The 115,343-nt window shown below is 65.6% G+C and carries 111 protein-coding genes, 2 tRNA genes and 4 pseudogenes (1 of these 117 running past the window's edge); 44 read left to right on the plus strand and 73 right to left on the minus strand.

Annotated elements, in window-relative coordinates:
* Positions 1–333: pseudogene (locus A5636_RS11925) on the minus strand (D-alanine--D-alanine ligase A); the annotation flags it as partial.
* 30 nt (positions 334–363) lie between these two features.
* Positions 364–1,371, minus strand: a complete 1,008-nt coding sequence (locus A5636_RS11930) for an NAD(P)H-dependent glycerol-3-phosphate dehydrogenase (RefSeq protein ID WP_065158846.1) — start codon at positions 1,369–1,371, stop codon at positions 364–366.
* Positions 1,372–1,497: 126 nt separating this feature from the next.
* Here A5636_RS11930 and cofC point away from each other — a divergent pair, with 126 nt between their 5' ends.
* The 3 genes from cofC (at position 1,498) to A5636_RS11945 (ending at position 5,443) form a co-directional block, all read left to right on the plus strand.
* Positions 1,498–2,139, plus strand: a complete 642-nt coding sequence (gene cofC, locus A5636_RS11935; protein ID WP_155763778.1) for a 2-phospho-L-lactate guanylyltransferase — start codon at positions 1,498–1,500, stop codon at positions 2,137–2,139.
* Between the two features lie 79 nt (positions 2,140–2,218).
* Entirely contained in the window at positions 2,219–4,417 is a 2,199-nt protein-coding gene (locus A5636_RS11940) for an RNA degradosome polyphosphate kinase (RefSeq protein WP_155763779.1), read from the plus strand.
* Between the two features lie 72 nt (positions 4,418–4,489).
* Positions 4,490–5,443 carry an NUDIX hydrolase gene (locus A5636_RS11945; RefSeq protein WP_065158849.1) on the plus strand — a complete coding sequence of 318 codons (954 nt, stop codon included), beginning with the start codon at positions 4,490–4,492 and terminating at the stop codon, positions 5,441–5,443.
* 59 nt (positions 5,444–5,502) lie between these two features.
* On the opposite strand, the gene A5636_RS11950 is transcribed toward A5636_RS11945, so the two are convergent.
* From A5636_RS11950 to leuC, 3 genes are all read right to left on the minus strand, one after another.
* The gene (locus tag A5636_RS11950; RefSeq protein WP_065158850.1) at positions 5,503–6,159 is read right to left on the minus strand and encodes an HU family DNA-binding protein; all 657 of its coding nucleotides are present in this window, start codon (positions 6,157–6,159) and stop codon (positions 5,503–5,505) included.
* Positions 6,160–6,372: 213 nt separating this feature from the next.
* Positions 6,373–6,969, minus strand: a complete 597-nt coding sequence (leuD, locus tag A5636_RS11955) for a 3-isopropylmalate dehydratase small subunit (RefSeq protein ID WP_065158851.1) — start codon at positions 6,967–6,969, stop codon at positions 6,373–6,375.
* Positions 6,970–7,006: 37 nt separating this feature from the next.
* Complete coding sequence (gene leuC / locus A5636_RS11960) at positions 7,007–8,437, minus strand: 3-isopropylmalate dehydratase large subunit (RefSeq protein ID WP_065158852.1); 1,431 nt, start codon at positions 8,435–8,437, stop codon at positions 7,007–7,009.
* A gap of 84 nt (positions 8,438–8,521) precedes the next feature.
* Here leuC and A5636_RS11965 point away from each other — a divergent pair, with 84 nt between their 5' ends.
* Both A5636_RS11965 and A5636_RS11970 read left to right on the plus strand, forming a co-directional pair.
* Positions 8,522–9,223: an IclR family transcriptional regulator gene (locus A5636_RS11965; protein ID WP_065158853.1), complete on the plus strand. Its 702-nt coding sequence runs from the start codon at positions 8,522–8,524 to the stop codon at positions 9,221–9,223.
* Positions 9,224–9,652: 429 nt separating this feature from the next.
* Positions 9,653–10,165 (plus strand): pyridoxamine 5'-phosphate oxidase family protein, encoded by a 513-nt coding sequence (locus A5636_RS11970; RefSeq protein ID WP_065158854.1) that lies wholly within the window; start codon positions 9,653–9,655, stop codon positions 10,163–10,165.
* Between the two features lie 16 nt (positions 10,166–10,181).
* Here the strand turns inward: A5636_RS11970 and A5636_RS11975 are convergent.
* The 4 genes from A5636_RS11975 to A5636_RS11990 all read right to left on the minus strand — a co-directional run bounded on the left by A5636_RS11975 (position 10,182) and on the right by A5636_RS11990 (position 12,806).
* Positions 10,182–10,254 (minus strand) — tRNA-Glu (locus A5636_RS11975).
* An 88-nt stretch (positions 10,255–10,342) separates the two neighbouring features.
* Positions 10,343–10,414 (minus strand) — tRNA-Gln (locus A5636_RS11980).
* Between the two features lie 134 nt (positions 10,415–10,548).
* On the minus strand, positions 10,549–12,021 hold the full coding sequence (gltX, locus tag A5636_RS11985) for a glutamate--tRNA ligase (RefSeq protein ID WP_081287743.1): 1,473 nt from the start codon (positions 12,019–12,021) through the stop codon (positions 10,549–10,551).
* The gene (locus tag A5636_RS11990; protein ID WP_065158855.1) at positions 12,018–12,806 is read right to left on the minus strand and encodes a fumarylacetoacetate hydrolase family protein; all 789 of its coding nucleotides are present in this window, start codon (positions 12,804–12,806) and stop codon (positions 12,018–12,020) included. Before A5636_RS11990 ends, gltX begins: the two co-directional genes overlap by 4 nt.
* A 270-nt stretch (positions 12,807–13,076) precedes the next feature.
* On the opposite strand from A5636_RS11990, the gene A5636_RS11995 reads away from it, so the two are divergent.
* Both A5636_RS11995 and A5636_RS25475 read left to right on the plus strand, forming a co-directional pair.
* Positions 13,077–14,330: an MFS transporter gene (locus tag A5636_RS11995; RefSeq protein WP_065158856.1), complete on the plus strand. Its 1,254-nt coding sequence runs from the start codon at positions 13,077–13,079 to the stop codon at positions 14,328–14,330.
* A gap of 39 nt (positions 14,331–14,369) precedes the next feature.
* Positions 14,370–15,425, plus strand: a pseudogene (locus tag A5636_RS25475) (MFS transporter); the annotation flags it as partial.
* A 133-nt stretch (positions 15,426–15,558) separates the two neighbouring features.
* Here A5636_RS25475 and A5636_RS12000 read toward each other — a convergent pair.
* A complete protein-coding gene (locus tag A5636_RS12000) occupies positions 15,559–16,569 on the minus strand; it encodes a 3-isopropylmalate dehydrogenase (protein ID WP_065158857.1) in 1,011 nt (336 codons plus the stop codon).
* Positions 16,566–18,152 (minus strand): phosphoglycerate dehydrogenase, encoded by a 1,587-nt coding sequence (serA, locus tag A5636_RS12005; protein ID WP_065158858.1) that lies wholly within the window; start codon positions 18,150–18,152, stop codon positions 16,566–16,568. Before serA ends, A5636_RS12000 begins: the two co-directional genes overlap by 4 nt.
* 269 nt (positions 18,153–18,421) lie before the next feature.
* Between serA and A5636_RS12010 the strand changes: the two genes are divergently transcribed.
* The 3 genes from A5636_RS12010 (at position 18,422) to wrbA (ending at position 22,393) form a co-directional block, all read left to right on the plus strand.
* Entirely contained in the window at positions 18,422–20,197 is a 1,776-nt protein-coding gene (locus tag A5636_RS12010) for a glycosyltransferase (protein ID WP_253900572.1), read from the plus strand.
* Between the two features lie 48 nt (positions 20,198–20,245).
* Positions 20,246–21,676, plus strand: coding sequence for a phytoene desaturase family protein (locus tag A5636_RS12015; protein ID WP_065158860.1), 1,431 nt, complete (start codon positions 20,246–20,248; stop codon positions 21,674–21,676).
* 117 nt (positions 21,677–21,793) lie between these two features.
* On the plus strand, positions 21,794–22,393 hold the full coding sequence (gene wrbA, locus A5636_RS12020) for an NAD(P)H:quinone oxidoreductase (RefSeq protein WP_065158861.1): 600 nt from the start codon (positions 21,794–21,796) through the stop codon (positions 22,391–22,393).
* Between the two features lie 457 nt (positions 22,394–22,850).
* Here wrbA and ilvC read toward each other — a convergent pair whose 3' ends face one another.
* The 3 genes from ilvC to A5636_RS12035 are packed head-to-tail and all read right to left on the minus strand — an operon-like array spanning position 22,851 to position 26,283.
* The gene (gene ilvC, locus A5636_RS12025) at positions 22,851–23,852 is read right to left on the minus strand and encodes a ketol-acid reductoisomerase (RefSeq protein WP_172827222.1); all 1,002 of its coding nucleotides are present in this window, start codon (positions 23,850–23,852) and stop codon (positions 22,851–22,853) included.
* A gap of 32 nt (positions 23,853–23,884) precedes the next feature.
* Positions 23,885–24,403 (minus strand): acetolactate synthase small subunit, encoded by a 519-nt coding sequence (ilvN, locus tag A5636_RS12030; RefSeq protein WP_065158863.1) that lies wholly within the window; start codon positions 24,401–24,403, stop codon positions 23,885–23,887.
* Positions 24,403–26,283 carry an acetolactate synthase large subunit gene (locus tag A5636_RS12035; RefSeq protein WP_065158864.1) on the minus strand — a complete coding sequence of 627 codons (1,881 nt, stop codon included), beginning with the start codon at positions 26,281–26,283 and terminating at the stop codon, positions 24,403–24,405. Before A5636_RS12035 ends, ilvN begins: the two co-directional genes overlap by 1 nt.
* Before the next feature lie 241 nt (positions 26,284–26,524).
* Here A5636_RS12035 and A5636_RS12040 point away from each other — a divergent pair, with 241 nt between their 5' ends.
* Positions 26,525–26,902 (plus strand): PH domain-containing protein, encoded by a 378-nt coding sequence (locus tag A5636_RS12040; RefSeq protein ID WP_065158865.1) that lies wholly within the window; start codon positions 26,525–26,527, stop codon positions 26,900–26,902.
* On the opposite strand, the gene A5636_RS12045 is transcribed toward A5636_RS12040, so the two are convergent.
* Positions 26,903–27,745 carry a DoxX family protein gene (locus tag A5636_RS12045; protein ID WP_065158866.1) on the minus strand — a complete coding sequence of 281 codons (843 nt, stop codon included), beginning with the start codon at positions 27,743–27,745 and terminating at the stop codon, positions 26,903–26,905.
* 412 nt (positions 27,746–28,157) lie between these two features.
* On the opposite strand from A5636_RS12045, the gene A5636_RS12050 reads away from it, so the two are divergent.
* Positions 28,158–29,279, plus strand: a complete 1,122-nt coding sequence (locus A5636_RS12050) for a PQQ-dependent sugar dehydrogenase (protein WP_065158867.1) — start codon at positions 28,158–28,160, stop codon at positions 29,277–29,279.
* Between the two features lie 21 nt (positions 29,280–29,300).
* Here the strand turns inward: A5636_RS12050 and A5636_RS12055 are convergent, their stop codons facing one another.
* Together A5636_RS12055 and A5636_RS12060 are read right to left on the minus strand one after the other, a co-directional pair.
* Complete coding sequence (locus A5636_RS12055) at positions 29,301–29,837, minus strand: flavin reductase family protein (RefSeq protein WP_155763780.1); 537 nt, start codon at positions 29,835–29,837, stop codon at positions 29,301–29,303.
* 139 nt (positions 29,838–29,976) lie between these two features.
* A complete protein-coding gene (locus tag A5636_RS12060) occupies positions 29,977–30,465 on the minus strand; it encodes a flavin reductase family protein (protein ID WP_367592514.1) in 489 nt (162 codons plus the stop codon).
* A gap of 49 nt (positions 30,466–30,514) precedes the next feature.
* Between A5636_RS12060 and A5636_RS12065 the strand changes: the two genes are divergently transcribed.
* Positions 30,515–31,081 carry an MgtC/SapB family protein gene (locus tag A5636_RS12065; protein ID WP_253900573.1) on the plus strand — a complete coding sequence of 189 codons (567 nt, stop codon included), beginning with the start codon at positions 30,515–30,517 and terminating at the stop codon, positions 31,079–31,081.
* Here A5636_RS12065 and gatB read toward each other — a convergent pair.
* The 11 genes from gatB to A5636_RS12120 all read right to left on the minus strand — a co-directional run bounded on the left by gatB (position 31,072) and on the right by A5636_RS12120 (position 42,095).
* A complete protein-coding gene (gatB, locus tag A5636_RS12070) occupies positions 31,072–32,580 on the minus strand; it encodes an Asp-tRNA(Asn)/Glu-tRNA(Gln) amidotransferase subunit GatB (RefSeq protein WP_065158869.1) in 1,509 nt (502 codons plus the stop codon). The genes A5636_RS12065 and gatB overlap by 10 nt on opposite strands.
* Positions 32,581–32,646: 66 nt before the next feature.
* Positions 32,647–33,774 (minus strand): MinD/ParA family ATP-binding protein, encoded by a 1,128-nt coding sequence (locus A5636_RS12075; protein WP_081287745.1) that lies wholly within the window; start codon positions 33,772–33,774, stop codon positions 32,647–32,649.
* 85 nt (positions 33,775–33,859) lie between these two features.
* Positions 33,860–34,891 (minus strand): ATP-dependent 6-phosphofructokinase, encoded by a 1,032-nt coding sequence (locus A5636_RS12080; protein WP_065158870.1) that lies wholly within the window; start codon positions 34,889–34,891, stop codon positions 33,860–33,862.
* A gap of 106 nt (positions 34,892–34,997) precedes the next feature.
* On the minus strand, positions 34,998–36,482 hold the full coding sequence (gatA, locus tag A5636_RS12085) for an Asp-tRNA(Asn)/Glu-tRNA(Gln) amidotransferase subunit GatA (RefSeq protein ID WP_065158871.1): 1,485 nt from the start codon (positions 36,480–36,482) through the stop codon (positions 34,998–35,000).
* Complete coding sequence (gene gatC / locus A5636_RS12090) at positions 36,479–36,778, minus strand: Asp-tRNA(Asn)/Glu-tRNA(Gln) amidotransferase subunit GatC (protein ID WP_065158872.1); 300 nt, start codon at positions 36,776–36,778, stop codon at positions 36,479–36,481. Before gatC ends, gatA begins: the two co-directional genes overlap by 4 nt.
* Before the next feature lie 33 nt (positions 36,779–36,811).
* The gene (locus tag A5636_RS26140) at positions 36,812–37,630 is read right to left on the minus strand and encodes a tetratricopeptide repeat protein (RefSeq protein WP_155763774.1); all 819 of its coding nucleotides are present in this window, start codon (positions 37,628–37,630) and stop codon (positions 36,812–36,814) included.
* The gene (locus tag A5636_RS12100; RefSeq protein WP_065158873.1) at positions 37,627–38,664 is read right to left on the minus strand and encodes a VWA domain-containing protein; all 1,038 of its coding nucleotides are present in this window, start codon (positions 38,662–38,664) and stop codon (positions 37,627–37,629) included. The genes A5636_RS26140 and A5636_RS12100 overlap by 4 nt, the downstream gene beginning before the upstream one ends.
* A complete protein-coding gene (locus A5636_RS12105) occupies positions 38,661–39,749 on the minus strand; it encodes a hypothetical protein (protein ID WP_065158874.1) in 1,089 nt (362 codons plus the stop codon). The genes A5636_RS12100 and A5636_RS12105 overlap by 4 nt, the downstream gene beginning before the upstream one ends.
* A complete protein-coding gene (locus A5636_RS12110) occupies positions 39,740–40,216 on the minus strand; it encodes a hypothetical protein (protein ID WP_065158875.1) in 477 nt (158 codons plus the stop codon). The genes A5636_RS12105 and A5636_RS12110 overlap by 10 nt, the downstream gene beginning before the upstream one ends.
* The gene (locus A5636_RS12115; RefSeq protein ID WP_065158876.1) at positions 40,206–41,078 is read right to left on the minus strand and encodes a DUF58 domain-containing protein; all 873 of its coding nucleotides are present in this window, start codon (positions 41,076–41,078) and stop codon (positions 40,206–40,208) included. Before A5636_RS12115 ends, A5636_RS12110 begins: the two co-directional genes overlap by 11 nt.
* A gap of 9 nt (positions 41,079–41,087) precedes the next feature.
* Positions 41,088–42,095, minus strand: a complete 1,008-nt coding sequence (locus tag A5636_RS12120; protein ID WP_155763781.1) for an AAA family ATPase — start codon at positions 42,093–42,095, stop codon at positions 41,088–41,090.
* A 120-nt stretch (positions 42,096–42,215) separates the two neighbouring features.
* Between A5636_RS12120 and A5636_RS12125 the strand changes: the two genes are divergently transcribed.
* Positions 42,216–42,875 carry an amino acid-binding protein gene (locus A5636_RS12125; protein WP_155763775.1) on the plus strand — a complete coding sequence of 220 codons (660 nt, stop codon included), beginning with the start codon at positions 42,216–42,218 and terminating at the stop codon, positions 42,873–42,875.
* A 4-nt stretch (positions 42,876–42,879) separates the two neighbouring features.
* On the opposite strand, the gene A5636_RS12130 is transcribed toward A5636_RS12125, so the two are convergent.
* The 7 genes from A5636_RS12130 to A5636_RS12160 form a co-directional block, all read right to left on the minus strand.
* Positions 42,880–45,771: an RND family transporter gene (locus A5636_RS12130; protein ID WP_065158877.1), complete on the minus strand. Its 2,892-nt coding sequence runs from the start codon at positions 45,769–45,771 to the stop codon at positions 42,880–42,882.
* On the minus strand, positions 45,768–46,172 hold the full coding sequence (locus A5636_RS12135; RefSeq protein ID WP_065158878.1) for an MmpS family transport accessory protein: 405 nt from the start codon (positions 46,170–46,172) through the stop codon (positions 45,768–45,770). Before A5636_RS12135 ends, A5636_RS12130 begins: the two co-directional genes overlap by 4 nt.
* Before the next feature lie 172 nt (positions 46,173–46,344).
* The gene (locus A5636_RS12140) at positions 46,345–46,941 is read right to left on the minus strand and encodes a TetR/AcrR family transcriptional regulator (RefSeq protein WP_065158879.1); all 597 of its coding nucleotides are present in this window, start codon (positions 46,939–46,941) and stop codon (positions 46,345–46,347) included.
* Positions 46,942–46,977: 36 nt separating this feature from the next.
* Positions 46,978–49,038, minus strand: coding sequence for an NAD-dependent DNA ligase LigA (gene ligA / locus A5636_RS12145; protein WP_065158880.1), 2,061 nt, complete (start codon positions 49,036–49,038; stop codon positions 46,978–46,980).
* Between the two features lie 41 nt (positions 49,039–49,079).
* Positions 49,080–49,403: an ArsR/SmtB family transcription factor gene (locus A5636_RS12150; protein WP_065158881.1), complete on the minus strand. Its 324-nt coding sequence runs from the start codon at positions 49,401–49,403 to the stop codon at positions 49,080–49,082.
* On the minus strand, positions 49,400–49,870 hold the full coding sequence (locus tag A5636_RS12155) for an SRPBCC family protein (protein ID WP_065158882.1): 471 nt from the start codon (positions 49,868–49,870) through the stop codon (positions 49,400–49,402). Before A5636_RS12155 ends, A5636_RS12150 begins: the two co-directional genes overlap by 4 nt.
* 63 nt (positions 49,871–49,933) lie before the next feature.
* A complete protein-coding gene (locus A5636_RS12160) occupies positions 49,934–50,959 on the minus strand; it encodes a methionine synthase (RefSeq protein WP_065158883.1) in 1,026 nt (341 codons plus the stop codon).
* A 93-nt stretch (positions 50,960–51,052) separates the two neighbouring features.
* Here A5636_RS12160 and A5636_RS12165 point away from each other — a divergent pair, with 93 nt between their 5' ends.
* Entirely contained in the window at positions 51,053–51,682 is a 630-nt protein-coding gene (locus tag A5636_RS12165) for a sensor domain-containing protein (RefSeq protein WP_065158960.1), read from the plus strand.
* On the opposite strand, the gene mnmA is transcribed toward A5636_RS12165, so the two are convergent.
* Both mnmA and A5636_RS12175 read right to left on the minus strand, forming a co-directional pair.
* Entirely contained in the window at positions 51,679–52,755 is a 1,077-nt protein-coding gene (gene mnmA / locus A5636_RS12170) for a tRNA 2-thiouridine(34) synthase MnmA (RefSeq protein WP_155763776.1), read from the minus strand. The two genes, A5636_RS12165 and mnmA, sit on opposite strands and share 4 nt — an antisense overlap.
* Positions 52,752–53,933, minus strand: a complete 1,182-nt coding sequence (locus tag A5636_RS12175) for a cysteine desulfurase family protein (RefSeq protein WP_065158885.1) — start codon at positions 53,931–53,933, stop codon at positions 52,752–52,754. The genes mnmA and A5636_RS12175 overlap by 4 nt, the downstream gene beginning before the upstream one ends.
* Positions 53,934–54,153: 220 nt before the next feature.
* Between A5636_RS12175 and A5636_RS12180 the strand changes: the two genes are divergently transcribed.
* Complete coding sequence (locus A5636_RS12180; RefSeq protein ID WP_216638835.1) at positions 54,154–55,635, plus strand: cryptochrome/photolyase family protein; 1,482 nt, start codon at positions 54,154–54,156, stop codon at positions 55,633–55,635.
* A gap of 4 nt (positions 55,636–55,639) precedes the next feature.
* Here the strand turns inward: A5636_RS12180 and A5636_RS12185 are convergent, their stop codons facing one another.
* The 6 genes from A5636_RS12185 to A5636_RS12210 all read right to left on the minus strand — a co-directional run bounded on the left by A5636_RS12185 (position 55,640) and on the right by A5636_RS12210 (position 60,217).
* Positions 55,640–56,032, minus strand: a complete 393-nt coding sequence (locus A5636_RS12185) for an SRPBCC family protein (RefSeq protein ID WP_367592519.1) — start codon at positions 56,030–56,032, stop codon at positions 55,640–55,642.
* A 48-nt stretch (positions 56,033–56,080) separates the two neighbouring features.
* Positions 56,081–56,581 (minus strand): DUF427 domain-containing protein, encoded by a 501-nt coding sequence (locus tag A5636_RS12190; protein ID WP_065158887.1) that lies wholly within the window; start codon positions 56,579–56,581, stop codon positions 56,081–56,083.
* A gap of 20 nt (positions 56,582–56,601) precedes the next feature.
* Positions 56,602–57,432, minus strand: a complete 831-nt coding sequence (locus A5636_RS12195; protein WP_065158888.1) for a lysophospholipid acyltransferase family protein — start codon at positions 57,430–57,432, stop codon at positions 56,602–56,604.
* Positions 57,429–58,268 carry a GNAT family N-acetyltransferase gene (locus A5636_RS12200; protein WP_065158889.1) on the minus strand — a complete coding sequence of 280 codons (840 nt, stop codon included), beginning with the start codon at positions 58,266–58,268 and terminating at the stop codon, positions 57,429–57,431. The genes A5636_RS12195 and A5636_RS12200 overlap by 4 nt, the downstream gene beginning before the upstream one ends.
* A gap of 169 nt (positions 58,269–58,437) precedes the next feature.
* The gene (locus tag A5636_RS12205; protein ID WP_065158890.1) at positions 58,438–59,394 is read right to left on the minus strand and encodes an electron transfer flavoprotein subunit alpha/FixB family protein; all 957 of its coding nucleotides are present in this window, start codon (positions 59,392–59,394) and stop codon (positions 58,438–58,440) included.
* A gap of 31 nt (positions 59,395–59,425) precedes the next feature.
* Positions 59,426–60,217 carry an electron transfer flavoprotein subunit beta/FixA family protein gene (locus tag A5636_RS12210; RefSeq protein WP_065158891.1) on the minus strand — a complete coding sequence of 264 codons (792 nt, stop codon included), beginning with the start codon at positions 60,215–60,217 and terminating at the stop codon, positions 59,426–59,428.
* 206 nt (positions 60,218–60,423) lie between these two features.
* On the opposite strand from A5636_RS12210, the gene A5636_RS12215 reads away from it, so the two are divergent.
* From A5636_RS12215 to A5636_RS12230, 4 genes are all read left to right on the plus strand, one after another.
* Positions 60,424–61,236 (plus strand): class I SAM-dependent methyltransferase, encoded by an 813-nt coding sequence (locus A5636_RS12215; protein WP_065158892.1) that lies wholly within the window; start codon positions 60,424–60,426, stop codon positions 61,234–61,236.
* Positions 61,237–61,271: 35 nt separating this feature from the next.
* Positions 61,272–62,822, plus strand: coding sequence for a 1,4-alpha-glucan branching protein domain-containing protein (locus tag A5636_RS12220; protein WP_065158962.1), 1,551 nt, complete (start codon positions 61,272–61,274; stop codon positions 62,820–62,822).
* A gap of 106 nt (positions 62,823–62,928) precedes the next feature.
* Complete coding sequence (locus A5636_RS12225) at positions 62,929–64,173, plus strand: glycosyltransferase family 4 protein (protein WP_065158893.1); 1,245 nt, start codon at positions 62,929–62,931, stop codon at positions 64,171–64,173.
* Positions 64,174–64,182: 9 nt separating this feature from the next.
* Positions 64,183–65,538 carry a TIGR01777 family oxidoreductase gene (locus tag A5636_RS12230; RefSeq protein ID WP_065158894.1) on the plus strand — a complete coding sequence of 452 codons (1,356 nt, stop codon included), beginning with the start codon at positions 64,183–64,185 and terminating at the stop codon, positions 65,536–65,538.
* 11 nt (positions 65,539–65,549) lie between these two features.
* Here A5636_RS12230 and A5636_RS12235 read toward each other — a convergent pair whose 3' ends face one another.
* Positions 65,550–66,629: an NAD-dependent epimerase/dehydratase family protein gene (locus A5636_RS12235; protein ID WP_065158895.1), complete on the minus strand. Its 1,080-nt coding sequence runs from the start codon at positions 66,627–66,629 to the stop codon at positions 65,550–65,552.
* A complete protein-coding gene (locus tag A5636_RS12240) occupies positions 66,626–67,327 on the minus strand; it encodes a phosphodiesterase (RefSeq protein ID WP_253900574.1) in 702 nt (233 codons plus the stop codon). Before A5636_RS12240 ends, A5636_RS12235 begins: the two co-directional genes overlap by 4 nt.
* 276 nt (positions 67,328–67,603) lie before the next feature.
* On the opposite strand from A5636_RS12240, the gene A5636_RS12245 reads away from it, so the two are divergent.
* Genes A5636_RS12245 through A5636_RS12280 form a run of 8 tightly spaced genes read left to right on the plus strand, consistent with a single transcriptional unit; the run spans position 67,604 to position 75,089 of the window.
* The gene (locus tag A5636_RS12245) at positions 67,604–68,707 is read left to right on the plus strand and encodes a polyprenyl synthetase family protein (protein ID WP_253900579.1); all 1,104 of its coding nucleotides are present in this window, start codon (positions 67,604–67,606) and stop codon (positions 68,705–68,707) included.
* A gap of 19 nt (positions 68,708–68,726) precedes the next feature.
* The gene (gene crtI, locus A5636_RS12250; RefSeq protein ID WP_065158897.1) at positions 68,727–70,247 is read left to right on the plus strand and encodes a phytoene desaturase family protein; all 1,521 of its coding nucleotides are present in this window, start codon (positions 68,727–68,729) and stop codon (positions 70,245–70,247) included.
* Complete coding sequence (locus tag A5636_RS12255) at positions 70,244–71,179, plus strand: phytoene/squalene synthase family protein (protein ID WP_065158898.1); 936 nt, start codon at positions 70,244–70,246, stop codon at positions 71,177–71,179. Before crtI ends, A5636_RS12255 begins: the two co-directional genes overlap by 4 nt.
* Entirely contained in the window at positions 71,176–71,499 is a 324-nt protein-coding gene (locus A5636_RS12260) for a lycopene cyclase domain-containing protein (RefSeq protein ID WP_065158899.1), read from the plus strand. The genes A5636_RS12255 and A5636_RS12260 overlap by 4 nt, the downstream gene beginning before the upstream one ends.
* Positions 71,496–71,813, plus strand: coding sequence for a lycopene cyclase domain-containing protein (locus A5636_RS12265; RefSeq protein ID WP_065158900.1), 318 nt, complete (start codon positions 71,496–71,498; stop codon positions 71,811–71,813). Before A5636_RS12260 ends, A5636_RS12265 begins: the two co-directional genes overlap by 4 nt.
* Positions 71,810–72,544, plus strand: a complete 735-nt coding sequence (locus A5636_RS12270) for a class I SAM-dependent methyltransferase (RefSeq protein WP_065158901.1) — start codon at positions 71,810–71,812, stop codon at positions 72,542–72,544. Before A5636_RS12265 ends, A5636_RS12270 begins: the two co-directional genes overlap by 4 nt.
* The gene (locus tag A5636_RS12275; RefSeq protein WP_065158902.1) at positions 72,541–74,073 is read left to right on the plus strand and encodes an FAD-dependent oxidoreductase; all 1,533 of its coding nucleotides are present in this window, start codon (positions 72,541–72,543) and stop codon (positions 74,071–74,073) included. Before A5636_RS12270 ends, A5636_RS12275 begins: the two co-directional genes overlap by 4 nt.
* Entirely contained in the window at positions 74,070–75,089 is a 1,020-nt protein-coding gene (locus tag A5636_RS12280) for a DUF5914 domain-containing protein (RefSeq protein WP_065158903.1), read from the plus strand. Before A5636_RS12275 ends, A5636_RS12280 begins: the two co-directional genes overlap by 4 nt.
* Positions 75,090–75,110: 21 nt before the next feature.
* On the opposite strand, the gene A5636_RS12285 is transcribed toward A5636_RS12280, so the two are convergent.
* Positions 75,111–75,947: an alpha/beta fold hydrolase gene (locus A5636_RS12285; RefSeq protein ID WP_081287748.1), complete on the minus strand. Its 837-nt coding sequence runs from the start codon at positions 75,945–75,947 to the stop codon at positions 75,111–75,113.
* A gap of 124 nt (positions 75,948–76,071) precedes the next feature.
* Here A5636_RS12285 and A5636_RS12290 point away from each other — a divergent pair, with 124 nt between their 5' ends.
* The 4 genes from A5636_RS12290 (at position 76,072) to A5636_RS12305 (ending at position 77,720) form a co-directional block, all read left to right on the plus strand.
* Positions 76,072–76,449 carry a DUF2784 domain-containing protein gene (locus tag A5636_RS12290; protein WP_065158905.1) on the plus strand — a complete coding sequence of 126 codons (378 nt, stop codon included), beginning with the start codon at positions 76,072–76,074 and terminating at the stop codon, positions 76,447–76,449.
* Between the two features lie 27 nt (positions 76,450–76,476).
* Entirely contained in the window at positions 76,477–76,695 is a 219-nt protein-coding gene (locus A5636_RS12295) for a DUF2945 domain-containing protein (RefSeq protein ID WP_065158906.1), read from the plus strand.
* 16 nt (positions 76,696–76,711) lie between these two features.
* Positions 76,712–77,047 carry a DUF3140 domain-containing protein gene (locus A5636_RS12300; RefSeq protein ID WP_065158907.1) on the plus strand — a complete coding sequence of 112 codons (336 nt, stop codon included), beginning with the start codon at positions 76,712–76,714 and terminating at the stop codon, positions 77,045–77,047.
* Between the two features lie 91 nt (positions 77,048–77,138).
* A complete protein-coding gene (locus A5636_RS12305) occupies positions 77,139–77,720 on the plus strand; it encodes a MarR family winged helix-turn-helix transcriptional regulator (RefSeq protein ID WP_081287757.1) in 582 nt (193 codons plus the stop codon).
* Here the strand turns inward: A5636_RS12305 and A5636_RS12310 are convergent.
* From A5636_RS12310 to A5636_RS12320, 3 genes are read right to left on the minus strand one after another with little or no spacing between them, the layout of a single operon-like run.
* On the minus strand, positions 77,640–78,938 hold the full coding sequence (locus A5636_RS12310; protein ID WP_065158909.1) for a glycosyltransferase: 1,299 nt from the start codon (positions 78,936–78,938) through the stop codon (positions 77,640–77,642). The two genes, A5636_RS12305 and A5636_RS12310, sit on opposite strands and share 81 nt — an antisense overlap.
* Positions 78,939–78,948: 10 nt before the next feature.
* Positions 78,949–79,995: a type 2 isopentenyl-diphosphate Delta-isomerase gene (gene fni, locus A5636_RS12315; RefSeq protein WP_065158910.1), complete on the minus strand. Its 1,047-nt coding sequence runs from the start codon at positions 79,993–79,995 to the stop codon at positions 78,949–78,951.
* Positions 79,992–80,639, minus strand: coding sequence for an SOUL family heme-binding protein (locus A5636_RS12320; protein WP_065158911.1), 648 nt, complete (start codon positions 80,637–80,639; stop codon positions 79,992–79,994). Before A5636_RS12320 ends, fni begins: the two co-directional genes overlap by 4 nt.
* A 469-nt stretch (positions 80,640–81,108) precedes the next feature.
* On the opposite strand from A5636_RS12320, the gene A5636_RS12325 reads away from it, so the two are divergent.
* Positions 81,109–81,543, plus strand: coding sequence for an STAS domain-containing protein (locus tag A5636_RS12325; protein WP_081287749.1), 435 nt, complete (start codon positions 81,109–81,111; stop codon positions 81,541–81,543).
* Positions 81,544–81,556: 13 nt separating this feature from the next.
* The gene (locus A5636_RS12330) at positions 81,557–81,964 is read left to right on the plus strand and encodes a hypothetical protein (protein WP_065158912.1); all 408 of its coding nucleotides are present in this window, start codon (positions 81,557–81,559) and stop codon (positions 81,962–81,964) included.
* A gap of 44 nt (positions 81,965–82,008) precedes the next feature.
* Here A5636_RS12330 and A5636_RS12335 read toward each other — a convergent pair whose 3' ends face one another.
* Positions 82,009–82,503: a MarR family winged helix-turn-helix transcriptional regulator gene (locus A5636_RS12335; protein WP_065158913.1), complete on the minus strand. Its 495-nt coding sequence runs from the start codon at positions 82,501–82,503 to the stop codon at positions 82,009–82,011.
* Between the two features lie 74 nt (positions 82,504–82,577).
* Here A5636_RS12335 and A5636_RS12340 point away from each other — a divergent pair, with 74 nt between their 5' ends.
* From A5636_RS12340 to A5636_RS12350, 3 genes are read left to right on the plus strand one after another with little or no spacing between them, the layout of a single operon-like run.
* The gene (locus A5636_RS12340; protein ID WP_253900575.1) at positions 82,578–84,644 is read left to right on the plus strand and encodes an MMPL family transporter; all 2,067 of its coding nucleotides are present in this window, start codon (positions 82,578–82,580) and stop codon (positions 84,642–84,644) included.
* Positions 84,641–85,120, plus strand: a complete 480-nt coding sequence (locus A5636_RS12345; RefSeq protein WP_065158915.1) for a TspO/MBR family protein — start codon at positions 84,641–84,643, stop codon at positions 85,118–85,120. The genes A5636_RS12340 and A5636_RS12345 overlap by 4 nt, the downstream gene beginning before the upstream one ends.
* 9 nt (positions 85,121–85,129) lie before the next feature.
* Positions 85,130–86,464 (plus strand): cryptochrome/photolyase family protein, encoded by a 1,335-nt coding sequence (locus A5636_RS12350; protein WP_065158916.1) that lies wholly within the window; start codon positions 85,130–85,132, stop codon positions 86,462–86,464.
* Between the two features lie 68 nt (positions 86,465–86,532).
* On the opposite strand, the gene A5636_RS12355 is transcribed toward A5636_RS12350, so the two are convergent.
* Entirely contained in the window at positions 86,533–87,279 is a 747-nt protein-coding gene (locus tag A5636_RS12355) for an acyltransferase (protein ID WP_065158917.1), read from the minus strand.
* A 176-nt stretch (positions 87,280–87,455) separates the two neighbouring features.
* Between A5636_RS12355 and A5636_RS12360 the strand changes: the two genes are divergently transcribed.
* Entirely contained in the window at positions 87,456–88,745 is a 1,290-nt protein-coding gene (locus tag A5636_RS12360) for a PQQ-binding-like beta-propeller repeat protein (RefSeq protein WP_065158918.1), read from the plus strand.
* A gap of 37 nt (positions 88,746–88,782) precedes the next feature.
* Here the strand turns inward: A5636_RS12360 and A5636_RS12365 are convergent, their stop codons facing one another.
* From A5636_RS12365 to ctaD, 8 genes are all read right to left on the minus strand, one after another.
* On the minus strand, positions 88,783–89,475 hold the full coding sequence (locus tag A5636_RS12365) for an esterase (RefSeq protein WP_065158919.1): 693 nt from the start codon (positions 89,473–89,475) through the stop codon (positions 88,783–88,785).
* An 81-nt stretch (positions 89,476–89,556) separates the two neighbouring features.
* Positions 89,557–90,741, minus strand: a complete 1,185-nt coding sequence (locus tag A5636_RS12370) for a THUMP-like domain-containing protein (protein ID WP_437339826.1) — start codon at positions 90,739–90,741, stop codon at positions 89,557–89,559.
* Positions 90,738–91,721: a class I SAM-dependent methyltransferase gene (locus tag A5636_RS12375; protein WP_065158921.1), complete on the minus strand. Its 984-nt coding sequence runs from the start codon at positions 91,719–91,721 to the stop codon at positions 90,738–90,740. The genes A5636_RS12370 and A5636_RS12375 overlap by 4 nt, the downstream gene beginning before the upstream one ends.
* Positions 91,722–91,731: 10 nt before the next feature.
* Positions 91,732–92,499 (minus strand): enoyl-CoA hydratase, encoded by a 768-nt coding sequence (locus A5636_RS12380; protein WP_065158922.1) that lies wholly within the window; start codon positions 92,497–92,499, stop codon positions 91,732–91,734.
* A 7-nt stretch (positions 92,500–92,506) separates the two neighbouring features.
* Positions 92,507–93,358 carry an NUDIX hydrolase gene (locus A5636_RS12385; RefSeq protein ID WP_065158923.1) on the minus strand — a complete coding sequence of 284 codons (852 nt, stop codon included), beginning with the start codon at positions 93,356–93,358 and terminating at the stop codon, positions 92,507–92,509.
* Positions 93,355–94,206: an ABC transporter ATP-binding protein gene (locus tag A5636_RS12390; RefSeq protein WP_065158965.1), complete on the minus strand. Its 852-nt coding sequence runs from the start codon at positions 94,204–94,206 to the stop codon at positions 93,355–93,357. Before A5636_RS12390 ends, A5636_RS12385 begins: the two co-directional genes overlap by 4 nt.
* Before the next feature lie 65 nt (positions 94,207–94,271).
* Entirely contained in the window at positions 94,272–95,507 is a 1,236-nt protein-coding gene (gene serB / locus A5636_RS12395) for a phosphoserine phosphatase SerB (protein WP_065158924.1), read from the minus strand.
* Positions 95,508–95,519: 12 nt separating this feature from the next.
* Entirely contained in the window at positions 95,520–97,280 is a 1,761-nt protein-coding gene (gene ctaD, locus A5636_RS12400; RefSeq protein WP_253900576.1) for an aa3-type cytochrome oxidase subunit I, read from the minus strand.
* 227 nt (positions 97,281–97,507) lie between these two features.
* Here ctaD and A5636_RS12405 point away from each other — a divergent pair, with 227 nt between their 5' ends.
* Entirely contained in the window at positions 97,508–98,581 is a 1,074-nt protein-coding gene (locus A5636_RS12405) for an iron-siderophore ABC transporter substrate-binding protein (RefSeq protein WP_065158925.1), read from the plus strand.
* A 91-nt stretch (positions 98,582–98,672) separates the two neighbouring features.
* The gene (locus A5636_RS12410) at positions 98,673–99,713 is read left to right on the plus strand and encodes an NAD(P)-dependent alcohol dehydrogenase (protein WP_065158926.1); all 1,041 of its coding nucleotides are present in this window, start codon (positions 98,673–98,675) and stop codon (positions 99,711–99,713) included.
* Positions 99,714–99,718: 5 nt separating this feature from the next.
* Here the strand turns inward: A5636_RS12410 and A5636_RS12415 are convergent, their stop codons facing one another.
* The 5 genes and pseudogenes from A5636_RS12415 to A5636_RS12430 form a co-directional block, all read right to left on the minus strand.
* Positions 99,719–100,081 (minus strand): DUF3349 domain-containing protein, encoded by a 363-nt coding sequence (locus A5636_RS12415; RefSeq protein ID WP_437339824.1) that lies wholly within the window; start codon positions 100,079–100,081, stop codon positions 99,719–99,721.
* 86 nt (positions 100,082–100,167) lie between these two features.
* Positions 100,168–100,254 (minus strand): annotated as a pseudogene (locus A5636_RS27860) (hypothetical protein); the annotation flags it as partial.
* A gap of 113 nt (positions 100,255–100,367) precedes the next feature.
* Complete coding sequence (locus A5636_RS26540) at positions 100,368–100,505, minus strand: hypothetical protein (protein WP_172827218.1); 138 nt, start codon at positions 100,503–100,505, stop codon at positions 100,368–100,370.
* Positions 100,506–101,043: 538 nt separating this feature from the next.
* Entirely contained in the window at positions 101,044–101,601 is a 558-nt protein-coding gene (locus tag A5636_RS12425; protein ID WP_065158928.1) for a hypothetical protein, read from the minus strand.
* 155 nt (positions 101,602–101,756) lie between these two features.
* Complete coding sequence (locus A5636_RS12430; RefSeq protein ID WP_065158929.1) at positions 101,757–102,698, minus strand: PASTA domain-containing protein; 942 nt, start codon at positions 102,696–102,698, stop codon at positions 101,757–101,759.
* Positions 102,699–103,733: 1,035 nt separating this feature from the next.
* On the opposite strand from A5636_RS12430, the gene A5636_RS12440 reads away from it, so the two are divergent.
* From A5636_RS12440 to A5636_RS27730, 3 genes and pseudogenes are all read left to right on the plus strand, one after another.
* Positions 103,734–104,429: a hypothetical protein gene (locus A5636_RS12440; protein WP_065158931.1), complete on the plus strand. Its 696-nt coding sequence runs from the start codon at positions 103,734–103,736 to the stop codon at positions 104,427–104,429.
* 319 nt (positions 104,430–104,748) lie between these two features.
* On the plus strand, positions 104,749–105,132 hold the full coding sequence (locus A5636_RS12445) for a DUF732 domain-containing protein (protein ID WP_065158932.1): 384 nt from the start codon (positions 104,749–104,751) through the stop codon (positions 105,130–105,132).
* 47 nt (positions 105,133–105,179) lie between these two features.
* Positions 105,180–105,281 (plus strand): annotated as a pseudogene (locus A5636_RS27730) (hypothetical protein); the annotation flags it as partial.
* A 65-nt stretch (positions 105,282–105,346) separates the two neighbouring features.
* Here A5636_RS27730 and A5636_RS12450 read toward each other — a convergent pair.
* From A5636_RS12450 to A5636_RS12480, 7 genes are all read right to left on the minus strand, one after another.
* A complete protein-coding gene (locus tag A5636_RS12450; RefSeq protein WP_081287753.1) occupies positions 105,347–106,288 on the minus strand; it encodes an IS3 family transposase in 942 nt (313 codons plus the stop codon).
* A 117-nt stretch (positions 106,289–106,405) separates the two neighbouring features.
* A complete protein-coding gene (gene nrdF, locus A5636_RS12455; protein ID WP_065158933.1) occupies positions 106,406–107,380 on the minus strand; it encodes a class 1b ribonucleoside-diphosphate reductase subunit beta in 975 nt (324 codons plus the stop codon).
* Between the two features lie 142 nt (positions 107,381–107,522).
* Positions 107,523–108,590 carry a YncE family protein gene (locus tag A5636_RS12460; protein WP_216638836.1) on the minus strand — a complete coding sequence of 356 codons (1,068 nt, stop codon included), beginning with the start codon at positions 108,588–108,590 and terminating at the stop codon, positions 107,523–107,525.
* 117 nt (positions 108,591–108,707) lie between these two features.
* A complete protein-coding gene (locus tag A5636_RS12465; RefSeq protein WP_065158935.1) occupies positions 108,708–110,249 on the minus strand; it encodes a flavin-containing monooxygenase in 1,542 nt (513 codons plus the stop codon).
* Positions 110,250–110,403: 154 nt separating this feature from the next.
* Complete coding sequence (locus A5636_RS12470; RefSeq protein ID WP_155763777.1) at positions 110,404–111,150, minus strand: TetR/AcrR family transcriptional regulator; 747 nt, start codon at positions 111,148–111,150, stop codon at positions 110,404–110,406.
* Positions 111,151–111,230: 80 nt separating this feature from the next.
* On the minus strand, positions 111,231–112,202 hold the full coding sequence (locus A5636_RS12475) for an AraC family transcriptional regulator (protein WP_065158937.1): 972 nt from the start codon (positions 112,200–112,202) through the stop codon (positions 111,231–111,233).
* Positions 112,199–113,155: an LLM class F420-dependent oxidoreductase gene (locus tag A5636_RS12480; RefSeq protein WP_065158938.1), complete on the minus strand. Its 957-nt coding sequence runs from the start codon at positions 113,153–113,155 to the stop codon at positions 112,199–112,201. The genes A5636_RS12475 and A5636_RS12480 overlap by 4 nt, the downstream gene beginning before the upstream one ends.
* 99 nt (positions 113,156–113,254) lie before the next feature.
* Between A5636_RS12480 and A5636_RS12485 the strand changes: the two genes are divergently transcribed.
* Positions 113,255–114,088, plus strand: coding sequence for an alpha/beta fold hydrolase (locus tag A5636_RS12485; RefSeq protein ID WP_253900577.1), 834 nt, complete (start codon positions 113,255–113,257; stop codon positions 114,086–114,088).
* Here the strand turns inward: A5636_RS12485 and A5636_RS12490 are convergent.
* Positions 114,085–115,008: an NADP-dependent oxidoreductase gene (locus A5636_RS12490; protein WP_065158969.1), complete on the minus strand. Its 924-nt coding sequence runs from the start codon at positions 115,006–115,008 to the stop codon at positions 114,085–114,087. The genes A5636_RS12485 and A5636_RS12490 overlap by 4 nt on opposite strands.
* Before the next feature lie 127 nt (positions 115,009–115,135).
* Positions 115,136–115,343, minus strand: the 3' portion of a protein-coding gene (locus tag A5636_RS12495; protein WP_065158940.1) for an RND family transporter. The gene runs 2,660 nt beyond the window's last position; the window shows 208 of its 2,868 coding nt (coding positions 2,661–2,868); its start codon lies beyond the right edge, outside the window; its stop codon occupies positions 115,136–115,138.

Raw genomic sequence — 115,343 nt, forward strand, 5'->3', positions numbered from 1 at the left:
CGGGAACACCACATCCACTGACCCCAGGACGTCTCCTGCGCCGGGCGTCAGCGACACCAACTGCCCACGCCGCTGCGGGTCGGCCGGCAACGCCAATTCGGCACCTGATTCAGAAGTCACCGCGGGCAATTGGCGATTGGTGATAGCCAATGCCTCCGGGTCGCCGTCGGTGAGCACCCACGATCCCTGCGGCGTGATGCCGATAGCTACCACGTCGAACCGTTGCGGGTCGAGGTTGCGCAGGATGCTGCCGGCCGAGACGCAGGAGATGGCGTGCTCGTTGCTGCGCCCGCCGAAAACGACGGCGACGCGAACCCGCTTGCTGGCAGTCACAACCTAGAGAGGCTACCGGGTAGGCCCTGCTTACTCCGGCTTGGTGCTGCGGCCCAGCAGCAACGCGATCGCCTCGTTCACCGAAAGCCCCTTGTGACAGACCCGGTGCACGGCGTCGGTGAGCGGCATTTCGACGTCGTAGCTGGAAGCCAGGGCGAGCACGGATTCGCAGGAGGTGACGCCTTCGACCACGTGACCGTCCTTGCCGTGCAACGCCGTGTGCATGCTGTCGCCGCGGCCCAGGCGTTCACCGAGCGACCGGTTGCGCGAATACGGAGATGTGCACGTCGCCACCAGGTCACCCACCCCTGCCAGGCCGGCCAGCGTCGCGCCCTTGGCGCCCAGCGCCAGACCCAGCCGCATGATCTCGGCCAACCCGCGCGTGATGATCGCTGCCACCGTGTTCTCGCCCAGGCCTACCCCGGCGGCCATCCCGCAGGCGAGCGCAATGACGTTCTTGCATGCCCCGCCGATCTCGGTGCCCACCACGTCGGAGTTCGTGTACGGACGGAAATAGCCACTGTTCAGAAAACGTTGCAACGCCACCGCGCGTCCGGAGTCGTTGCAGGCGATGACGGTGGCAGCGGGCTGGGACTGCGCGATCTCGCTGGCCAGGTTCGGCCCGGAGATCACCGCGACCTGGGACGGATCCGCAGCCGTCACCGACACCACCACCTGGCTCATCCGCATCAGCGTGCCGAGCTCGATCCCCTTGGCCAGGCTGACCAAGGTCGCGCCGTCGGCCCACAAACCGTTCCACTGCTCGAGATTCGCCCGCAGCGTCTGAGCCGGCACCCCCAGCAGTACCGTGCTGGCACCGGACAGCGCCTCCTCGGCGTCGGAGGTGGCACGAATGCCGGCGGGAAGCAACGTGCCGGGAAGATAATCGGCGTTGTACCGAGTGGTGTTGATCTGCTTGGCCACATCCGAACGGCGTGCCCACAATGTGACCTCTCCACCGGCATCGGCCAGAACCTTGGCCAGGACCGTGCCCCACGCACCGGCGCCCATCACCGCGACCGCTCCCGTCCTGGCCATCCACCACCCCCACTGTCTCGCCCGTGCCATCCGCAGCCGCTAAACAGTAGTCCTACCGACCCGCCGCCGTCACGCCCGCGGGCGGCTCTGAACCACGAACAGCACTGCGCTGGCAGGATGACCCTCATGAGCTGGGGGCACGCCGCCGACGTCGGCTTGATCATCGCCGTCAAGCGGTTGGCCGCCGCCAAGACGAGGCTGGCTCCCGTGTTCTCGGCACAAACGCGCGAAAGTGTCGTGTTGGCCATGCTCGTGGACACCTTGACCGCGGCCGCGGGTGTGAGTTCGCTGCGTTCGATCACGGTCATCACACCCGACGAGGCCGCTGCGGCCGCGGCGGCTGACCTCGGGGCCCACGTGCTCGGCGACCCCACGACACCGGACGACCCCGACCCGTTGAACAGTGCCATCGCCGCAGCCGAGCGATCGGTGGCCGGTACGACCCCGAATCTTGTTGTGTTGCAAGGTGATCTACCGGCGCTACAAACACAGGAACTGGACGAGGCGATCACCGCGGCGCGGCGGTACCAGCGCAGCTTCGTGGCGGACCGGCTGGGCACGGGGACCGCCGCGTTGTGCGCCTTCGGAGTCGAACTCAACCCCCGGTTCGGGCCGGATTCCTGCGCGCAGCACCGTCGTTCGGGCGCCATCGAACTCACCGGTGCGTGGCCGGGGCTACGTTGCGACGTCGACACACCCGCCGACCTGGCGACCGCCCGGCAACTCGGAGTCGGTGCCGCGACCGCCCGCGCCCTCACACACCGCTAGCCCAGGGCAAAGTCGTCGCTGCGGTGAACGCCGGCCCAACGGCAAATGGATGTCCGCCGACCGCTGGCAGCGACACCGGTTGATAGGCAATGATCGCAAGGTGACCGACATCGAAGCCAGCCCCCAGGCGCAGACACGCCACGACGAGAAGACCTGGCACCCAGACGACTCGGCACCGGCGGCACCGCCCGCGGCCACCCCCGCCGCGATCAGCGACCCCCTGCCCGAGGAGCGTTACCTCAATCGTGAACTGAGTTGGCTGGACTTCAACGCTCGCGTGCTCGCCCTGGCTGCCGACAGCTCGATGCCGCTGCTGGAGCGCGCCAAGTTTCTGGCGATATTCGCCTCCAATCTCGATGAGTTCTATATGGTTCGGGTCGCCGGCCTCAAGCGGCGCGATCAGATGGGCCTGTCGGTTCGGTCCGCCGACGGATTGACGCCGCGCGAACAATTGCGCCGCATCGGCGAGCAGACCCAGCAAATCGCCAGCCGGCACGCGCGCGTGTTCCTCGACCTAGTGCTGCCCGCGCTGGAGGAGGAAGGAATCCACATCATTACGTGGTCCGACCTCGACGAGGACGAATGCGAAGAAATGTCGACCTATTTCCACGAGCAGGTCTTCCCCGTCCTGACACCGCTGGCCGTCGACCCGGCGCACCCCTTTCCCTTCGTCAGCGGGCTGAGCCTGAATCTGGCGGTCACCGTCAAACAACCCGAGGACGGCACTCAGCATTTCGCCAGGGTCAAGGTGCCCGACAACGTCGACCGGTTCGTCGAAATCGAGGCCGCAGGCGACGACGACGGAGCGGTGGTCGTCCGGTTCCTGCCCATGGAAGAGTTGATTGCGGCGTTTCTTCCGGTGCTGTTCCCCGGTATGGACATTGTCGAGAACCACGCGTTCCGCATTACTCGCAACGCCGATTTCGAGGTCGAAGAGGATCGGGACGAGGACCTGCTGCAGGCGCTCGAGCGGGAACTGGCGCGGCGGCGGTTCGGTTCGCCGGTGCGGCTCGAGGTCGCCGACGATATGACCGAGGGGATGCTGGAGCTCCTCTTGCGTGAACTCGACGTGCATCCCGGTGATGTGATCGAAGTGCCTGGGCTGCTGGACCTGTCGTCGTTGTGGCAGGTCTACGGCCTGGACCGCCCAGGCCTCAAGGACCGGGCTTTCGTGCCGGCCACCCACCCCGCGTTCGCCGATCGGGAAACCCCCAAAAGCATTTTCGCGACGTTGCGCGAGGGTGATGTGCTGGTGCATCACCCCTATGACTCGTTTTCCACGAGCGTGCAGCGATTCATCGAGCAGGCCGCCGCCGACCCGAATGTGTTGGCGATCAAGCAGACGCTGTACCGCACCTCGGGTGATTCCCCGATCGTTCGGGCCCTGATCGACGCCGCCGAAGCCGGCAAGCAGGTGGTGGCGATGGTGGAGATCAAGGCGCGATTCGACGAGCAGGCCAACATCCGCTGGGCACGAACCTTGGAGCAGGCGGGCGTGCACGTGGTGTACGGGTTCGTCGGCCTCAAAACCCATTGCAAGACCTGCCTTGTGGTGCGCCGCGAGGGTCCCATCATCCGGCGGTACTGCCATGTGGGTACCGGCAACTACAACGGCAAGACGGCACGACTGTACGAGGATGTGGGTCTGCTCACCGCCGACCCGAATATCGGCGCCGATCTCACCGATTTGTTCAATACGCTCACCGGCTACTCCCGCAAACTGACCTACCGCAATCTTCTGGTGGCACCACACGGAATTCGCACCGGCATCATCGAGCGCGTCGAGCGCGAGGTCGAAGCCCACCGCGACGGCAAGGACGCGCGAATCCGGCTGAAGATGAATGCCCTTGTCGACGAACAGGTCATCGATGCGCTCTACCGCGCCTCGCAAGCCGGTGTGCGGGTCGAGGTGGTGGTGCGTGGCATCTGCGCACTGCGGCCGGGAGCCGAAGGCATTTCTGAAAATATCTTTGTCCGCTCGATTCTCGGCCGTTTCCTGGAACACTCGCGGATCCTGCATTTCAAGGCCATCGACGAATTCTGGATTGGCAGCGCCGACATGATGCACCGCAATCTGGACCGCAGGGTGGAGGTTATGGCACAGGTCAAGGACCCGCGTCTGACCGCACAACTGGACGATCTGTTCGAATCGGCTTTGGACCCGGCCACCCGCTGCTGGGAGCTCGGATCCGACGGTCAGTGGACCGCCTCGCCTCGGGAAGGGGAAAGTGTGCGCGACCACCAGGCCTCGCTGATGGAGCGGCACCGCAGCCCGTGACCGGCATCGTCTCCCGGCACACCACATTCACCGTTGTGTACGACCCCGCCGAATTAACCTGCAGGAGTTGAGGTGTCGATCGAAGGCTCATCCGGTGACCAAGGCGCAGGGGGTCGGGTCGTCTACGCCGCCGGCGCGGTGTTGTGGCGACCGGGCGGCGGCAAGTCGGCCAAGTCGGCCAAGTCGATCGAGATCGCCGTCATCCACCGGCCGCGCTATGACGACTGGTCGCTGCCCAAAGGCAAGCTCGACCCCGGCGAGACCGCACCGGTTGCCGCCGTACGCGAGGTGCTCGAAGAGACCGGTCACCACAGTCATTTGGGACGCTGCCTCACCACCATCACCTACCCGATCGACCAGGGCGTCAAAAAGGTGCACTACTGGGCGGCTGCCAGCACCGGTGGCAAGTTCAAGCCCGGCAACGAGGTGGACGAACTGCTCTGGCTGCCGGTGGCTGAGGCCATGAAGAAGCTGGACTACGGACAGGACCGAAAGGTCTTGCGGCGGTTCGTCAAGCAACCGGCGAATACCAAGACGGTGTTGGTGGTGCGCCACGGTACCGCCGGCAGCAAGTCGCGTTTCCGCGGCGACGACACCAAACGTCCGCTGGACAAGAAGGGACGCGCACAAGCCGAGGCGCTGGTTCCCCAGCTGTTGGCGTTCGGCGCCACCCACGTGTACTCAGCCGACCGGGTGCGGTGCCATCAGACCGTGGAACCGCTGGCCGCTGAACTCGACGTGACGATCCACAACGAGCCACATCTCACCGAAGAGGCCTACGCCAAGAATCCCAAGCGCGCCCGGCAGCGGGTGCTGCACATCGCCGGACGGCCCGGCACACCCGTGATCTGTACGCAGGGCAAGGTCATTCCCGATCTGATCGCATGGTGGTGCGAGCGCGAAGGCGTGCGCCCGGCAAAGTCGCGCAACCTCAAAGGGAGCACCTGGGTGCTGTCCCTGTCGGGCGGTCGCCTGATCGCTGCGGATCACATCGGCGGGGCGCTGGCCGCCAACGTCCGGGCCTGACAACGCAAATACCCTCCGGATGGCATCGCTGCCAACCGAAGGGTATTCGCGTGTGAGAACTACTTGCGACCGCGCCGAGTGCTTGCAGCCTTCTTGGCCGGAGCCTTCTTGGCTGGGGACTTGGTTGCGGCCTTCTTGGCCGGAGCCTTGGTCGCGGCCTTGCGTGCCGGCGTCTTGGTCGCGGCCTTCTTGGCCGGAGCCTTGCTGGCCGCCTTCTTGGCCGGAGCCTTGCTTGCCGCCTTCTTGGCCGGAGCCTTGCTCGCCGCCTTCTTAGCGGGAGCCTTGCTCGCTGCCTTCTTGGCCGGCGCCTTGCTCGCTGCCTTCTTGGCCGGAGCCTTGCTCGCTGCCTTCTTGGCCGGAGACTTCTTGGCCGCCGTCCGCTTGGACGCGCTCGCCACCACGCCACGCTTCACAGCGGGGCCTTCGGACGGGAGCTTTTGTGCGCCAGCCACAACGGCTTTGAATTGGGCACCCGGACGGAATGCCGGCACCGACGTGGGCTTCACTTTGACCGTCTCGCCGGTACGCGGATTGCGGGCCACCCGGGCCGCGCGGCGACGCTGTTCGAAGACACCGAAACCGGTAATGGTCACGCTGTCACCCTTGTGTACCGCGCGCACAATCGTGTCGACGACATTCTCGACAGCGGCGGTCGCCTGCCGACGGTCTGAGCCCAATTTCTGTGTGAGCACATCTATGAGCTCTGCTTTGTTCATTCAACCCTCCGAAGCCAGGGCTCCTCGTTTTCGGAACCGACTAGTGGACACGGTAAACCCTCACCCGGCAAATTGCCAAGAGCCACGCGCATTTTCAGACGCGAATGGCCGGGGATTTCGGAATCCGATTGCCGCCCTTGACCTGTGGCACAGCCGCAAATTGGCCCGGGTTTAGCGTGCCGACGGAGTTGAAATTCGGGCCCGCCCGGGACTTCAGGAGGTGGGGATAGTCCGCGGTTTCCAGGCCGGCCGAGCCGCTTCGAAAGACTCGATCTCGTCGAGTTTCCGCAGCGTAAGGGCTATATCGTCGAGCCCCTCGAGCAGTCTGTAGGCCGTGTGATCGTCAATCCTGAACGGCAGCACCGCCGTTCCGGCGACGATATTTCGATCTTGAAGATTGACAGTGATTTCCAAACCTGGACTCTGCTCGATGAGCTTCCAAAGAAGTTCGACGCCATCTTGGTCAACTTCGGCCGCCAACAGTCCGGCCTTGCCGGAGTTACCGCGAAAAATGTCAGCGAACCGAGACGAGATAACGACCCGGAATCCGTAGTCCATCAACGCCCAGACCGCGTGCTCGCGCGAGGATCCCGTGCCGAAATCGGGCCCGGCGACCAAGACGGAGCCGCGGTCAAAGGGGCTGAGATTTAGCACGAATGACGGGTCTGTGCGCCAACTTGCGAACAAGCCGTCCTCGAAACCGGTTCGGGTAACGCGCTTCAGGTAGACAGCGGGAATGATCTGGTCGGTGTCGACATTGGACCGCCGCAGCGGTACGCCGATACCGGTGTGGGTGCGAAAGGCTTCCATTCTCGTCCTCTATTTCTCAGCGTGAATTCAAAGTCGACTAGTTCAAATCTGCGGGCGCAGACAACGTGCCGCGTACCGCGGTGGCGGCGGCGACTGCCGGTGACACCAAGTGGGTACGGCCGCCCTTGCCCTGCCGCCCTTCGAAATTGCGGTTGGACGTTGCGGCACAACGCTCCCCCGGCGCGAGTTGATCGGGATTCATCCCGAGGCACATCGAGCATCCGGCTTGACGCCACTCGGCGCCCGCAGCGGTGAAGACCTCACCAAGCCCCTCGGCTTCGGCTTGCGCGCGAACCCGCATCGAGCCCGGCACGACCAGCATCCGCACGTCCGGGGCCACCTTGCGGCCGCGCAGGATCTCGGCCACCACCCGCAGGTCTTCGATCCGGCCATTGGTGCACGAACCCACGAATACGGTGTCAACCGCGATGTCACGCATCGCCGTCCCGGGTCGAAGGTCCATGTAGGCCAAGGCTTTTTCCGCGGACTGCCGCTGGGCGTCATCGGTCATCAGCTCGGGGTCCGGCACGGCACCGGCCAACGGCACGCCTTGTCCCGGGTTGGTTCCCCAGGTGACGAACGGGCTCAGCGAGGCGGCGTCGAGGTAGACCTCGGCGTCGAAAACCGCACCGGGATCGCTGGGTAGTTGTTGCCAGTAGGCAAGTGCGGCGTCCCAGTCCGCGCCGGCCGGGGCATGCGGACGCCCACGCAGGAATTCGTAGGTCGTCTCGTCCGGTGCCACCATCCCGGCACGGGCACCGGCTTCGATGCTCATGTTGCAGACGGTCATCCGGCCTTCCATCGACAGCGATTCGATGGCGCTGCCGCGGTATTCGATGACGTGCCCTTGGCCGCCGCCGGTGCCGATCTTCGCGATCAACGCAAGAATGATGTCTTTGGCCGTCACGCCCTCGGGCAGTTCGCCGTCGACGTTGACCGCCATCGTCTTGAACGGACGCAGTCGCAGCGTCTGGGTGGCGAGCACGTGTTCGACCTCAGAGGTACCGATTCCCATCGCGATTGCGCCGAAAGCGCCGTGGGTCGATGTGTGACTATCCCCACAAACCACGGTCATTCCCGGTTGGGTGAGCCCCAATTGCGGTCCCACCACATGCACGATGCCCTGCTCGATATCCCCCATCGGGTGTAACCGCACACCGAATTCGGCGCAGTTGTGCCGCAACGTTTCCACTTGAGTCCGCGACACCAGGTCGGCGATCGGCTTGTCGATGTCGAGGGTGGGCACATTGTGGTCCTCGGTGGCGATGGTGAGATCGGTGCGGCGCACCGGCCGCCCCGCCAGGCGCAGGCCGTCGAACGCCTGCGGGCTGGTGACCTCGTGGACAAGGTGCAGATCGATGTAGATCAAGTCGGGTTCGGTGCCGTTGCCCGACGCGACAACGTGGTCGTCCCAGACCTTCTCGGCCATCGTGCGTGGCCGGGCCGGGTTGCGCGTCTGTTCCGCCATCTCGGATTGCCTCGATTCGCTCGTGCGCGGCTCGCCGATGATCCAGGGCTGTGATCCCACTATGCGAGACGCTAGTATCTCTCTGTGAGACAGCATAGCGGCATCGGCGTCCTGGACAAAGCCGTCGGAATTCTGCAGGTGGTCGCGGAATACCCGTGTGGGCTGGCCGAACTGTGCGAGCGCACCGGCCTGCCGAGGGCCACCACTTATCGGCTGGCGGCCGCGCTGGAAGTGCATCGACTGCTGGGACGCGACGAGGACGGCCGCTGGCGACTAGGTCCCGCGGTCAGTGAACTCGCGGCACACGTCAACGATCCCCTGTTGGCGGCCAGCGCTGCCGTGCTTCCCCAATTGCGCGAGACGACGGGCGAGAGTGTGCAGTTGTATCGCCGGGAGGGAACCGCGCGCGTCTGCATCGCCGCTTTGGAACCCCCTGCGGGGCTTCGCGATACGGTTCCCGTCGGGGCGCGACTGCCGATGACGGCCGGTTCGGGCGCCAAAGTGCTACTGGCCCACAGCGACGCCGCCACTCAACAGGCGGTGCTGCCCGAGGCGCTGTTCACCGACCGGGTGCTGGCCGAAGTGCGCCGGCGCGGGTGGGCACAAAGCGTCGCGGAGCGCGAACCCGGCGTGGCAAGCGTGTCCGCACCGGTGCGCGATGGCCGCGGAGCGGTGGTCGCGGCAATCTCAGTCTCCGGACCGGTCGACCGGATGGGACGACGGCCCGGGGCACGTTGGGCCGCCGACCTATTGGCCGCCGCGGAGGCGATAGCGCGTCGGCTCTGACGCGCGCCGAGCCTGCGACTGGCACGTCTGGTGCGCCGAGACTGCGGCTAGCGCGCCTGAGACGCCGAGACTGCGGCTGGCGCGCCCACACTGCGGCTGGCGCGCCGAGACTGCGGCTGGTGCACCGACACTGCGGCTGGCGCGCCGAGACTGCGGCTGGTGCACCGAGACTGCGGCTGGTGCACCGAGACTGCGGCTAGCGCGCCCACACTGCGGCTACCGCGTGCCAGTCGCTGGAATTGCGTTGTGGACGCAGTCTCGTCGCCACCGACGCAGACTCGTCACCACCGACGCAGACTCGCCACCACCGACACAGACTCGCCACCACCGACACAGACTCGCCACCACCGACACAGACTCGTCACCACCAACGCAGACTCGCCACCACCGACGCAGTCCCGCCCGCCACCGCCTGACAGACTGACGCGCATGGGAACGAATCAGCGCGCAAGCATCGTCATGTCCGAGGCGGAAATCTCCGATTTCGTGAACAAGAGTCGGACCGGGACACTGGCCACCATCGGGTCGGACGGTCAACCGCATCTGACGGCAATGTGGTACGCCGTGGTGGACGGCGAGATCTGGTTGGAGACCAAAGCCAAGTCGCAGAAGGCGGTCAACCTGAAAAGGGACCCGCGGGTCAGTTTCCTCATCGAGGACGGCGACACCTATGACACATTGCGTGGGGTTTCCTTCGAGGGTGTCGCTGAGATCGTCGACGATCCGGACGTATCGCACCGGGTGGGCGTCAGCGTCTGGGAGCGCTACACCGGCCCCTACACCGACGAGATGAAGCCCTTCGTCGAGCAGATGATGAACAAGCGCGTCTGCGTGCGCATCGTCAGCAGGCGTGCCCGTTCGTGGGATCATCGCAAGTTGGGGATGACGAGTATGCCGGTCGGCGGTACCACCGCGCCGGCGGCCCGGGGAGGCCGTCAGTAACCGGTGAATCGTTTTGTAGCCCCGATGGGATTCGAACCCACGCTACCGCCGTGAGAGGGCGGCGTCCTAGGCCGCTAGACGACGGGGCCAGAAACGATCCAGTAGAACGACGATCCGAAGTGCCAGCATAGCTCACCCCGAAAACCCCACCTAATCGCTTGAGCCGGTGAGGCTTTGCTGGGGTACCAGGACTCGAACCTAGAATGGCTGAACCAGAATCAGCTGTGTTGCCAATTACACCATACCCCATCGGCCACCTATAACCGCTGGTCAGAGCCTATTCACTGACCATATGCCAGGTCGTGGACCGCTGCCGCCAGCCGTTGCAGGCCTTTCGAAGCCGAAGTGCAGACTACCAAAGACTCGCGCCCCGATCCGCACGCCTACTGCACGCCCACCTGCTCACGCGCGGATTGCAGCCGGAGCAGGCTGCGCTCGCGGCCCAACAACTCCAGTGACTCGAACAGCGGCGGGCTGATCGTGGTGCCGGTGGCCGCGACGCGAATGGGGCCGAATGCCTTGCGCGGTTTGAGTGCCAGGCCTTCGATGAGGGCACCTTTGAGGGCTTCCTCGATCTGCGCGGTGGTCCAGTCGCCGATGCCCGTCAGCGCGCCGATGGCCGTGTCCAGCACCACAGCTGAGTCCGGGCCCAACTCCTTGGTGGCGGCCTTGGGGTCGAGCGCGTACTCGTCGTCGTTGAGGAACTTCAGCAGTCCCCATGCGTCCCCGAGCACGACGATGCGGGTCTGCACCAGTTCGGCCGCGGTAGCGAAACTCTGCTCGTCCAGTGCGAGGTGATGCCCATGAGTGTCCAAGTAGTCGCGCAGCCTGCGGGTGAAGTCTTCCACGGTGAGCAACCGGATGTGCTCGGCGTTGAGGGCGTCGGCCTTTTTCTGATCGAAGCGGGCCGGGTTGGAGTTGACGTTGACGACGTCGAACGCGGCGATCATCTCGTCGAGGCTGAACAGGTCGTGGTCATCGGCGATCGACCAGCCGAGCAGAGCGAGATAATTCAGCAGGCCCTCGGGAATGAAGCCCCGGTCGCGGTGAGCGAACAGATTGGACTGCGGGTCCCGTTTGGACAGCTTCTTAGTGCCCTCCCCCAATACCGTTGGCAGATGCCCGAATTGCGGGATCCACTCGGCCACCCCGATCCGGATCAGCGCCTGATACAGGGCAAGTTGGCGCGGCGTCGACGGCAGCAGATCCTCCCCCCGCAACACGTGGGTGATCTTCATCAGCGCGTCATCGCAGGGATTGACCAAGGTGTACAACGGGTCTCCGTTGGCGCGGGTCAACGCGAAGTCCGGCACCGTGCCCGCCGCAAACGTGGTGGTGCCACGTACCAGGTCGTCCCAGCTGAGGTCGCCGTCGGGCATCCGCAGCCGCACCACCGCCTTGCGTCCCTCGGTCAGGTACGCCGCTCGTTGCGAATCGGTGAGGTGCCGGTCGAAGTTGTCATAACCCAGTTTCGGGTTGCGCCCGGCCGCAACATGGCGTGCCTCGACCTCCTCCGGCGTGGAGAACGCGTAGTACGCCTCGCCGGCTTCTAAAAGCCGCGCGATCACGTCCCGGTAGAGGTCCGCGCGTTGCGACTGCCGGTAGGGCGCGTACGGCCCACCCACCTCCGGACCCTCGTCCCAGTCCAGGCCGAGCCAGCGCAGTGCGTCGAGCAGCGCCAGATAGCTTTCCTCACTGTCACGTTGGGCGTCGGTGTCTTCGATGCGGAAAACGAAGGTGCCACCGGTGTGCCGCGCGTAGGCCCAGTTGAATAGTGCCGTGCGCACCATCCCGACGTGCGGTGTGCCGGTGGGCGACGGGCAGAAACGAACCCGGACGTGATCGGTTGCGGTCACGACTTTCCTTTGCGGACTACAGGATTGGTCAGGGTGCCAATTCCTTCGATGGTGACCGAGACGGTGTCACCATCCTCGATCGGCCCCACTCCGGCCGGGGTGCCGGTCAGGATGAGATCGCCTGGCAGCAGGGTCATTACCGCCGAGATCCATTCCACGATGGCGCCGACGTCGTGAATCATCAGCGAGGTGCGGGCGTTCTGTTTGACTTCACCGTTGACCTCGGTGCGCAGTCCCAGATCGGCGGGGTCGACGTCGGTGACGATCCAGGGTCCGATCGGACAGAATGTGTCGTGGCCCTTGGCGCGGGTCCACTGGCCGTCGGCTTGCTGCTGGTCGCGGGCTGATACGTCATTTCCGATGGTGTAGCCCAGGATATTTTCGGCCGCTTGGGCCGCGGGCACATCTTTGCAGGCCCGGCCGATCACCACGGCAAGCTCGCCCTCGAAGTGGACAGGTGAAGCGTTGGCCGGCAACCGAATCGGCACGTTCGGCCCGACGATCGCGGTGTTGGGCTTCATGAAGATCACCGGATCAGCGGGCGGTTGGCCGCCCATCTCGGCGATGTGGTCGGCGTAGTTCTTGCCGATGCAGACAACCTTGCTGGCCAGTATCGGAGCCAGGAGACGGACGTCGGCCAGCGGCCAGGAGCGGCCGGTGAAACTCGGCGTGCCGAACGGGTGTTCGGCAATCTCGCGGGCCGTCAGGTTGGCCGGGTCGTCCAGTTGGCCTTCGACGCTGACGAAGGCGACTCCGTCTGGGCTGGCGATTCGTCCAAGTCGCATTCGGATGAGCCTAGCGAGGGCCGCGAGCGCGGCGTAGCCGGGCGCTGCGGGCCCGAGCGACCAGGCCTAGCCGGGTGACGATGCGGGCCCGCAGGGCCCGCACCTGGCACCCTTTTGCCGAGACTGAAGAATTGCAGCGGAAGTGCGAGTAGAGGCCTGCGAATTTTCAGTCTCGGTGACGCCCGCGATTTCGCACATCTCTCGACGCCTCTCCACATCTCCCCACGTCGTGCCCTCCTTATCGCCTGACATGTGTGCAAGCATTGCGTGATGTCAGCGGACGCGGTCGGCACGGCGACGCGTTGGTCGATGGTTGCCGTCGCGGTCGTGGTGACTGCCAGTGCGTTCAGCTTCATCAACGCGGTCCCGTTTCTGATCCCGGCGTTGGAAGCAGCGCACGGAACCCCATTGTCCGAAACCGGTCTGCTGTCGGTGATGCCTAGCTTGGGCATGGTGGTGACGCTGATCGCCTGGGGTTACGTGGCCGACCTCATCGGCGAACGCATTGTGCTCACAGTGGGTTCGATGGTGACGGCAGTCGCCGCCTATGCGGCCTCGACAGTCGACTCGCTCGTGGCGATGGGAGTCCTGCTGTTCCTTGGCGGCATGGGTGCGGCCAGCTGTAACCCGGCCTGCGGCCGGCTAGTCGCCGGTTGGTTCCCGCCCGAGCAGCGGGGTCTAGCGATGGGTGTCCGTCAGACCGCGCAACCGCTCGGAATCGCTATGGGCGCCTTCGTAATACCAGGTCTGGCGGAACACGGACCGCCCGCCCAGGGGTTGCTGTTTCCGGCATTGGCGTGTGCGATCTCGGCGGTGGTGGGCGCTGCGGTTGCGCATGACCCGCCCCGCAAACCGCGAGCGGTGGCGCGCGACGACGAATTGGCGAGCCCCTACCGGGACACCACAGTCTTATGGCGCATCCATGCGCTCTCTGCGTTGATGGTGATGCCGCAGGCGATGACGGTCACCTTCATGTTGGTGTGGCTGCACAAATGCCAAGGGTGGTCCGTCGAGTCCGCCGGCACCCTGGTGACCATCACTGCCCTCCTCGGCGCCGTCACCCGCATCGCGGCCGGGCGGTGGTCGGACCGCATCGGATCCCGAATGCGTCCCATTCGGTTCATCGCGCTGGGCACCAGCGTCACCCTGGCCTTGCTGGCTTTGACCAACGACCACTACGGGCCCCTGGCCGTCGTGCTGATGGTCACGACCTCGGTGATCACGGTGATGGACAACGGTTTAGAGGCCACCGCGATCACCGAATGCGCCGGCCAGTTCTGGAGCGGCAGGGCGCTGGGGGTGCAGAACACGACCCAGCGACTAGTGACCCTCGCCGGTCCGCCGATGTTTGGAATGATCATCGGCGCGTTCGGCTATCCAACCGCGTTCGTCCTGTGTGCGCTGTTCCCGTTGGCCGCCGTTCCGGTGGTACCAACCGGGCTTTTGGCGCCCGGTTTGGAGGAACGGGCCAAGCCGCCGCCGGTCGGCCGACTCCAGGACCGCCCCGTTCAGCCGCGCAACTAGCCGGACCGGAAACCGCAGGACCTGTGCGAGCATTGATGGATGCCCAGGGAGCCGACCAGCGCGGCCGCTCGCTGGTTCATCGTGGTGGTGTCGCTGTTCGTCACCGCAAGCTCTTTCCTCTTTATCAATGGCGCCGCCTTCTTGATCCCGAGACTGGAAGCCGCGCGCCGGACTCCCCTGACGCAGGCGGGCCTATTGGTATCCATGCCCAGTTGGGGCATGGTCGTCACGCTGGTCGCCTGGGGTTATGTCCTGGACCGTGTCGGTGAGCGGATCGTTCTGACGGTGGGCTCAGCGCTCACCGCGGCCGCGGCCTACGCGGCAGCCTCGGTGCACTCCCTGCTGCTGATGGGGGTCTTTCTGTTCCTCGGCGGCATGGCGGCTGCGAGTTGCAACAGCGCCGGCGGTCGGCTGGTTTCCGGCTGGTTTCCGCCGCAGCAACGCGGGCTGGCGATGGGCATCCGCCAAACCGCCCAACCGTTGGGAATTGCGGTGGGCGCCTTGGTGATTCCTGAGTTGGCCGAGCGCGGTGCCCACGCCGGATTGATGTTCCCAGCGGTGGCTTGCGGCATCGCTGCTGTGGTCAGCCTGCTGGGCGTGGTCGACCCGCCCCGCAAGTCCCGCGCGACCGCCACCAACGAAGAGCTGGCCAGCCCGTACCGCCGTTCCTGGGTGCTGTGGCGGATACACGCAGCATCGGCCTTGTTGATGATGCCCCAGACGGTGACCGTCACCTTCATGCTGGTCTGGCTGATCAATCACCACGGCTGGTCGCTGGCAGCAGCCGGTGGCTTGGTGACCATTTCGCAGCTGATCGGCGCCGTCGGCCGCATCCTTGTCGGCCGCTGGTCGGATCGTGTCGGTTCCCGGATGCGACCGGTCCGCATCATCGCAATCGCCGCGGCCGTGACGTTGTTCCTGCTCGCCCTCACCGACGACGTCGGGTCACGCTTCGACGTGCTGCTGATGGTCGTCATCTCTGTCATCGCGGTCCTCGACAACGGGTTGGAAGCCACCGCCATCACCGAATACGCCGGACCGTACTGGAGCGGACGCGCGCTGGGCACCCAGAACACCACTCAGCGCCTGGTCGCGGCGGCCGGACCGCCGATGTTCGGTGCGCTGATCACCACGGCGGCCTACCCGCTAGCTTGGGCGCTGTGCGGCCTGTTCCCCCTGATCGCCGCGCCGTTGGTACCCACCCGCCTGCTGCCACCGGGTTTGGAGATCACAGCGCGGCGACAATCCGTTCGCCGACATCGGTGGTGGCAAGCCGTTCGGTCCCGCGAGTTGCCAAGTGGGCCTCGACCGCCCGGTCGACCCGGTCCGCCGCGTCGTTCTCGCCGAGGTGGGAAAGCAACAGCGCCACCGAAATGATCGCTGCGGTCGGATCTGCGATGCCCTGACCGGCGATGTCGGGAGCACTGCCGTGCACCGGCTCGAACATCGACGGATTGGTCCGCGTCGCGTCGATGTTTCCACTGGCCGCCAACCCGATACCACCGCACACAGTCGCCGCCAGATCGGTGAGGATGTCACCGAACAGGTTGTCGGTGACGATCACGTCGAACCGGCCGGGGTCGGTGGCCAGGAAGATGGTGGCGGCGTCGACGTGCTGGTAGGCGACTTCAACGTCGGGGTACTGTTCGCCGATTTCCTGAACGGTCCGCAACCACAGCCCGCCGGCGAATGTCAGCACGTTGGTCTTGTGCACCAGGGTCAGGTGTTTGCGACGCGCGCGGGCCCGCTCGAACGCGTCTGACACCACCCGTCGCACGCCGAACGCGGTGTTGACGCTCACTTCGGTGGCGACCTCGTGGGATGTTCCGACGCGGATCGCGCCGCCGTTGCCGGTGTAGGGGCCCTCGGTGCCTTCGCGCACCACCACGAAGTCGATCGCCGGGTCCCCAGCCAATGGGCTCTTCACGCCCGGATACAGCCGCGCCGGCCGCAGATTCACGTGGTGATCGAGCTCGAAGCGCATGCGAAGCAGCAGACCCCGCTCCAAGACGCCGCTGGGGACGGACGGGTCACCGATCGCGCCGAGCAGGATCGCGTCGTGCTCGCGCAGCTCGGGCACCACCGACTCCGGCAGCACCTCGCCGGTGGCGTGATACCGCCGGGCACCGAGGTCGTATTCGGTCTTCTCGACGCCGGGCAAGACGATGTCGAGGACTTTGAGAGCCTCGGCGGTGACTTCCGGACCGATGCCGTCGCCGCCAATCACCGCGAGTTTCACGAGAGGTCAACCACTTCGAGCTTGTTGGCGCCCACCGCGTCGGCGATCGACGACCGCACCTCGGCAGGCACGTCCTGATCCAACCGCAGCAGGATCGTGGCGCTGTCGCCCTCGGTGTCCTCCGACAGCTGAGCGGCCTGGATGTTCACCCCGGCGGACCCGAGCAGCGTGCCGATCTTGCCCAGCGCACCGGGCTGGTCGGCGTAGTTGATCACCAGGTTGATGCCCTGGGCGCGCAGGTCGAAGTTGCGGCCGTTGATCTGCACTATCTTCTCGACCAGTTGCGGCCCGGACAGGGCGCCCGCGACGTTGACCACGCTGCCGTCGGCGGCAACGGCCCGCACGTCGACCACGCTGCGGTGGTTGGGGCTTTCGGTCGCTTTGCTGATCTCGGCGGTGACACCCCGCTCGGCGGCCAGTGCCGGCGCGTTGACGAATGTCACGGCTTCTTCGATGACCGCCGAGAACAGCCCGCGCAGCGCCGAGAGCTTCAGCACCTCGACCTCTTCGGCTGCGAGCTCACCTTGCACCTGCACCTGCACTGACACGGGCAGCTCGTCGGACAGTGCGGCCGTCAGCACGCCGAGCTTGCGAGCCAGGTCGAGCCACGGCGCGACCTCCTCGCTGACCACGCCGCCCCCGACATTGACCGCGTCGGGCACGAACTCGCCCGCCAGCGCCAACCGCACGCTCTGCGCGACGTCGGTGCCGGCCCGGTCCTGGGCTTCGGCAGTCGATGCCCCCAGGTGCGGGGTCACCACCACCTGCGGCAGCTCGAAAAGCGGGCTGTCGGTGCACGGCTCGGTCGAGAACACGTCAAGGCCGGCGGCGCGCACATGCCCGCTGGTGATGGCGTCGGCCAGCGCTGCCTCGTCGATGAGGCCGCCCCGCGCGGCGTTGACGATGATGACGCCGGGCTTGGTCTTGGCCAGCGCTTCCTTGTCGATCAACCCCGCCGTCTCCGGCGTTTTGGGTAGGTGCACCGAAATGAAGTCGGCGCGGCCCAACAGGTCGTCGAGGGACAGCAATTCGATACCGAGCTGGGCGGCGCGGGCCGACGACACGTAAGGGTCGTAGGCGACGATGTGGGCGCCGAAGGCGGCGATCCGCTGGGCGACGAGCTGGCCGATCCGGCCCAGTCCCACGACGCCGACGGTCTTACCGAAGATCTCGGTGCCGGAGAACTTCGACCGCTTCCAGGTGTGCTCGCGCAGCGTGGCGTCGGCGGCGGCGATCTGTCGCGCGGCCGCCAGCAGCAACGCGATCGCGTGCTCGGCAGCGCTGTGGATGTTGGACGTGGGGGCATTGACCACCAACACGCCGCGTGCGGTGGCGGCGTCGACGTCGACGTTGTCCAGCCCGACGCCGGCTCGGGCGACGATCTTGAGTTTCGTGGCGGCGGCCAGGACCTCGGCGTCCACCGTGGTAGCCGACCGGACCAGCAGCGCGTCCGCCTCGGGTACCGCGGCCAGCAGTTTCTCGCGGTCGGGACCGTCTACCCAGCGCACCTCAACCTGGTCTCCCAGGGCAGCGACAGTTGATTGGGCAAGTTTGTCGGCGATCAATACAACAGGCAGGTTCACGCGGACAGCGTAGTCGGGGATCGTGAGCGCGGCAGAGCCGGGCGAAGCGGGTCCCCGCCGTCGAACCCAGTCGGGGATCGTGAGCGCGGCGGAGCCGGGCGAAGCGGGTCCCCGCCGTCGAACCGAACGGTGCGACGATGCGGACCGTCGGGCCCGCTGAGAAGCCTCGCCATCGGACCTAGCGGTGGCAGGGACGATGAGCGGCGCCGCCACACATGACTCGGGCAAATCCCATAACCTCAACCGGCGCTGCTGAGTACGATCCGGCCGTGTCCTCCCCCGCACGCCCAGCGATCTGCGTCAACATGATCGTCCGCAACGAAGCGGCGATCATCCGGGAAACCCTCGACCACATCGCGCGGTACATCAGTGCATGGGTAATCGTGGACACCGGCTCCGACGACGGGACCCAGGACCTCATCCGCGATCACATGACTCGTCTTGGCATTCCCGGCGAGCTTCACGAGCGGCCGTGGCGCAATTTTGGCCACAACAGGTCCGAGGCGTTGACCCTGGCCCAGGGCCACGGTGACTACATCTGGGTGCTCGACGCTGACGACAAAGTCGAGGGCAACCTCGATTTCGGCCAATTGGGAAAAGATCTCTATCAGCTCCGCTGTGGCCAAACCTCCGAGATCTTCTGGCGACCGAACCTGTTTCGCGACGGGTTGCCGGTCCGCTACGAAGGCGTCGTCCATGAATACGTCATGGTCGACAGCGATTTCAGTCACGACCGACTGGACGGCGATTACTACATCGATTCTCGCCGTCTTGGGGCGCGCAACCGGAATCCGCAGCAGAAATTTGAAAGCGACCGCGACTTGCTGCTGGCCGAGGTTCAACGCAATCCTGAGGATTCGCGATCGGTGTTCTATCTGGCGCAAAGTTATTTCGATATGGGCGATTTCGAGAACGCCCGCAACTGGTACGAGCACCGTGTCGGCATGGGCGGCTGGGCTGAAGAGGTCTACCACTCCTTGTACCGCGTCGCGGAGTCGATGTGGTCTATGGGCGCGACCTGGCCGGAGGTGCAGGACGCCTATCTGCGGGCCTGGGAGTTCCGCCCGACCCGCGCAGAACCGTTGTACGCCATCGCTTATCGCTACCGACTCGACGAGCGCTACCAGCTCGGCTATCTCTTCGCCAAGCACGCCGCCGAGATCCCGTATCCCACCGAGGACACGTTGCTCGTCGCGGCCGACACCTATACCTGGGGGGCACTCGACGAGGCTGCCGTGTGCGCGTCGTGGATCGGCAAGCACGCTGAGGCGGTGGAGCTGTGGCGGCGAGTCCTGGCCAAGCCCGGCATTCCCGACGAAGATCGGCAAAGAATTACCACCAACTGCGACAACAGTGCGCCCACGATGCTTGAAGCCGCCGCCCGTTACCCCGGTGAACTGGCTCGGCACCTAGTCGGCCGTCGCCCCGGTGCCGAGGTGGTGCTCAGCCTGGTCGTCGGGCCGGATCGCGACGGCACCGAGGCGACGCTGAACTCACTTCTCAACTGCTGCCCAGACGTATGGCGGATCGGGCGCTATCTGGCGGTCGATGCCGGCCTACCTGCGGCCGATCGCGCGCTACTGCTCGAACGCTATCCGTTTGTCGAGTTCTGTCCGATCACCGCGGGAGCGTGCGAGGCCTCCCTGCTGTCGCAACTCCGAGACCAAATCCACGGACGGTTCTGGCTGCACCTGCGACATTGTTGGCAGTTCTACGCGCGGGAGAATTTGATCACCCGGCTGACAAGCGTGTTGGAGGCCGAGGAGCACGTCTATCAGGTTGCGGTCAACTTCACCGATTCGGACAAGCTGATCGGTGCCAGCGCGACCCACGAGGTGGTCTCCCGCGCACCCGGCGCCGGACGCTATGTGCTGAGCGAGCACGCGGCTCACGGCCCGGCAATGTTCGACACCGCCCGACTCGATCGCGTAGGGGGTTTCCGTGCCGATGACTCCGATCCGCTCGCTGGCCTAGGGCGACGGGCCGCCGTAGCCGGGCTGAGGACCGCCACTCTCGACGAGGTGTTGTGCATCGCTTTGGCCTGAAGTGGTTGCCGGATTCTTGTCGACGACGGCATCGGCTGTAATTCACAGATGGACGTCACCGTCATCGGCAGCGGACCCAACGGACTCGCCGCGGCCGTAATCTGCGCTCGTGCCGGATTGAAAGTGCAGGTCATCGAGGCCCAGCCGACCTTCGGTGGGGGCGCCCGCAGTGCCGCGGACATCGAATTTCCCGGTGTTTCGCATGACGTCTGTTCGGCGGTGCATCCGTTGGCGTACGCGTCGCCATTCTTCGCCGAGTTCGACCTGTCCACGCGCGGGGTCGGTTTGGCTGTGCCGGAGATTTCCTATGCCAATCCGCTTCCGGGCCGGCCCGCGGCGATCGCATATCGCGACTTGGAACGCACCTGCGCCGAGTTGGATAACGGTGCGGCGTGGCGTCGCTTCCTCGGTCCCCTGGTGTCGAATACCGATGCGGTGGTTGCGTTCCTATTGGGCGATAAACGTTCGGTGCCACGGTCATTGGTGCCCGTCGCGCGACTCGGGCTGCGCATGCTTAGCCAGGGCACCCCGGCGTGGGCGGCGTTGCACGGTGACGACGCACGTGCTTTGTTCACCGGCGTTGCCGCCCATGCGATTACGCCGTTACCGTCGCTGGCGTCCGCGGGTGCGGGCCTCATGCTGTCGACCCTCGCCCATTCCGTCGGCTGGCCCATACCTGTTGGTGGCACCCAGAAGATTTCCGATGCCCTGATCGCCGATCTGCGTGCGCACGGCGGCGAACTGACGTCAGGCGTGCACGTTGATTCCCCGCCCGAGGGTGTCGCGGTTTTCGATACGGCCCCGACGACGCTGCTGCGGGTGTACCGTGACACGATCCCCGCGCGGTACGCAAAATCGTTGCAGCACTACCGATTCGGCGCGGGTGCGGCCAAGGTGGACTTCGTCCTCAACGATGAGATCCCGTGGTCGGACCCACGGCTCAAGCACGCGCCGACCTTACATCTCGGGGGTACCCGCGCGGAGATGGCGCAGGCGGAGGCAGACATCGCCGCGGGGCGCCATGCGCAGCTGCCGATGGTGCTCGGATCGTCTGCGCACCTTGCCGATCCCGGCCGAATCGACGCGGACGGCCACCGGCCATTCTGGACCTACGCACACGTGCCCGCGGGATCGACGGTCGACGCGACCGAGGCCGTCACCGCAGTCGTCGAGCGGTTCGCGCCCGGGTTTCGTGACGTTGTGGTCGCGGTCCGCAGTGTGCCGGCCGCGCGGATGGCCGAGCACAACGCCAACTATGTCGGCGGCGATATCGCGGTGGGCGGGGCCTCGGTGTTCCGCGCCACGTTGGGCCCCACGCCGAGGCTAAACCCTTGGAGCACACCAATTCCCGGGGTTTACCTATGCTCGGCGGCCACCCCGCCGGGCGCCGGGGTGCACGGCATGGGCGGTTACTACGCCGCGCGCACGCTGTTGCGTCGCGAATTCGGGATCGGGGACATGCCTGCGCTGGGGCCGTGAGGGTCTCCACGATTTGGCCGGCCTGACAATTTGGTAGACATGTCGTGACGTTCGGTGGCGGGCGCGCCAACAAAGCGGGGCGTCCCGTCAACGCCAAGGACGGCCTACGCTATTCGGGTGACAAAACTCGCGATCATTTACTACTCAGCCACCGGGCACGGCACCTCGATGGCCAAGCGCGTGGCTGCGGCGGCCGAGGCCGCCGGCGCTGAGGTGCGCGTGCGCCACATCGCTGAGACCCGCGATCCCGCCTCGTTCGCGCACAACCCGGCGTGGACGGCGAATTACGAAGCCACCAAGGATCTTCCGGCGGCAACCGGCGACGACATCGTGTGGGCCGACGCGGTGATCTTCGGCTCCCCCACTCGCTTCGCCGCCACGACATCGCAATTCCAAACGTTCATGGATTCGCTGGGCGGCCTGTGGGCGCAGGGCAAGCTTGCCGACAAGGTCTACGCGGCCTGGACATCCACGGAATCTCCGCACGGTGGGCAGGAGACGACGCTGACGGGTCTGTACAACTCGCTCATGCATTTCGGAGGCATCATCGTGCCGCCCGGATACACCGATCCCCTGAAATTCGTCGACGGCAACCCCTACGGGGTGGGCCTGGTCGCCAACCGCGACAACATCACCGAATTCGACCAGTCCACCTCCGACGCCCTGGACCACCTGGCGCGCCGGGTAGTTCAGATCGCGGACCGACTGGCGTCATAGGCCGCAACCCGCGGGCGGCACCGCAACGCGTTGGGCCGCGCACGGACGCGCCGCGCACCGGGGCGCCGCGACACTGAAACCACGTACACGACACGCCGCGACAGGCGTACGTGGGTTCAGTCTCGACGCATACGCCTGGTTGCCGCGCAGCGGGCGAGCCGCGCAGCGGGCGCCGCGGGTTGGGCGCGCCGCGCAGCGGGCGCCGCGGGTTGGGCGCGCCGCGACACTGAAACCACGTACACGACACGCCGCGACAGGTGTACGTGGGTTCAGTCTCGACGCATACGCCTGGTTGCCGCGCAGCGGGCGAGCCGCGCAGCGGGCGCGCCGCGCAGCGGGGCGCCGCGACACTGAAACCACGTACACGACACGCCGCGACAGGTGTACGTGGGTTCAGTCTCGACGGATACGCCTGGGCCGCGCGGCGGACGCGCCGCGCCCGCCTCATAGCGCCGCGCTACGCCGTTTCGGTGATGGGGCGATCCACCCAGCTCATCAGGTCGCGCAGCTTCTTGCCGGTGACCTCGATCGGGTGCTCGGCATTCTCCTTGCGCAGCTGTTCGAGCTGCTTGTTGCCGCCTTCCACGTTGGCGACCAGCTTTTTGGTGAAGGTGCCGTTCTGGATGTCCCGCAGGATGTCGCGCATCCGCTGCTTGGTGTCGGCGTCGATAACGCGGGGACCCGACAGATAGCCGCCGAACTCCGCGGTGTCGGACACCGAGTAGTTCATCCGGGCAATCCCGCCCTCGTACATCAGGTCGACGATCAACTTCAGCTCGTGCAGCACCTCGAAGTACGCCATCTCCGGCGGGTATCCCGCCTCGACCATCACGTCGAAGCCGGTCTTCACCAATTCCTCTGTGCCACCGCACAATACGGCCTGCTCACCGAACAGGTCGGTTTCGGTCTCGTCTTTGAAGGTGGTCTTGATGACACCAGCGCGGGTGCCGCCGATCGCCTTCGCATACGACAGGGCCAGCGCCTCGCCTGCACCGGTCGGGTCCTGGTCGACGGCGATCAGGGCAGGCACGCCCTTGCCGTCCACGAACTGACGCCGAACAAGGTGCCCTGGACCTTTGGGGGCAACCATCGCGACGGTGACATTGGCCGGCGGCTTGATCAGGTCGAAGTGGATGTTTAGGCCGTGGCCGAAGAACAGCGCGTCGCCCTCGTTGAGGTTGGGTTCGATGTCGTTCTTGAAGATGTCGGCCTGGGCGGTGTCTGGCGCGAGCAGCATGATGACGTCGGCCCACTTGGCGACCTCGGCAGGCGTGTCGACCTCGAGGCCCTGCTCTTCGACCTTGGCACGGGACTTCGAGCCTTCCTTGAGCCCGACCTTCACCTCGACGCCGGAGTCACGCAGGCTTAACGAGTGCGCGTGCCCCTGGCTGCCGTAGCCGATCACACCGACCTTGCGGCCCTGAATGATCGACAGGTCGGCGTCGTCGTCATAGAACATCTCTAATGCCACGTTGAATATCTCCTTAATTGCTACTTCGTGCTGCTGCCGATACTGCGCGGGCCGCGGGCCATGGAGACCACACCGGACTGAACGATCTCTTTGATGCCGAACGGTTCCAGCAGTCGCAGCAGCGCTTCGAGCTTGCCGCGGTTGCCGGTGGCCTCGACGGTCAACGACTCCGGGGATACGTCAATCACATTGGCGCGGAACAGGTTTACTGCCTCGATTACCTGGCTGCGGGTGCCGGCGTCGGCCCGCACCTTGATCAGCGCCAATTCCCGGTCCACCGAGTTGTCGACGTCCTGCTCGACGATCTTGATCACGTTGACCAGTTTGTTGAGCTGCTTGGTGATCTGCTCGAGCGGCGTCGTCTCGGCCGACACCACGATCGTCATCCGCGACATGTCCTTCTGTTCGGTACCGCCGACGGCCAGCGACTCGATGTTGAAGCCGCGCCGGGAGAACAGCGCCGCCACCCGAGCGAGCACACCCGGCTTGTCCTCCACCAGAACCGAGAGCGTGTGTGTCTTCGTCGCGCTGGCGGACATCAGGCGTGCCCTTCGGTGACGTCGTCGAACAGCGGACGGATGCCGCGCGCGGCCTGGATTTCGTCGTTGCTGGTGCCAGCGGCGACCATCGGCCAGACCTGCGCGTCGGCGCCGACGATGAAGTCAATGACGACCGGACGGTCGTTGATCTCCCGCGCCCGGTTGATCATCTCTTCGACGTCTTCTTCTCGCTCGCAACGCATTCCGACACACCCGAGCGCCTCGGCCAGCTTCACGAAATCGGGGATGCGGTGCGAGTGCGTGGCCAGGTCGGTCTGCGAGTAACGCTCTTCGTAGAAGAGGGTCTGCCATTGACGCACCATGCCCAGGTTGCCGTTGTTGATCAGGGCCACCTTGATCGGGATGCCTTCGATCGCACACGTCGCCAGTTCCTGATTGGTCATCTGGAAGCAGCCGTCGCCGTCGATCGCCCACACCTCGGTGTCCGGCAGGGCGATTTTGGCGCCCATGGCCGCCGGGATGGCGAAGCCCATGGTCCCCAGACCGCCGGAATTCAGCCAGGTGCGCGGCTTTTCGTACTTGATGAACTGCGCGGCCCACATCTGGTGCTGGCCGACGCCGGCCACATAGATGGCGTCCGGACCGGCGATCTGACCCAGCTTCTCGATCACGTATTCCGGGCCCAGGCTGCCGTCGCTCTGTGGGTCGTAGCTCAGCGGGTACGTCTTGCGAACGCCCTCCAGGTACTCCCACCACTCCGTCATCTCGATGTTGCCCGGAGTGTCGTAGTGGCGCAGCATCTCGATGAGGTCGGTGATGACGTTCTTGACGTCGCCCACGATCGGCACGTCGGCGTGCCGGTTCTTGCCGATCTCGGCCGGGTCGATGTCGGCGTGGATCACCTTGGCCTCGGGCGCGAACGATTCCAGCTTGCCGGTCACCCGGTCGTCGAAGCGGGTGCCCAGCGCGATCAGCAGGTCGCTGCGCTGCAGCGCCGCGACCGCGCCGACGGTGCCGTGCATGCCCGGCATGCCCATGTTCAGCCGGTGACTGTCGGGGAAGGCGCCCCGCGCCATCAAAGTGGTGACCACCGGGATGCCGGTCAGCTCGGCCAGCTCGTGCAGTTCCTCGGTCGCCTCGCCGCGGATGATGCCGCCGCCGACGTACAGCACCGGCTTGTGCGCGGCCGCGATCAGCTTGGCGGCCTCACGGATCTGCCGGTTGTGGGGTTTGGTGTTCGGCTTGTAGCCGGGCAGCTCCATGCGCGGCGGCCAGCTGAAAGTGCACTGGCCCTGCAGCACGTCCTTGGGGATGTCGACGAGAACAGCTCCGGGACGGCCGCTCGCGGCGATGTGGAAGGCTTCGGCGATCACCTGCGGGATCTCGTCGCCGGTGCGGACCAGGAAGTTGTGCTTGGTGATCGGCATCGTGATGCCCGAGATGTCGGCCTCCTGGAACGCGTCCGTTCCGATCAGCTGCCGCCCGACCTGACCGGTGATCGCGACCACCGGGATGGAATCCATCTGCGCGTCGGCCAGCGGCGTCACCAGGTTGGTGGCACCGGGACCGGAGGTCGCCATACACACCCCGACCCGGCCGGTGGCGTGCGCGTAACCGCTGGCGGCGTGCCCGGCGCCCTGCTCGTGCCGCACCAGGACGTGGCGCAGCTGCTGGGAGTCGAACAGCGGGTCATACACGGGCAGCACCGCGCCACCCGGAATCCCGAAGATGATGTCGACGTCGAGCGCCTCCAATGACCGGATTACCGCCTGCGCACCGGTAAGTTGTTGCGGTGCAATGCGTTTGGGCTGTCCGGTGGCCGGCCTGGATGCTGCCTTGCCGGCGTCCGAGGCGATTTCGGCCGCCTTCTGCGATGCAGGCGTCGGGGCCGGTGCCGCTGACTTGGTGGGTGCGCTCACTGTTTCCTCTTAGGTCTTTTTCTGCTTTGGCGTCTCGGGGCAAGAAAAAACCCCCGCCAGCTGAGCTGCTGCACGAGGGTCGCGTTGGTGCTCGATAGAGCTAGTCAGGCACCAACGCGCCGACTAATTACTACGAGCATTCCGTGTTGCATAGCGTCCGACGGTAGTCTTCGCACAGCTCAACCGTCAAATCCGGTGCTTGTGGGCAACCCTTGGCGCTGCGCGATGGAATGATGCGAGGGTGGTTACTGACTCACCGGTGCTGATCAAGGTGTCGCCCGTAGCGCATCTGGCTGTCGGATTCGTGACGCTGTGCCTGCTGATCCCGGTCACGGCGTTCCCCTGGAGCGTGCCCCTGCTGCTCATTCCCGCGTTGTTGTCGGCGATGATCGTCCGGCTTCGGACGGTCGCCGACGATCGCGGTGTGACGGTGCGGACCCTGCTGGGCAGTCGATCGATCGCATGGGACGACATCGACGGACTGCGGTTCCACAAAGGGTCGTGGGCGCGCGCCAAGCTCAAGGACGGGTCAGAGGTGCGGCTGCCCGCGGTGACCTTCGCGACGCTGCCTCAGCTGACCGAGGCCAGCTCGGGGCGGGTGCCGAACCCCTACCGCTGATCAGGCGAGTGGATTCACCCCGTTGAGCAGCACCCACACAGCGATGCCAGCGGCTATGCCCGCCAGCAGCGCCACGAACGAGCCGATGAACGGCCGAGTCGCCCAGCCGCGGCTCGCGTCCAGGCCGTAACGGCCCGGACCGACCAGGATGACGGCCACGGCCATGACGATCAGGGTGATCTGGTACTCGTGCCCGTCGGGCAGGAAATAGGCGAAAGTGTTCGACCGCGGCCGCCCCGAGGCCGACGCAAGCAGGCCATTGATCAAGAACGCCAGCGCGCCGGCGGCCGCGATCGGGGTGAACAAACCCAAAACCAGGAGCACGCCCGCAACAATCTCGCCACCGGCGCTGACGTAGGACAGGATGTCGGCGTGCTGGAAGCCGATGTCGCTCAGCGCGTTCTTGAAGCTGTGCAGGCCGGACCCGCCCCACCAGCCAAACAGCTTCTGCAGCCCGTGCGCGATCAGCACCACACCCAGACCGACCCGCAGCACCAACAGGCCGAAGTTCTGCGTGCCGCGCCGTCCCGCCGCCCGGAACCGCTCGTCTTCGTCGTCGAAGTCGGCCACCGCGGTCGTCGCCGGCACCTGTCGCGCTGCCTGCGGCTGCACGTAAGGCAACGGTTCCTGCCCGTCGAGCGGGCTGTATCCCGGTACGGCTCCGGAATTGGCGTCGTAAGGCGGGATGATGGTGGTGGTTCCCGTGTTTCCGAAGTCGCCCGCATACCCCGCCGGAGTCAGGTCGTCCTCCGGGTCGACCAGGCTTGCTGAGGCGGGGCGTCCCGGTGTCAGACCTGGAGAATGCTCAGGCCGCTGCCAAAGTGCTTCATTCGAACTGGTCACGCGTGCCAGGGTAAGGGCTTTTGCTGCGGATTCTGGGATTTGCGACGGCGCTTTCGCCTGTTAAATCCATATTTTTGCGCGTCGAATGTTCAGTTGGGGGCGGAAACCGGCTAACGATGCCGAGAATCCACGTGCAGTTCACCCAACGCGGTTGGTTGATGATCACCGTGGCGGCCCGCAAGTGGACGAGTTGGTGCAGGACCAGCGCCGACAAATCATCGGCAGGTGCGCATCGTCCACGAAGACGAACAGGCGGTCGCGCTGGGTGCAAGCACGGCGAAAATGCTAAGGAATCATTTGTGCTCATCAGGGCGCAATGCAGTACTGGTCTGCCGGGGTCAGTATGGGCGGGCGGATCCGCGCCCGGTGGCAGGTGAGAGTTGCTGTCGCAAATTCCCGTAGCCTGTCGGTCATGCGGATACGGCGGTCGCTTCGGTGCGTGCTGGCTGCGCTGTGCGCCGCGGTGCTGCTGGCCAGCGGCTGCGCCCGGTTCAATGACGCTCAGTCGCAACCGTTCACCACGAACCCCGAACTCAAGCCGCAGCCCAGCTCGACGCCTCCCCCGCCGCCGCCTCTACCACCCACGCCGTTCCCTAAGGCCTGTCCGGCTCCCGGTGTGATGCAGGGCTGCCTGGAGAGCACGAGCGGGTTGATCATGGGTGTCGACAGCAAGACTGCCCTGGTCGCCGAGCGCACCACCGGAGCCATCAAGGAAATTTCGGTCAGCGCCGAACCCAAGCTGAAGATGGTCATTCCGGTGGACGGGTCCGGAGATGGCGGGCTGATGGACATCGTGCTGTCGCCCACTTTTTCTCAGGACCGGTTGATGTACGCCTACATCAGCACTCCCTCGGACAACCGCGTCATTCGGATCGCCGAAGGGGACGTGCCCAAGGACATCCTGACCGGCATCCCCAAGGGCGCCACCGGGAACACAGGCGCATTGATTTTCACCAGCCCGACCACGCTGGTGGTGATGACCGGCGACGCCGGCAACCCCGCTATGGCCGCCGATCCCGGCTCGCTGGCGGGCAAAGTGCTGCGGATCGAACAGCCCACCACCATTGGGCAGGCACCGCCGACGACGGCGTTGTCCGGCGTGGGTTCCGGCGGCGGGTTGTGCATCGATCCTGTCGACGGTTCGCTGTACGTCGCCGACCGCACGCCCGGGGCGGACCGCTTGCAGCGGATCACCAAGAAGTCCGAGGTGTCGACGGTGTGGACGTGGCCGGACCGGCCCGGTGTTGCAGGTTGCGCGGCCATGGACGGCACCGTTTTGGTGAACCTGATCAACACCAAGCTGACCGTGGCGGTGCGGCTCGCACCGAAAACGGGTGCGGTCACCGGGGAACCCGATGTTGTCCGCAAGGACACGCACGCGCACGCATGGGCACTGCGGATGTCACCGGACGGCAACGTCTGGGGGGCCACGGTCAACAAGACCGCCGGTGACGCCGAGAAGCTCGATGACGTGGTGTTCCCGTTGTTCCCACAGGGTGGCGGCTTCCCGCGGAACAACGACGACAAGACGTAGCCAGTCGAGCAGCCGCCCCTATCAGGGCACGTCGAGAGTGAACCGCACGCCGTACTTGCGTGTCGCTTCTGAACGATCCCCGCTGTAGAGCCGTGGCGGCGCTTCCTGACCGGGGTCGACGTCGTCGATATCGGACAGGTAGAGCAGTTCCTCGGAGCTCTGCGGCGCCCAGCCCGCGACCGGTTCCAGCAGATAGGCCACGTGATCGGCGACTTCACTTCGGCTCAATGTGCGGCCGACGAACCACGCGGCGGCATCGTCGAGAATCGGCATCCCCAAGGGGCCGCCGCGCCACGCGCAGTGCGCGAAGGGGTCGCCTTGCTGGTCACCCTGGCAGCCGAACAGTTCGGCCAAGGCATGCTGGCGGCGCGGCAACACATGCACCGCGAGGTATTCGGACCTGCTTGCCATCTGGTGGATGCCATCGGCCAGCGGCAGGCCGACCATGAAGCTGGGTGGCTGCACACTCGTCTGGGTGGCGAACGCGACCAGACAACCGGACGGATTACCGTCGGCCTGAGTTGTCACCACGAACACCGGCGTGTCCAGCATTGCCATCAGGTCGTCGAACGATTCATCGATCACCTCAACATCATGGGTCTGGATGTCGGCTTCCGACACTGTTTCGGCCTATTAGATGGCGAGTTCTTATGCGCGGGCCGCCCCGGCACGCTGAATTAAGTTGCGATTCGCGAGGTTACGGTTCGTGCCCGGGTGACACGTCGATGACGTCGACGAAATGGAGAACCTCCGTTGCGTCTTCGGCATACCACGATTCGACCGGGCGCAGCAGATAGCCGACGTGGTCACCGAAGTCGATCCGGTCCAGCGTCTCACCTACCAACCAAGCGACGGCTTCGTCGAGAATCGGCATACCGTTTGGACCGGTGTGCCACGCGCAGTGGTCGAATTTGTCGATCTCGTCGTCGGTTTCGCCGCCGAACAGTTCGGCAAGGTCCTTGGCGCCTGGCGACAGGAGGTGTACCGCCAGGTGGTTCGAACGGGCCGCCACGGCGAAGGTGTGGTTAGTCTTGGACATTCCGACGAGGAACTTCGGCGGATTGATATTGACCTGGGCGGAGAACCCCACCAGGCACCCCGACCGGTGATCGCCTGCCTGCGTCGTCACCGCCACCATCGCGTTGTTCATCATCTTGGTCAACCGAAACAACGATGTGTCACTCACCTCCCCATGATCTATCGCCTAGCCGGATAGCAGCCAGCCATACTCGAAGGTGGAAGTTCTGCTTGGCATGTCCGACGACTATCTGGCGCATGATGGGCCGTCCACGTTGTGGGTGATGGCCAGGGCCGATGCCGCGGTCGATACCCGAGCTCGCCGGGACGATCACGTAGCGACACCGCTTCCGGTGGTGATAACGGCGGCCGGCCTGGTATCGGCGGTGCGACGGAACCCCGATGCGCCCCGACACCAAGCACCAGACGTGGCGCAGTGGGAGGCGATCCGCAGCCACTATCGGGACGTCGCCGAATGGATCGACGACGACACCGGGGCCGATCACCCGGCGGGAATGTCCGCCGACCGCGGCCTCGCCGGCCGGAAGGGTCGCGCGGACATGGTCGACTATCTGATCTCGTTGGACACCGGCGCGGACGACTCGGTTCGCCTCGGCGACGTCGGCTGGTGGCTGTCTGGCAGACCCGACTACTGGGTGACAGCCGGAGAATCCGTTGACGCTGTATCGAACTCGCTAGCGGAATTCCGCCGCGATTACGAACACGCCAGCACCATCGGTCCGCTCAAGATCTATCGCCGTCGAGCGGACCCGCCTCATGCCTGACCGCAAGCGGCGAGCACGAGTTCACGCACCCGCGCCGCGTCAGCCTGTCCGCGGGTCGCCTTCATCACCGCGCCCACGATCGCACCGGCCGCCGCCACCTTGCCCCCCCGGATCTTCTCCGCCACGTCAGGATTAGCCGCCAGCGCCTCGTCGACCGCGGCCTGGGTGAGCGAATCGTCCCGCACCAGCGCCAAGCCCCGTGCGGTCATGACTGTCTCGGGTTCGCCTTCGCCGGCCAGCACACCTTCCACCACCTGGCGGGCCAGCTTGTTGGACAACTTCCCCTCGTCCACCAGAGCGATCACGGCGGCCACCTGCGCCGGTGTGATAGCGAGCGCATCCAATCCGATGCCGGCCTCGTTCGCCTTCTGCACCAGGAAGTTTCCCCACCAGGAACGTGCATCCTTGCTGCCCGCACCGTGTTTGACGGTTTCGGCGACCAGTTCGACCGCGCCGGCGTTGACAAGGTCACGCATCACCTCGTCGGAAATGCCCCACTCGTCCTGAATTCGCTTGCGGGTCAACCACGGCAGTTCGGGAATGCTCTGCCGTAACCGCTCGACCAGCTCGCGGCTGGGCGCGACGGGCTCGAGGTCGGGCTCGGGGAAGTACCGGTAGTCCTGCGCCGTCTCTTTGGCACGGCCCGGGCTGGTATACCCCGCTTCGTGAAAGTGCCGTGTCTCCTGGATGATTTCGCCGCCGGAGAGCAGCACGGCTGCCTGCCGTTGCATCTCGTAACGCACGGCGACCTCGACACTTTTCAGTGAGTTGACGTTCTTGGTCTCGGTTCGGGTGCCGAATTCGGTTGTGCCACTGGGCATCAGCGACACGTTGGCGTCGCAGCGCATCGACCCCTGGTCCATTCGCACATCGGAGACATCCAGTGCACGCAACAGGTCACGCAGCGCCGTGACGTAGGCCCGCGCAATCTGGGGCGCCCGCTCCCCCGCACCCACGATCGGTTTGGTGACAATCTCGATCAGCGGGACGCCCGCGCGGTTGTAGTCGATCAACGACGCCGTAGCGCCTTCGATGCGCCCGGTGTCGCTGCCGATGTGGGTCAGTTTGCCGGTGTCCTCTTCCATGTGGGCGCGCTCGATCTCCACCCGCCAGGTGCTGCCGTCCTCCAACGGCGCCTCGAGATAGCCGTTGATGGCGATCGGCTCGTCGTACTGAGAGATCTGGTAATTCTTCGGCATGTCCGGATAGAAGTAGTTCTTCCGGGCGAACCGGCACCAGTCCACGATCTCGCAGTTCAGCGCGAGACCGATGCGGATCGCCGACTCGACCGCGACCTGGTTGAGCACCGGCAGGGAGCCGGGCAGGCCAAGGCACACCGGACATACCTGGGTGTTCGGCTCGGCACCGAAGGTGGTGGAGCATCCGCAGAACATCTTGGTGGCGGTCGAGAGCTCGACGTGCACTTCCAATCCGAGCACCGGGTCAAAGCGTTCGATGACCTCGTCGTATTCGAGCAGGTCAAACCTGGCAACCGTCATAGGGAACGATCCTAATGGTGATCGCGAGCGCGGCGGAGCCGGGCGAAGCGGGCTAAGAGAAGCGGGCTAAAACGAAGCGAGCTGCCGACTCGGAAGCAGTCTTGCCAGCGCGGCGGCCAATTCCAAGTAGCTGCGCCTGCTCGCCTTGCTCAGCCGATCGAGTCCGATCTCCTTGCCCTGATGCACGTGCTCGTCGAAGGGCAACATCACCGTGGCCGCCACCTGGGCGGACAACTGCTCGAGTTCCTTGGCGGCCAGCGGACTGAGCTTGGTCCGTTCGACGTGGTTGACCGCGAGCACGGTCGTTTCCAGCAGCTTGCCGTAGCCGGTGCGGCGCAACCAGTCCAGCGTCGTTCGGGTTTTCTGGATCGCGTCGATGGAGGTGCTGGTGACGACCACCAGAGCGCGCGACTCCGGCAGTACCGCGCCCATCACTCCGGAGTTCAATGCCTTGGGGCAGTCGACCAAAACCACCGAATAGTGGCTGCGCAGAATCGAGAACGCCTTGACGAAGCCCTGGCGACTGATGCTGAAATTGCTGTGCGCGTAGTCCGGCAGCCCCAGCACCTCGAGCCCGGAACTGTTCATGAAGGTGTGCGCCCGCACATCGGAGTAGCGCGCAACGCGGCGGTCCGACAGCAGGTCGGCCAGGCTGAGGTCGTGCCGACGGCCGTGCCGGTCCGCCAGGTCTCCCGCGTCGAGGTCGACGGCGATCACCCGGTCGTGGCGCTGACTGGCGAAGGTCGAACCCAGCGCTTCGACGACCGCGGTCTTGCCGACCCCGCCCTTGAGATTGAGGACCGCGATGGAATACGCGCTGCCCACCGGGGTGCGGATCTGCTCACACAACGAATCCTCGTAGGCAGCGGCCCGGCCGGGGCCGAGGTCGATTCCGACGTAGCGATGGACCCAGTCCCGCCAGCCCCGGCGGACCGGTACCTCCGGAGCAAACTGCTGTTCGATTACGTCCAGGGCTATTCCGCCCGGCGGGCGCTCCCAGGTCACCGGCGGTGACAAGGTGGCCACCGGCGTCGCCGCGGTCGGCACCTCGGTCGCGCCGCACAGCGGCTGGGGCTCGGTGCTCAGGCCGCTCAGAGGAACGGGGCGCCACGTGGGGCCGCCCTGGCTTCTAAGCCGCCGAGCCGGTGCAGCGGGCTGGGCAGCGATGCCGCGATGGGGACCGCGGATGTACATAAACCAACGTATAGCCGATTCTTATAAACCAGAAACCAGCAAACCGGTGAACCGCGGACTACCGACGAACCAACAGCCGGCGACGTCAGCCGAAGAAGGCGGCGGCGTCGTCGTACCGGCTCTCCGGCACCAGCTTGAGTTGGCGCGTCGCATCGGCCAACGCCACCCGTCCGATGTCCTGCCCACGCAGCGACACCATCTGGCCGTACTCCCCGGCATGCGCCGCGTCGGCGGCGTTGACCCCAAATCGAGTGGCCAACACCCGGTCGTAGGCGGTCGGGGAACCACCCCGCTGCACATGGCCCAGCACGGTCACGCGCACGTCCTTATTGATGCGCTTCTCCACCTCGAGTCCGAGCTGTGCCGCCACTCCGGTGAATTTCTCGTGGCCGAACTCGTCAATCCCGCCCTCGCGCAACGCAATCGAACCCGCCACCGGTTTGGCACCCTCGGCCACCACACAAATGAAGTGTGAATCCCCGCGCTGGAACCGGCGTTTGACGAGCCGGCAAACTTCTTCGACATCGAAGGGCTGCTCGGGGATCAGCGTCATGTGCGCACCGGACGCCAGGCCGGCGTTCAGCGCGATCCACCCCGCGTGCCGTCCCATCACCTCGACCAGCATCACCCGCTGGTGCGATTCGGCGGTGCTGTGCAGCCGGTCGATGGCGTCGGTGGCTACTGTCAGCGCGGTGTCGTGACCGAACGTCACGTCGGTGCAATCGATGTCGTTGTCGATGGTTTTCGGCACCCCGACCACGGGCACGTTCTCCTCGGAGAGCCAGTGCGCCGCCGTCAACGTGCCTTCCCCGCCGATAGGTATCAGGACGTCGATGCCGTTGTCGTCCAAGGTCTGCTTGATCCGGTCCAATCCGGCGCGCAATATCTCCGGGTGCACGCGCGCCGTGCCCAGCATCGTCCCGCCCTTGGCCAGCAGTCGGTCGTTGCGGTCGTCGTTGCGCAGTTGCATCCGCCGGTTTTCCAGCAGTCCTCGCCAACCGTCCTGGAATCCCACCACTGACGAGCCGTACCGGCCGTCACAGGTGCGCACTACCGCCCTGATGACCGCATTGAGGCCGGGACAGTCGCCACCGCCGGTGAGAACTCCAATCCGCATATCCTCATCTTGCCCTGAGGCCCGCTACCTGGGGCGAGCAGACGCAGAATCGCATAGAAACCTCGGGTCTCATGCGATTCTGTGTCTGCTCGCGGAAGCGACCGCCTCAGACAGCGGTCGGCAGCGGTCCGCGGGCCGCCTCGTATGCCGCCCCCACCCGGTAGAGACGATCATCGGCCAGCGCCGGCGCCATGATCTGCAGGCCCACCGGCAGGCCGTCGTCCGGGGACAGGCCGGATGGGACCGACATGCCGCAGTGCCCGGCCAGATTGAGCGGCAGGGTGCACAGATCGAACAGGTACATCGCCAGCGGATCATCCGCCTTTTCACCGACCCGGAACGCGGTGGTCGGGGTTGCCGGGGAAACCAGCACGTCGACGGAGCGGTAAGCCTCGTCGAGGTCGCGGGCGATCAGCGTGCGCACTTTCTGCGCCTGGTTGTAATAGGCGTCGTAGTAACCGGCGGACAAGGCGTAGGTGCCGATCATGATGCGGCGCTTGACCTCAGGACCGAATCCGGCGGCCCGGGTCAGGGCCATCACCTCTTCGGCGCTGTGCGTCCCGTCGTCACCCACCCGCAGGCCGTAGCGCATCGCGTCGAATCGGGCCAGGTTGCTGGACACCTCGGACGGCAGGATCAGGTAGTAGGCGGGCAGCGCATAGTCGAAGTGCGGGCAGTCGACTTCGCTCACTTGCGCTCCCAACGCCTTGAGCTGCTCGACGGCAGCTTCGAAGGACGTCAGCACGCCCGGTTGGTAGCCCCCACCGCTGCGCAGCTGGCGCACCACGCCCACCCGCACGCCCGTGAGGTCACCGGCGGCACCGGCTCGGGCCGCGCTGACGACATCGGGCACCTCGGCGTCGATCGAGGTCGAGTCGCGCGGGTCGTGGCCGGCAATGACCTGGTGCAACAGCGCGGTGTCCAGGACGGTGCGCGCACACGGCCCACCCTGGTCCAGCGACGACGCACATGCCACCAGTCCGTAGCGGGACACGGTGCCATAGGTGGGTTTGACGCCGACGGTGGCGGTCAGCGCCGCCGGCTGCCGGATCGACCCACCGGTGTCGGAACCGACCGCCAGTGGTGCCTGAAATGCCGCCAACGCTGCGGCGCTGCCACCTCCGGAGCCGCCCGGAACGCGCTCGACGTCCCAGGGGTTGCGGGTGGGCCCGTAAGCGGAATTCTCGGTGGACGAGCCCATCGCGAACTCGTCCATGTTGGTCTTACCCAAGATCGGGATCCCGGCCGCGCGCAGCCGCGCGGTCAGCGTCGCGTCATACGGCGATCGCCAGCCTTCCAGGATCTTGGAACCGCAGGTGGTGGGCATGTCGGTGGTGGTGAAGACGTCCTTGAGCGCCAGGGGCACCCCGGCCAGCGGTGACGGGAGCTGCTCGCCCGCTGCCACCGCCTTGTCCACCACGGCTGCGGCCGCCAGCGCCTGGTCGGCGGCGACATGCAAGAACGCCCCGTATCGCTCATCGGTTGCCTCGATCTGGTCCAGGCAGGCCGTGGTCACCTCCACCGACGACAACTCGTTGGCCGCGATCTTGGCGGCCAGCGTCGCCGCATCGAGCCGGATGATGTCCGTCACTGGCTCTCCCCCAGGATCTGGGGCACAGCGAAGCGGCCGTCGACCGCCGAGGGCGCGGCGGCCAGCGCCTCCTGCTGCGTCAGGCACGGTTGTATTTCGTCGGGCCGGGAGACGTTGACGTCCTTGAGCGGGTTGTCAGTCGGTTCGACGCCGGTCACGTCGACGGCCTGGATCTGGCTGACGTGGCTCAGGATGGCGTCGAGTTGGCCGGCGAAGCTGTTCAGTTCGGTCTCGGTCAACGCCAGACGGGCCAGCCTGGCCAGGTGGGCCACCTCGTCGCGGGAGATTTGGGACACGAGCGAAAAGCCTAGTGGAGCGCGTTCTCTTGCTCATTCCTGGTTGTCGCCGTAGGAGTTGGAGTCGTCGAGCAGCTGGCGAAGCAGATCCAGCGGGTCGCCGGTGCCGAGGCGATGCCCGGGCGGAGCTGTCCCGCCGGTGACCGGGAGGCGGTCGGGCGAAATCGGAATCAACACCCCGGGTGCAGCTGGGTTTTGTCCCACGCCGCCGGTCGGCGGCAGCTGGGGTGCCGATGGCGGGGGGCCGGGTGGCGGCGCCCCGGGCGGCGGCGGCTCGTCCGGCGCTGGGGGTGCGGCGGGCCGGCGAAGTAAGTCGATTTTCCGGTGCAACCGCGGTACCGCGTCTTCCCGGACCACACGACGCTCTTTGTTCCTGTCGTCATTGCCGGCGAAGCAATTCGCCGGTGCCTGGGTGGCCGACTCGAGGGCGGCCTCGTAGAACCGCTGCGCCTCGTCCTTGTTTCCCCTGCGCGCCGCCAGATCACCGCGCGTCTCCCGGACCAGGAGGAGGTTGATGCGTACCGGGCACGATTTGGCCTGCGCTGTTCGGGACAGCGCCTCGGAAAAGGAATCGTCGGCGTCCTGCAAACGCCCTTCCAACACATGCAGGCCGCCTGCCGCGAACGAACTCTTGGCCGGCTCGATCACATCGACGATGCGCAACCATGCCACGTCGCGACGCAAGGCCTCAGTGTCATGATTGCTGAAATCGGTTGCCGCCCAGGAGCCGACGACGCTGACCACGATCATCTTGGCCGCCGCCAACAGCAGGACGAGGGCCACCGGCGCGGAGCAGACGAACAGGCGTCTGCGCAGCCGGGTGCGCGAGGGCGGGGCTTTGTGCTGCATCATCGACCGACATCCCGGGTGGACATGCGGTGTCGTCGATACTCCCGCAGCGTCAGAAATCCCTCGGCCAACAGCAGCGCCGCAGCGATCAGCGTGCACACCCAGTACAACTCCAAGCGTCCGATCAGGTGCGCCGACGCGTCGGCGTCACCGACTCCGGTTGCGGCAGGCGCGACACCGTTGGGCAGCGGCCCGCTGTCGCGGTGAACATAGGGCACGCCGAGTTGGCTGGCGATGCTTTGCAGCCGGACTTCGTCGATCGTCGAGTTCAGCGGGCCGGTTCCATCCGGATCTGTTTGATACCTCTTCGTGCCGTCGACCCAACCCTGTGGAATCGGTCCGCCCGCCGTGGTTCCGTAGCCCAGCACCGCACCGCCCGCGATCTTGTTGCGGCCCAGTTCGAAAGACGTCGCGGCGACCCGCGAGTCCGGAGCACCCACACCGAGATAGAAGACGAGACTCTGCGAGCCCGAAAACGTTCTTGCCGCCTGTTCGATTTTGGCGCGCAGCACATCTCGGGCGGCGACGGCGTTGGCCCGGTAAACGGCGTCGGGCGGCACCTGGGTGTACGGCGACAGCCCGTTGACCACGGAGTGCAGGCTTGCTGCGTCGTCAGACAATGGCCAATCCAGGGCGGCGTTGCCGGCAAAGGAAATCAGGGCGAACCGCGCCTGCGGATACGAATTGATCAGTGTGGCGAGGTCCGCACGCATACCTGACATTCGCGACTTGCCGTCGCCGAAATCCTCGACGCGGGTATTCACCGAACGGTCGACGACGAAGAACACGTTCACGTTCGAGGATGCAGCGGGATCGGATGATGGACCGGGCGGGCCGTTGTCGAATCCGGGGCGGCAAGCGGCTATCACCAGCAAAATGACGGCCAGCGTGGTCCCGCTCCAGCGGAGCAGGAGGTGCCCGATCCGCCCCGCTCCGGCCCGGAGCAACAATCGGTACAGGGCTACCACGCGGATCAGTACCAGGACCGCAGTGAGAATTACGATCCATATGGCGGGCAGCACCGGATAGGACGTCATCGCCGCAGCACCGCCAATGACAGGGACAGCAGCGCGGCCGCCAGCAGACTGCCGACCAGCACCGCCTCGGGCGAATCCGCGGAATGAACCGAAATGGTTTTGCCCCCGGGCAAATGCGCTGTGGGCCCGTTGTTCTCGATCTGGTCGAGGTAACCGCTGAGCGTATCGGCGGCATGATCAACACCTGCCGGGTCGTACTGGAAGAACCTGCCGCCGGACTCCTGCGCCGTGTTCTGCAACGCATCGGTGTCCTCTGTTGACGAGGTCGCGCTGTCTGCCCGTGCGATGACGTTGACCTGAACCCCCTGCTGTACGGCCAGCCGTGTCAGGGTGTCGTCGGTGAAAAGCGACCGCCGCTGGTCCGCGGGGTCACGAAAAGCGCTGAACCCGAAGTAGATCAACTGGCGCCGGTGTGTCCTTTCCGCGGGGTAAGACGGGAAACCCGTCATGCACAGGGCGAGCGTGTCCTGAACACTCGGGGCGTAGTCGACGTAGTCGACCGGACGAGAGAAGGCTTCAATACCTTTGGTCAAGTCACTGCGTTCATTGTCCGACAGGATTTTTCGGCTATTGAGGTCCCGCTGAATACTGGCCAGCCGTGACAAAGAGTCCAACCGGTCGGCCAGGTAACGGTGATCGCGAGTCACTGGGATGACGCGCAATGTCGTCGAGGTCAGCCCGATCCGGCGGGTGTCCTGAGGTTGCAGATGTTGCACGTAGTCGGCGTAGTGCCGCAGGAAATCCGCTGTGGCGAAGTCGGTGACCTGCGCACCAGCACACAGCATGATGTCCAGTGGATGTGCGGCGTCGAACGCCTGCTTCGACGAGGCCAGCCCGGTGGGCCGCGCGCCGGCGGTCAATGCGGTCAGGAACGTGGCCAGTAGAAAGACACCGGTCACTATCACCGAGAACAGATAGAACCGGTGGACGCGGCGATACTCCGGTAGCCGGGTGAGCCGGTCGACGTGGGCAAGCGGCCGCAGCGTCCGGCGCAATCGGGCCGTCGGCAACAGCACGGCGGCAATGACCGTGATCGCCAGGAACAACACCCCGACGTATAGGACCGGCCACCACTTCAATTCCACGAGACGATCAACTCCTCCGCCGCGCGCCCCAAGCCGACGACGTCGGCCTCTGCCTCGGGGTTGAAGCGGGCGTCGTTCAGTCCGCTGAGCAGCGGCGCCGCGGAGGCGAGGCGGCTGTCGGCGAGCTGCTCGACGTGCAGGTACTGCGCCCTGATGCCCGTCGCGACGTACAGGAAACTTCGCAGCGTGCGACTGATCCGGGTGCTGGCCTGAACCGGCGTCAGGGCGCCGTCCCGGTATTGGGAGTTGATCTTGCGAATGGCTCGCGCGAACCTGCGCCGGTTGACCCGCGCGTGAATGTCCTTGACCACCGGCATCCCCCGCAATCGTGACGGCGGCAATGTCCACACGAAAACAGCTGCATACCAACTCATTACGGCGAGGATCAGCACGATGCCGAGCACCGCCCACCAGCCGGAGAACGGTAGCGGACCCCCGATGAAGCGCAGCAGATCCTCAACCGGCATGGCGGTACACTTCGGTCAATTCCACGATCCGGGGCCGTATTTCGTCGCTGCCGGCGATCCTGGCGAAGCGCACTTTGTGCTCGGTGAGAAAGCCGTCGAGTTGCTCGGCCCGGCGTTGCTCGGCCGCCAGGTACGCGGCGATCCCCCGTGGCCCGAGCGCGGAGGCCCCGAGTACGAAACGTCCGGTGGCTACATCGAAACCGCCCATGCCGCCGTCGCCCGCACCGACGGCGGGCATGTCGACGACCATCAGCCACAGCAGTTCGTGCCGTCCACTGAGCCGTTTGAGCACCTCGCCCAGCGCGGGCGTCACGTCGGGCTCGTCGGACACCACGATGAGCAACAGGCGGTGGCGGTGGGCCCGGGAGACGAAGTCCAGCTGGCGAATGACATCGCTGGTGGCAGGATCGCGAAAGGTGTTGGTGTAGAAGCGATGCAGCAGGCTTTCCACATGCGTTTCGCCGCGCCCGCTGCGGATCATCGCCGAGCCGCGAGAATCACCGCAGACCATGCCGATCTCGTCGCTGCGGCCCATGGCGATAAGCCCGATCGCACCCATCACGTTGGTGGCCACCGCGCCCTTCACTTCGCCGCTGGCCGCCAGTGCCGACATGTTGCGGCCCGAATCAGCCACCAGCAGGATCTTGTGATGCTTTTCTGAGACAAAGCGTTTGATCAGAACCGAACCCGAACGGGCCGAGGCCTTCCAATCGATATCGCGCACATCGTCACCGGGCACATATGGCCGCAGGTCGTCGAGCTCGAGGCTTCTGGTGTGCAGCAGGGCGTAGCGGCCGCCTTCGAGCAGGCGTCGGGTGTCGGTCCCGAAATGCGACTTGGCCTGGTTCAGGTGTCGACCCATGAGCTACCGTCAGGGCACCCGAACCGATTGCAGCACAGCATCAATCACCATTTCCGCTGAGACGCCGGCTGTGGCTGCCTCGAATCCCAGGATCAGGCGATGCCGCAGGACGCGGTGCGCCAGTTTCCGAATGTCGTCGGGTATCACATGGTTTCGTCCGGCCAGCAACGCCAGTGCGCGGGCCGACTGGCAGAAGGCGATCGTGGCCCGCGGGCTGGCGCCGTACTCCACCACGCGGGCAAGCTCGGCGGGCAGGAATTCCTCGGCATTGCGGGTGACGTGTACCAGCTCACTGGTGTAACGGATCAGCGCCGTGTCCATGTGCACGTTGCCCACCACGCCCTGCAACCGAACGATTTCGTCCAGGCCCACCACCGGCTCCGCCGGGACATCCCGGTTATAGAGGCCGGCGTCGATGCGGGCGATCACCTCTACCTCGTCCTCCGGCGTGGGATAGCGAAGCACCTCTTTGAGCATGAACCGGTCGGTCTGTGCTTCCGACAGCGGATAGGTGCCCTCCTGATCCACCGGATTCTGTGTGGCGATCACCAGAAACGGCGCTGGGATCGGGTACACCTGACCCGCGATCGTGGTTTGGCGCTCCTCCATGGCTTCGAGCATCGCGCTCTGCGTCTTGGCGCTCGACCGGTTGATCTCGTCGAGCAGCACGATGTTGGCGTGCACGGGACCCAATTGGGTGGTGAAGGTATTCGTCGACGAGTCGAAGATCTGGGTGCCGATGATGTCGCTGGGCAGCAGATCGGGAGTGCACTGGATGCGCCGGAATCGGCCGGAGATCGCGTCAGCGATCACCCGCGCGGCCGTGGTTTTCGCCAGGCCCGGGACTCCTTCGAGCAGAATGTGCCCACCGGTGAGCATCCCGAGCAGGAGCGACTCGCGCAGATAGTCCTGTCCCACCACTTTGCGGGCAAAAGCCGCCGATATGGCTTCGACCACGCGATATGCGTCCGCTATGTCCTGCTGGCTCGGCTGGGTACGGGTACCGGTCACTCTCATGCCCGCCGAAATGTCGGCCACACGATCACTGCAAGCCTCCCCAGCTCGTCCTGCCACGCACGGCGTAGCGCTTACCCGGTGGAAGTGCACCTCACGCATGCCTGTGTAAAAGTGTTGCCCGTGCCTTCCTATCTGCTACGCGTCGAACTGGCCGACCGACCAGGCAGTCTGGGGTCACTGGCGGTCGCGCTCGGTTTGGCGGGGGCCGACATTTTGTCGCTCGACGTGGTGGAGCGCGGTTCCGGGCTCGCGATCGACGACCTGGTGATCGAGCTTCCGCCGGGCGTGATGCCCGACACTTTGATCACCGCCGCCGAATCCCTGCCCGACGTCCGGGTGGACAGCGTGCGTCCACATACAGGGTTGCTCGAAGCACACCGCGAACTGGAACTGCTCGACCACGTCGCGGCGGCCAAGGACAATCCGTCGCGGTTGCAGGTCCTGGCCGACCAAGCGCCGAAAATCCTGCGGGTGGGCTGGTGCACGGTAATTCGCGGCGACAACGCCGGGCAGGTGCAGCGGATTGCCGCCAGTGCCGGCGCGCCCGAAACGCGGGCCGTTTCGGCCCCCTGGCTGCCGATCGAGCGGGCGTCGAAGTTGGACGGTCACGCCGATTGGGTGCCGGCGGCCTGGCGCGACATGGACACCACCCTGGTCGCTGCACCGCTGGGCGATCCGAACACTGCCGTGGTGCTCGGCCGGCCCGGCCCGGAATTTCGGCCCTCGGAAGTTGCCAGGCTGGGCTACCTGGCCGGAATCGTCGCGACCCTGCTGCGCTGAAGTGTCAGCGCGCCTTAGTCGGCATCACCGGGTCGTCGTCTTCCCATAACAGCAGCTGGCGGACCGCCGGACGTGACCCGTAGGGGCGCAGCATCCGGCTGGCCGGACGCGGACGCACCAGTTGTGGCCACCAGAACCATCGCCCGAGTAGCGCCGCGATCGACGGTGTCATGAAAGACCGCACTATCAGGGTGTCGAACAGCAGCCCGAGGCCGATCGTGGTGCCGATCTGACCGAGCACTTGGAAACCGCTGAATAGAAACGCGCACATGGTGACCGCGAAGACCAGTCCCGCCGACGTGACCACCGAACCTGATCCGGCCATCGCGCGGATGATCCCCGTGTTCAGGCCGGCGCCTATCTCCTCGCGGAACCGGGATATCAACAGCAAGTTGTAATCCGAACCGACGGCCAGCAGCAGGATCACCGCCAATGCCAGCACCACCCAGTAGAGCTTGATGCCGAAGATGTACTGCCACACCAGAATCGAGAGGCCGAAGGAGGCCCCCAGCGAAAGCGCGACGGTCCCGACGATGACGATGGCGGCGACCAGGCTGCGGGTCAGCATCATCATGATCAGCAGGATCAGACTGAGCGCCGCGATCCCGGCTATCAGCAGGTCATAGGTGGCGCCGTCCTGGATGTCCTTGTAGGTGGCCGCGGTGCCGCCGAGATAGAATTTCGCCTCCGCCATCGGCGTGCCTTTCACCGCCTCGTGGGCGGCCTTGCGGATCGGCTCGATATGCGAAATGCCTTCCGGCGTGGCGGGATCACCCTCATGGGTGATGATCATGCGAGCGGCTTTTCCGTCGGGTGAGAGGAAGAGTTTCAACCCGCGTTTGAAGTCGGGGTTGCCGAATACCTCGGGCGGCAGATAGAAGGTGTCGTCGTTCTTGGCGACGTCGAACGCACGACCGAGTTCCGTCGAGTTCTCGATCGCCGCCGCCGTCTGCGCGTAGATGCCGGACAGGGTGGCGTAATTGGCCAGCGTCAAGTCGTGATTGGTCTGCTGGCTGGCGATCTGCTGCGGTATCAGGGCCACCAGTTTGGGCTGCAACGCGTCGAGCTTGTCCAGGGTGGCCGTCAGATCCTCGAACCTGGCGCTGAGCTGGTCGACGCCGTCGAGGGCGTCCAGCACCGACCTGATCGCAAAGCAGGCCGGGATGTCGTAGCAGTGCTTCTCCCAGTAAAAGTAGCTGCGGATCGGCCGGAAGAAGTCGTCGAAGTTCGCGATCTTGTCCCGCAGATCGTTGATCACCGCGATCGTGTCGCGGAAGCTCTGGGCCTCGCTGTGCGTGGTGGCCGCCAACTCCTGCTGCAGCGTGTACTGCTGGCGCAGGATGTCGATCGAGTTCGACAGTTCGCCGGCCTGACGCAGGATGTCATCCGCGCGATCCCGTTGATACCTGAGGTTTTCGGTCTGATTGGCACTCTGGGCGCTGATTTGGAACGCCAGCGAGGTGTGCGTGAGCGGGGTTCCCAACGGCCTGGTGATGGACTGCACCTGGGCGATGCCCGGAAGGTGGAACACCGCCTTGGCGATTCTGTCCAGGATCAGCATGCTGGCTGGGTTGCGCATGTCGTGGTCGGTTTCGACCATCAGCAGTTCGGGCTCCAGCCGAGCGCGGGAGAAGTGCCGTTCGGCCGCGGCATATCCGACGTTGGCCGGGGCGCTGGCCGGCATGTAGGGCCGGGTGTCATAACTCGTCTTGTACCCGGGCAAGGTGAGCAGGCCGATCAACGCCAGCGCGCACGCCACCGTAAGGACGGGACCGGGCCAGCGCACGACGGCCGTGCCGATCCGTCGCCAGCCACGGGTTCGGGTCTGGCGTTTGGGTTCGAAGATGCCGACCAGACCGCCCAACATCAGGACAGCCGGCGCCAGGGTCAGGGCGGCCACCAATGCGACGAGGATGCCCAGTGCCGCAGGGATACCCAGGCTTTGGAAATACGGGAGCCGGGTGAAGCTCAGGCAGAATACCGCGCCGGCGACCGTCAGGCCCGAACCCAGGACGATGTGGGCGGTCCCGCGAAACATGGTGTAGTACGCCGTTTCTCGATCTTCACCGGCATTGCGCGCCTCCTGATAGCGGCCGACGACGAAGATGGCGTAGTCCGTTCCGGCGGCGATGACCAGCAGGGTGAGCAGATTGGTCGCGTAGGTCGACAGCCCGATGATCCCGGCGTTGCCGAGGAAGGCGACGATGCCGCGCGCGGCGGCCATCTCGATGAGCACCGTGACCAGGACCAGCAGCATGGTCAGAAATGACCGGTAGACGAACAGCAACATCACCGCGATCACTCCGACGGTGATGGAGGTGACTTTCGCGGTACCTTTGCTGCCCACTTCGAACTGGTCGGCGATCAGGGGGGCCGCCCCGGTCACGTAGGCCTTGACGCCGGTCGGTGGCGAGGTGTGCTCGACGATGTTGCGCACCGCGACCACGGATTCGTTGGCCAGCGCGGACCCTTGGTTGCCGGCGAGGTTGAGCTGCACGTAGGCGGCTTTGCCGTCGCCACTCTGCGACCCCGCTGCGGTGAGGCTGTCGCCCCAGAAGTCCTGCACGTGCTCGACGTGTTTGCGGTCTCGCTCCAGCTTGCGGATCAACGTGTCGTAGTACTGGTGGGTGTCCGCACCCAACGGTTTGTCGCCTTCCAGAACGACCATGGCCGTGCTGTCGGTGTCGAATTCCTTGAACGCCTGTCCGATACGCTTGGTCGCCTGCAAGGACGGCGCGTCAGGCGAGATCAGCGCCACATTGTGGGTCTCGCCCACCTTCTCCAGTTGCGGCACCAGGGCGTTGCTGACTCCCGCGAGGATCACCCAGAACAGCAGGATCGGCACCGACAATCGCCGGATGGCGTGCGGGATGCGAGCGGGCTTCTCCTCGGTCATCCGGACTTGTCCAGGCAGAAGGTGTAGGCGTACGCGGTGTTGACGGTGCGTTCGTCCTTGACGTCACCGTTGACTGTGATGCGGCAGCCGATGGTGTTGCCGTTGCCCTGCGCCACAACGTTTCCCAGCACAGCGGGTTCGGTGGTGGTGATGGTGAACGACCACGGCAGCGGTGCGTTGAGGACTTGCTGTGGCTGCGCGTTGACGTCGAGGTAGTTGATGGTGGCGACCGCACCCGGGGCACCGAAGACTTCCAAAACCACGTGTTTGGGATTGAACGGGACGATCTCGTTGGAGATGCCGTTACCCGCAGACGCCTTGTGCTGGGCTCCGAAGATCCCGTGCAGGCGATAAATGGCGAAGGCCGCGATCGCGACGACCACCACCGCGACCAAGACCATCCACCCCCGTTTGACCAGGGGCGTGACCGAAAATCCTTTCACCCGTTGGCCTTTCACAGTCAGGCAGAGCGGTACGCCCAGCTCGTGCCCGGCGCGCTGGCTAGAACAGTACGGTACTGAACCGTACTGTACAAGAGACGTCAACGTGCACTTCAAAGGCCGGCGGTGACTGCTACCGGGTGGTTCGACCCAGGCCCGGCAGGATCAAGTCGTCTACCAGTGCGCGCACCGTGTTCATGGTCGGCGGCCGGCCGGGAACGATGCAGCGGAAAATCAGGTAATTGGGCAGCACATCCCAAAGTTCTTCGCTGACAGCCGCTTCAGAGATCTCCCCCCGCTCGACAGCTTGCTGCAGCACGTGCTCGAACAACCACTTGCGCTGGTCCAGGAACTGATGGCGCATGGCCTCGTTGAGGGCGGGATGGCGCGACACCTCGACCAGCACAGCTCGGATTGTGCTGGCCAGCTGTTGACCCTGCTCGCAGATGGCCTCCCCCAGTTGCAGCAGGTCGCCGCGCAGCGTGCCGGTGTTGGGCGGGACCGCGACCTGCCGAACGCCTTCGATGAACGCCGCCAGCACGAGTTCTGCTTTGGACGGCCACCGCCGGTACACGGTGGCCTTGCTCGCGCGCGCAGTGTTGGCGACGGCATCCACCGTCAACCCGTCGTAGCCGTGTTGCTGCAACAACTGCAGCGTCACCGCCAGCAACTCCGCCTCCCGTGGCGACCACGACGATGCTTGCGCGGGCGGGTCGGCTGTCTGGGTCATACGGCCACCATAAGCCCCGCCTGTTGACTGGCGTCCCTAGTCGGTCGCGGCGCCGCCCGGGCCCTCCTCCAGCAGCTTTTGGAATCCCGCCTCGTCGAGCACGGGCACGCCCAGTTCGACGGCCTTGTCGTATTTGGATCCCGGCGAGTCCCCGGCGACGACGTAAGAGGTCTTCTTCGACACGGACCCGGCCGCCTTACCCCCGCGGGCAACGATGGCTTCCTTCGCATCGTCGCGGGAGTAACCGGTCAGCGAGCCGGTGACGACGATGGTCAGTCCGGTCAGGTTGCGCGGCACGCTGTCGTCGCGCTCGTCGGCCAACCGCACCCCCGCCGCCCGCCACTTGTCCACGATGTCTCGATGCCAGTCCACGCTGAACCACTCGGTGACCGCGTCCGCGATCGTCGCCCCCACTCCCTCCACGGCGGCCAACTGATCGGTCGAGGCTGCGACGATGTCGTCGAGACTGCCGAATTCGGTGGCCAGGGCGCGGGCGGCGGTCGGCCCGACGTGTCGGATAGACAGCGCAACCAGCACCCGCCACAGCGGCGCGCCCTTGGCGTTGCCGAGGTTGGCCAGGAGCCGTCTGCCGTTCGCCGACAATCCGCCGGCTTTGGTGCGGAACAACTCGGTGCGCAGCAGGTCCTCTTCGGTGAGATCGAACAGGTCGCCTTCGTCGGCGATCACCCCCGCTTGCAGCAGTGCCACGCCCGCTTCGTAACCGAGACCCTCGATGTCCAGAGCGTTGCGGCTGGCGACGTGAAAGACCCGCTCCCGCAGTTGCGCCGGACAACCCCGGGTGTTCGGACAGCGGATGTCGGCGTCGGCTTCCTTCGTCGGCGCCAATTGGGTGCCACACTCGGGACACGTTGTGGGCATGACGAATTCGCGTTCGGAGCCGTCGCGCAGGTCCACCACGGGACCGAGCACTTCCGGAATCACGTCGCCCGCTTTGCGGATGACCACGGTGTCGCCGATCAGCACGCCCTTGCGTTTGACCTCTGAGGCGTTGTGCAGCGTGGCCTGCGACACCGTCGAGCCCGCAACCTTCACCGGCGTCATCCAGGCGAACGGAGTCACCCGGCCGGTGCGGCCCACGTTGACTCGGATGTCGAGCAGTTTGGTCTGCGCTTCCTCGGGTGGGTACTTGTAGGCGATGGCCCAGCGCGGAGCGCGCGAAGTGGAACCCAGCCGGCGTTGCAACGCCACCTCGTCGACCTTGACCACCACGCCGTCGATCTCGTGGGCCACGTCGTGGCGGTGCTCCCCCCAGTAGGTGATCCGCTCCTGTACGCCGGCAAGGTCGTCGACCAGGGTGGTGTGCTGGGATACCGGCAAACCCCAAGCCTTCAGCGCGAGATACGCGCCGTGCTGGGTGGCCGGACGGAACCCTTCGGTGTGGCCCAGGCCGTGACAGATCATCCGCAGTTTGCGTCGCGCAGTCACGGCCGGGTCCTTTTGGCGAAGGGAACCCGCCGCGCTGTTGCGTGGGTTGGCGAAGGGCGCCTTACCCTGCTCGACCAGGCTGGCGTTCAACGCCTGGAAGTCGGCAACTTGGAAGAACACTTCGCCGCGCACCTCGAGCACTTCCGGCACCGGGTACTCGTCGCTGGCGGTGAGTCGTGGCGGCACGTCGTCGATGGTGCGGGCGTTCAGGGTGACGTCCTCGCCGGTGCGCCCGTCGCCGCGGGTGGCGGCCCGGGCCAGACGCCCCTTCCGGTAGACGAGCGACAAGGCGACGCCGTCGATCTTGAGTTCGCACAGGTAGTGCGCCCTGTCGCCCACCTCGGCATGGATGCGTGCGGCCCAGGAACCCAGCTCCTCGGCGCTGAACGCATTGTCCAGGCTGAGCATGCGTTCGAGGTGCTCGGCCGCCTCGAAGTCGGTCGCAAAGCCGGCACCGCCGACCAGTTGGGTGGGCGAATCGGGAGTGCGCAGTTCGGGATACTCCGCCTCCAGCGCTTCCAGCCTGCGCAGTAGCTTGTCGAACTCCGCGTCGGTGATGATCGGTGCGTCCCGCACGTAGTAGCGGAACTGGTGTTCGCGCACCTCCTCGGCCAGCTCTTGCCACTCGCGCAACACGTCAGGCGAACTCACCCTCGCAGGCTATCGAAGAGCTCAGACACCCACCGTGCCGCTCACTCCTCCACGAATGCCCGCAACCGGTCCACCGCCAGATCCCAGCGCCGCGATAGCTGCGCCAGGTAATCGCTGGCTCGGGCCAGCGGTTCGGTCTGCACGGTCCACACCCGTTCACGCCCGCGGCGGGAGCTGGTGACCAGCCCGGCGGATTCAAGTAGCAGGAGGTGCTTGCTGGCCGCTTGCCGGGTCACCGGAATCGCCTGCGTCAGCTGCGTTGTCGAGCTGGGACCGCTGTCGCACAGCCGCACGATGATGCGCAGCCGATTGGCATCGCCGAGGGCGTCGAACAGCGGCGCATCCACGGGGCTACGGGCCGTCACGCGTGGAGATACCGGCGGACCAGGTCGGTCTGGATGGACCAGCCTTCGGAGTTGCTCTCGTATGCCGTGCCGCGCCGCGCCTGCGGGATCGCGTCGAAGCCGGACTCGACGATCGTGAGCAGCACCCCTTCGGGCACCTCCGAGAGCGAGAATTCGACCAGCGTGGTCGCCCCGGCGTCGACTTCGTCCGGAAACGGATGCCACCGGTAGGCGAATCGCCGCTGCGGTTGCACGGCGACGATGTGCCAGGTGCTCTTGGTCCCCGCATGCGGTTCCTGCCGCCGGGCGACGTCGTCGTCGACGGTGGTCGGGGTGATGACAGCGGTGACCCGCTCACCCTCGACGAACGGCCCGTCGAAGCGGACCCCGAACCAGAGCCCGAACTGCTCGGCGTCGCTGACGGCCCGCCACACTCGCTCTAGCGGAGCCCGCAGCAGAACTTGCTTCTCGATACGATCGCTATCCATACGCAACCTCCTGGTTGCGCATCAGTCCATCATCAAAACCCTCGAAACGCAACCTAATGGTTGCTAAATGGCGTCGGGGTCGTCGGAGAATGCTTCCGCGGCCTTTCGGGCCAGCCCGATCGCGGCGCGCGCCCACTGCGGCGTGGCACCCGCCAGGCCGCAGGCCGGTGTGACGCCCACGCGATCACGCAGAACAGCGCGCCCGAAGCCGAGCCGATCGGTCACGGCGACCACGGCGGCAGCCACTTCCTCTACCGAGGGTCGCCGCTCGGGGGCGACGGCCGGAACGACTCCCAGCATGACGGTGCGCCCCGATTCGACGAACGCTGCGATGCCGTCGAGGTCGGCCGCCCGCAGCGTGCCGACATCCACCGATACGGCGCTGATTCCGGTGCGCTGCAACATCTCCCACGGCACGTCGACGCCACAGCTGTGTAGCAGCAGCTCCGCGCCGACGGTGTCGACGCAGGTTTGCAGCAGTGCCTCGGCCACCGCCTCGTCGAGGGCGGGCACCGGACTCAGCGCGGTGACGCCGCTCAATCGGCCGCCCAGCGCCGCCGGCAGCGTGGGCTCGTCGAGTTGCACCGCCACGGGGGTATCCAGGCGGCGCGCCAGGGATGCCCGGTGCGCGGCAACACCTTCGGCGAGCGAGGCGCCCAGGTCGCGCAGCGCGCCCGGATCGGTGATGGCCCGGTGCCCATTGCGCAACTCCAGTGCCGCGGCCAAGGTGACGGGGCCCGCTACCTGCACCTTGACCGGCCGGCCGCCACCGCGCAGTCCGGCGGTCTCCCATGCCTCTTCCAGGGCGTCCATGTCTTCGTCGAGCAGGCTGACGGCCCGGCGCAGCACCGCTCCCGGCCCCGGCGCAATGCGATAGCCGCGCGGCACGGTGTCGATGGCGACGTCGATCAGCAGTGCGCCGGCCCGCCCGATCAGATCTGCGCCGACCCCTCTGGCGGGCAGCTCGACCAGATGCGCCAGCGCGCCCGCCAATTCACCGACGACCACCTCAGCGGCGTCCCGCGCCGCGGTGCCCGGCCAGGACCCGATACCGCTGGCCGTTGCGAAAGACGGCGCCAAATCACTCATCTGACAACCGTATTCGACATCACATCGCACAGCGAACCTCAGGGGTGTTTCGTGACCGGCCGCACGGGTAGGTTCAACGCAGAAGGGTGGCAGATGGCGAGAGTGACGCATTTGCTGCTGGGATGCGTGATGCTGCTGACAGTGGCGTGTACCCGGCTGGTGGGCGGTGAAGCGGTGCCGCCCCTGAACGCAGTGCCGATCGGTGTGCTCGACGCCGGTGCTGTGCTGTTGGATCAGTCCCGGATGCGTGCCATCACCGGCGCGGGTGATCACCTGACGATAATCCCGTCGATGGACGGCAGCTACCCAGTCGACATCGAAAGCCTTGCGACGACGGCGCCACGGGAATGTCGATTCGTTTTCGCGGAGACCGCCACTTTCGGCCCCGAAGTCAAGGTGTTCCACAAGACGACATTTCAGGACCCTCCCCAGGGTCGGCTGATTTCCGAGGGCGCTGCCAGCTACCTGGACGCCGACACCGCCCGGCGGGCCTTCGACGGGCTGGTGAGCACCGTCAAGAATTGCGCGGGCAGTTCGATGGGTTGGCTGTTCATCAGCACCTGGCAGGCCGACGCAGATTCGCTGCAGATGCGGCCGGGGTCGTGCGGACGGGATTACCGCGTCCTCTCGGCCGCTCTGCTGGAGGTCACCTTCTGCGGTTTCCCGGACTCAGTGTCCGAGATCGTGATGACGAACATGGCCGCCAACGTCCCGGGCGGCTAACGCCCCGTACCGGCGATGGTGGCGCTGCACAGCACTTCGTCACCCTCGGGGTCGGGACGGTAGAGCACCAGGGTCTGACCCCGTGCTACCCCCCGCAGCGGGGTGCGTAGTTGCACGCGGAGTTCGTCGCCGACGAATTCGGCTACGGCACTGGTGGTTTCGCCATGCGCCCGGACCTGGACGTCGCATTCGAACGGCCCGGCTATCGGACTGCCGTCGGTGAAGATCGGCTGCCGGCCGGTCAGCGCGTGAACGTCGAGATCGGCGACGCCGCCGACGCGGACCGTTGCGGTATCGGCGTCGATCTCCGTCACGTAGCGCGGGCGGCCATCCGGACCAGGCCCGGCAATGCCCAGACCCTTGCGCTGCCCGATGGTGAAGCCGTGCACACCGTCATGCTCGGCCAGCACCGCGCCGTCGGTGTCCACCACACTCCCCCGCCGCACACCGATGCGTGCACCGAGGAATGCCTGCGTGTTGCCGGACGGGATGAAACAGATGTCATGACTGTCCGGCTTGTCGGCAACCGCCAGACCGCGCCGCGCCGCCTCGGCGCGGATCTGCGGCTTGGGGGTGTCGCCGATCGGAAACGCGGCGTGGCGCAACTGGTTTGCGCTCAGGACGGCCAACACGTAGGACTGGTCCTTGTCCCGGTCGACGGCGCGACGTAACCGACCATCGGACAGCCGCGCATAGTGCCCGGTGCCGACGGCGTCGAAGCCCAGCGCCAGCGCCCGGGCCGACAGCGCCGAGAACTTGATCTGCTGGTTGCAGCGGATGCAGGGATTGGGTGTTTCGCCGCGCGCATAGGACGACACGAAGTCGTCGATCACGTCTGTCTTGAACTTCTCCGCGAAATCCCATACGTAGAACGGGATCCGGAGTACATCGGCAACGCGGCGGGCATCGGAGGCGTCCTCTTTGGAGCAGCAACCACGCGAGCCGGTGCGCAGCGTGCCTGGCGCGGTCGACAATGCCAAGTGCACACCGACCACGTCGTGCCCGGCGTCGACCATACGGGCAGCGGCAACTGCGGAGTCGACACCACCGCTCATCGCGGCGAGAACTTTCACTGAACCATCCCCGCGGCGGCAAGCGCGGCGCGGCGGGCCCTGGCCACCGCCGCCGGCAACACCCGCAACGCCGCATCGACGTCGGCCGCGACGCTGCTGTGTCCCAGCGACAACCGCAACGACCCGCGGGCGTCGGCCGGGTCCACACCCATCGCCGTAAGTACATGTGACGGCCGCGCGACACCAGCGGTGCAGGCCGAGCCGGTGGAGCACTCGATTTCGTTGGCGTCCAACAGCATCAGCAGTGCATCGCCTTCGCAGCCGCGAAAAGTGAAGTGCGCGTTGCCCGGCAGCCGTAGCGGATCCGCGGCTCCGTTGAGCCGCACGTCGTCAATCTCGGCCAGCACACCTTCGACCAGGCGGTCCCGCAGCACCCGCAACCGCGCGCTGTTCACCTCCAGCCCGTCCACCGCGATTCGGGCTGCCGTGGCCATGCCGACGGCACCCGCCACATCCGGTGTGCCCGAACGCACATCGCGCTCCTGACCGCCGCCGTGCAACAGCGGCACACAGGAGACATCACGCCGCAACAGCAACGCACCCACGCCCGGTGGGCCACCGAACTTGTGCGCTGCCACGCTCATTGCCGACAAGCCGCTGGTCCCGAAGTCAACCGGTAACTGTCCGACTGCCTGCACGGCGTCGCTGTGCATCGGAACACCGAACTCGGCAGCAACGCCGGCCAGTTCGGCGGCCGGCATGATCGTTCCGACTTCGTTGTTGGCCCACATCACCGATACCAATGCCACGTCGTCGTGCTCTTCGAGCGCCTCACGCAACGCGGCCGCCGACACCGAGCCGTCGGCCATGGTGGGCAGCCAGCTCACTTCGGCGCCTTCGTGCTCGACCAGCCAATGCACCGTGTCGAGCACCGCATGGTGTTCCACCTCGGTGGTCACGATGCGCCGTCGGCTCGGGTCGGCGTCGCGGCGCGCCCAAAAGATTCCCTTGACGGCCAGGTTGTCACTCTCGGTGCCGCCCGCGGTGAAAATCACCTCGGAGGGTCGCGCGCCCAGCTTGTCCCCGATCAGTTCGCGCGACTCCTCGATGCGCCGCCGCGCCGCACGCCCGGCGGTGTGCAGCGAGGAGGCGTTGCCGACCGTGCCCAGCACAGCCGTCATCGCCTCGATGGCAGCAGGGTGCATCGGGGTGGTGGCGGCGTGATCGAGGTAGACCATGACTGCGTTTACGATACCGGCCCCGCCCGGCGACCCAGAATTTCAGCGGGGACCGACCGACCTGGTCAGACCGCTATCGAGGTCCCCCGGCGCGGCCGGGCTGAGTCCTCGCTGCGCACCGGACCAAGATTGTGCCGCCCACCTGGGGTTTCGTCGCAAGCTGCGGCGCCCGCGACGGTCGACAGTTTGACGCCGCGTCCATCGGTCAATCGCTGAGTCAGTGAACGAACAAAACCGCCGGTGGTGCTTCGCCGACCAGCTGGGACCGCACTTCTTGGACGATCCGGCTCAGGCAGTGCTGCTTATCGAGTCCCGCGCCGTCTTCCAACGTCGCCGGTTCCATCGCCGCAAGGCTCATCTGGTGCTGTCGGCGCTGCGGCACCGCGCCGCCGAACTCGGTGAGCAGGCCCTGTTCCTGCAGACGCGGACCTACCGCGAAGCCCTCGACCAGGTCCATGGACCGGTCAGCGTGTGCCAGCCGACTTCGTGGCAGGCGGACCGGTTCGTGCGCTCGCTACCGGCGGTCCAAGTGTTGCCGGCCCGCGGCTTCTGTACCAGCCGGGAAGCTTTCGACGAGTGGGCGAAGAATCAGCGAACGCTACTGATGGAAAACTTCTACCGGACTGCCCGTCGCCGTTTCGACCTGTTGATGGACGGTGACGACCCGGTGCAGGGGCGGTGGAACTTCGACGCCGACAACCGTGAGCCGGCCCCGAAGGACCGACAGCAATTGGGCATTCCGCCGCCCTGGCGGCCGACAGAGGACGAGATCGACGAACGAGTCCGGGCGGATCTCAACCGCTGGGAACGCGACGGCGACGTCTCGTTCGTCGGCAACGACGGTCCGCGGGAATTTCCGGTCACCGCAACCGAAGCCCAGTCCGCCTTGCAGGTGTTCCTGCGTGATCGGTTGCCCCACTTCGGTCCGCATGAGGATGCCATCCTCGCCGGCGACCCGTTCATGGCCCACAGCCTGCTGTCGGCGCCGATGAATCTGGGCCTGTTGGATCCGCTGGACTGCGCCTACGCCGCCGAGGACGCTTTTCGCTCCGGCCAGGCGCCGCTGGCCAGCGTGGAAGGTTACATCCGCCAGCTGATCGGCTGGCGTGACTACATCTGGCATGTGTACTGGCATTTCGGCTACGGCTACCGCCGCCGCAACGCATTGCGGGCCCACGGTGCCCTGCCGGACTGGTTCGCCGAGTTGGATGCCGACGCGGTGCAAGCGCATTGCCTGCGCGACGTGCTGGCCCAGGTCCGCGACCACGGCTGGGTGCACCACATTCCGCGGCTGATGGTGCTGTCCAACTATGCAATGCAGCGTGGTTGGCATCCGGGAGCAGTGGCGGACTGGTTTCACCGCTGCTTCGTCGACGGTTACGACTGGGTGATGGTCGCCAATGTCATTGGCATGGCCCAGCATGCCGACGGCGGGCTGATGGCGACCAAGCCCTATGCGGCCGGCGGGGCATACATCAATCGGATGAGCGACTACTGCGGCCCCTGCCAGTACCGACCCAGCGAACGGGTCGGCGACCGGGCCTGTCCGTTCACGGGCGGTTATTGGTGGTTTCTGGCCCGCAACTGCGAGCAGCTGGCGGGCAATCGACGGATGACCCAGCCGCTGGCCGGGCTGCGACGGTTGAAAGACCTCGACGACGTGGTGGCCCAACAGCAGGACCTCGGCGGAACGCCGCCGTGACGAGCTAGGCCGCTCCGACCATTTTCTCCATGCGGCGCAACGCAACCGAGCACACACTCAGGTAGGGAGCCGCCCACCACGGAACAGCCATGGTCACTCGGGCGCCTTGCTCCGTCGGATCGACCCGGTGACTGGTAGCGGGAATGCCGGCCACTTTCCATGCCCAGAACCTGCCCGGATCGAACTCGGTGACCACGAACGGCACACCGACCAATACCGGTGTCTGCACCGTGCCGGTAGCTCCCAATTCCAGTTCCTGGTAGGGCCGATCCAGTTCGGCGCGCGCGATCGTCGGTCCCCACTGCGGCCAGGCATCCAGATCGACCAGGAGTTCCCACAGGGCCTGCGGCGGGGCGGCGATCACCCGGTGCACGCTCAACATGATTCCGTCGTTCACCGGCTATGGTTTCCCGGCAATCGGCACCGGTAAGCGTGGCGCGGCGAATCACCACCCCATCGAACCGGGAATCCCCTTGAACGGGCCGGCAACCCAGCTGGTGATCCAGCCGCCGTAGAACCCCCCGGGTTGGGGAATCACCTGCGCACCGTTGACGGTGCAGCGGTCCACCAGTGTGGCCAGCACCGCTACGGCTCCGGCGATGCGCGCGAAGGAGGCCGACGGCCTTTCGTAGCTCCACGCTGCGCGCGGCGCCTCCACCTCGCCGGCAACCAGGTCGAAGTAGCTTGCCTGGCCCTTCCATTCGCACCACGACGCGCCGGTCGTCGGTCGCAGCACCCCAGCGGCGAACGCGTCACGCGGCAGGTAGTAAGTCGGGGGGTGACTGGTCTCGAGCACTCGCCAGGCCCGGGTCGTGGACGCAATCGTCTCGCCGTCCAGCTCTACGGTGATCGAGCCGTCGAAGTCCTCCAACCGGGGTGGCCGGGGGTAGTCCCAAACCGACTCCTGACCGGGACCAGGGACATCGGGGGACGGCCAACGACTCATCACGCCATTCTGCCCCGCCGTCAGGCCACGAGCGCGTGCCCGTGGCCGCGAGTGCGCTCCGGGAACACCACGGACTGACAGCGGCCGGCCAGCTCGCGCCGATCCGTACCCGGTAGCTGCAGTGACTCGACCCGCAGCGACACCACTGTGCGGCGCACCCGCAGCAACCGGCCCACCGAACGCCCCAAGGTGTCGTCGCCGACATATGCGGGTGCGGTCGAAATGCTGCCGTCGACCTGGTGATAGCTCAACCGAAGTGGCTGCACCGGGCGGCCGGAATCGATCGCGGCCTGGAACATCGCCGGATAGAAACTGCCCGATGCCATGCCGCACCACGTCGTGCCCTCGGGGAAGGCGACGACGGTCTGCCCGGTGCGCAACCGCCGGGCGACCGCATCCACCACACCGGGCAGCCGTCGCAGGCTGGACCGCTCGATCGGAATCACCCGCAGGATGCGCGCCAGCATCCCGACCGGCCCGGCCGTGCACATGTCGGCGCGCGCGACGAACAACCCGGGCAACACCGCGCCGATGGCGAAAGCATCCAGCCAGGACATGTGACTGCTCACCACCAACACGCCGCGCAGGTTACGAATCGGATTGCCGGACACCCTGATTCGCACACCGAAACACCGCAGCACCAACCGGCAGTAGGTGCGCTGCACCCGGGTGCTGCCCGGCAACTGCACCCCGAGCAGCGGTATCCCCGGTGCCAGCAGCAACGCACAGGCGACGCGGAACGCGACCCGCATCGCCGTCCGAATCGGTTGTGCCACAGCTACTTCCGTCGCCCGCACACAGTTGGCATCACACGAGGCGCGGGGCAGCCAGGAGTGCCCGGCCGTGTTCACAGCGCCGAGGCCGCCGCGACCGACCGCAGCCGCTTGAGGTATCGGGTGTTGGCATGCTGTTTGGCCAACAGGACACAAAAGTCACCGACGCCGAAGTCAGGGTCGTGGGCCGGTTCGCCGCAGACCTGTGCGCCCAACCGGAGGTAGCCCCGCATCAAGGCCGGAATCGTCGGCCGCTCCGGTGGTGCGATGTCCTCGAGCGGTTTGCCGTCGACGCGAACGGGCCGGTACGGGTGCACCCGGTAGCGCGCCGCATGCCTGGTGAGCACGAAGTCACGCACGCCGCGGACCTGACTTCCGGGCGTCTGGTCGGCTTCCATTGCCGCCGAGTCGGGCGAGATCGGCACCGAGACGCACCCGGTCACGTATTCGTAGTCGCAACGGTCCAGGTAGGCCAGGATGCCTGCCCACATCAGCAGCACGACCCCGCCGTTGCGGTGCCCCTCCCGCACCGCAGCACGGCCCATTTCGACCAGCGACGGGCGCAGTGAGTCGAAGGCACGGACGTCGAATTCCGTTGCGGTATACAGGCCTCCGGCGGCGATAGCGCCCGCCGGTGGCAACATTCGGTAACAACCCACCAGCTCACCGGTGTCGTCGTCGCGAACCAGCAGGTGGTCGCAGTACTCGTCGAACCGATCGGCGTCACGGCCGTCGATCGCGGCAGGCAGGGCGAATCCGGCAGTGCTGGTGAATACGTCGTAGCGCAACCGTTGCGCCGCCTCGATGAGGGCTTCGTCGGTGGACAGCAGTAAGGAGTAGTGCGGGCCCGGTGCATCTTTGGTCGCCGTGCCACGCGGTTTCTCGCTGGGTATGAGGACAGAAGCGATGCTCATGCCACCAACGTGGCGCAGCCGATGAGCTAACCGGCATCGGCGCGTTGACGTGTCGGTGCACGTCAGATGACGAAATGTGGCACACGAACGCAAAAGTGGCACCTAAACCGTAAAAGCACCCGCACGCTGGGCGTGCGGGTGCTTTCAGGTCTGCTCGCGCAGCGAAACGTCAGCCCTTGCGCGCCTTGATCGCCTCGGTCAGCTGCGGCGCGACCTTGAACAGGTCGCCCACCACGCCGTAATCGGCGATCTCGAAGATCGGCGCTTCCTCGTCCTTGTTGACCGCGATGATGGTCTTCGAGGTCTGCATTCCCGCCCGGTGCTGAATCGCCCCGGAGATGCCCAGCGCGATGTAAAGCTGCGGGGAAACCGTCTTGCCGGTCTGGCCCACCTGGAACTGCCCCGGGTAGTAGCCGGAGTCGACCGCCGCGCGCGACGCGCCCACCGCGGCACCAAGGGAGTCGGCCAACTCCTCGACGACGCTGAAGTTCTCCGCGCTGCCCACACCACGGCCGCCGGACACCACCACGGTGGCCTCGGTCAGCTCTGGGCGGTCGCCGGCGACTGCCGGCTCGCGCGAGGTGATCTTGGTCGCATTCTCAGCGGGCTCGGGCACCTCGACGTTCACCACTTCACCGGCGCCGTCGGCGGGCTCGGCGTCGACGGCTCCGGCGCGGACCGTGATCACCGGGGTGTCGCCATTGGCCTGGGCTTCGACCGTGAATGCACCACCGAAGATCGAATGCACACCTTTGCCGCCCTCCTGGACCCCGACCACGTCGACCAGCAGGCCAGACCCGATCCGGGCGGCGAGCCGGCCGGCGATCTCCTTGCCGTCCGCGTTGGAGGACAGCAGCACCCCGGCCGGTGCGGAGCTCTCGGCCAGTGCGGCCAGGACATCCACATACGGGGTGATCAGATAGTTGTCGACCACATCGGACTCGGCGACGTAGATCTTGGCGGCGCCGGCCGCCTTCAGCCCGTCGATCAGCGGCTCGGACGTGCCCGGGGCGCCGATGACGACGGCCGACGGCTCGCCCAACGCACGGGCGGCGGTGATCAGTTCGGTAGTGACCTTCTTCAAGGCCCCTTCGGCTTGCTCGACAAGCACAAGTACTTCAGCCATGGGTTATTTGCTCTCTCGTCCGGAGTTGCGCTCAGATGATCTTCTGGGACACCAAGTACTGAGCGATCTGGCTGCCGCCCTCGCCCTCATCGGTGACCTTCTCGCCCGCGGTCTTCGGCGGCTTGGGGGTCGAGGACAGCACCGTCGAACCAGCATTCTCCAGGCCGACCTCGTCGCTCTCGACGCCGATCTCAGCCAGGGTCAGGACCGTGACTTCCTTCTTCTTGGCCGCCATGATGCCCTTGAAGGACGGGAAGCGCGGCTCGTTGATCTTCTCGTTGACGCTGACCACCGCAGGCAGTGTGGCTTCCAGGGCGAAGAGACCGTCGTCGGTCTCGCGCTCGCCGGTGACTTTGCCGTTCTCGACGGACAGTTTGCGCACGTGAGTGAGCTGCGGCAGTCCCAGGTACTCGGCGATGATCGCCGGTACCGCACCGCCGGAGCCGTCGGTGGCCTCGTTACCGGCGATGACCAGCTCGGTGCCCTCGATGGTGCCCAGCGCGCGGGCCAGTGCCCACGCGGTCTGTACGACGCAGGAGCCGTGCATGCCGTCGTCCTTGAGGTGGACGGCTTTGTCGGCGCCCATCGACAGGGCCTTGCGGATCGCCTCGGTGGCGCGCTCGGGACCGGCGGTCAACACCGTCACGGTTCCCTCGCCGCCTTCGCGCTCGCGGATCTGCAGCGCCTCTTCGACGGCGCGCTCGTTGATCTCGTCCAGGACCGCGTCGGCGGCCTCGCGGTCCAGCGTGTAATCGCCGTCGGAAAGCTTGCGCTCCGACCAGGTGTCTGGGACCTGCTTGATCAGGACCACGATGTTCGTCATAAGTGTGGTTCGTCCTCCTTGACGGAGTCCTGCGGCGTTGGCGACAGGACTTAGGTCACGCGGTTAAGCGACCGCATCGGCATGTTACTAGGCGGTAACTTTCAGCGGTCTGCCTTCACACCATAGCGGGTAGTGCTGGTCATTCTGTCGCCTGGATCCGCCGCCCGGTTCGCGAATCGGGCGTCAGGCATTAGCCTGCCTTAGCAATGAGCGCATTCGTTCCCGACGGACCCCACCGGATCCCCGCCGACAACCCAGCGGAGGTTGCTGCGGTGTTGACGCTGACGGGCGAGCGCACCATCCCCGACCTGGACATTGAGAACTATTGGTTCCGCCGCCACGAAGTGGTCTACGAACGCCTGGCGCCGCGCTGCGCGGGCCGTGAGGTGCTCGAAGCGGGGTGTGGCGAAGGTTACGGTGCCGATCTGATCGCAACGGTCGCCCGTCGGGTGATCGCGGTGGACTACGACGAGGCCGCGGTAGCCCATGTTCGCGCCCGCTATCCCCGCGTAGAAGTGATGCGGGCAAACCTCGCCGAGCTACCGCTGCCCGACGCGTCGGTGGACGTCGTGGTCAACTTCCAGGTCATCGAGCACTTGTGGGACCAGGGCCAGTTCGTCCGTGAATGCGCCCGGGTGCTGCGGCCCGCCGGCCTACTGATGATGTCCACACCCAACCGGATCACCTTCTCTCCCGGTCGAGACACCCCGATCAACCCGTTCCACACCCGCGAACTCAATGCCGAAGAGCTCACCGAGTTGTTGCTGGACGGCGGCTTCGGCGAGGTGAGCATGTCCGGGCTGTTCCACGGCTCGACGCTGCAGGAGATGGATGCCCGCCACGGCGGGTCCATCATCGACGCGCAGATCGAACGTGCGGTGGCCGATGCGCCCTGGCCGCCAGAATTGGTCGCAGACGTCGCGGCGGTCTGCACTGCCGACTTCGACCTCGTCCCCATCGGCGGCAGCCGAGACATCGACGACAGCCTCGATCTAGTAGCCCTGGCGGTACGCGCGTGACCACCCCGGAGGTCGGGCGCCACGCCGTGCCGGGCATGTTCACTCTGGTCCTGCACACCCACCTGCCCTGGCTGGCCCACCACGGCCGGTGGCCGGTCGGTGAGGAGTGGCTCTACCAGTCGTGGTCGGCGGCGTATCTGCCGTTGTTCCGGGTGCTGGGCGCGCTGGCCGACGAGGATCGGCGCGGACTGATCACCCTGGGCATGACACCGGTGGTGAACGCCCAACTCGACGACCCGTACTGCCTCGACGGGATGTATCACTGGCTGGCCAATTGGCGACTGCGCGCAGCCGAAGCCGCCAGCGTGCGGTCGCTGCCGCGGTCGAAATCGACAGGCTACCTCTCGTGTACGCCAGAAGCGTTGCGGGCGTTCGGAGTTCGCGAGGTTGCGGAGGCCGAGCAGGCGCTGGAGGACTTCGCGACTCTTTGGCGCCACGGCGGCAGCCCGATGCTGCGCGCACTGATCGACGCCGGCACGGTGGAACTGCTCGGCGGCCCGCTGGCCCACCCGTTCCAGCCGCTACTGGCACCGCGACTGCGCGAGTTCGCCCTGCGGGAGGGTCTGGCCGACGCCCGGTTGCGGTTGGCGCATCGGCCCACCGGGATCTGGGCACCGGAGTGTGCCTATGCCCCGGGCCTGGAAGCCGAATACGCGGCTGCCGGCGTCTCCCACTTCATGGTCGACGGCCCGTCGCTGCACGGCGATACCGCGCTGGGCCGTCCGGTGGGTACCACCGACGTCGTCGCATTCGGACGTGATCTACAGGTCAGCTACCGGGTGTGGTCGCCGAAATCCGGCTATCCCGGACATGCCGCCTACCGGGATTTCCACACCTATGACCACCTCACCGGCCTGAAGCCGGCCCGGGTCACCGGCCGCGGTGTCGCGTCGGAGGGCAAGGCGCCCTATGACCCCGAACGCGCCGACCGCACGATCGACGGCCACGTCGCCGACTTCGTCGACGTGGTCCGCACTCGCCTGCTTTCGGAGTCCGAGCGGATCGGCCGGCCCGCTCACGTGGTCGCCGCCTTTGACACCGAACTGTTCGGCCACTGGTGGTACGAGGGACCCACCTGGCTGGCGCGGGTGTTGCGGGCACTGCCCGAAGCCGGGGTCCGGGTGGGCACGCTGCGCGACGCGATCGACGACGGTTTCGTCGGTGACGCCGTCGAATTGCCGCCCAGCTCATGGGGTTCGGGCAAGGACTGGCAGGTGTGGAACGGCGAGCAGGTGGCCGACCTGGTCCAGCTCAACGCCGAGGTGGTCGACACCGCCCTGTCCACGGTGGACAAGGCGCTGGCGCAGACGTCCTCACTGGACGGGCCGATCCCCCGCGATCATGTCGCCGACCAGATCCTGCGCGAGACGCTGTTGACGGTGTCCAGCGACTGGCCGTTCATGGTCAGCAAGGACTCCGCCGCGGACTACGCCCGCTACCGCGCCCACCTGCACGCGCACGCCACCCGTGAGATCGCCGGCACGTTGGCATCGGGCCGGCGCGACGCCGCGCAGCGATTGGCCGAAGGGTGGAATCGGGCCGACGGCCTGTTCGGCGCCCTCGACGCTCGCAGGTTGCCGCGGTGAGCTCCCGTTTCTCCCGCACTTTCCGCCGCGAGGGCGCGTGTCGGTACGGGGACACGCCGCGCGTGACGGCATTACGCGGACCCTCGCACGGCCAAAGGTCGAGCGCATGAAGATCCTGATGATCTCGTGGGAGTACCCGCCGGTGGTCATCGGCGGCCTCGGGCGGCATGTGCACCACCTGTCGACCGCGTTGGCGGCGGCGGGTCACGAGGTCGTCGTGCTGTCGCGCCACCCGACCGGCACCGACGCCAGCACCCATCCATCGTCGGACGCGGTCAGCGAAGGGGTCCGAGTGATCGCGGCCGCGCACGATCCGCACGAGTTCACCTTCAGCACCGACATGATGGCCTGGACGCTTGCCATGGGCCACGCCATGATCCGCGCCGGACTCTGCATCAAAAGTCATGACAGCGAAGGCGTTTGGCGTCCTGACGTGGTACACGCGCACGACTGGCTGGTGGCACACCCTGCGATCGCGCTGGCACAGAACTACGACGTGCCGCTGATTTCGACGATCCACGCGACCGAAGCCGGCCGGCATTCCGGCTGGGTCAGTGGACCCATCAGCCGTCAGGTACACGCGGTCGAGTCGTGGTTGGTCCGCGAATCCGATTCGCTGATCACCTGCTCGATGTCGATGACCGACGAGATCAACGAACTGTTCGGGCCCGGTTTGTCCGCGACGACGGTGATCCGCAACGGCATCGACGCGGACCGGTGGCCGTTCGCCGCCCGCCGCCCGCGGAGCGGACCGGCCCAATTGCTCTACGTCGGACGGCTGGAATACGAAAAGGGCGTGCATGACGCCATCGCGGCGTTGCCCAGGATCAGACGGACCCACCCGGGCACCACCCTGACCATCGCCGGTGACGGCACCAAACAGGAGTGGCTGCTCGAACAGGCGCGTAAACACAAGGTAGTCAAGGCGATTCGATTCGCCGGGCACTGCGAGCATGCCGAACTGCTGGAGTTGCTGCATCGGGCAGATGTGGCCGTGCTGCCCAGCCACTACGAGCCGTTCGGGCTGGCCGCACTGGAGGCCGCTGCCGCCGGCATCCCCCTGGTTACCTCGAATATCGGCGGGCTGGGTGAGGCGGTCATCGACGGGGTCACCGGGGTGTCGTGTCCGCCGCGCGACGTTGCCGGACTCGCCGCCGCCGTGCGCACGGTGCTGGACGATCCCGCTGCCGCCCAACGGCGCGCCCGCGCCGCCCGGAACCGGCTCACTTCCGACTTCGACTGGCAGACGGTAGCCAAGGAGACCGCCCAGGTGTACCTGGCCGCCAAGCGGGGCGAACGTCAACCCCAGCCGCGCCAGCGCATCGTCGAGCACGCCCTACCGGACCGGTAACGTCATGGGATGGGGATCAACTATTCGAGCGTGATCGACGCGCCGCGCGACCAGGTGTTTGCCTGGTACGCGCGACCGGGTGCCTTCAATCGGTTGTCGCCGCCATGGTCGCCGATGCGTCTGATCTCCGAGGCGGATTCGCTCGAGGACGGACGTGCCACGCTCGCGTTGCCGGGCGGCCTGCGCTGGGTAGCGCAGCACCAGCCCGAATTGTACGATCCGCCAAATCGTTTCGTGGATGTCATCAGCAGTGACGGCTTGGCCTCGCTGCCCCCGCGCCTGGTGGCCCGCTGGCGCCACACCCATGACTTCGAGGAAGTAAGCGCGACCAAGACGCGAGTCGTCGACCGGGTGGAAACGCCGGTGCCGGCGTCGGCGTTACGGTCGATGTTCGTCTACCGGCACCGTCAGCTGGCCGACGATCTGGCCGCGCATGCCCGCGCGGACCGGCAGGGTCTGCGTCCGGCCACGGTGGCGGTGACTGGTTCGTCGGGTTTGGTCGGAACCGCGCTGACGGCGTTCTTGAGCACCGGCGGGCATCGGGTGATCCGGCTGGTACGTGGCGCCGCTCGCGGCTCCGACCAGCGGCAATGGAATCCGGCCGACCCGCACCCGGATCTGTTGGACGGCATTGATGCGGTCATCCACCTGGCCGGTGCCTCCATCGCCGGCCGTTTCACCGAAAAACATCGAAAATCGATCCGTGACAGCAGGATTGAGCCGACCAAGCGCCTCGCAGAACTGGTGGCGCGAACCGGCACCGCCACACTGGTCTCGGCATCCGCGATCGGATATTACGGGTACGACCGCGGTGATGAGCCACTCACCGAGGGCAACGACCGTGGCGAGGGATTCCTTGCCGACGTGGTCGCCGACTGGGAGGACGCAACCCAGCCCGCCCAGCGGGCCGGGGCCCGAGTGGTACTGGTGCGCACCGGCATCGTGCAGTCCCCTCGCGGCGGGACGTTGCGGTTGATGCGACCGCTGTTCACCGCAGGATTGGGCGGACGATTGGGCGACGGTCGGCAATGGTTCTCCTGGATAGGAATCGACGACCTGGTCGACATCTACCATCGCGGACTGTGGGACACCAACCTGTCTGGACCCGTGAATGCCGTTGCCCCGCAACCGGTTCGCAATAGCGAATACACCCGTACCCTGGCCCGGGTGGTACACCGGCCCGCCGTCCTACCGGTGCCATCGCTCGGCCCGCGCATCCTGCTCGGTGCGCAGGGGGCGCGTGAACTGGCGCTGGCCAACCAACGCGTCAGCCCCGCTCGTCTCGTCGATGCCGGACACCGTTTCCGCCAGCCCGATCTCGAGTCAAGCCTGCGGCATCTCCTCGGTCGCAGCGAAAAACCCTGACCGGCAGCCGATCACGGCACCGGCCTGGTGGTGACGGGTCCCCGGGACACGTTGCGCCTGATCGCGGTGAGCAACGAGCGTGGCCGAAGCACTGGGCTCGGCGTGCCCGTGTCGTGCAGTAGACCGTCGACCAAATCTTCCAACGCCTCCAGAGACGACCAGCGCGGTGACCACTCCAACTCTCTTCGCGCCCGGTCGGTGGCGAGCAGCGGCGCGGCGAACGCCATGTCGAACCAGCCACGGTCGATCGGTTGCAACCGCGCCCGCCACGATGCCTGCACCACCGGACCCAGCAGCGCCGCTGGGACATGAATGGGCTTGGCTCCCAGGATGCGAGCGATGTCGTCGCGTGTCACCGGCGGTTCGGCGGCGAGGTTGAACGGCCCAAGGGCACGGCGATCGATCACCCTGGCACAGGCGTCTGCCACGTCCTCGGAATGGACCACCGCCACGGTCAGCGCCCGGTCCACCGGCAACACCGGAAGCCACCGCAACCAGGCGGGGTCGATGTATGCCGGCAGCGTGTACCGTCGCAGACCCGCGGCCGCCCTGCGTTGCAGGATCAGGCCAGGGCGCAACCGCGTGATGCCGGTGCTGTCCGGATGTGTGCTCTCGTAGTCGTCGAATAACTTCTCTGCGGCAGCTTTGGACCTGCTGTAGACCGAGGTACCCAGTCCCGCAGTCGACCACGACTCGTCGACCTTCTCGCCGTACCGCCCCTGCGCATAGGTGCCCAGCGATGACATGTGCACCAGATGAGGCACGCCGGCGCTGTCGGCCGCGCGCAGTACCGCCGAGGTGCCGCGTATGCCGACGTCGTACAGATACCGGAGGTTGCGGGTGGGCTGAAAGCCCCACGCCAGGTGTACGACGCAGTCGGCCTCGCGAAAGATGTTCTGCAGCTTCGTGTCGGCACCGTCCTCGGCGACGTCCAGCTGACGCCAGTCGACGCCGCGGTACACGTCCTGCTGCGGAGGTTCCCGACGGGCAATACCGACGATGTCGTAGTCGGTATCGGCCTCGGCGAGTCTGTGCAACAACGCCGTGCCGACGTTGCCGCTGGCACCGGTGATGACGACGCGTTTGGTCACTTGGTGTCGCCCGAATCGTCGGCGTCGCGTCCATCCCGGCTGCGGGCATAGGCACTGGCCCGCAGATCGGCCAGCCAGCCCGGAAACAGCTTGACCCCGGGTGCGGTATTGAGCACCGGGTCGAACGAAACATCCTCGCCCGGTTGCAGATCGGCGAGCTTGTCCAGCCTCAGACGACCCAGCGTCTCGAAATCGGAACTGCCCTGGGCCTGTTCGATCGCCACGTCAACACCGCCGTGGCTGATCCGCTCGCGCACGTCGTCCAGCGATACTCCGGTGCCGTCGATCTGCGTCTCGATTCGGGCCCGCAGCCACCACTTCTGGCCGTCGTAATTCAGCGGCATGAGGGTGGTCAGGTTCTGCCCGCTCCAGGACGTGACCGGTCGCAGCGCAACCGCCCGGGTAACCACCCCCGATCCCGCAGAGACCAGCAAGATATCCCAGGGTTTAGCTTGCGCGGGCCCGGACGGAACACGGATCGCCAGCCCGATGAAGTCCGGCAGTGCCGCCGGAGTGCCGGTGGCCTTGGAGAATCGGGCGATGACGTCGCACGACGGAATCGGCAGCCCGAAGTTTTCTGGCGCGATCCGTTCAATGGATCCTTCGGCCACCACACCGATCGGATGGAAGAACCTTTTGCCGCGGATGGCTGAGCCCCACTGGAAGGGCAGCGCTATGAGGTCGGAGAGATCGGACACTTTCACTAGCTCCGGGTTCCCGTTCTCTGAACAGAAAAACACTCGTCAGCTCACTGCTGTTTGGCCGCCAGGGGAACTGGCTATAGTGATGATCATTCACTAATTTAACGATTAATTAAGTGAAAATAGTTGCCGTGGTGCTCGATCGCCTAAGGGTGGTTTGCATCGGAGTTGAAGGGGTAGAGAGCGTGGATCTGAGCCGTTCGGGCCAGCGGGTGGCCCATTTGTCAGGGGAGGGCTTCAGTGGCAGCTATACGTGAGTTTCCCAGGACTCGGCTGGCCGACGTCGTTCGACCGAGTCCGACACCGCTGCCCGCCCTCGACCAGTTTCACTCCTGGCGAGAGGACTTACGGCGATCGGTGCTGGCCGAGATTTCCGAATTCGTCTCCGCTCGATGTGCCGACGAGATGGTCGGCTGCCGCGTCGACGTAGCCGGTGCAGTTCTGCTGAAATTCGTCGAAGGCGGTAAGTGCCTGCGTTCGACCTTCATGTACCTGGGATGGCTGTGTGGTGCTCCAGCCAGTGCGACGGCCCTCCGGGCAACCGCGAGTCTGGAGCTGTTGCAAACCTTTGCCCTGCTGCAAGACGACGTGATGGACGATTCACCCTCGCGGCGGGGGCGTCCCGCCGCGCACGTGCAATTCGCCGATTGGCATCGGCAGCGTGGCATGTCGGGATCGTCGCGCCGGTTCGGGGAGTCCGCCGCAATCCTGCTGGGTGACCTCTGCCTGATCTGGGCTGAGCAGGTGCTGCGCGACTGCGGACTCGAAGACCACCAGCTGCAGCGGGCATGGCCCCGCTACGACGCCATGCGCACCGAGTTGGCGGTGGGCCAATTCGCCGACCTCACTTTGGATATGCGTAACCTCCCCACGCTCGATGCGGTGCTTGGGGTGGCCAGGATGAAGTCGGGTAACTACACCGTTCGCCGGCCCCTCGAAATCGGGGCGGCGATGGCCGGCTGCGACGAACCCACGTTGTCCCTACTGGGCGACTATGGTAGCGCGGTCGGTGAGGCGTTCCAGCTGCGCGACGACATCCTGGGCATCTTCGGTTCTCCGACGGACACCGGCAAACCCAATGGCGGAGATCTGCTGGAACGCAAGGCGACCAGCGTGATGGTCGCTGCCTACCAAATGGCCGACACGGCGGTCCGTCGGGAGTTCTCCGACCTGATCAACACCGATACGCTGGACGACGATGCCCTCGACCACTGGCGCCGCTTGATCTTTGCCACCGGGGCGGTGCAGTGGATTGAAGAGCTCATCACCCAGCGGGTGAACATTGCACAGAAAGCGTTGGAAGACAGTGGAATCGACATGCTGATCAAGGCGGCGCTGGCGGACATGGCGGGCGTGTGCACCCGGCGCGCCGCATGATGGCCGGGGCGGCACGCTGATGCGGACGGTACGCGGACGCACCGATCATGTCGTGGTGGTCGGCGCCGGATTCGCCGGTCTGGCCGCGGCGCTGCACCTGGCCGGTCGAGGCCGGCAAGTCACTGTGGTGGAACGGGAATCTTGGCCGGGTGGGCGTGCAGGCCGCCGCGACATCAACGGCTATTCGATTGACACCGGCCCGACGGTGCTCACCATGCCCGACATCATCGACGACGCATTCGCCGCCGTCGGTGAGACGAGCAGCCAGCGTATGGAGTTATTGCCGGTCGAGCCGGCCTATCGGGCGATGTTCGCCGACGGAAGCGCCTTGGACGTGCACACCGATGCCGACCAGATGGCGGCTGCGGTAAGGGAATTCGGTGGTCCGCAGGAAGCCGCCGGTTACCTCGAATTGCGCAACTGGCTGGGCCGGCTCTACCGCACGGAATTCGACGGTTTCATCGCCTCCAACTTCGACTCACCGCTGTCCATGCTCACCCCGCAGCTGGCGCGGCTGGCGGGGATCGGCGGGTTCCTGCGCTGGGAAACCATGGTCAGGCGGTACATCAACGATCCCAGGTTGCGACGGGTCTTCACATTCCAGTCCCTCTACGCCGGAGTGGCCCCGCAGCACGCTTTGGCGGTGTATGCGGTGATTGCCTATATGGACACCGTGTCGGGAGTGTTCTTTCCGCGCGGCGGCGTCCGCGCCCTGCCTGATGCGCTTGCCGCGGCAGCGCAGGAAGCGGGCGTGCGCTTCTGCTACGACTCCACGGTCACGGCTTTGGAGCGCGACGGCGGGCGCGTCACCGCCGTGGTCACCGCGGACGGCCAGCGCATCGGGTGTGACGCAGTGGTGTTGAGCACCGAGCTGCCGCGCACCTACGAGTTGCTGGGGCGGCAACCTAGGCGGCTACTTCGGATGCGCGCGGCACCGTCGGCGGTGGTGCTGCACGTCGGCTGCCGCGCGGCCGCGCAACCGCAGGCACACCACACCATCCTGTTCGGGGATGCATGGGAGCACACCTTCACCGACATCATCAGCCACGGTCAACTGATGCGGGACCCGTCGTTGCTGGTGACGCGCCCGACCGCCAGCGACGCAAGCCTGGCCCCGGAAGGGCGGGACCTGCTCTATGTGCTGGCGCCGGCACCCAACCTGTCCCGGCAACGAATCGACTGGACCACTACCACCGGGCCCTACACGCAGACGATGATCGACGCCGTGCAGGAGCGGTTACTGCCGCGACTGCGCGAGGACGTCGAAGTGCTGCACGTCGACACCCCCGCCGACTGGGCCCGTCAGGGCATGGCGGCCGGCAGCCCGTTCGCCCTTGCGCATACGTTCAGCCAAACCGGCCCATTCCGGCCGACCAACATGGTCCGGGGCATCGAGAACGCGGTGCTGACCGGGTCGTCGACAGTGCCGGGGGTGGGTGTGCCGACCACCCTGATCTCCGGTCGACTGGCCGCCGACCGGATCACCGGAGCAGTCGACCGATCAGTCACCCACATCGACATGAAAGCCCGACTGTCATGATCCGCACCGAACTCGACGCCGCCGGCATCGAAGATCCGCGCCTGCGCACCGCGTATCGCCGCTGCCGAAAGATCGCCGCAGAACACGGTCGCACTTATTTCCTGGCCACCAGGTTGCTCGCGCCCGACCAACGTCCGGCCGTGCACGCCCTGTACGCCTTCGCCCGGCACGCCGACGACATCCTCGACGAGTTCGATACCAGCCTGGACGTCGCTGCCCGCGCCGCTCGACTGCAGGAGTTTTCGGACCGGTTCTTCGCCGCAGGCCAGCATCTGGACGAGCCAGTTTTGGCGGCGGTGCAGCACACCATCACCCGATACGGAATCACTGCCGATCTGTTCGAGGATTTCCTGGCGTCCATGCGGATGGACCTCACCGTCACCGACTATCCGAACCGCGCGGCACTCAACCGGTACATGCGCGGCTCGGCGGAAGTCATTGGGCTGCAGATGCTTCCGGTGCTGGGTACCGTGACCACCACCCAGGAGGCGGTACCGTACGCCGCCGCCCTGGGTCGCGCGTTCCAGCTCACCAATTTCCTGCGCGACATCGACGAGGACTTGGTGCGCAACCGGATCTATCTACCGGCCGACGAACTCGCGGCCTACGGTGTGGACCGGGAATTGCTGATGTGGTGTCACGAACATCGCTGCACCGATGCCCGGGTGCGAAGTGCTCTGGCTGCGCAGCACGAAACCACCCGGGAAATCTATCGTTTCGCCGCAGACGGGGTGGCGTTGCTGGCGCCACGGTCCCGGCCGTGCGTGGCGACTGCGCTGACCTTGTACTCGGAAATCTTGGATTGCATTGAGAGCAGCGACTTCTCGGTCTTCAGTCACCGCGCCACAGTGGGGACCACCCGCCGGCTTCAGGTCGCAAGCGGTGGACTGTTCCGGTCGTGGCGGGTCCGACGGCAGGCTGGCGCAGCGTGAGCGACCGCTGGCAGTATTTGATTGTGCTCGGCTTGTGCTTGGCCATTACGGCGCCCTTGGAGGTCTTCGGCAAGGGGGTGTACCGCCAGGCCGGTCGCGCGGCTCGCGCGCTGTTGCCGGTCGCCGCGATCTTCCTGGTTTGGGACGCGGTGGCAATCGCGGCGCGGGTATGGACCTACAACGACAAGTACCTGGCCGGTATCGAGATTCCGCTGCACATACCCATCGAGGAAGTGTTGTTCTTCCTGGTCATTCCGCTGTGCGGGCTGTTGACCTACAACGCAGTGAGCACGATTCTGGATTGGAGCAAACGGCGATGACAGGGCTGGGATACACGCTGCCGGCGGTCGTTTCGGTGCTGGCCGTGTGCGCATTGGAGTTCGCCGTGCTGCACACCGGCCTGTTTCGCCGGCTCGCCTACTGGCTGTCCATGGTGATCGTGCTGGGCTTCCAGGTTCCCGTCGATGGCTGGCTGACGAAGCTCAGCGCGCCCATCGTGATCTACAACGAGCGGCAGACCAGCGGCTTGCGGTTCCCGTTCGACATTCCCGTCGAAGACTTCCTATTCGGCTTCGCCTTGGTCACCGGGGTGCTGCTGCTGTGGGAGCGCCAGCGAGCGGATCGGACAACATGAAGAAATCGGGTCTGGCCCGAAGCGAAGTGCCGGATGCATTCGATGTCGGTGCGCAGGCCTATGACCAGTTGGTAGGTGCGAACCCCGGCTACCACGACAATCTGCGGCTCTCGGTGCAACGGATGAACGTGCCGGACCGGGGCCGCGGTTTACGACTGCTCGATGCGGGCTGTGGCACCGGCGCGTCTACGGCCGCGCTGTTGGCCGCGGCGCCGGAAGCCGAGATCATCGCCGTCGACGCCGCGGCTGGAATGTTGAATGCGGCACAGGCGAAGTCGTGGCCCGCGTCGGTCCGATTTGTGCACACCCGCATCGAAGATCTGCACCAGCACGGCATCACCGGACCATTCGACGGCATCTTGGCGGCCTACCTGGTGCGTAACCTGGCTGATCCGGACAGCCAATTGCGCACCTTCGCGACGCTGCTGCGGCCGGGCGCAACGCTGGCAGTACACGAATACTCGGTCCGTGATTCCCGCGCAGCGACCAGGATCTGGCACGCGGTGTGCTGGGGCATCATCATCCCTGCCGGTTGGTGGCGGACCCGTAGCACGACGCTATACAGGCACCTGTGGCGCAGCGTGTTGTCCTTCGACGGGGCGGCCCGGTTCCGTCGGCGGCTCACCGATGCCGGCTTCATCGACGTGCGTAGCGAGACCATGCCGGGCTGGGAACGCAACATCGTGCACACCTTCCTCGGCCGGACTTCCGCTGGGGAGGCACCGCAATGACCGACCACCGTCGCCACCGACACCCCGCCTCGCCCGGATTGGTCGACACCACTGCCCTGTCGGCGCGGCCGCGGGCCGTGGTGATCGGTGCCGGCATCGCCGGCCTGGCGGCGGCCGCCGGGCTCGCCGAGCGGGGGGTGGCCGTCGAGGTCGTGGAAAAGGAGGGCTACCTCGGCGGACGCGTTGGCGGCTGGACCGAACACGAACCTGGCACCGACGGCGTCGAACTCGCCATGAACCGGGGATTTCACGCGTTTTTCCGCCAGTACTACAACCTGCGCGCTCTACTGCGCCGGGTCGATCCGCAGCTGCGGATGCTGACGCCGGTCACGGACTACCCGTTGATCGACGGCCACGGCCGCCGCGACAGCTTCCGGGGGCTACCCCGCACACCACCGTTGAATGCGCTGGCTTTCGCGCTGCGCAGCCCGACGTTCCGGCTCCCGGATCTGTTGCGCATCGACGCCAAAGCCGCCGCCCCGCTGGCGGCGGTGTCGGTGCCCGAGATCTACCATCAGCTGGACCACGTCGACGCCGAGACCTTCCTGAAGAGCATCAATTTCCCTGAGTCCGCGCGCCACCTGGCCTTCGAGGTGTTTTCCCGTAGCTTCTTCGCCGAACCTTCGCAGTTGTCGGCCGGTGAGCTCGCAACGATGTTTCACATCTACTTCCTCGGATCCAGCGAAGGATTGATCTTCGACGTCGCGAACGCGAATTTCGATGCAAGCCTGTGGAATCCGCTGCGCGACTACCTGATGAATCGCGGTGCCCGGTTCCACTTGGGCACGCCCGTGCAGCGGATCGACTCCGACGGCTCGGCCGGCTTTCGCGTCCACACCGAGACCGGTGATCGATTCGACGCCGACGCCGTCGTGCTCGCGGTCGATGTGGCTGGGCTGCAACGAATCGTGGGCGAATCACCACAACTCGGCACCGATCTGTGGCGGAGCCAGGTACAGCGACTGCGCACCGCACCTTCGTTCCTGGTGCACCGGCTTTGGCTCGACCGTCCGGTCGACTCCACTCGGGCGCCATTCCTCGGCACCGCGGATCACCAGCCGCTGGACAACATCAGCGTGCTGGAACGCTACGAGCGAGAGGCGGCGGCATGGGCGGCTCGCCACGGTGGTTCGGTGGTGGAGTTACATTCCTACGCAATGGATTCCAACAAATCGAGCGACGATGGCCTCGCGCAGCTGCACAAGCTCTACCCGGAGACCGCGGCAGCGAAGGTGGTGCACGAGCGAGTGCTGCGGCGTAGCGATTGCCCGTTGTTCACGCCGGGCACCTACACTCGCCGGCCCACGGTGGGCACGCCGCAACGCGGGCTGGCACTTGCCGGTGACGGTATCCGGGTCGATCTGCCGGTGGCGTTAATGGAACGCGCCGCGACAACCGGCTGGGCGGCCGCCAATCATTTGTTGGCCGGCTGGGGTATCGCCGGTCACGACTTGTACACCGTGCCGGTCCGCGGTAGGTCCGCACTGTTGCGGTCACTGGCCACCCGGCAACGGCGGGTCCGGTCATGAGCGTCGGGGATCGGATAGTACGTCGGTGGCCGAAAGACTGGCCGCTACAACTGATTCCGCGGGACTTGTGGGCGAAGCAACGGCCAACCTATGGCCAGGCGCAGCCCGCGATCATCAACGCGGCGCTGGATCGGTCACAACGTCGGCCAACCGGGAATTGGTATGTCTTCGCGGCCAGCCGCGACGTGCGAAGCCGCCGTCCGCTGGGCGCCCGCGTGGCGGGCATCGAGTTGGTCGCCTGGCGTGACCGGCTGGGTCAGCTGCGAGTCGGACCCGGCGCGTGTCCGCATCTGGGCGCCGATCTTGCCACCGGCATCGTGTCTGACGGTGTGCTGTTGTGTCGTTGGCATGGGTTGGCGCTCGATGGCCAGAAATGCAAGCTGGGTTGGGCGCCGCTGCCCAGCTACGACGACGGAGTGCTGGCGTGGGTGCGACTCGATTCAGCAGGCTTGGAAGTGCCGCTGGATACGCCGGTGCTGCCCGACCGGCCTACCGGTGACACGTTGGCTGCCGTGACCCGTGTGGAGGGCGTTTGCGAACCCTGCGACGTCATCGCGAACCGTCTGGACCCCTGGCACGGCAGTTGGTTCCACCCGTACTCGTTCACCCGGCTCGAGGTACTGACCACCCCGACCGACGACGACGACCGCTTCGTCGTCTCGGTCACCTTTCGGCTCGGTAGGTTGGGTGTTCCGACGATCGCGGAGTTCACCTGCCCGGAATCCCGCACCATCGTCATGCGCATCGTCGAGGGTGAAGGCGCCGGCAGTGTGGTCGAAACGCACGCCACCCCGCTCGGGCCGGGGCCGGACGGTCGACCGCGCGTCGCCGTGATCGAAGCTGTGGTCGCGCAGTCGCCGCGCCCCGGCTTCACAAAGGCGCTCAATGTGGCGCCCCTGATCACCCCGCTGATGCGGCATGCCGCCCATCGGCTCTGGCGCGACGACATGGACTACGCCGAACGGCGCTACGCCCTGCGTGCGGGTGCTAATCCGCCGGGAAGCCGCGGGTGCTAATCCGCCAGGAAGCCGCGGGTGCTAATCCGCCAAAAAGCTGAGTAGCGCTCGGTTGAATTCGTCCGGATGGCTGGTGTTGCAGCCGTGCGGCGCGCCGGCGATGACGTGCAACTGGCTTCCCGAGATGAGTTCGTGCGTGCGCTTGCCGGAGCCCTCGAACGGAATGGTGGCATCGGCGTCTCCATGAACCACCAGGGTGGGGACGGTGACATTACCGAGATCCGCCCGGAAATCGCTGGCGCCGAACGCCGCCAGACACGCCAGCGCCGCTGGCTTACTGGCCTGTCTGCACAAGGCGAGTGCGTCTTGCCGCTGAGCTTCGCCCACCTTCAATTCGCCTTCGGCAGAGAAGAACTCGGTGATGAATTCCTCGTAGAACGAATTCTGGTTGGCGGTCAGCGCAGCGGCCATCTTCGCGGCCTGCGTCTTGGACAGGGGGCCGTCCGGGTTGGTGGCGGTGTGCAGCAGGTAAGGCGTGACGGCGGCGGCGAACACCACGCTGCGCAACCGCTCCTCCCCCATCGTCGCGATGTAGCGGGCGACTTCGCCGCCGCCCATGGAGAACCCGACCAGCGTCACATCGCGCACATCCAGGGTTTCCAGGAGGCCGTTGAGGTCACCGGCGAGCGCGTCGTAGCTGTAGCCGGTGAGCGGCTTGTCACTGCGCCCGAACCCGCGCCGATCGTAGGTGATGACGCGGTAGCCGGCGTCGACGAGCACAGGCACTTGCAAAGACCATGACTCCCCGGACAGTGGCCAACCATGGATCAGCACCACCGGCCGCCCGTCACCGCCGGTGTCGTCGACATGGAGCTTGGTGTCGCGAAACATCCCGTGGTGCGCGGTGATTTCAGGCAACAGATTCCCTAGCTCTACGTGGTCACGGGCGAACGGGCGAACGGCGCCGTCCGCATACCCGATGCCTAGGCGGCTAAACCGGAGTTGCTGGCGGCCCTGCGTAGCGGGCTAGGCTGAACCGACGATGAGGAAGCCGTATTCGACCATGGTCGCTGCGACTGCGGTCGCGCACTTGGCGTATCTGCTCTACCTGCCCAGCGGGGGATTTCTGGCGTTGCGCTGGCGGCGCAACTTGTGGTTACACGTGCCGGTCGTATGTTGGGGCGTCGGGGTGGTGACGCTGGACTGGCCGTGCCCATTGACCGCCCTGGAGACATCGGCTCGCACCCGGGCCGGTATGGATCCACTGCCGGAGGATGGTTTCATCGGCCGTTACGTTGCCGGTGTCGTGTTCCCAGCTGAACGCCTTGGCACCGCGCAACAGTTGGCCTTCGCCGCGGCCGCCGTGTCCTGGGCCGCCCTGGCGATTCAACATCGCAAACTGGGGTATCCGATTCGTTAAGTAAATTAACGATGGAAGAGAAACACATTGACCGAGAAGAAATTCAGCAAGGGCGACAAGGTCGAGTGGCAGAGCCACGGCCACACGGTCAAGGGCAGTGTTGAAGGCAAGATCAGTTCGGAAACCGAGGCGGCCGGGCGCACGGTAAAAGCCTCGAAGGATGAGCCCCAATATCGGGTGAGCAGCGACAAGACCGGCAAGGACGCCGTGCACAAGCCGAGCGCGCTGAAGCGCTCGGGCGAGTAGGCCGGCGGGGGCCACCATGGCCGGCAAGGATCACGACACCACCTGGCAAGAGTTCAACGAGACGGTCAACATGACCGCTCGGGAGATCGAGAAGTGGCTCAAGACAGAGCAATCGCAGAGCGTCGGTCAAAAGCAAGGCGGCGAGGAGTCAACCGGGCACGCCAGTGGACGACGCATCGTGGCGATCCTGCGCTCCAAGCGTGCCGATCTGGACGACGATGACTACGCGCACATGCGCAAGGTGGTCGGGTACGCCAAGCGGCATCTCAAGCAGCGCCCCAGCGGCGGAATCGAAGATTCAGCATGGCGCTACTCGCTGATGAACTGGGGTCACGACCCAGTGAAGTCATAGCCGCCGCGGACCCGCCCGGCAACCACCCGCGGCTGCGACCGGAAAACGGTCCCGGACGCCGTATCGTGTGTCTGATGAAGGACGCGTGCAGGTGACCAAACGGCGAGCAGGCGAACCATCGCCCGATCGGGCTGAGCTCGAGCGGCAACTCTCGGCCGACATTCGTGCGATCACCGCCCAGTCCGACCGGGTGGGTCGTCATTTCGCCCGCCTCAACCAGGTGAGCAGCAATGACTTTCATGCCCTGTTGCACATCATGGTGGCTGAGACCGCGGGCAAGCCGTTGACATTGGCACAGCTCCGGGAACGCATGGACGTATCCCCGCCTGCTATCACCTACCTCGTCGACCGGATGATCGAATCCGGTCACATCCGCCGCGAACCCGATCCGGAAGATCGTCGTAAATGGTTGCTGCGCTATGAGAGTCGCGGCATGTCGTTGGCACACGACTTCTTCCGACCGCTGGGAAGCCACATGAACTCCGCCATGTCCGAGTTGAACGATGCCGATCTGGTTGCCGCGCACCGCGTTTTCCTGGCCATGCTCACCGCGATGTCGACATTCGAGGACGCGTTGCACGCACCCGAGGCCTCAGCACAGCTCGGACGACGCGCTGCAGTCCCACGCAGCAGGCCAGGAACGGCTAGGTCCAAGGCTCCCAGTCGTCGATAGCAGTCGGCGTTCGACCAGGTCCGCACCGTGCGCGGTGCCACCGGTCGCGGCGAAGCCGGCTGCCACCCGTTTCGCTCCGTCCGTCATCCCCACTGCGTCGAGGACCGCGCGGCGAAGACGTGCCGGGCTGAGCCGCTTGGACGGCAACCGGGTGCCGCAGCGGGCCACCTGGACCCGCCTCGCCACCTCGGCCTGATCGCGGGCGTAGGGCACTACGCAGACCGGTATACCGCGATCGAGCGCCTTGACGGTGGTTCCCATGCCTCCGTGGTTCACCACACAGACTGTCCGATCCAGCACCGGGCCGTGCGGAATGAACTGGCACACGGTGGCATTCGGCGCCCGGGGTAATCCGCTGGGAACGCCGGCGGGGAATGTCACCACCACATGCACCGGTTGGTCGGCCAGCGCGCGCATCGCAACGGCGCCCAGATCCGCATCGCCTTGCGCAATCGAGGAGGTGTTCACCAGCACGATCGGGCGGTGAATGTCTTGCAGCCAGCGCGGGGCCGGCGCCGCGGTCCGCTCGAAGACACACGCGCCGATGAAGTGCACCGCGTCACCCCAGTCCGGGTGCGGATATTCGAACGGCTCACCGCCCACCGCCAGCAGCAGTGGCGCCCGTCGCATCAGTGCGTCCACGGAATCGATCGGTGCAACGCCCAAGCCGGCCCGAACGTTGTTGATCCGCGGCACCATCGGGCGGTCGAAGAGGTAGCTGACGAACGGCCGCATCGACGCGTCGCGCACCGTGCCGACAACTCCGGTCCGCGGTCGCAGGCCCGGCCCGAAGGGCGGTGCGCTCTGCGAACGCAGGTAAGGGGTGAACGGGGAGAAAATCAACCACGGCCGCTCGCCGGCCTCGGCCGCCGAGATCGCGCCCCAGCAGTTCGCGTCGACGACAACCACATCCGGTCGCACCTGCGCGACAGCTCCTCGCAGGTCGCCGACTTCGATGACCGCCCGTCGGCACAGCACGTCGATTGACCGCTTCAGAACCCCAAAGTTGTTGCGTGCCAGCCAGTCCTGCCCGTCAATGGCCTCGATCCGTCGGTCGACCGGCTGGGCGTGCACGCCAACCCGCCGCATACCGGCGACTTCGCTGGCCATCGTTCGTAGGTGCACTTCGTGACCGCGGCGCACCAGTTCGGTTAACAGGGCGCCGAGCGGGAACAAGTGCCCCAACGCCGGCGACCCATAAGCCAGAATTACTGCCATCTGCCCGCACCTAAGTGATCTGTGACGCACCAAGGTTACGCAGAGCGGTGACATCCGCGGCGCCGCACCCGTGCAGACAGATCCGCAGCTCGTCGATGAAGGCTTGCAACCATGCTGTCGCCGCAGCAGCGGACTCGATCCCCGGCGACAGCAGCGGCCGGGCCACCGCCACCACATCGGCGCCCAGCGCCAGCGCCTTCGCCGCGTCCATGCCGGTCCGGATTCCGCCGGAGGCGACCAGCGGCAGATGCGGCAGCGCGGCCCGCACCTCCTGCAATGCCTGCGCAGTCGGTATCCCCCAGTCGGCCAGGTCGGGGTAACGAACCGTGCCGTAGCGCACCAACTGCTCCACACGCGACCAGGACGTGCCGCCGGCACCCGCGACATCGATGGCCGCGACCGGTGGCTCATCGGTGAACCGCAGCAGCTGCGCGACGGCCCGGGCACCTATCCCGTGCCCGACCTCCTTGAGCAGCACCGGGCGATCCAGCAGGGCAGCTACGTCGTGCAACCGGTCCAGCGAGCCGGCGAAATCGGTGTCACCGTTGTCCTGCATTGCTTCTTGCAACGGATTGGTATGTACGGCAAGAGCATTCGCACCGACTTGATCCAGGGCTCGGATGATGTCCGGCACTGCGTCCTTGGTGAACTGGGACAGTCCGATGTTCCCGAACAACAGCACGTCGGGCGCGACCTCGCGCACCGCGAAACTGGCGGCAGCCCGGTCCCCTCGCGCGCTGTCGAGCATGACGCGCTGTGAACCGAGCATCATTCCGATGCCGAGACTTTGAGCGGCGGCAGCCAGATTGCGGTTGATGGTGCCGGACAACTCCGCACCGCCGGTCATCGCGCCGACCAGTATGGGCGCTCGTAGCCGGGTGCCCAGGAACTCAACCGACAGGTCGATGTCGCCGAGGTTGGTTTGAGTCAGCGCGTTGAATGGCAGCCGGTAGCGTTCCAACCCCGTCGTGACACCTTGGTAGTCCACGTCGTCGTACCGACACACGTCGATATGTCGACGCTTGCGGATCGACATGACACGTCGTTCGGCCGTCATGAGCCGCGGGTATCGGACCGGACGGGTACGGCGATCTCGTTGCGCCGCAACGGCGGAAGGGTCCACGGCGGATCGAAGAACCACGTTTGGGGGGTATCGAGCATTTCGAATCCGAAGTGTTCGAGGGTTTCCACCAGTTTCGCAGTCTGCTCGGCAACGTCGTTCGAGTCAGCGCTACCGGCAAAGCGCCGCACCGCCACCGTCTGCGGCGGTACGGTGACCATCCTGATCGCACTGTCCTCGGGCTCGGGCAACGAGTCGATGGTCTTGTCGGACGGCATGAAGAATCGGATCACCCAACTTCCCGCGGCACTCTCCTGCTGGGCCACCGGGGACGTCATGGCGATCTTTGCCCCCCGCTGCGACTGTTGCGCAACCGGAGCCGTCATCGCGATTTTCTGCTGGTTCTGATTGGCCCCGAAGATATATCGCGCCAATCGCCGAAAACCGATCTCGCGTGCGGAGCGCTCGCCGGCCACCACCGTCGTCTCTGCGGCAAGCCGAGCGGCATAGTGACGGATTTCTACGTCCTGGGTCAGGCTCTCAGCGCGGTAGTCAGGTTCCTCGGTTCCACCGCGATAGCCCACCACCGTGCCCGCCGCTTCGACAACGCTTCCTATCGAACTCACCAGCTTCGCCAGCACGGCCGCCTCATTCCATCTGTCATCGTGTTGGACTACCCAAAATTTCGCCCGAATTGCAGCGAGGTGGTCCCCAACCTTCCTCAGCGACCACGGTACGCGGCACCAGCGGCATAATTAAATTATTGAACGGTTAATAGTCTTAAGATATAGTCGGTACGGCGCAGTTGCAGCGGAACGCGATGGCCTCGGGCCCACCGCGATCCGGGTGGCACTTCGGTTACCGCCCCAGCCGCTGTCTCTGCGCTGTATTTTGTTGTCCGGGTTGGACTTTCACAGATGTCGGGGCTCGTCGACTTATCCGCAGAGCGGACGGTCCAGGGTCGGCGGCCAGGGCGACACTTACCCTCGGCACCGGCGCGACAATCGCGCTAAGCTCAAGACAGTTGAGTTAACAGCTGTAATCCTCAGGCCGGCGTCTCGCATCCGTTGCCTTCGCCTCACCCCCAAACAACCAGATGGGCCTCGCCTCATGCATGCCGTTGACTCGCCAGAACTTCACAGCCCCCGCTACCGCTACGGCATCGACTGCGGCGGCGCTCAGATCTTCATGTACGCACGTAGCCTCGGGATAGTGCTGCGGGTGGACGGCGAGATCGACAGCTTCAACGCCGGGCGCATCGCTTCGGAGATCCGCCGCTTCAACAGAGTCAAATCGCCGTTGATCCTCGATCTCAGCAATCTGGAATTTCTGGGTATCGATGGTTTCCAGGAACTGCTAGCGCTCAACCACGAATACCGCGCCGCCGGGTTGTATTGCAGTGTCGTCGCGGGGTTGGCGATGCGACCGTTGCTGCGGATCGTCACCGAACACGGGCTCCCCCTGGTCCACTCGGTTCCCGAAGCGTTGCAGCTCATCGAAGACGCGCTGCCCGGCCGCCGGGTACTGCAACGTCTCGTCCGCTAGAAACAGGAGTGTGATGACTGGCCCGAAGAGAACCGCACGCCACTTTCCTTACCGGTACGAGCGGCGACTGGCCCCGCTTTGGTTGCCGTTCCGCTGGGGTGGTGACCAGGGCGTGACGATAACCGAAGACGGTCGCTTCATTGCCCGGTACGGACCGCTACGCGCCGAAGCGCCACTGTCCCACGTGGCCGACGCACATGTCACCGGCCCCTATCGTTGGTGGACGGCGGTCGGTCCGCGGTTGTCGATGGCCGACGACGGGCTGACCTTCGGCACCAACGCCCAGGCCGGTTTGTGCGTTCACTTCGAACCCCCGATGCGCCGGGTGATCGGATTCAAGGACCACTCAGCCCTCACCGTCACCGTTGCCGATCCTGAAGGGCTGCTGGCTGCACTAAAAGGTGACAACGAACAACGTTGATCGTCACAGGTGGCGTTCAATCGTTGCGGCACCAAGACGGAACCTCAGCTGCCACTCGGTCCCAATTCCTTCTGGAACTCGCGCATCGCCTCGATGAGTGCGGTGAATACTCGGTGACCCGCGGCCAGGTCGGCGTCGGACAAATCGTCGAGAGCATCGCGGGTATGCCGTCCCAGCGGCGTGAAAAAGGAGCGCGCGGTGGCCAGTCCCGGCTCGGCGTAACGCAGGACAACCTTGCGACGGTCATCGGGATGGGACTCACGCCGAATATGACCGGATTGGATCAGGCGGTCGACCAGATAGGTGATCGCCGCCCCCGACAGCCCCATCCGGTGGCTCAGGTCCCCCGACGTCATCGGTCGTCGCGCGGTCTCGGCAACCATGATGTGCAGCAGCGCGCGAAAATCGGTGGGCCGCACGTCGTGTGACAGCGCGAACAGGCGGCCGATCTGATCGGATTCGGTCGACATCTCCCGGAGATCCGCCGTTATCAGCGATTCCAGGTCGTCGCGGCCCGCTGCCTGCTCGTCGCTATTCATGGCGATCGCAGCATATCTTGATCAGCGCTTCATTTCAGTTGATTAATCTTTAATTCGCTGAAATGCTTAGGGGTGTGGCGTGGGAGGGATTCGCCGCGAAGCTGACGGGGCGACGCTCATGGCTGCTGGCACTGGGCGTCTTTCTGCTGGCGGGCGGTTTCATGGTGTTGATCGGCGGGAACGCCGCTGCAACCGAGGCTCCGCTGTCGGTGCCTACCAATTCAGCTGCCGCGAAGGTCGAGAAGTTGTCCGCGCAGTTTCCCGGCGGCGATCGGGCTCCGCTGCTCGTCGTTGTCAGCCGCACAGACGGCGGGCCTCCTGACGCGGGAGCATTGGTTCGTGCCGCCGAAGGCGCACGCGACCGGATGCTGGCGGTTACGCACGACGGTGCTCCGGCCCCGCCCGCGTCCGTCTCGGCCGACGGCAAAGCGGCGATCGCAGTGGTCGCGATCAAAGCCAGCCTCTCTGGCCTGTCCTTGACAGACGCGGTGGCGGATTTACGTGCCGCGGCCGGCAACGGCCTACCCCAGGGCTTGACGGCACACGTCACCGGCGGCCCGGCATTCGGCGCCGACATCGCCAACGCCTTCACCAACGCCAACATCACCCTGCTGGCGGTCACGGCCTCAGTGGTCGCGCTGCTGCTGATCGTCACTTACCGCTCTCCGGTCCTGTGGCTGGTGCCGCTACTGGTGATCGGTTTCGCCGACCGGGTCGCCAGTTCGGTTGGTACCGCGGTGGCGTCGCTGACCGGGCTCAGCTTCGACGGTTCCACGGCCGGCATCACGAGTGTGTTGGTGTTCGGTGCAGGCACCAATTACGCACTGTTGCTGATTTCCCGTTACCGCCAGGAACTTCGGAGGCACGACGACCACCGCGCCGCATTGCGACGGGCGGTACGCATGGCAGGACCAGCGATTGCGGCCAGCAATGCCACAGTGGTGCTGGCGTTGCTGACCCTGATCTTCGCGTCGACGCCGAGCACCCGAAGCCTGGGAGCGCTGGCGGCGTGCGGGTTACTCGTTGCCGCCGTGTCGGTGCTGGTGTTGTTACCGCCGTTGTTGGCGCTGTGCGGTAGACGGCTGTTCTGGCCCTTCATTCCGCGCCAGGACCACACGGAGACAACCGATGCCGGAGTGTGGCATGTAATCGGGCAGCGGGTGGCCCGCCGTCCCGCTTTGGTTGCCTCAGTCACCATCGCGCTGCTGGTGGTGCTTGCCACCGGACTTTTGGGCGTCCGTATCGGTCTGTCGCAAACCGAGCAGTTCCGCGTTCAGGCCGATTCGGTGACGGGTTTCGACATCGTGGCCGACCATTTCCCGGCCGGGCTGGCCAACCCGACTGTGGTGATCGCGCCCACCGCGCAATCGGCAACCGTGCAGCACGCGCTCAGCGCGACCCGGGGTGTGGTCTCGGCGAACCAGACTGGGCAATCCGGAGACCTGACCAAATGGTCGGTCGTCATCGACGCGGCCCCCTCGTCCCCACAGGCGTTCGATACCGTTGCCGCACTGCGCAATTCGCTCGGAACCACCGGGGCCTTGGTCGGCGGGCCGGATGCACAGGCACTCGACGTCCGGGACGCGGCGATACATGATCGGCTATTGCTGGTACCGGCGATCCTGGTGGTCATCCTGGTCGTGCTGTATGCGTTGCTGCGCTCCGCGCTGGCCCCGCCGGTGCTGTTGCTAGCGACGATCCTCGGCGCGCTGGCCGCCCTCGGCGTCGGCGGTTGGGCCAGCATGCACCTATTCGGCTTCCCCGCGCTGGACAACACCGCCCCGCTGTACGCCTTCCTGTTTCTGGCTGCGCTGGGCGTCGACTACACCATCTTCCTCGTGATCCGGGCCCGCGAGGAAGCGGCCGACCATGGCGCACGGGACGGCATGACCCGCGCGGTGTCGGCGACCGGGGGTGTCATCACCAGCGCGGGAATCGTTCTCGCCGCGGTCTTCTGCGTGCTCGGGGTGTTACCGCTGATCGTGATGACCCAACTGGGCATCATTGTGGGCCTGGGCATACTGCTCGACACCTTCGTCGTCCGTACCCTGGTCATTCCGTCGTTGTTCGCCCTCATTGGTGACCGCATCTGGTGGCCTTCCACAGTTACACCTACCGAAAACCGAAGGGAGCCAACATGAACAAGGCAACTCTGGCCGGGACCGGATCGGCGGTTGCCGCCGCGGCCGGCACCGGCAGCATCGCCAGCCCGAGGTACAGCCCGGCCTGGTTCGCGACCATTCGCAAACCGAAATACCAGCCGCCCAGTGTCGCCTTCCCGGTGGTCTGGACGACGCTCTACGCGGATATCGCGGTGACATCGGCGGCGACCATCGACCGCCTGCGCGACACCGGGCGAGAGGACAAGGCACGCAGCTACATCGCAGCGCTGGCGGTCAACCTGGTGCTCAACGCAAGCTGGAGTTGGCTGTTCTTCCGGTTCCACAAATTAGGCGCCGCCGCGGTAGGCGCCGCGGTACTCACGGCCAGCAGCGCCGACCTGGCCCGGCGGGCCGCCGAGGCCGACCCGCGGGCCGGCGCGGCGTTGTCTCCCTATCCGCTGTGGTGCGGGTTCGCCACGGTGCTGTCCACGCACATCTGGCGCCTCAACCGTTAGGAGCCAATTGTGCCCTCGCTGTTGTGGTTTCGACGAGATCTACGCCTGCGCGATCATCCGGCACTGGTCGCGGCGGCAGAAGGCGATCGACACGTGCTCGCCTGTTTCGTGTTGGATCCGCGGCTCGAGGCTTCGTCGGGACCACGACGTCTGCAGTTCCTCGGTGATTCGCTACGCCAACTCAAGAGCGATCTCAATGGCCGTCTGCTTGTAACGCGCGGGCGTCCCGAGAAACGAATTCCTCAGCTCGCCAGAGCAATCGATGCGTCGGCGGTGCACATCTCCGAGGATTTCGCCCCGTTCGGTCGGCGGCGCGACGACCTGGTGCGCGAATCACTGGGATCGGTGCCGTTGGTGGCGACCGGATCGCCTTATCTGGTTTCGCCCGGCCGGGTCCTCAAGGATGACGGCACGCCGTACAAAGTGTTCACCCCCTTCTTTCGGCGGTGGCGCGAAGTCGGATGGCGGCCGCCGGCCGAATCCGGTGCCCCTTCGGCGCAATGGCTCGACCCGGCCAAAGCAGCAGTGGCGCAGTGTGAAATCCCTGATCCCGGTGCCACACTCGATTTGCCCGCCGGTGAAGAGGCCGCCCGTTCGCAGTGGCAGGCCTTCATCGACGACGGGCTGCACGGCTACGACAGCGACCGCAACCGGCCGGATCTGGCGGGCACCAGCCGGATGTCGGCACACTTGAAGTTCGGCACCATTCATCCGCGCACCCTGGTCTCGGATCTGAACTCACGCAGCCGCAGCGACGGCGCCTACCTGCGCGAATTGGCCTTTCGCGACTTCTATGCCGCGGTACTGCATTATTGGCCGGACAGCGCCTGGTGGAATCTGAACCGCAACTTCGATGCCATTGACACCGACACCGACGCCACCGCCGAACGCCGGTTCGAGGCTTGGAAAGCCGGCGAGACCGGTTATCCGATAGTCGACGCGGGGATGCGCCAGCTACGCGAAGCAGGCTTCATGCACAACCGGGTTCGCATGATCGTCGCCTCGTTCCTGGTCAAGGATCTTCACCTGCCCTGGCAGTGGGGCGCACGTTGGTTTCTGGAGCAACTGGTCGATGGCGACATGGCCAACAATCAGCACGGCTGGCAGTGGTGCGCGGGGTCCGGCACCGACGCCGCACCGTACTTCCGCGTCTTCAACCCCGTCACTCAGGGCGAAAAGTTCGATCCCGCAGGCGATTACATCCGACGCTGGGTACCCGAACTGCGCGACGTAGACGATCCGCATCTGCGCAAAGCCACCCGTCCTCCGGCATACCCGGAACCGATCGTCGACCACGCGGCCGAGCGCGTCGAAGCGTTGCGTCGCTACGGCGACATCTCCTGAAGAACCGGCCCGATGACTACGAGCGCCATTCAGCAACATTCAGCAACATTCAGCAGGAGCGGCAACGCTTACGGCGACTGGTTGGCCGCCTTCTTGCGTTCGATGTCGGCCAGCGCGGCGGCCAACTCGGCCCGCTGCGCCGCCGACGTTTCCCAGGACAGCTTCCGGTTCTTGACCACCTTGGCCGGGGCTCCGACTGCGATCGAGTAGTCCGGCACGACGCCGCGGACCACGGCGTGCGAGCCGAGCACGCATCCGCGTCCGATGGACGTGCCACGCAGCACTGAGACCTTCACCCCGACCCAGGTGTCGGGCCCGATACGCACCGGCGACTTGATGATTCCCTGGTCTTTGATGGGCAGCGTGATGTCGTCCATGCGGTGGTCGAAGTCGCAGACATAACACCAGTCGGCCATCAGGGCCGAGTCGCCGAGTTCGATGTCCAGATAGCAGTTGATGACGTTGTCCCGACCCAGGACCACCTTGTCGCCGAACCGCAGCGAGCCCTCGTGTGCGCGGATGGTGTTTTTGTCGCCGATGTGCACCCAGCGGCCGATCTCCAACTGCGCTAATTCCGGTGTGCAGTGGATCTCGACGCCCTTGCCCAGAAACACCATGCCGCGGGTGATGATGTGCGGGTTCTGCAGCTTGAACTTCAGCAACCGCCAATACCGCACCAGGTACCACGGTGAGTACGCCTTGTTGCGCAGCACCCACTTCAGCGAGGCCAGCGTCAGGAATTTGGCCTGGCGCGGGTCTCGGAGTCGCCCTCCGCGCCACCGGGTATGGAGCGGAGCACCCCACATGCTCGTCATGGCCAAAAAGCCTACCGACGACGATTCACATCGCAACGGCGGGCGGTGTCGGCGGATGGAGGAGGCCGTAAGGAGGCGGTGCAGGAGTGCCGAGGAGGTGGCCGATCAAGGCCATGCGAGCGGCGGCGGGTTACCCTCACCTGTACTCGTTCGCTGCTTGCTGCAGAAGGGGAACAGTGTTCGCACGACGGCTTCTGACGGCCGCTTCGGCGGCTTTGCTCACATTCGGCATCGGCGGTTGCGGCAAGACGGATTCCTGGGTGGACGCGGCCCCGGCCGAGGGCTGGCCGGCGCAGTACGGCGACGCCGCCAATAGCGGCTACACCTCCGCGACCGGGGCCACCAAACTAGTTCTGCGCTGGACGCGGTCGGTCAAGGGAAGCCTGGCGGCCGGTCCGGCGCTCGGCGCGCGCGGATACCTTGCGCTGAACGCTCAGAACTCCGCCGGATGCTCGCTGATGGAATGGGAGATCAACAACGGGCGTCAACGGTGGTGCACCCGCCTGGTGCAGGGCGGTGGCTTCGGCGGTCCCCTGTTCGACCGCTTCGACAACCTCTACGTGGGTCAGCCGGGGTCGATCATCTCGTTTCCCACCACGCAATGGACGCGGTGGCGAGAACCCGTGATCGGTATGCCGACCACGCCGCGATTCCTGCCGGACGGTCACCTCCTGGTCAGCACCCATCTGGGACAGGTGCTGGTTTTCGACACTCACCGAGGCGCGGTGGTCGGTACGGCGCTGGATCTGGTGGAGGGTGTCGACCCCGCCGACGCCACGCGGGGGCTGGCCGACTGTGCGCCGGCGCGTTCGGGCTGTCCGGTGGCCGCCGCGCCTGCTTTCTCGGACGCCAGCGGAACAGTGGTGATCAGCGTGTGGCAACCGGATGCACCGACAGCCGGCCTGGTTGGCCTGAAATACAACGGCGGGCAACTGAGCCGGGTCTGGACCAGCGACGCCGTCGGCGGCGGAGCGGTGGGCAGCCCGGTGTTGTCCGCGGACGGGAACACGGTGTACGTCAACGGCCGTGACCAGCGGCTGTGGGCTCTGCACGCACCCGACGGAAAGCCGAAATGGTCGGTGCCGCTGGGATTTGCGGCGCAAACCCCGCCCGCGGTCACCCCGCAGGGCTTGATCGTGTCCGGTGCTGGCGCGCAGGCCCGTCTGGTGGCGTTCCGGGATGCCGGCGACCGCGCCGAATTGGCCTGGCGCCGCGATGACGTCACCCCGTTGGCGTCCACCTCGCTGGCCGGTTCGGGTGTCGGCTACGCCCAAGTGGCCGGTCCCCCGCACGACGGCGGCCCCGGGATGTCTTTGCTGGTCTTCGACCCAGGCGACGGCCATACCGTGAACAGCTATCCGCTGCCCGAGGCAACCGGATCCGCGATCGGCGTATCGATCGGGAAAGACCGGCGGGTGGTGACTGGCACCAGCGACGGCCAGATCTACAAGTTCGACCCGGAGTAGCGACAGGTGATGCCTGCGCCTTTGCTTGCGACGGCTCCTACAGGGCCAGCGGCGGGATGGCGTTGCGCGGTACCTGGACCTGGGTAGCGCCGGCGAATGACGGCAGCAACTCGCCCTGCGCGAAGTAGAAGATCAGCGCGTCGTCGGTGATGGCGAAGTTCTGGTAGTTGGTCGGATCATGCCCGGCCCCGGGAGAGATCGGCATGCCGACCCCGCTCTGTTGTTCCAGTTGACGCTGAACGATCGGGAAGATGCTGTCCAGCGCAGTGGTGTTGGGCGCGAACAGGTTGTCGAAGGTGATGGGCTGCTTGGTGGCCAAGTTGTAGTTGAAGGCCTTGTACCAGTTGGACGGGCGGGCACCGCCGAGATCTTGGAAGAACTTGAGCACCACGCTGCGGGTGTGCGGCGGTTGCCCGGACGTGTGTTGTTCGTTGGTGGCGTCCATCTGGTACGGCTGGTCGCGACGTCCCGATCCCTGCGCGACGTTGACGAAACCGTCGCGGTTCTGCGTGATGTAGTCAGTCAGTGCCTGCTGGTCGGGGTAGTCGACGGGGAACTTCACGTCCAGCGTGTAGGTGGCGCCGGACTGGTGGATGTGGCAGATCTCGGCGCCTTCGACGGAGCCCCCCAGGCTGGCACACGACGGCGGCGCAGCTTTCGCCGGGTAAGCGGCCGGCCAGCCGGTGACGGCCGCAGCCGCCAGTACCGCGGCCATTATCAGATAACGCATCTTCGTTGTTTCCTTCGACACCCAGCGCACCAAGAAAGGCGGTGGCCCCTCATCAGGTAATCGCCGTCAGCGTACCCGGCGTTACCGCGAGGAACGGCACACGTATGCGACCGCTTGGCTGCCGGCTCCGAACCGCCCGATCCGGGCGATGACCACGGTCAGCGATGCGCTGCCCCGCAACCGGAGGCGTCGTCGCAGCACGTCGGGATCCGTCTGGACGCCTCGGACCAGGATCTCCAGCGCGCCGCAGTCCAGCCCGGTCAGGACTTGACGCAGCCGGCGCTCGTCGAACGCCAGCTGGTCGAGCACTTCGAAGCCGCGCACCCCGGGCGGCAGCCGGTCCCCGGACAGATAAGCGATGTCCGGGTCGAGTTGCCACAATGCGTGCCGGGCGCCGTACTGGCGCACCAGGCCTGACCGCACGACGGCTCCGTCGGGATCGACGATCCAACGTCCGACTGGCAGAACCGGACAGTCGTCCGGATCGGCGTCGGTGATCTCCTCACCCCGATCAAGGACGCTGGCGCGCCGGTGCACGCCCGGCGGCGTCAGGCCGATCGACCATAGGCAAGCCTCGCGCACTGAGCCCCGGTAGGACGTCACCTCGATCTCGCCGTCGAATCCGAGTCGGCTGATCTGATCGAAATCGATTCCGGGAGCGCACTTTACGGCTAGATCCTGACCCCGGTAGCAGTCCAGCAGCGGACCCAGCGCGGGTTGGTAGTCGGCCGGGTGGAAACGTCGACGACCGGCGCTGCGCCGCGCGGGGTCGACGACGACGGCGGCACCGCGGGTCACCGGGCGCAGCGCGTCGGCGCGGCACAGGTCCACGGTGCCGGCCAGGTTGTGCCGCGCCATGGTGAGCCGGACGGGGTCGAGGTCGCTGCCGATCACCCGGGCCGCTGCGCCTCGTAGGGCCGCCGACTCGGTGCCGATCGAACAGGTCGCGTCGTGCACGATCCGACCGGCCAACCGGGCGGCACGGTGCAGCGCAACCGGCGCGGCGGTCGCCTGCTGCAGCGCTTCGTCGGTGAAGAACCAGCGGGAAACGTCGGCCAGGCCGCCGAGCTTTTCCCGCGCCTTCCGGCGTAGCAGGGTCGTCTCCACCAGTAGCGACGCCCGGTCGCCGAATCGGGCGCGCACGGCCGCGATATCGGAGATCCTGCTGGTGTCGCTCAGCTCGAGTTCGGCGACCGAGGTCAGCGCCTCGGTGCCGGTTTCCGAACGCAGATATTCGACGTCACCGGTCGTGAAAGCGACACTCAGGAGGGCTTTACCCCGGTGACCATCACGTTGTAGAACCAGCCCTTCGGGGCGACGTGGCGCCAGACGTTAGCGTCCACCCAACTCAACGCCTTCCAGCTGTTGAACGCGAACCTCGCCCAGCCCCAGCCCAGCTTGCCCGGCGGAACCGTCGACTCGAAGGTCCGGACCGGCCATCCGAGCATGGCGGCCGTGAACTCCTCGCTGGCGGTCTTGACCTCGATCGCGCCGGCATTGGTCGCCATGCGTTCCAGATCCTTCGGATCGAATGTGTGCAGGTCGACGATCCATTCCAGCGCTGCGGCTCGCGAATTTTCGTCGATCTCGGCCTGTGGACGGCGCCAACCCCCGAGTCCGGGCAGCTTGACCGCACGGATGGTGAGGTTCCAGGTCAGGTCTGCCAGCGCCCGGGCGTAGCCGTTGCCGACGGTCGTCGGCTCACCGGCGAAGACGAAGCGGCCGCCCGGCTTCAGTACCCGGATGACCTCGCGCAACGACAACTCCACGTCCGGGATGTGGTGCAGCACGGCGTGCCCGACCACCAAGTCGAAGGTGTTGTCGTCGTAGGGGATGCCTTCGGCGTCGGCCACGCGACCGTCGATGTCCAGACCCAGCGCCTGTCCGTTGCGGGTGGCTACCTTGACCATGCCCGGTGAAAGGTCAGTGACCGACCCGCGCCGGGCCACCCCGGCCTGGATCAGGTTGAGCAGGAAGAACCCGGTGCCACAGCCCAGCTCCAGTGCACGGTCATAGGGCAATTCGCGGACCACGTCTTCGGGCACGATCGCATCGAACCGGCCGCGGGCGTAGTCGATGCAGCGCTGGTCGTAAGAAATGGACCACTTGTCGTCGTAGCTTTCGGCCTCCCAGTCGTGATAGAGCACCTGGGCGAGCTTGCTGTCATGCCTGGCCGCTTCGACTTCCTCAGCCGTTGCGTGCGGGTTGGGAGCCGCGTTCGCGGGGATCTCAGTACTCCTCGTCATGCAGGGCAGCCTAATCGCCGTCCGGTTCACCTTCCGCATGAGCGTCCTGACCAGCGGCGAAGACCTCGACGTAGCGGCGGATCTCGGCGGCCCGCCGATCGGGCTCGCCGGCCTCGTCGAATACGGCGTTGATCCCGGCCTTGGCGGCGGCCAACGCGTGCGCGGGGCCGTCGAGGAAGCGCCGTGCCCAGTTGGCCGCCGCGTCGTAGACGTTGTCCGGCGCCACCATGTCATCGATCAAGCCCAGCGCGAGCGCCTCCTCGGCGTCGAAGAAGCGGCCGCTGAACACCAACTCCTTCGCTCGGCTGGCGCCGACCGCACGGGTCAGCCGGGCCATCCCGCCGCCGCCCGGGATAAGCCCGGCCAGGACCTCGGTGGCACCGAATTTCACGTTGTCGCCGCTGACCCGCCAGTCCGCGGCCAGCGCCAGCGTGAGGCCCGCCCCGAGGGCGTATCCGGTGATGGCGGCGACGGTCGGTTTCGGGATCGCCGCGACGGCGTCGATGGCTTCGTGTCGCGCACGGGCGGCGGTGCCAGCCTCCGCTGCGGTCAGCGTTCGCAGTTCGGGCATGTCGTCTCCGGCGGAGAAAATCTCGTGGCCGCCGAACAGGATTACCGCGGCGACGTCTGCGCGGCGGCTCAATTCGTCTGCGGCAGAGACAATCTCGCGATAAACCTGGCGCGTCATGGCGTTGGTGGGCGGGCGCGACAACAGCAGCATGGCCAGACCGGGATCCTGGGTGCCGTCGCTGACGACGACGCTGACAAACTCGCTCACTGGACCGTCACAACGGCCAGTGCATGGCGCCGCCGGCTTCGCGTGCGCGGTGGTAGCGGTCGGAATCGAAGAACTCGAACACCCAGTTGTCGCCGCGCTTCTCCAGAATCGGCTGTACCGGCGCGATCTGGCGCTCGACGGCCATCACCTCGGCGACCGTGCGCCCCACCAGGGAGTCCAGTTGCGTCCAGGTCGGCGGTAGCAGGACGTTACGTCCGGCCTCGAAGTCGTCGATGGCGTCCTGCGGCAAGGCCCAGCCGGCCCGGTCGGATTCGGTGTTGTCACCGTCGGCGCGCTGCCCCTCCGGAAGTGCTCCCACAAAGAAATAGGTGTCGTAGCGGCGGGTGCGCTCGGCTTCCGGAGTGACCCAGTTCGCCCACGGGCGCAGCAGGTCGGAGCGCAACACCAGCTTCTCGGTCTGCAGGAAGTCGGCGAACGACAACGTGTGGTCGGCCAGAGCCCGTCGGGCGTCGCTGTACACCGAGGCGTCGCCGACGATGCTGTGCGGGGCCGATACGTCCTGGCCGGCCGGTCCGGCGAACAGCACACCGGATTCCTCGAAGGTTTCCCGCGCCGCGGCGCAGACCAGCGCGGTGGCCAGGTCCGTCTCGATGCCAAAGCGCTGCGCCCACCATTTCGGCGGCGGTCCCACCCACGCGATCTCGGCGTTGCGGTCACGGTCGTCGACGCCGCCGCCCGGGAACACGATCACGCCCGGCGCGAACTCCATGCGCGCGTGCCGGCGCATCAGGAACAGGGACAAGCCCGCCTTCGAACCGGCCTCCGCGTCGCGGACCAGCATCACGGTCGCGGCCGGACGCGCCGGCAAGGGCTCTTGGACGGGGTCGGTGCTGTTCATGCCTGTCTCCGGTGAGCTGCGCGGCTACGAACCCGCCGGGCGAAGTATCGGCCGTCGACGACGTCCAATGCGATGCGCTGCCCGAACGCCGCCGAAAGGTTCTCTGCGGTCAGCACGTCGGGCAGCAACCCCGAGGCCACCACCTGCGCCTCCGACAGCAACAGGCAATGGCTGAAGCCGGGCGGCACCTCTTCGACGTGGTGGGTGACCAGCACCAGCGCCGGTGCGTCGGGGTCGGCGGCCAGGTCGGCCAGTCGGGCCACCAGTTCCTCCCGGCCGCCCAGGTCCAGGCCCGCGGCGGGCTCGTCGAGCAGCAGCAGCTCCGGATCGGTCATCAAGGCCCGCGCGATCAGCACTCGTTTGCGCTCACCTTCGGACAGAGTGCCGTAGGTGCGCTCGGCCAGATGCTCCGCGCCCAAGCTTTCCAGCATGTTGACCGCGCGCCGGTAGTCGATGTCCTCGTAGGTCTCCCGCCACCGGCCCAGCACCGAATAGCCGGCCGAGACCACCAGGTCTCGGACCAATTCGTCGCTGGGCACCCGCTGCGCCAACGCCGAAGAGCTCAAACCGATCCGGGAACGCAGTTCGGCGACGTCGACTCGGCCCAGCCGCTCCCCCAGTATGAAAGCGACACCCGACGACGGATGCTCGGATGCGGCGGCGATGCGCAGCAGGGATGTCTTGCCGGCGCCGTTGGGCCCGATGACGACCCAGCGTTCGTCCAGTTCGACGGCCCAATCCAGCGGGCCCACCAGGGTGCGTCCGCCGCGGCGCAGCGACACATTTCTGAAGTCGATCAGCAGGTCGGGATCGGCTTCATATTCGGCCACCCGACCATCGTGCCGTATGGCCGGCGAGCGGACGCAAAAGCCCCCTTTTCGCAACGAAAACGCAGGCTTTGCGACTGGTCGCGCTAGTCGGCAGGGATCTCGACGCGGCGCACCATGCCGTCGACGGCGTCGGCAGCTTCGATTTCGCCGCGGGTGACGCCGAGCAGAAACAGCACGGTGTCCAGGTAGGGGTGGCTCAACGACGCATCTGCGACCTCGCGCAGCGCCGGCTTGGCGTTGAACGCGACCCCCATGCCCGCGGCGGTCAGCATGTCGATGTCATTGGCACCGTCACCAACCGCCACCGTCTGCTCCATCGGCACGCCGTACTGCTCGGCAAAGGCCCGCAGCGCGGTGGCCTTACCGGGCCGATCCACGATGGGCCCGGTCACCCGGCCGGTGAGGATGCCGTCGACGATCTCGAGTTCGTTGGCGGCCACGAAATCCAGCTTCAACTCCTCGGCGAGCGGCTCGATGATGCGCCGAAAACCGCCGGACACCACGCCGCAGCGAAAACCCAAGCGCTGCAACGTGCGTAGGGTGGTCCGGGCGCCAGGCATCAGCTCCAGCTGTGCGGCGACTTCGTCGATCACCGAGGCCGGCAGCCCGGCCAGGGTGGCCACCCGCTGCTCCAGTGACTCCGCGAAGTCCAGTTCTCCGCGCATCGCCGCCTCGGTGATAGCCGCGACTTGCCCCTGGGCGCCGGCGCGCGCCGCCAACATCTCGATCACCTCACCCTGCACCAGGGTCGAGTCGACGTCGAACACGATGAGTCGCTTGGTGCGCCAGGCCAGCCCGTAGTCCTCGACGGCCACGTCCACACGCTCGGCGGCGGCCACCCTGGTCAGGGCGGTCTGCAACGGTCGGTATGCGCCTTCGGGCACCGAGACTCGCAGTTCCAGGCCCGTCACCGGGTAGTCGGATACGCCACGGATTACGTCGATGTTGACGCCGAGCGCGGCCGCCTCCCTGGCCAACGCGCCGAACGCCCCGGCCGTAATCGGCCTGCCCAGCACGACGATGGTGTGGGTGGACGGCTTGCTGATGATGGGCACGTCGTCACTGCGCTCGACCGTCACGTCCAAACCCAACGCGTGAATGGCCGCCTCGACGTCATCGCTCAATGCGGTGCCGTCGGCGAGTTCCGCTGTGCAGGAAACCAATACGCCCAAGGTCAGCCGGCGACGGATCACCACCTGCTCGACGTTCAGCAGCTCCACCCCGTGCTTGGACAGGACCTCGAAGAGCGCAGACGTCACACCTGGCTGGTCGACGCCGGTGACAGTAATCAGCACCGACACCTTGGCTGAGGCGGTCACCCCAGGTTGCCGCTACTGCTCACTAGTTGCGCGGTCCGGCTCGGTCCGGGGCCCGAATCCCTTCGGGGACTCACCGCTGGTGGCGTGCCGCCCGATGTGCGCTTCGTCGCGCATCCGCTCCACCATGTGCGGATAGTGCAGCTCGAACGCCGGGCGCTCCGAACGGATTCGGGGTAGCTCGGTGAAGTTGTGCCGCGGCGGCGGGCAACTGGTGGCCCATTCCAGCGAGTTGCCGTAACCCCACGGGTCGTCAACCATCACGACTTCGCCGTAACGCCAGCTCTTGAACACGTTCCACACGAACGGGAACATGGACGCGCCCAGGATGAACGCCCCGATGGTCGAGACGATGTTCAGACCCTGAAAGCCGTCGCTGGGCAGATAGTCGGCGTAGCGACGAGGCATCCCCTCGTCACCAAGCCAGTGCTGCACCAGGAAGGTGGTGTGGAAACCGATGAACGTCAACCAGAAGTGGAACTTGCCCAGCCGTTCATCGAGCAGGCGGCCGGTCATCTTCGGGAACCAGAAGTAGATCCCGGCGTAGGTGGCGAAGACGATCGTGCCGAACAGCACGTAGTGGAAGTGCGCGACGACGAAGTAGCTGTCGGTGACGTGGAAGTCCAGCGGCGGGCTGGCCAGCAGCACACCGGTCAGGCCACCCAACAGGAAGGTAAGCAGGAAGCCGACGGAGAAAAGCATCGGCGTCTCGAACGTCAACTGCCCCTTCCACATCGTGCCGATCCAGTTGAAGAACTTGATCCCGGTGGGCACCGCGATCAGATACGTCATGAAGGAGAAGAACGGCAGCAGCACCGCCCCGGTGGCGAACATGTGGTGTGCCCACACCGCCACCGACAGCGCCGCGATCGCCAGCGTCGCGTAGACGAGCGTGGTGTAGCCGAAGATCGGCTTGCGGGAGAACACCGGGAATATCTCCGTGACGATGCCGAAGAACGGCAGCGCGATGATGTACACCTCGGGGTGCCCGAAGAACCAGAACAGGTGCTGCCACAGCAGAACTCCGCCGTTGCCCGGGTCGTAGATGTGCGCGCCCAGGTGCCGGTCTGCGGCCAGGCCGAAGAGGGCGGCCGTCAGGAGCGGGAAGGCGATCAGCACCAGGATTGAAGTCACCAGGATGTTCCAGGTGAAGATCGGCATCCGGAACATCGTCATGCCCGGCGCGCGCATGCACACCACGGTGGTGATCATGTTCACCGCACCCAGGATGGTGCCCAGACCGGCCACGGCCAGACCCATGATCCACAGGTCGCCGCCGGCGCCCGGCGAGTGGATGGCGTCCGTCAATGGGGTGTAGGCGGTCCAGCCGAAGTCGGCGGCCCCCCCGGGGGTGATGAAGCCGGCCATACCGATAGTGGCGCCGAACAGGAACAGCCAGAACGAGAACGCGTTCAACCGCGGGAACGCCACGTCGGGCGCGCCGATCTGCAGGGGCAACACCAGGTTGGCGAAGCCGAACACGATCGGAGTTGCATAGAACAACAGCATGATCGTGCCGTGCATGGTGAACAGCTGGTTGTACTGCTCATTCGACAAGAACTGCAGGCCGGGCGCGGCGAGCTCGCTGCGCATCAGCAACGCCAGCAGGCCGCCGATGAAGAAGAAGACGAAGCAGGTGACGCAGTACATGATGCCGATCAGCTTGTGATCGGTGGTGGTGATCAGCTTGTAGACGAGGTTCCCTCGGGGACCCATCCGAGCCGGGAACGGACGGACTGCCTCGAGTTCTCCCAAGGGGGGCGCTTCGGCTGTCAACAGCTCCTCCAAACATCCATCCGGACATGCCAGTACTAATTCGAATCTTAGCCCGCCGTCAGGTTGGCGGAAGGCCTGGTCCTACAAACTGTCGTATTTGGGTCGGGCCGGTTCGTTTCCCGGCGTCGGCGACGCGAACACCACCCAGGATTTTCGCCGAAAATCCGGTCGTCAGGTTGCCTTCGCGTGGCCGTGTCGCCGGCTGTCGTGGTGTTAACGTCGACCGTGTGCGAACCGGGGGCCTGATACTCAGTGTGGCCGTCTTTCTGGCTCTGACGTGCAGCGGTTGCGGTTCGGACAAGCCGGTTCAGTCCTCGCTGGTCACGCCGACCACCCAGATCGCGGGTGCCGGGGTGCTGGGCAACGACCGCAAACCCGACGAGTCGTGCGCGCGTGACGCGGCCGCGCCCGATCCTGGTCCCGCGACGCGACCGGCGCGCAACGCCGCGGGCGTCAGCCCGGACGTCACCCAGGTACCGTCCGATCCGCAACGCATCGTGGTGCTCGCCGGCGACCAACTCGACGCGCTCTGCGCGCTCGGCCTGCAGTCGCGAGTGATCGGCGCAGCTGTGGCGGACGGATCGCCGAACCAGCCGTCCTATCTCGGCAGGACGATCCACGACGTCCCGGCGGTCGGTTCCCGAACGTCCCCGGATCTCAAGGCCATCGCCGCGGCGCGACCGGATTTGATTCTGGGCTCGGTGGCTTTCACGCCTGCCTTGTACCCGCAACTGGCAGCGATCGCCCCGACGGTGTTCACCAGCGCCCCCGGCGCGGCCTGGCAGGACAATCTGCGCGGCGTGGGTGGGGCGACGGCTCGCGGCGCCGCCACGGATGCTCTGCTCGACGGGTTCAGCCGCCGCGCCACCGACGTCGGCGCCAAGCATGACGCGGCCCACTTCCAGGTGTCTGTCGTTCAACTGACCACCAGCAGCGTGCGCGTCTACGGCGCCAACAACTTTCCAGGCAGCGTGCTGGCCGCGGTCGGCGTGGACCGGCCGGCGTCGCAGCGGTTCACCGACAAGCCCTACGTCGAACTCGGCGCCACGGATGCCGACCTGAGCAAAAGCCCCGACTTCTCCGCCGCCGACGCCGACATCATCTATGTGTCCTGCGCTTCCCCGGCCGCGGCCGAACGCGCAGCCACCGTCCTGGACAGCGGGCCCTGGCGCAAACTCGGCGCCAACCGGGACAACCGGATCTTCGTCGTCAACGACGAGATCTGGCAGACCGGACAGGGATTAATCGCGGCGCGCGGCATGTTGACCGACGTGGGCTGGATCAGCGCGCCGATCAATTGAGTGACCGCGCCCACCCCGCCGCAGCTGGCCGGTAACCCATTACCTTAGCTAAGCTTTCTCGGAGTACACGCGATCGAATAGGGATACGTAAATGAGCACTGTCAACGCTTACGCCGCGACGTCGGCCACCGAACCGCTGACCAAAACCACGATCGAACGCCGGGACCCCGGTCCGCACGACGTGGCCATCGACATCAAGTTCGCCGGAATCTGCCACTCCGACATCCACACCGTCAAAGCCGAGTGGGGCGTGCCCACGTACCCCGTGGTTCCGGGCCACGAGATCGCCGGTGTGGTGACCGCGGTCGGTTCGGAGGTCACCAAGCACCAGGTCGGCGACCACGTGGGCGTCGGTTGCATGGTGAACTCCTGTGGGCGGTGCAGCAGCTGTCAGGCCGGGCTCGAGCAGTACTGCAAGAACGGTGCGACCTTCACCTACAACTCCATCGACAAGGACGGCACGCCGACGCAGGGCGGCTACAGCCAGGCGGTCGTCGTCGACGAGAACTTCGTGGTGCGGATTCCCGAGTCGTTGCCATTGGACGCTGCGGCGCCGCTGCTATGCGCCGGGGTCACGTTGTTCTCGCCGCTACGCCACTGGAAGGCCGGGCAGGACACCCGATTGGCGATCGTCGGGCTGGGCGGACTGGGCCACATGGGCGTCAAGCTGGGTGCGGCGATGGGCTGCGAGGTCAGTGTGCTGTCGCAGTCCCTGAAGAAGATGGAAGACGGATTGCGTTTGGGCGCAAGCAATTACTACGCGACCTCCGATCCCGACACCTTCAAGAAGTTGCGCGGCAGCTTCGACCTGATCCTCAACACCGTCTCGGCCAACCTCAATCTGGGCCAGTACCTGAACCTGCTCGACGTGGACGGCACGATGGTCGAACTGGGCATCCCCGAGCACCCGATGGAGGTGCCGGCGTTCGGCCTCGCGCTGGCGCGGCGCAGCCTGTCCGGGTCGAACATCGGGGGCATCGTCGAGACCCAGGAGATGCTGGACTTCTGCGCAGAGCACAACGTGACGCCGGAGATCGAGGTCATCGAAGCCGACTACGTCAACGAGGCCTACGAGCGTGTGCTGGCCAGCGACGTGCGCTACCGGTTCGTCATCGACATCTCAACGTTGTGAGTGCTTTAACTCTGTGAGGTAGGCGCCTCGACCTCGATACCGGCCAACGGCCACCCAGCCGCGGCGAGGACGCCCGCCACCCGCGCAATGTTCTCCGGCCCGGCGTCGTAGTGGGTTACCTCGGAGATGAATTCGGCGATCTCGTCGCGGTCGATCACGCCGTCGACCGTGGCGGGAGACCCCTCGGCGGTGATGTCGCGGACCACCTGCCTGATCTGTTCATCGGTCAGCGGGGTGTTGCGCAGCAGCGCGAGTAGCGGCATGCGGTCCGGGCCCGGCACGCCGTCGGGATAACCGGCCCGCAGCCAACGCAGCACCGAGGCACAGAACGAGGACACCGAGACGCTCTTGGCGGCGGACGCAGTCACCCCCACAGTCTCTTGCGTCCGGCTGCGGCGCGCCAGCCACGGCACTGCGCAACGGCGATATTTCACGCGCCGTTCATGTGCCGCTTTTAGAAGTCCCAATCCTCGTCCTCGGTGACCGCGGCCTTGCCGATCACGTAGCTAGACTCCGAGCCGTAGAAGAAATCGTGGTTCTCGGCAGGCACCTGGTCAGAGCGGCGAACGGCTTTCACCTGCAAGAACACCTACCTGCTGACACCTGCCGATACCTGTAACTACCGGCAAAATGTGGGCAAAATGTGGGCACGACTCATGAAATGCCCGGGGTTGCCATCGCCCAGGATTCGCGCCGGGTGCCGACTGCCCACTCGCCCCGAGCGTCAGTGAAGGTGAACTCGATCAGGTTTGCGCGGGGCGTCTCGCCTTTGTTCCCGACAAGGGTTAACACATTAGTCACCTCGTCGCTCCGAAGCACTTGCGCAACTTCGGGTTTGACCAAGCCGCTACCCACCTGCGACACCAATACGTCTTCATTGTCGCGGGGGTGGTCCGCGATCCGCGGATCGAACACCGGTCCGTCGCTGAAGTTCCGTATCCGGACACCCCGGCTACTTGCCGGCGGCTCTCATCCAGCCATGTCGTCAGTGCGTCAGGGGGCACCTCGTCGACAATGATCAGCCGGGCCTGTCTCATCTCGTGCCCCGCCGCTCGGCTTCCCTGGTCGCGGCCATTGCTCGGCGCTCGTCCTGCCCGGCCTTCCACTTCCGAGCCGCGACCCAGAGCGCTCCAAACGCTGTGATCGAACCGACTCCGCCTAGCCACGCCGGAACGGTCCCAAGATCCCAGCGTCAGCCATGGGCATGCAGGTCTATAGCTTGAGCTACAGCTAGCAGGCTGAGAGAAAGGCTGGTGACGGCGAAGACTCTCGCCAGCCAGGCAGCGTGTCCCTTCCACCACCGGATCACGCCAACAGCGTAGAGAGAGGATCAGGGCCGCATAACGTCAAGCATGCCTTCGCTCGGTCTTGGTTGCGTGCGCCACGGTTGGGCATAGTCCTTGCGAACCACCCTCGCGTAGTTTGCCTTCATGCCCGCAAGAAGCATCGGGCGTAGTTCACCGGCATCCGGTGCCACTGCTAAGGCACAGAGGAGGACTTCGACCGAAGCGTCATAGTCGTAGTGGCCGTGCACCGCTTGACGCAATGGGTAGGAACACCGGATCAATGGCGGCCAGTCCTCCGACATCGGGTCCCCTTTTGGACTTCTAACCGGGCGTGCCTGCAGTGCTAGGTCTTCCGGCATGCCTGCGTAATGAGGGAGTTCGATCCTCTCAACTTCGGTGTCTCCCGCCAACCAGCGCAGCTCTGAACGTGACGTGAGCACACCGATAACGTCGACCTCGGCGAAGACGTCGTCACTTTCTTCGCCGCCCGTCCAAGCGATAACTGCTTCCCCCAACAGATCTGAGTCCTTTTCACTCGCGCTGAGTGAACCGACCGCCGTGACGTTGACGCGAGAAAATGCCGGGGTCTCATCGAGGCGCAACGGTTTCTCCTTCGAGCTGAGTCCGTGGAAAGGTGGAGCGTATCGGAACGGCGCAGATGGTAACAGGCAAGAGGGACACAACCCCGGGGTTGGTGAGCAGGCGCGCCTTAACCTCCCCTCGTCGGCCTACTCTCCCCAACCGTAAGGGGCGATGCTCAGGGCTTCGTGACGTAGACGACGACGCTGTTGTGACGACCGAGTGTGCAGCCAGGGTTTGGGTCGGTGCTGACGACTGTCCAATTCGATGCCACCCAGACCGATTTGTACTTCGGGTTAGCGGATGACAGCTCCACGCTGGTCAGCCCCAAGGCCTCAAGCCCAGCTTCAACGCCTCCGGCATTTTGACCAACGAAATCAGGCATCGTGATGTTGGCAGGCGTTTCGTCAATCGATATCGGCACAGGACACGGCTTCGATCTAGCCTGTTCGGCGGGCGAGGGGATCCGGTGAATTGGATCGACCAAAAGAATCACCAGCCCGACGACGAGCCCAACACCCAGAATGACAGCAGGCCAGTTGAGAGCTGATCTGTTGACGGTCGATCGCACAGAAAGAGCCGTTTCAGACGCGGTGCCAGTGGATTCCAGCTCCCCGAGTGCCGACGACGGAGCAGACTTGCGGCAGTTTGCGGCAGTATCGGGTGACTTGTGGTTCACCGTGCACGTGCCGTGCCGATAGACTACCGACCGGCCATGCTGGGCTTCGTAGACAACGCCGGATGCGATCACCTCGGCCATCCGCTGGTCTTCCTGCGCTACCTGCTGAGCCCGTTTGTCGCGGGCAATCAAGAACCATGCAAGCAGTCCCGCTATGTAAACGACCTCGAAACACCAGCCAACTACGAATCGCGCCGTCGATGGATCTTCTGCGCCGGACTCAACAGCGATATAGGTGCCCAGCAGGTACGGCCACGCAGCTACGAAGAAAATGACGGCAGCGCCGAGCAGCCAAGCCAGGAGCCCGCCGCCTCCTCCCCCGCGCGAACCGCCGCCTTTCCAAGATGTGCCAGCTGAAAGTGGGCCGACACCAACCCCGATCCCCCGTGTCGAAATTCCACCTCTGATGCCGAAAGCGCCGCCACCGATTCCGAGCCGCATCCAGTGACGGTACTGCGGCGCCGGTCACCCTAAGAGGGGATTGTCCAAGAACGTTTAAGGCCAACCGAAACAGAGTGACACAGCTTGTCGTGACGTTGGCCTCCCCTTGACAAGGGCACTGTAGCGACGGGACTAATCGACCGGGGCCAATTATGGGCAGCGTTTGAGCGTCGTCATATCAATGAAGTTGTCTGGCGTCGTCTCAACTACGTAGCCGACCTCATGCGCCTCAAGCAGTTCGACGAGGTCGGCGGCGGGCGCTTCGGCCAGCAAGATGGCGAGCCGTGAACCTCCGACACACCGTCCATAGTCGAGTACTTGACCGAGCGCCCGATACACATATCGCATGTTCGGTTGACCGCCTCCGACCCCGCGATGGATCACCACCACCGGTTGTCGGTGCGTATTCCTAAGATGTCATTTGTGCAGCTCACGACACTTATGTACCCGTCTTGGCAGCGATCCTCGGACCCTGTGGGAGTAGCGGAAGCCCACGACTTTATCTCCCCTGGCAGGCACGACGAGATCCCCATAGAGGGGGTGGGCGTCGTGCACGTCACTACCGAGGTGCCTGACGACGATCCTGGTTACGCCTACACCGATGTCTTCGTGCAGACCTACCGGGACGGCCACCTCAACAGTCCCGTGCGACTTGTTGGCTCGGTATGTGAGCGCCCTTTCACGCTGTCGATGCATACCCATTGGAGCGAGGTCGAACGTCTGTGCAGATGTGTGCGCGGCGACCGCGATGCGCTTGGCCTTCAAGACATCAACTGGGAAATAGAAGCCGAACCTCTACGACCGGAGGGAACTGCAGCCCCCGAGGACGGTGATGCGCCAGATGTTCACAGCCTCTTGTCCAGAGCGTTACGCAGAGATTCCCACCGGAATGAAATACCGACTCGCGCTTGAGGTTTGGGCCCCGTATTTTTGCGACGTTCCAGATCGCCGGCGCTCAGGTCTAGCAACGTGCCGAGCGACCAACTCAACATTGGACTCTGGTCAAGGGCCACGAGTACAAGGCAGCATCATTGCATGCCAACAGATGACAGAATCGCTAGCTGCGCCGCGTACTACCGAACGCGGCTAGACAGCCGTCCGGGGACGCCGGAATCGCTCCAACAGGCGACACGCAGCGGACTGCAGCAGATCATCGAGAGGGCTGGGGCGAAGCGACGCTCCGATCCGTTGCTAGCCCGCCTCGATGAGGCCTTCGCCGAGGCCGGAATCGTCACATTCCCTCGCCTCACAGACCCCCACAACAGGCCCGACGAGCGCATCTACATCTTCGACCGCGACCACCAGATTGAAGGCTTGACCCAGGCACGTCAGTCATTCCGCGATCAAGCGGCACTTCGAGACTTCATCCTTGCCAACCGACACCAGTTCGAGGCACTACGCGGGCTATCCGAAATCACGCCGGAGGCCAAGCTGCCCAGCGGTCGGCGGTTGGACTTGCTGGCCAAGAGACCCCGCCGCAATCAATTGGTCGGCATCGAACTGAAGCTGGATGAGGCGGACGATCGGGCGGTAGGTCAATCCCAGCACTATATCGACGACCTGGCGAAGGAAGCCGAAAGGCAAGGCATGGAGCCACATTTCGCGCTGATCGCGGGCGGGCAACCGAACAAGTCGGTGCGTGCTCGAATTGAAAGCTATGCCAAGGCCAGAGGCGTAGGCGCGACCTTCCTTCTCCACCGTGTTGAAATGAGCCTTCGCCTGCATCCTTGACACTCCGGCGCGCTGGCACTTCTTGGCGGGCGATGGCTAGCTCGACGGCCTCGTTGATCATGTCGCGTAGCGCTGGGCGAGCCGATCAGTGGCGTCACTCATCGCTGCCGCCCTGGCTCGTCGGTCCGCTGGAATGTGTTCTGGTCCAGCCATTCCGCGACATCCGACCAGCCGTACCGGACTCGGCTTCCACGCTTGATGAACTTCGGGCCGATTCCCCGGTAACGGTCCTAGGCGAGCGAAGCGGTTGAGGTGTAGAACCATCGTCACATGATGGTCCACCTTTTGTGGCACCACCTTCCGGACTACGATCTCTAGCATGGATGGCGGGATCATCCGGCTCATACATCGTCCAAAGGCCTTGTTTGTCGCAGCGTGTTTCGTCGCGTGCCTGGCGTGGACCGCGCCACTGGCACATGCCGATCCCGATCTGGCCGCTTACGTCGAGATGCTCGATATCGGTGGGGTTCCGTATGACACCCCCGCCGGAGCCGTGCTGATGGGCCAAGGTGTCTGCACCGCGCTGGCAGACGACAGAGGAATCGACGCGGTTGAACATGGGCTAATGGTCGGCGGCAGAAGCGCGGGCGAGGCTGACTGGACCAAGGATCAAGCCGACTGGCTCATCACGGCAGCGGTAGCGGACCTGTGTCCTCAGGAGCGGGCGGTGCTGAAGGCCTACGGTCCACCATTCTTTAAGTAGTTGCGCGGAGTTAGACGCTCGATGTCTAAGAAGCTGTCGAAGTTGACTACTACAACGTCGAACGCCGTCACAGCTACCTCGGTAACATCAGCCCCACAGAGTTTGAAACGCTCTGGACATTTACCTACTCGATCCCTCAACTCGCATGATCGTGGCTCGAAACGGCGGGAACAGATCAATCCGGTTTTAGAGCCAGGTTGTCGTAGTTCTGGATTCAGTTGATCTCGCAGGCCATGGCGTAGTGGTCATGGGCGCAGGCCGCAGCGTACTCGGCCGGTGTGCGGTAGCCCAGGGCCGAATGCCGGTGCCGTGTGTTGTGTTCGTCCTTGAAGTCGCCGATCACCACCCGCGCCTCGAGCAGGGTGTTCCAGTGGTTGCGGTTGAGGCACTCCTTCCGTAGCCGGTTGTTGAACGATTCGATGTATCCGTTGTTCCATGGGGTGCCGGGCGGGATGTAGGACATTCCGACCTTGTTCTCGCAGAACCGTTGTAGCGCTTGAGAAACCAACTCAGGACCGTTGTCCATCCGCAACACCCGCGGCGCGCCGCCGGCAGCGGCGAACACCTTCTTGAGTTCGTCGACGAGCCGCTCGGCGGTGATCGAGCGCTCCACCAGATGCAGCAGCGACTCCCGGGTGTGTTCGTCGAGCATCGACGCGATCTTGACGGCCTTGCCGTCAGTGGTGGAGTCGAACTGGAAGTCGATCGCCCACACCACCTTCGGTGCATCGGCGATCACCTCCGGGAGCACCGAGGACGTTCCGGTCCGCTTACGCGGGCTGTGGATCCGCCGCTGCAGTCCCTCTGCGCACCACAGCCGGTGCACCTTCTTCACGTTGATCACACGGCCCTCGTCGTGCCGCAACGCCGCCCACGCACGCCGAAACCCGTGGCACGGGTGTTTGACGGCGTAGGCGCGTAGCCAGGCCCGTAGATCGGCGTCAGGATCCGCCGGCGTCGTCGCCACCGGCGGCCGGCGGTAGGTGGAACGAACAAGCCCAACCGCTTTGCAGGCCAACCGTTCCGACATGCTCAACGTGTCCTTGAGCATGTCCACGGCGCGGCGCTTGGCAGCCGGGCTCAGAATTTTCCACCGAACGCGGTAGCGCTTGCCTTGCTTGGTCTCGTAGGCCGTGCCCAGCCGCCATGCCCACACCGTTGAAGTAAGGTGGCCAAATTTTGGCAATAGCGGTGCGCCGCTATCAGCGGAGGATAGAGGGTACCTTAGCTGACCTGACGCCTCGCCTGGCTTAGCAACGCCCTGAGCTGTGTCCTAGAAGTCCCAATCCTCGTCCTCGGTGACCACGGCCTTGCCGATCACGTAGCTCGACCCCGACCCTGAGAAGAAATCGTGGTTCTCGTCGGCGTTGGGTGACAGTGCCGACAGAATCGCCGGGTTCACGTCGGTCTCGTCGCGCGGGAACAGCGCCTCATAGCCGAGGTTCATCAACGCCTTGTTGGCGTTGTAACGCAGGAACTTCTTGACGTCCTCGGTCAACCCAACCTCGTCGTAGAGATCCTGGGTGTACTCGACCTCGTTGTCGTACAGCTCGAACAGCAGCTCGTAGGTGTAGTCCTTGAGTTCGGCGCGCTTGGCCTCGTCGACAAGCGCCAGACCGCGCTGGTACTTGTAGCCGATGTAGTAGCCGTGCACCGCCTCGTCGCGGATGATCAACCGGATCATGTCGGCGGTGTTGGTCAGCTTGGCCCGGCTCGACCAGTACATCGGCAGGTAGAAGCCGGAGTAGAACAGGAAGCTTTCCAGCAGCGTGGAAGCCACCTTGCGCTTGAGCGGTTCGTCGCCCCGGTAGTACTGCAGCACGATCTCGGCTTTGCGCTGCAGGTTGGGATTCTCCTCCGACCAGCGGAACGCGTCGTCGATCTCGCCGGTAGAGCACAGCGTGGAGAAGATCTGGCTGTAGCTCTTGGCGTGCACCGACTCCATGAACGCGATGTTGGTGTACACCGCCTCCTCATGCGGGGTCAGCGCGTCGGGAATGAGGCTCACCGCGCCTACGGTGCCCTGGATGGTGTCCAGCATCGTCAGACCGGTGAATACCCGCATCGTCAGTTGCTTCTCACTGGCCGTCAACGTGCCCCAGGAGGGGATGTCGTTGGACACCGGCACCTTCTCGGGCAGCCAGAAATTTCCGGTCAGCCGGTCCCACACCTCGGCGTCTTTTTCGTCCTGCAGGCGGTTCCAGTTGATCGCTGAGACGCGGTCGATCAGTTTTGCACTTCCAGTCACTAGAAACCCCACTTCACCAGGACGATTGGGCTGCCTTGCCTCGGACCCAAACACTACCCCTGGGGTCCGACAAGCGTGCGCAACACAAGAAGTTGTGTCTGCGTGTCGCCATGGAGCTACACGGACCGAATTCTCCTGCAGGTCATGGGGCCGCGTCGATGACCTGGATGACGCCGGCTGACACACCAGCCACATACAGTCGGCCGGTGTCGCTGTCCACCCCCAGGGTGTAGGGGTTTTGCACCGTCGGGAAGCGCTGCACCTGGCTTGGTGTGTCCCCGCCCATGTAATAGCCGACGACTTCGTTGGTCCCGGACGAGGCAACCCAAAGCCGGTCGCGCGCCCAGTCGTAGGCAATCCCATACGGTCCGCCTGACTGCCGAATGCTCGCGACCTCGTGCGGCACGGGCAAGGGCGTGAAAACCCGAACAGCGTCCCCGCGGGTGTCGGCGGCAATCATTCGCCCATGCCGGTCAGCGACCAGATGCGTCGGACCATCTCCGGCCGGCGTCGCACCCACGATGGTCATACGGTCCGCGTCGTACACGGTCAGGTCGTTCTTTCGCACATCCAGGACACCGATCGAGGTGCCGACCGCGGCGGTACCGGCCGGCTGGACGCTGTCGGTGAAGACTTTCACGATCTGCTCGCCGCGCAGGACGGTCACGGTGCCGCCAAGTTCATTGGCCACGAAGACGGTGCCATTGGACGCTGCGGCGGCATCGTGCGGCTCCGTGCCGGTGCGGATCGGCGCATGGGCTGGTCCCTGCGGCAGATCGACGCGGACCAGGCAATCGGCCGACTCGACCGGGACCAGCAGCGGACCGCCCGGGGCGGCGAGCTGGAGATGACGAACCCTGCCCGGCAACGGAAGTCGGCCGGTGATTGTGCCGGAATCCGCATCGACCAGCACCAATGCGTTGGGATCGTGGGTGGCTACCGCGACGGTCCGCGTCTTGGCATCGACGGCCAAGCCTTCCGGGGTGTTACCGACAGCGATCGTGCGTCCGACGGCGGCCGCACTCAGCGGTGGACCCTTCTGCGGTTCGGCTGCCGTCGGCAACCGATTTGCCGGCGGGCGGTTACCTTCCGTGGCTACGCCCCGCGGCAACATCCCGGTGGTCGTCGATCCAGCAGGCATCAGCGCGGCGTCATTGTGACCGCATGCCGCAGCCAACAGCACCAGCGCTACCAACGGCTTCCGAATCACCCACGGTAGGTACCCGCGGACGATTCGCCTCAGTCCGATCCCGCGGCGCATTGTCAAGCTTCGCTGACACGCGCAGCGAATCCGTTTAGCGCAGTTGGCGATCGGCCATAAACGCGGTCACGCGACTTGCTTGCGCGCCTTGTCGCCCACTCCCAGGAACTGGTATTCCTCCGGCTTCACCGCACGGGTCGCCCGCCAGTACTCCCAGGTGTACCCACCCCAAAGGACGGTGTTGTTGCCGTGCTCGTCGAGGTACCAGCTGCTGCAGCCGCCGCTGTTCCACACCGAACCGGCGAGTCTCTCCTGCATCGCGTCGTTGAACCGATCCTGGGCTTCCCGCGTTGGCGCCAGGGCCTGGGCGCCCTTCTTATCGCACTTGGCGATGGCGTCGGCCACGTAGCGGATCTGGGATTCGATCATGAACACCACCGAGTTGTGCCCCAGGCCGGTGTTGGGACCCAGCAGGAAGAACAGGTTCGGTACGTCGGCGACGGTCACGCCCCGGTGCGCGCCGATACCTTCGCGATTCCATCGGTCGACCAGGTCCTCGCCCTGCTGACCCTTGATGTCGACATAGGTATAGGAGTCGGTGACGTGGAAGCCGGTCGCGTACACGATGACGTCGGCTTGCCGCTCGCGGCCGTCCTCGGTGACGATTCCGTCCTTGGTGATGCGGGTGATGCCCTCGGTGATCACCTCGGCGTTCGGGCTGGCGAGCGCCGCATAGTAGGTAGAGGAATTCAGGATGCGCTTGCAGCCGATCCGGTAATTCGGGATCAGCTTGCGGCGCAACTCGCGGTCCCTGATCGACCGCCAGATGTTCCACTTGCAGTACGCCTCAATGAATCTGAGCGCGTTCGGGCGCTTGGTCATGCCGAACGCCAATGCCTCCTGCGCCCAGTAGATGCCCATCCGGACCAACGCGCGCAGACCAGGGACGTTCTCCATCGCCGACCGCACCGGCCGCGGGATCTCCGGATTGGACCGGGGCACCACCCACGGCGGGGTGCGTTGGTAGAGCTGAAGCTCGGCGACATCCCCGACAATCTCGGGCACGATCTGGATCGCGCTGGCGCCGGTCCCGATGATCGCCACCCGCTTGCCGGTCAGGTCGACGCTGTGGTCCCACTGCGCGGAATGGAAGGCGGGTCCGGCGAATTCTTCGCGGCCTTCGATGTTCGGGAACGACGGAATGTGCAACGCGCCGGCGCCCGAGACCAGGAACTGCGCGACGTATTCGCGTCCGTCGGCGGTGAACACATGCCAGCGGTACTCGTCGTCATCCCAGTAAGCGCGCTCGACCAGAGAGTCGAACTCGATGTAGCGACGCAGCCCGTACTTGTCGGTGACCCCTTCGAGGTAATCCCAGATTTCCGGCTGGAAGGAGAACGGGTTCTTCCAGTCCGGCTTGGGCTCGAAGGAGTAGGAGTACAGGTGAGACGGGATATCACAGGCGCACCCAGGATAGGTGTTGTCCCGCCAGGTGCCGCCGATATCGGTGGCCTTTTCCAGGATGATGAAGTCAACGCCCTGCTTCTGCAGCGCGATCGCCATGCCCAAACCGGAGAACCCGGTCCCGATGATGACGACACGGCTGTGCTTCGGCGGCGCCTGCGGTTTTTCGGCCGGGTCGGTGGCCGGTGAGACGACATCAGTCATGGTGAGTCTTTCCTGTTGTGCCCGATATAGGTCGGCGCGCGCCGACTGCAATGCAGATACCCAGTACCCGAGGTGCAAATACCCAGTACCGGTGGTATCAGATAAGCCGAGTGTCGCCGATCAATTCGGCGATGTCAACGTCGCTTGGCTCAGGTCAGGACAGCGTCGCCGGCATGGCGTCGTGGATGGGCTTGTCCGGATCCAGCACGATGCCGAGCGTTTCGGCGGTGCCGACGATCACACCCATCATGATGGTCGTGAGCTGATTGACGAACTGCTCCCGTGTCATGGCACGCGAACTGTCCGGCTCTGGGCCGAGCCACCACTCAGTGGCCGAGGCCGCGCAGCCGAAGGCCGAGAATGCGGCCAGCTCGAACGCGGCGGCATTGAGCTCCATGTCGCGGAGTTCATTGTTGAACATGTCGGCCATAGTCAGCGTGATCGCCCGGCCTTCGTTGAGCGTCCGCACTGTCGCCTTGGACTGAGCGTTGGAACTGGCGCCCTGGATGAACACCCGCACCACGTTGGGATGCTCGTCGAGCAGGCTGACGAACTCCTCGACCGCACGCCGGATGACCTGCCGAGCCGAGTCGGTGGCCAGGTTGATCGACGGGAAGATCGCCGCCCACAGCATGTCCCGTAGCCGTTCCCCGATGGCCAGGAACAAATCGGACTTGTCGGCGAAATGCCGGTAGATCTTGGGCTTGGCAGTGCCGGCCTCTTCGGCGATCTCCCGCACACTCAATTCCGGCCCCAAACGGTCGATGGCACGGAAAGCCGCGTCGACGATCTCACTGCGCACCTTCTTGCGGTGTTCGCGCCACCGCTCGCTGCGCGCGTCGACTTTGCCCCCAGGCTTCGGACTGGGGTGGGGCAAAGACGGCCGAGGCATTCTCACCACGTGTTGCACCTTACCGCTTAGGAGCCGCTGACCTGGGCAGACCGCGTACCCGCGACGACATGTCGCCAGCACTCACGGCATCACGGCGATAAACGCAGCACTTCGCTCGGGGAGCGGCCGAACTCGCGCCGGTAGTCGGCGGCAAACCGGCCGAGATTGCCGAAGCCCCACCGGTACGCGACGGCCGCAACGGTTGTCCCGTCCTCAATCGAGGATTGCCGCAGCTCCGCGTGTGCTTGGGCGAGACGAATCGACTTCAGATACGCCATTGGTGTGGTGTCTAAGTGCCTACGAAAAGCTTCCTGGAGGGCACGCGTGCTCAGCCGGGCAGCGGCCGCCACATCCCGGATCCGCACATCCTCGGCCACGGAGTCCTCGAGGTAGGCGATGGCACGACGGACGGCCGGCGGCCTGACCTCGCCACTCGATCCCGCCGGTGGAAATGCCCCTGGGTATGCCTCGACGATGCTGGCCACAAGCGTCCGACGCATCTGTTCGCGCAGTAACGCACCGGATGTCAGGAGTCCGTTCGGCCCGGCATTGCGGAGCAGGAAATGCATGACCTTCGCCACCGCGACGCTCCCCGGCTTCGACGGACGCCAGCTCAACGGAAATCGGACAGCACCTGATCCTCCCGCCCCGGTGAACTCGGCAACCGCGGTCTCGAAATCGCTGCGCGCAATCCGCACATGAAAAAGGTTGCAGTTCTCTTCCCAGCGCAGCCGGTACGCCGTGTGCGCGTCCAGGACGACGTGTTCGCCTGGCAACAGCAGCCGGTCCCCACTGTCAGCACGGACGGCCAGCCGCCCGGCGATCTGCTGGGACACCAAGACGAAGTCGTCAAACGTCGACGAATCCAGCGAGGTGATGGCGGGACCAAACGACAACGAGTAGACACCGAGCCCAGGTGCGCCGCCCTCGGCATGGCGGGCGCGGAAGGTCGACGGGCCGCCGCGGACGGTGAGGCGGTGGGGGCAGTAGACCGCCGCAATCCGGCTTCGAGCTTCGTGTGGATCGGAGGTGTCGGTCCGGATGCGAAGACCCTCGATCATGAGGCCACGACCCTCTCACGAATCTCGACGGCCGTCTCCAGCATCTGGCTGGTGCTGCGGAACCAGTCCTGCAGATTGAGGTCCACGATGAGCTCGTCAGCACCGGCGTCCGCGGCGGTTGCCACATCTTCTATGACTTGATCCAGGGTGCCGACGAACGCCGCCCGACCAGGGCCCGCCGGACGGTCGGTGAAAGTCACGTTTCCGACGACGATCATCTGCATGCGGCTTGCGTCCCGGCCATATTCCGCAGCCAGTTGCCGGATTCGGTCCCAGCCGGCGCGCAGTTCCGCGGCTCCGGCCGGCCCCGGTGCCGTCAGGAGCGGGAGCCAGCCGTCGGCACGCTTGGCGATACGCTGCACGGCCCTGGGGGTGGTGTTGCGGCCCAGATTGTTGCCGCCTCCGGCCAACAGGACTGGGATCTTCGAAACCGGCTTGGGCAACACCGAGGCGTTGTCGATTACGACGCGAGGCCCCCGGAAAGTCACCGGGTCCGCTGCCCAGACGGCGTCGAAGACGTCCAGCGTCTCGTCCAGGAATCGACCGCGGTCCGCCCGGGAGGCGCCGGTGGCCTGCAGTTCATCGGTGGCCCAGCCGGTCCCCATGCCTGCGATGACGCGACCGCCGCTGATCCGATCCAACGTGGCCAGGGTCTTCGCGAGTTGTACTGGCGTGTGGAGGGCAGCGACCAGAACGGATGTACCCAGCCGTACCTTTTCAGTTACCACCGCCGCCGCGGTCAGGACGGTCAGGGGGTCGGCGGCCTGTCGTGAATGTTCCGGCCACGGCGCGCTCGACCCGGCATAGGGTTCCAGGGGCGACTCTGGGAAGAGCAGGCGTTCGTATGTCCACAGACTGGCGTATCCCGCCGCTTCGGCCGTCCTGGCTACTTCTGCCACGTCGTGTTGTAGGTCGACTCCCAATCTCTGGGGCACCCGCAGTCCGAGTCTCATTCCAGACCTTCCATCTAGTCGTGAAGTTCGGCCGAGATAACAACGCCCCCGTGTCGCGAATGCCGTTGCAACGGCGATGCGTCCGTTTCTGTGGCATAGATGGCTCATCGCAAGAACTCGACCGCACGCCGCCGCGGCGTTGCACCCGTCATGGGAACCGTGATCTCGCCTGACGGCACTGCGATCGGCTATGAATCCGTCGGCACCGGTCCGCCCATGCTGCTCGTGCACGGCAGTACCGGCACCCGCGCTCGTTGGTCTGCGGTGATGCCGGCGCTCGCGCAGCGCTACACCGTTTACGCGATGGACCGTCGCGGTCGGGGGCTGAGCACAACCGAGGCGAAGCCCTACAGCCTGGCCAGGGAAGCTGAAGACGTCGCGGCAGTCGCCGAAGCGGCGGGCGGAAATGTCTACGTTCTCGGGCATTCCTACGGGGCGTTGGCGGTCCTGGAAGCCAGCCTGATCGCACACGCCTTCCGCCGGATGATGCTTTACGAGCCGCCGATACCGACACCGGGCCTCGACATCGCCTCTGCCGATAGCATTGCACGGATCACCACGATGTCCGACCCGCGGCAAGTCCTTGAAGTGTTCTACCGCGAAACACTGCAGCTACCCCATTCGGACGTGAAAGACCTTGCCAGTCACGAGTTTTCGTATGTCGCCGACTCGATCCGACACACCGCGGGCCGCGAACTCGCACAAGCCAGCGTTTACCGCGTCACCGAACGGCACGCCAAGATCTGTGTCCCGGTCCGGATGTTGCTCGGCAGTGAGAGCCCCGCGTATTTGCGGGCGGCCACCGCAGCGCTTGCCGACTGCATCCCGGGGGCCACGATCGTAACTCTAGGAGGCCAGGGACATCAGGCGATCGATTACGACCCAGAGCAGTTCGTACGCGCGGTACTGGATTTCGACCCTGACCGCGGCTAATCGGCGTTGGCGAAGGTGACGACCGTCTTGCCGCGGTTGCGACGCGCCGGGTCGAACGCCGAGGGCGCTTCGGCCAGTGCGCAGGTCGCTCCGATGGTCGGGCGCAGGCGGCCGTCGCGCAGCCTGCGTTCCACCGCGGCGAGACCCGCCCGATCGGGTTCGACGACGAAGAACAGCGCTCGTCCGTGCTCCGGTTGAACCTGCGGCGGTTCGGCAACGGTGATTAGCGCACCGCCGGGCCGCACCAATCCCGCTGAGCGCCGGAGGATTTCACCGCCGATCACATCGAATACCACATCGACGGCGCCGGCATCCTCGAGGTGATCTTGGTCGAGATCGAGGAAACTGTCAGCCCCGAGACCCAGCACGGAGTCCCTGTGTTCACTGCGGCCGCTGCCGATCACGCGTGCTCCGGCGTCGCGAGCGAGTTGCACGGCAAACGACCCGACGGCGCCTGCCGCGCCATGAATCAGCACGGTTTGGCCGGCGATCACGTGTGCGTGGTCGAACAGTGCCTGCCAGGCGGTGAGTCCCGGCATCGCTGACGCGGCGGCGATGGTGTGGTCAACCTGCGCCGACAATGGTGCGAGATTGCGGGCCTCCACCGCTACGTATTCCGCGAGCGAACCGTCGCGAGCCCAGTCGGTGAGACCGAAAACCCGTTGACCGATGGTCAGTCCTGTTGTCCCATAACCCAGCTCGGCGATGACTCCCGAGACTTCGTGGCCCGGGATACTTGGGATCCGGTCGCGCCCCGCCCGATCGGTCCATGTGGCCGGCCAGTCGAGTTCACCCGGAGTGAAGCTGGCGGCATGGACCCGAACAATGACGTCGTTTTCCGCGGCGTGCGGGTAGGACATCTCGACCAGAGAGAGGCCACGGAAACCGGCATCGCGGTCACGTACGGTAATCGCTTGCATCACGACCGTCACCCCTAGTCAGACTCCTCGTCCGGATACCGTCACTCAAGCCTGCACCGGTGCAGTGCGATTCACCAATGGCTCTTTGGCCGTCCTGTCCACGGATTGCGACACATTGCTCCCGGCGTTAATGCACGCCCGCATACTCGGCCGCCGCCACGTGTCGTCGGGTGTTCACGCGCGCTGGTCGGGCTCGGATCAGCCGGGGCCACCAAAAGAACGGTCCAAGCAGGCGGGCGATGGCGGGTGTGATGAACGATCGGACGATGAGGGTGTCGAGCAGCAGGCCGATGCCGATCGTGGATCCCCTCTCGCCCACCGAGATCAATTTGCCG

Source organism: Mycobacterium asiaticum (assembly GCF_001673315.1).
Classification (GTDB): Bacteria; Actinomycetota; Actinomycetes; order Mycobacteriales; family Mycobacteriaceae; genus Mycobacterium; species Mycobacterium asiaticum_B.

Coding starts and splice junctions, on each gene's coding strand:
- A5636_RS11930 (WP_065158846.1), bottom strand. CDS start 1,371: ATGGCCAGGACGGGAGCGGTCGCGGTGATGGGCGCCGGTGCGTGGGGC.
- cofC (WP_155763778.1), top strand. CDS start 1,498: ATGAGCTGGGGGCACGCCGCCGACGTCGGCTTGATCATCGCCGTCAAG.
- A5636_RS11950 (WP_065158850.1), bottom strand. CDS start 6,159: ATGAACAAAGCAGAGCTCATAGATGTGCTCACACAGAAATTGGGCTCA.
- leuD (WP_065158851.1), bottom strand. CDS start 6,969: ATGGAAGCCTTTCGCACCCACACCGGTATCGGCGTACCGCTGCGGCGG.
- leuC (WP_065158852.1), bottom strand. CDS start 8,437: ATGGCGGAACAGACGCGCAACCCGGCCCGGCCACGCACGATGGCCGAG.
- A5636_RS11970 (WP_065158854.1), top strand. CDS start 9,653: ATGGGAACGAATCAGCGCGCAAGCATCGTCATGTCCGAGGCGGAAATC.
- A5636_RS11990 (WP_065158855.1), bottom strand. CDS start 12,806: ATGCGACTTGGACGAATCGCCAGCCCAGACGGAGTCGCCTTCGTCAGC.
- A5636_RS11995 (WP_065158856.1), top strand. CDS start 13,077: ATGTCAGCGGACGCGGTCGGCACGGCGACGCGTTGGTCGATGGTTGCC.
- A5636_RS12015 (WP_065158860.1), top strand. CDS start 20,246: ATGGACGTCACCGTCATCGGCAGCGGACCCAACGGACTCGCCGCGGCC.
- ilvC (WP_172827222.1), bottom strand. CDS start 23,852: ATGTTCTATGACGACGACGCCGACCTGTCGATCATTCAGGGCCGCAAG.
- ilvN (WP_065158863.1), bottom strand. CDS start 24,403: ATGTCCGCCAGCGCGACGAAGACACACACGCTCTCGGTTCTGGTGGAG.
- A5636_RS12050 (WP_065158867.1), top strand. CDS start 28,158: ATGCGGATACGGCGGTCGCTTCGGTGCGTGCTGGCTGCGCTGTGCGCC.
- A5636_RS12055 (WP_155763780.1), bottom strand. CDS start 29,837: ATGGCAATGCTGGACACGCCGGTGTTCGTGGTGACAACTCAGGCCGAC.
- gatB (WP_065158869.1), bottom strand. CDS start 32,580: ATGACGGTTGCCAGGTTTGACCTGCTCGAATACGACGAGGTCATCGAA.
- A5636_RS12075 (WP_081287745.1), bottom strand. CDS start 33,774: ATGTACATCCGCGGTCCCCATCGCGGCATCGCTGCCCAGCCCGCTGCA.
- A5636_RS12080 (WP_065158870.1), bottom strand. CDS start 34,891: ATGCGGATTGGAGTTCTCACCGGCGGTGGCGACTGTCCCGGCCTCAAT.
- A5636_RS26140 (WP_155763774.1), bottom strand. CDS start 37,630: ATGATGCAGCACAAAGCCCCGCCCTCGCGCACCCGGCTGCGCAGACGC.
- A5636_RS12100 (WP_065158873.1), bottom strand. CDS start 38,664: ATGACGTCCTATCCGGTGCTGCCCGCCATATGGATCGTAATTCTCACT.
- A5636_RS12110 (WP_065158875.1), bottom strand. CDS start 40,216: ATGCCGGTTGAGGATCTGCTGCGCTTCATCGGGGGTCCGCTACCGTTC.
- A5636_RS12115 (WP_065158876.1), bottom strand. CDS start 41,078: ATGGGTCGACACCTGAACCAGGCCAAGTCGCATTTCGGGACCGACACC.
- A5636_RS12120 (WP_155763781.1), bottom strand. CDS start 42,095: ATGAGAGTGACCGGTACCCGTACCCAGCCGAGCCAGCAGGACATAGCG.
- A5636_RS12130 (WP_065158877.1), bottom strand. CDS start 45,771: ATGACCGAGGAGAAGCCCGCTCGCATCCCGCACGCCATCCGGCGATTG.
- A5636_RS12135 (WP_065158878.1), bottom strand. CDS start 46,172: ATGGTCTTGGTCGCGGTGGTGGTCGTCGCGATCGCGGCCTTCGCCATT.
- A5636_RS12140 (WP_065158879.1), bottom strand. CDS start 46,941: ATGACCCAGACAGCCGACCCGCCCGCGCAAGCATCGTCGTGGTCGCCA.
- A5636_RS12155 (WP_065158882.1), bottom strand. CDS start 49,870: ATGGATAGCGATCGTATCGAGAAGCAAGTTCTGCTGCGGGCTCCGCTA.
- A5636_RS12160 (WP_065158883.1), bottom strand. CDS start 50,959: ATGAGTGATTTGGCGCCGTCTTTCGCAACGGCCAGCGGTATCGGGTCC.
- A5636_RS12165 (WP_065158960.1), top strand. CDS start 51,053: ATGGCGAGAGTGACGCATTTGCTGCTGGGATGCGTGATGCTGCTGACA.
- A5636_RS12175 (WP_065158885.1), bottom strand. CDS start 53,933: ATGGTCTACCTCGATCACGCCGCCACCACCCCGATGCACCCTGCTGCC.
- A5636_RS12190 (WP_065158887.1), bottom strand. CDS start 56,581: ATGAGTCGTTGGCCGTCCCCCGATGTCCCTGGTCCCGGTCAGGAGTCG.
- A5636_RS12200 (WP_065158889.1), bottom strand. CDS start 58,268: ATGAGCATCGCTTCTGTCCTCATACCCAGCGAGAAACCGCGTGGCACG.
- A5636_RS12205 (WP_065158890.1), bottom strand. CDS start 59,394: ATGGCTGAAGTACTTGTGCTTGTCGAGCAAGCCGAAGGGGCCTTGAAG.
- A5636_RS12210 (WP_065158891.1), bottom strand. CDS start 60,217: ATGACGAACATCGTGGTCCTGATCAAGCAGGTCCCAGACACCTGGTCG.
- A5636_RS12215 (WP_065158892.1), top strand. CDS start 60,424: ATGAGCGCATTCGTTCCCGACGGACCCCACCGGATCCCCGCCGACAAC.
- A5636_RS12220 (WP_065158962.1), top strand. CDS start 61,272: ATGTTCACTCTGGTCCTGCACACCCACCTGCCCTGGCTGGCCCACCAC.
- A5636_RS12225 (WP_065158893.1), top strand. CDS start 62,929: ATGAAGATCCTGATGATCTCGTGGGAGTACCCGCCGGTGGTCATCGGC.
- A5636_RS12230 (WP_065158894.1), top strand. CDS start 64,183: ATGGGGATCAACTATTCGAGCGTGATCGACGCGCCGCGCGACCAGGTG.
- crtI (WP_065158897.1), top strand. CDS start 68,727: ATGCGGACGGTACGCGGACGCACCGATCATGTCGTGGTGGTCGGCGCC.
- A5636_RS12255 (WP_065158898.1), top strand. CDS start 70,244: ATGATCCGCACCGAACTCGACGCCGCCGGCATCGAAGATCCGCGCCTG.
- A5636_RS12265 (WP_065158900.1), top strand. CDS start 71,496: ATGACAGGGCTGGGATACACGCTGCCGGCGGTCGTTTCGGTGCTGGCC.
- A5636_RS12270 (WP_065158901.1), top strand. CDS start 71,810: ATGAAGAAATCGGGTCTGGCCCGAAGCGAAGTGCCGGATGCATTCGAT.
- A5636_RS12275 (WP_065158902.1), top strand. CDS start 72,541: ATGACCGACCACCGTCGCCACCGACACCCCGCCTCGCCCGGATTGGTC.
- A5636_RS12280 (WP_065158903.1), top strand. CDS start 74,070: ATGAGCGTCGGGGATCGGATAGTACGTCGGTGGCCGAAAGACTGGCCG.
- A5636_RS12290 (WP_065158905.1), top strand. CDS start 76,072: ATGAGGAAGCCGTATTCGACCATGGTCGCTGCGACTGCGGTCGCGCAC.
- A5636_RS12300 (WP_065158907.1), top strand. CDS start 76,712: ATGGCCGGCAAGGATCACGACACCACCTGGCAAGAGTTCAACGAGACG.
- A5636_RS12310 (WP_065158909.1), bottom strand. CDS start 78,938: ATGGCAGTAATTCTGGCTTATGGGTCGCCGGCGTTGGGGCACTTGTTC.
- fni (WP_065158910.1), bottom strand. CDS start 79,995: ATGACGGCCGAACGACGTGTCATGTCGATCCGCAAGCGTCGACATATC.
- A5636_RS12325 (WP_081287749.1), top strand. CDS start 81,109: ATGCATGCCGTTGACTCGCCAGAACTTCACAGCCCCCGCTACCGCTAC.
- A5636_RS12330 (WP_065158912.1), top strand. CDS start 81,557: ATGACTGGCCCGAAGAGAACCGCACGCCACTTTCCTTACCGGTACGAG.
- A5636_RS12335 (WP_065158913.1), bottom strand. CDS start 82,503: ATGAATAGCGACGAGCAGGCAGCGGGCCGCGACGACCTGGAATCGCTG.
- A5636_RS12345 (WP_065158915.1), top strand. CDS start 84,641: ATGAACAAGGCAACTCTGGCCGGGACCGGATCGGCGGTTGCCGCCGCG.
- A5636_RS12355 (WP_065158917.1), bottom strand. CDS start 87,279: ATGACGAGCATGTGGGGTGCTCCGCTCCATACCCGGTGGCGCGGAGGG.
- A5636_RS12365 (WP_065158919.1), bottom strand. CDS start 89,475: ATGCGTTATCTGATAATGGCCGCGGTACTGGCGGCTGCGGCCGTCACC.
- A5636_RS12375 (WP_065158921.1), bottom strand. CDS start 91,721: ATGACGAGGAGTACTGAGATCCCCGCGAACGCGGCTCCCAACCCGCAC.
- A5636_RS12385 (WP_065158923.1), bottom strand. CDS start 93,358: ATGAACAGCACCGACCCCGTCCAAGAGCCCTTGCCGGCGCGTCCGGCC.
- A5636_RS12410 (WP_065158926.1), top strand. CDS start 98,673: ATGAGCACTGTCAACGCTTACGCCGCGACGTCGGCCACCGAACCGCTG.
- A5636_RS12430 (WP_065158929.1), bottom strand. CDS start 102,698: ATGCGGCTCGGAATCGGTGGCGGCGCTTTCGGCATCAGAGGTGGAATT.
- A5636_RS12440 (WP_065158931.1), top strand. CDS start 103,734: ATGCCAACAGATGACAGAATCGCTAGCTGCGCCGCGTACTACCGAACG.
- A5636_RS12445 (WP_065158932.1), top strand. CDS start 104,749: ATGGATGGCGGGATCATCCGGCTCATACATCGTCCAAAGGCCTTGTTT.
- A5636_RS12465 (WP_065158935.1), bottom strand. CDS start 110,249: ATGACTGATGTCGTCTCACCGGCCACCGACCCGGCCGAAAAACCGCAG.
- A5636_RS12475 (WP_065158937.1), bottom strand. CDS start 112,202: ATGATCGAGGGTCTTCGCATCCGGACCGACACCTCCGATCCACACGAA.
- A5636_RS12480 (WP_065158938.1), bottom strand. CDS start 113,155: ATGAGACTCGGACTGCGGGTGCCCCAGAGATTGGGAGTCGACCTACAA.
- A5636_RS12485 (WP_253900577.1), top strand. CDS start 113,255: ATGGCTCATCGCAAGAACTCGACCGCACGCCGCCGCGGCGTTGCACCC.
- A5636_RS12490 (WP_065158969.1), bottom strand. CDS start 115,008: ATGCAAGCGATTACCGTACGTGACCGCGATGCCGGTTTCCGTGGCCTC.